Source organism: Actinomycetota bacterium (genome assembly GCA_019347575.1).
In the GTDB taxonomy this organism is placed as follows: Bacteria; Actinomycetota; Nitriliruptoria; order Nitriliruptorales; family Nitriliruptoraceae; genus JAHWKY01.
Window position 1 is genome coordinate 57,672 of record JAHWKY010000011.1, and the last position, 85,138, is coordinate 142,809.

Genomic DNA, 85,138 nt, shown 5'->3' on the forward strand with positions numbered 1-85,138 from the left:
TACTCGACCGGATGGTCGAGGTAGGGCACCGCGCCCTGGTCGAGCCGTTCGGAGAAGAAGAGGGGAGGGATGTCCGAGTAGCACCAGCCCAGGTACTCGCCCTCGAGGCTGGAGGGGACGCCGCACCGTGCCTTGACCGTGAAGGCCAGCGCCAGGCTCAACGCGGTCACGGCGAGGGTCAGGGCGAGGGCCCGGCGGGTCATGCGCGCGAGCATAGGACCGTCCCCCCACCGCTCCTGTGCGGGGGGCCGCTCCGACACCCCGGCCCTGCCAGTGCTCAAGTAGCGAAGCGATAGCACGACGGCTCCGTGGAGACCTGTGCTCACATCTGAGGCCAGGTCTCCACGGAGCGATCAGCGAGGGATGAAGACACCCACGCCGGCGGAGCCGAGGCCGAGGACCATGAGCAGTGGCGCGGTCTCGCCGCCGACGTACCAGCCGATCAGGGCGGCCGTCAGGCCGGAGGCGACCATCGCCGGACCGAGGACCCGGCGGGCCTCCTCCTCCGCGGCGTCAGCATCGGGACGTTCGACCTGCAACCGCCCTTGCCGGTCCACCCACGCCCCGGTGGGTGCGTCGCGCCAGCCCGGCAGCACGCCTCCCTCGGCCAGTACCTCGAACACCGTCTCCTGTGGCAGCGACCCGATCAGCTCCTGCCAGTTCACGACGAGCTCGGCTCGCAGATCATCGCGCCAGCCGGAGGGCACCAGGACCTCGGCCTCCTCGCCGGCCGGGATGACCTCGTGATCGATGCCCTTGTCGCGCACGATCGCGACCACGCGCTCGGCGACCTCGGGACGGAAGCGTCCGAGCAGCGCGTCGACGCGTGGAGGCGGGGGCGGGGCGCCGGGGTGGGCGAGCTCCACGTGACAGTCGGGGCACTCCCGTACGTCGTCGTGGAACTCGTCGCCGCAGCTGGGACACAGGAGCATGTGACCGAAGGTACGCGATGGGAGCGGCCGGAGCTCTGCTCAACTCGACCCCAGGACGACTTCAGGAGCAGGCGAACGTGGACACGATCTCGGACTGGTTCGGGGCGCCGTGGGCGGACCTTGGGATGGTGGCGCTCGGGGCGCTGCTGGTTTACCTGTCGGTGCTGATCTACACGCGCGCCGCCGGGCTGCGTTCGTTCGCGAAGATGTCGGGCACCGACTTCGCGGGCACGGTCGCGATCGGTTCGGCCATGGCGACCGTGGTCCTGTCGAAGTCGGTCCCGCTCGCGCACGGGCTGGTGGGCATCGGCATGTTCTTCCTCGTCCCCGTCGGGCTCGCGTTCCTCCGTCGCCGCGGCACCGGCATCGACCAGGTGCTCGAGAACCAGCCGCTGCTGCTCATGCGCGACGGTGAGATCCTCGAGCACAACCTCGGCCGCGGCAGCGTGAGCGTCCAGGACCTGCGGGCCAAGCTGCGGGAGGCCAACGTGATCCAGCTGTCGGAGGTGAAAGCGGTCGTGCTCGAGACCACCGGGGACGTGTCGGTGCTGCACGGCTCCGACGACACCGACGTCGAACCGTGGCTGCTCGAACAGGTCGAGGGCGCCTGAATCGGTACCGTCACCGGCGCACGGGGTCACCGCCCCGTGCCCCGTCGGCCCGGGAGGTCACCGTGACCGAGCGCATCTACGCGACCGACCAGTACGCCCGAGAGGTCGATGCGACCGTCGTCGACGTGGACGCCGACGACGTCCGCGTGCTACTCGACCGCACCGTCTTCTACCCCGGCGGTGGCGGCCAGCCGCCCGACACGGGCGCGCTGTGGATCGGCGACGACCGGCTCGTGGTCGCGAAGGTCGCCCAGGACGCCAGAGGCGTGTGGCACTGGGTCGAGGGCGAGGGCCTCGGCGGGCTGCCGTCGACCGGGACCGAGGTGCGGGGTGTGGTCGACTGGGACCGCCGCTACGAGCTGATGCGGACCCACACCGCCATGCACGCGCTGTGCGGAGTGATCTGGGAGCGGTTCCACAGCCCCGTGACCGGTGGGAACATGGAGCCGGGCGAGGGCCGGCTCGACTTCGACATCCCCGACTGGGACTCCGACCGCGACCGCGAGCCGGTCGAGGAGGAGCTGAACCGCCAGCTCGCCTCCGCGCGGCCCGTCGAGATCGACTTCCTCCCACGCGAGGAGGCGGACCAGGACCCCTCGCTGATCCGCACGAAGGTGAGCCTGCTCCCTGACTCGCTGCGCACGGTCCGCGTGGTCGACATCGTCGGCCTCGACCGGCAGGCCGACGGTGGCACCCACGTCAGTAACACCACCGAGGTCGGCCACGCCCGCGTCGTCAAGGTCGACAACAAGGGCAAGGGCTTCCGCCGCATCCGCATCGCCCTCGAGCCTCAGTCGGACTGATCCTCGGATCCCTCGTCGTCAGCGCGCTGCTGCTCGAGCATCTGGAAGCGCGCCAGCTGCGGGTCGAACGTGGGGTTCAGCTCGCCCTTGGGCACCGGCGCGCCACCGTCATCGGGGCACTCGTCCTGCCACGGCAGCAGCTCGCGGCGGCAGATCGAGCACGCCTTCAGGTCCAGGTCGAGGTTGAGATCGTCCTCGTCGTCCTTCTCGTACAGGTACCCCACGGGGTCCTCCTCGACTCACGTCCGGCCCGTGACCGCGGTCAGCGACGACGCAACCGCGGCACGTTGGGGTGCCAGTACGGCTCGTAGGTCCAGCTGACCGAGGTGTCCGGGCAGTGCAGGTTGACGCTCGCCGACTCGCGGCTCGCCGTGAGCTGCTCGAGGTGGTCCTCGGCGTACTCGCGCGCGGCCTCGCCGGTGAGCACGTTCATGATCTCGCAGCGGCACTTCACGCGTCTGCCTCCGGGAGCAACCGTAGGGTGGCGGTCGTGGCCCGCGCCACCGCTTCCTCGGACCAGGGGATGGCGATGGCCCGCCCACTCAACCACTCCTCGAGCTGGTCGTCGTAGTGTGGCGACAGGGGGTTGCCGGACTGGCCGCCCGCGAGCACCCAGCGGCTCTCTTCCCAGTCGCCGACGTCGACGACCATCCGGAGGGACGGGATGGCCAACGTCGGACCGGTCGGATCCAGCGGCGAGCTGCCGTTCTGTGGGATCGTGTGCGCATCCCCGCCGACCGTGTACGGCCCCCGGTCGAAGATAGGCCGCAGCGGACCTGCCTCCTCACTGACGAGGTGGCGAAGGTGCAGCGGCCGGACGTGTCCCCAACGCCAGTCGTCGGGGTGCTCGGTCCGCAGCCGGTGGACGACGTGGCGCAGCGCGTCGGCGATGAGGTCGGACCACGGTGCGTCGAACCAACCGTCGGGCTGGGTCCGCAGCAGACGGCTCAGGTGCGACACGCGACGCAGAGCGAGGATGGAGTGGTCGGTGATGGCCGTGAACGGTTCCCCCAACATCGCGTCGGCGCTCCGGGGCGCCTTGACCCGCACGATGCGGACGGCCAGCTCCGCCACCAGCAACTCGAACACCGTCGCCGCGGACGAGTCGGCCGTCACCCTACCGTCCCACCGCTCGAGCAGTCCCAGCACGTAGGCGACGTCGGGATCGTCCCTGGGCGCCGCGAGGACCGACTCTCGGATCTCGCGCCAGGGCAGCGACCGCACATCGGTCTGCGCGGCCAGAGTCGATGCGACGTCCCAGTCGTCGCGTGCCTGCAGCAACTCCCCGATGGCGGCGACGCGGTAGCCGTCGAGGAAGTCGGCACCGAGGAAGGCGGTGTGCGCCGCCCCGACCGGTTCGTTGTTGGCGGTCGCGACCCAACCATCGTCGGGATCGCGCACGTGCGGAAGCTGCTCGGGGTCGAGCAGGTCGTCCTCCCACCCGACGTTCGCCTCCCACGCCGGCAGGGGCACGGTGTGGTAGCCCCTACGCCGCACGGGCAGGTCGCCGACCAGTTGCCACCCGATGGTCCCGGACGTGTCGGCCCACGCCAGGTTGAGCTGGAACGCGGGCCACGACCGCACCGCAGCACGGAAGTCGTCGAACGTGCGGGCCCGCGGCAGCGCGAGCACACCCGGAGCGGCCCGGGGCGCGCGCCACGTCGCGGCCATCGACAGGGCGACGTCGATGCCTTCGAGAGCGGGGCTGACGATCGGGCCGCGGGGGGTCTCCAGCACGGACTCGATCACCGGCTCGCCACCTCGCACCTCGATCACCTCCTCCCGGACGGTGCACGGCGTCCAGCCGTCGGGCCCGCGGACGGAGCGGCCGTCGGGACCGACCTCCTCGATGAACAGGTCGGTGTTGTCGGTGTGCGCGGCGGTCGCCCCCCACGCCCCGTGGCCGTTGTGCGCCGCACCGAACCCCACCGTCCCGACGAGCGACGCACCCGCGACGGTCCACTCCGATGACCGCAGGTGCAGCAGGTACCACAGGTTCGGCAGCAGCGGGGGCAGGTGGGGGTCGTTGGCCAGCAGCGGCCGGCCGCTCGAGGTCCTCGACCCGGCGACCGCCCAGTTGTTGGACGCTGCCCCGGCGAGCGCCCCGACCACGTGCTCGACGTCGTGGCTGAGGTGGTCGATGACCTCGCCCAGAGCCGTACCCGGTGGCGAGGTCACCGGCAGCTGGGGATCGCGCCCCGGGTCGACCACCGCGAGGGCGTCGGGTCCGTCGGCGAGCAGGACCCGGAGCCGCGCCAGCTCCGACTCCCAGTTCCCGGCGAGAAGGAAGCTGAGGAACTTGATGGTGGCCAGGACGTCCACGGGTCGGTGGGGGGTCGGGGCGCGGCGCAGCAGCGTGAACTCGTGCGCCGGCTTGGGCACGCCCCGCGTCGCCCCGGCGGTCACGCCGGCGGCGTAGGCGGTCACGACCGTGCGCTCCTCGTCGCCGAGGTGGTCGAGCTGTTCGCGGGCGACGTGGTGGAAGCCGATGCGCCGTGCGAGCCGATCCCAGCCGATCCCGCCGGCGCCGACCAGCTCGCTGAGCTCACCGGCAGCCAGGCGCTTGTACAGCTCGAGCTGGAAGGAGCGGTCCTGTCCCATCGCGAAGCCCGCCCCGAACCACACATCCTCAGCGGACGCCGCGGTCACGTGCGGCACGCCCCAGCCGTCGCGGCGGATCGTCACCGGGGCGCGCGCCCCGTTCACCGTGAGCACCCCGTCCGTGATCGGCAGCCGCGCCCCGAGCGTGGCCCGGAACGCCGTCCGCAGCAGGCGCTGCGTGGGGCGGGCCAACGATGAGCCTCCGGGTCCGGCGAATGCGAGCCGAGGGCACGCTACTAGCGTGTCCTCCGTCTCCCCAGAAACCACCGGATGCGGTGGTTGTCGGGTGGCTGGGCCCGGTCGGGGCGGGGTCGGGCGCGGCTTCGGGCGGGGGAACGCGTAGGAACCCCCGGATACGGTGGTTTCCGTGAGGTGCCGCGGTGGCCGGTAGCGTCCGCGGCGTGAACGCTGAGGACGCCCCGAACCCCCTCGCCCTCCTGCACGAGCGGGGCTACGTCCAGGACGTCACCGACGAGGCCGGGCTGCGCGAGGCTCTCGCGACCCGACGGGTCACCTTCTACGTCGGCTTCGACCCCTCGGCCCCGAGCCTGCACGCCGGCAACCTCGTCGGGATCATGGCCATGGCGTGGCTGCAGCGCCTCGGACACCGACCGATCGCGATCTCGGGCGGGGCGACGGGGCGCATCGGCGATCCCAGCGGGAAGGACGAGGAGCGCGAGCTGCTCGACGACGCCACGATCGAAGCCAACCTCTCGCGCCACAAGGCCCAGCTCGGGCGCTTCCTCGACCTCTCGCAGCCCGACCGCGGGCTGCTCCTCGACAACCACGACTGGCTCGGGGAGTTCAGCTTCCTCGGCTTCCTCCGTGACGTCGGCAAGCACTTCTCGGTCAACGCGATGATCGCGCGCGAGTCGGTCAAGCGTCGGCTCGAGGAGCGCGAGCAGGGCATCAGCTACACCGAGTTCAGCTACCAGCTGCTGCAGGCGTACGACTTCGCCCACCTCTACGAGGCCGAGGGATGCATCCTCCAGGGTGGCGGCTCCGACCAGTGGGGCAACATCGTCGCTGGCGTCGACCTGATCCGCCGCATGCACGGGGGTGAGGCCTTCGGCCTGACCTGGCCGCTGTTGACCACCGCGTCGGGCCAGAAGTTCGGCAAGTCCGCTGGCAACGCCGTCTGGCTCGACCCCGACATGACCTCGCCCTACGCCTGGTACCAGTACTGGCTCAACACCGAGGACGGCGACGTCGAACGCTTCCTCAAGCTGTTCACGTTCCTCGATCTCGACGAGGTCGGAGCGATCGTCACCGAGCACGCTGAGGCACCGCACCGCCGGCACGGCCAGCGGCGCCTGGCCGAGGAGCTCACCCGCATCGTCCACGGCGCCGACGGTCTCGCCGAGGCGGAGCGCGCGACGGCGGTCCTGTTCGGCGACGAACCGTTCACCGGCCTCGACGACGCCATCCTGGCCGAGGCGTTCGACGCCGCCCCGTCCGCCGAGCTGCCACGCGAACGGCTCGAGTCGGACGACCTCGGCCTGCTCGAGCTCATGACCACGGTCGGTGCCGCGGCGACCAACAGCGAGGCGCGACGCCTCGTTGATCAGGGAGCCGTCCGGGTCAACAACGCACGGATCGACGACAGCGAGCGCACGATCGGCGTCGAGGATCTCGCCTCCGAGACGACCTTGGTGGTGAGGGTCGGCAAGAAGCGCTACTACCTGGCGAGGTTCGTGTGACCGCCGGCGATCACCCCCTGCCCGGTGGCGGCACGGGAGGCGGCGCCCCGCGCGACAGCGCCGCGCGTGACGGCGGCGCGCGTGACGGCGGGGCCCGGACGATCGCCCGCGATGACGTTGTCGTCGAGGGAGCGAGGCTGTCGCACCTCGTATCCGGACCTGACGAGGGCGAGCTCGTGTTGCTCCTCCACGGCATGCCGGCCTCAGCCGAGCTGTGGCGTGATGTCATCCCCCGCTTCGCCGTCGAGGGCTACCGCGTCCTCGCCCCGGACCTCCCCGGGTACGGGGCGACCCGGCTGCCCGAGCGAGGCGACCGCTCGCTCGCGGGCGCGGCCACGCTGCTGGCGACGTGGCTGACGGCGCGAGAGCAGCAGGCTTGGGTCATCGGCCACGACCTCGGCGGGGCGGTGGCCCAGATCCTCGTCACCGCGCACCCGGAGGTGGTCTCGCGGTTGACCCTCTGCGACAGCGTCTTCGCCGACGTCTGGCCGGTGACGCCGATCCGACTGCTCCGCGCGGTCGCCCGCATCCGGGCGTACGAACTGATGGTGAGGCTCAGGCTCGGCCGCAACCCCTACACGTCGTGGCAGCTCCGCCGCGGCTTCGCCGATGCCGACCGGGTCGACGCGGCGACCGTCGAGCGCGTGTTCTGGGACGGCAAGCTCGACGATCCGGCGGGGCGCCGCGAGTTCGCCCGCCACCTCGAACTGCTCGACAACCAGCAGACGGTGACGATCGTGGATGCGCTCCGCGACGTCGACGTGCCGGTCCACCTGATCTGGGGCACCGCGGACGCGTTCCTCCCGTGGTCCCCGGTCGGCGAGCGCCTCCGCGATGCGTTCGGGATCTCCCCGCGTGTCACCCTCGTCGAGGACGCGGGCCACTTCCTCCCCCTCGAGCGCCCCGACGCCTTCGCCGACGCCGCCCTCGCCACCTGAGCGTGTGCATCTGGACCCGCGTTCCGGGTCGCTCTGCACCCACTGGGTTCTCCACAGCTCGCACCCGGCTCGTGCTTCCCCCCTGCGTGGTGACGGGTCACGCTGCGGTCATGGGGTGGACCGAGTTCTTCGAGATCGTCGAACGCCAGGGTGGGCTCGGGGCGCGACGTCAGGCTCTCGAGTGCGACATCAGCGCCAGTGCCTTCGACCGACGGGTCAAGGCACAGTCCTGGGATCGCCCGTACGCCGGCGTGGTACGGGTCCCCGGGGCGCCGTACGGGCCGAGGGAACGCCACCGGGCGGCGCTGCTCGCGATCGGAGGTGACGCTGCTCTCGCCGGTGAGTCCGCGCTCTGGTGGCGGGGCGTGACCGATAAGCCGCCACCCGTCATCACCATCCTGGTGGACTGGCGTCGCCGCGCCCCGAAGCTACCTGGCGTCCGCGTGATACGGAGCCGTGTCATCCGTGAGGACGACCTCGAGGAGGTCGACGGAGCACTGGTGACGACGGTCCGGCGAGCCTTCCTCGACCTGGCGGGGCGCCTTCGGCGGCGACGGCTCCGAGCGTTGCTCATCGATGCGCGGCAGCGACGGAAGGTGGAGTTGGCCGACGTCGCGGAGCGGGCCCTGATGGTGCTGCGTGTCCCGGGGCGCAACCGTCTGCTCCGGCTCGTGGCCGAGCTCGCACCTGACCGCGCGGACTCCATCCTGACCGAACTCGTCTTCCAGGGTCTCGTGGCGGCTGACCTGGTCCCCGACGCGGTCCCGGCGACGGTCCCCGTGTCGGGGCGCGAGCTGCATCCCGACATCACGTTCGCGGCGCGACAGGTCGCGATCGAGTGCGATGGCTACGGGTCGCACTCGGAGCGGTCGCACCTCGAACTCGACAACCGTAAGAACAACGCGTACCTGCTGGCGGGATGGAAGGTCCTGCGCATCGACTGGGGACGGTTCGAGAACGACTGGGACGGCTTCATCGCCGAGGTCCGTGCCGCCCTCGCTGCTGCCGCCTGACCAGTGGGTGCAGATCCGCCCGGTAGCCGGGTCCGGTTGCACACGCTCAACCCTCGACCACGCCAGTGGGTGCAGATCGGCCCGGTAGCCGGGTCTGGTTGCACACGCTCGGCCCTCGGCGCCCCGACGCCTTCGCCGACGCCGCCCTCGCCACCTGACGCCCACCTGACCGCGGTCAGAGTGTGGAGGTGATCCAGCCCTCGATGACGACCGCCGCGGTGAGGACAGCTGCACCGGTCCGCGTCACGTCCCAGCCACCCGTGGCGACGGCGGCGAGCCCGACCGCCGCGAGGACGGCCACGAGCGTGAACACCGACCGTGCCGGCGCCCCGTCCCCGCCCGGTTCCCGGACGATCCTCCACCCGCGCGCTGCCGCGAGCAGCCCGAGCCCACCGGCTGGCAGAGCCAGGCCCAGGAACAGCACCGCGAGTCCCGAACGGGCGCGGTCATCGGCGAGCGCGGTCACGTCGGTGACGTAGAGGACCACGGCGGCCGCGAAGGCCGCGAGCAACGCGAGCCCCACGAGGACCAGCAAGACCCCGGAGACGATGGCCGGTTCGCGCTGCATCCGGCGCCAGGCTCGGGCCATCCCGCTCACCCGCCTCCTCACGACGCGAGGACGCACGCTACCCGTCCTAGTCTGGGCGCTCCCCCCTCAGCGAACCTCACCGAGAGGCGGCCGTGTCACCCGAGCAGCTGCTCGACGACCTGCGACGGCTCGTCGAGGTCGAGTCGCCGTCAGGCGATCTGGATGCGTTGCACGCCTGCGCGGCGGAGGTCGCCGAGCTCATCGTGCGTCGTCTCGGCGGCGATCCCCACATCGACCGTGATGCGCGGGTGGACTGGTGCACCGATCCCCGCGCTGACGCACCCGTGCTCATCCTCGGTCATCTCGACACCGTCTGGCCGCTCGGCACCCTCAACCGGCTCCCCTTCGGCATCACCGACGACCGCGTGACCGGTCCCGGCGTGTTCGACATGAAGGCCGGGTTGGTGGTGGCGGTGTACGCCATCGCCGTCCTCCAGGAGAACGGCACCGCCCCGCCCGTCCGCATCCTGGTCACGTCGGACGAGGAGACCGGCAGCCAGACGTCGCGCGAGCTCATCGAGGAGGCGGCACGCGCGAGCGGCCGCGTCCTCGTGCTGGAACCGTGTGGACCGGAGGGCGCGATCAAGACCGCACGCAAGGGCGTCGCCATCGGCCGGCTGACCGTCCACGGCCGGGCGTCGCACGCGGGGCTCGCTCCGGAGCGGGGCATAAACGCGGCGGTCGCGCTCGGGCGGCTCCTGCCGGCCATCGAGGCCATGGGCGAGGGCGAGACGACCGTGACGCCGAGCCTGCTCCGCGGCGGCACGACGATGAACACGGTGCCCGCGCGAGCCGACGTGCAGTTCGACATCCGCTTCCTCGACCCCTCGGAGCCGGACCGACTCCGGGCCGCGCTCGGGGCGCTCGACGCCGGCCCCGCCGAGCTCACCTGGGAGGTGCACGTCAACCGACCTCCGATGCGCCCCGCCGCCTCCGAGCCGCTGTTGCCTGCCCTCCGCGCCGCGGCGGCGGCGGCCGGGGTCGAGGTGGACACGGTGGCCGTGGGGGGCGCGTCGGACGGCAACCTCGCCGCCGCGGCCGGGGCGTTCGTGCTCGACGGTCTGGGACCCGAAGGCGATGGGGCGCACGCCGAGGACGAGCACGTGACCGTCAGCGGGCTCGCACGACGCGTCGCGCTGCTGGCGGAGCTGCTCCCGCGGGTGGCCGCTGTCCCTCCGCCGGGCTGACCGCGGTCGCTGCCCGTCCGGTGGGTGCCGACGGCCGCACCGGAGACGTGCGTCTTGCACGGTGTGCTAGAGGAGGCCTGTGCGCAGCTGTGGCGCACAACCCTCCTCGGCCGCGTCCGCGAAGAGGAGGATCACCCGTGATCGGCTACGCGCTCATCTGCGAGGAGCATCCCGGAAGCGACCTGATCCGGCACGCCCCGGCGGCGCAGGACCACGGCTTCGACTACCTGTCCATCTCCGACCACTTCCACCCCTGGACGGACACCCAGGGCCACAGCCCGTTCGCGTGGTCGATCCTCGGGGCGCTCGCGGTGACGACCGACCTCCCGCTGCTCACGGCGGTCACCTGCCCCATCAAGCGCTACCACCCGGCGCTCGTCGCCCAGATGGCCGCGACCGTCGCGGAGCTCGCACCCGATCGTCTCACCCTCGGGCTCGGATCGGGGGAGTTGCTCAACGAGCACGTGGTCGGTGGCGCGTGGCCGGATCCGGTCACGCGCCTGGAGATGGTCCAAGAGGCCATCGCGATCGTCCGGGCCCTGTTCGAGGGCGACGAGGTCAGCCACCGTGGCCGGCACTTCACGGTCGATCGCGCCCGGCTCTACACGCTGCCGTCGTCCCCTCCGCCCATCGCACTGGCGGCGGGTGGCGAGTCGGCAGCACGGGTCGCTGCCGACGTGGGTGCAGCCCTCGTCACGACGTCGCCGGACGCGGACCTCATCGGTGCCTACCGGGATGCGGGTGGCGAGGGACCGGTCTACGGGCAGATCACGTGCTGCTGGGCCGACTCGGAGGAGGCGGGGCGCGACACGATGCGGGAGCGCTGGCCGCAGACCGTGGTGGGCTGGGACGTGTCCGCCGAGCTGCCGACACCGTCGGGGTTCGAGGACGCCAGCGCCCACGCCTCGACCGAGGAGGCCGTCGGGAGCTCGCCGGTCGGCCCCGACCCCGAGCCGTACGCCGACAGCGTCAGCACCTACCTCGATGCCGGCTGCGACCACGTCGCCTTCCACCAGGTCGGTCCCGACCAGACCGGGTTCCTGGCCTTCGCGAAGGGTGAGCTGCTCCCGCGCCTGCGCAGCTGAAGCTGCGGGGGGGCCCGGTCGCGTGTCGCGGCCGTGCCCAGGTACCGTCCGGCGTATGTCGTCCGCGCGTACTCTGGGTGCCGTTCTGCTGTTGGCATCGGCGATCGCTGCCCTGTCGGTGGTGCCGTTCGCGCTGTCGGCGGAGGCACCAGCCGCCACGGTCCAGGTCGAGGACAACGCCTACACTCCGGAGGTCGTCGAGGTCGCTACGGGCCAGACGGTGGAGTGGATCTGGACCGGAACCGGCGACCACAGCGTCACCTTCGAGGACGGGGAGGACAGTCACCCCGGCTGCGGGATCACGAACCGCGAGGCGTGCGGGGGCACTGGCGACACCTACGAGCGGGCGTTCTCCAAGTCCGGGGACTTCCGCTACTGGTGCCGCGTCCACGTCAGCACTTACGACATGCGGGGGACCGTCCGGGTGACGGGGGCACAGCCCTCGCCCAGCCCGACCTCGCCCGATCTCCCGACGGAGTCCGAGACCACCGAGACGCCTTCGCCCACGCCCACGCCGAGCCGGACGCCGGCGCCGACGCCATCGACGGAGCCGACCGAGGAGCCGACCACCGAACCGACCGAGGAGCCGACCGAGGACCCCTCGACGGAGCCGCCGTCGGAGCCGCCGTTCGTCCACGAGCCGCCACCCCCACCACCTCCTCCGCCTCCGCCGCGGCAGCTGCCGCTCGGCCCCGAACCGGACCCGAGCCCCACCGATGGGGTGTCGCCCAGCGAGATCGAGTTCGAGCCCTTCCCCGAGCCCGGCGAGGGCAGCGACGACCCGGCGGGTGACGAGGTCGCGGTGGCCTTCCCCGGCGGCGGGGATCCCGACCGCCCCGTGCTCCTGGTGGTCGCCACGCTCGCCGTGGTCGGCTCGGCGACGACGTTCGGGGCGCTGGTGCTGTTCGGGCCGCCCTGGATGGGCGGCTGACCCGCCTCCCCCGGAAATCCACAGGCGCTGAGCGCGCGCCGTATCGCGTGTCGCACCCCCGACCTACGGTTGCGGTTGTGTGGAGCGCGGACGGTCCGGTACCGTCGCGCGGTCCCGCTCCGGGATCACCGGTCCGCCCCGGCGGACCCCCGATCCCGTCCCGGCCGCCCACCGGCCGGCCTTCCCCGAGAGGGATGGTGAGCGGGCCGCACCCCTGCCCCTACCGGCGGTGGCGCGCGCGTCCACGGGCGCCGCGCGGTCGCGACCGAGGGGGGCCCATGGACCAGAGGAGGTGCCATGCGTCGCTACGAGATGATGGTGATCATCCGCGACGAACTGGACGAGGAAGGCGCCCAGGGCGTCGTCCAGCGCATCCGTGACCTCGTGGAGCAACTCGAGGGTCGGATCGTGGACGAGGCTGACTGGGGGAAGCGCAAGTTCGCCTACGAGATCGACCACCAGAACTACGGGTGGTACGTGATCTTCGATGTCGAGCTGTCGGTCGAAGCCAAGGTCGAGATCGAACGCCAGCTGCGCATCAGCGACAACGTCCTGCGCTTCCTGACCGTGCGCCCCGAGGCCCACGTTCACCGCAGCAAGAGCGCCTGAGCCTGCTCCGCACCCCGTGGCCCGCCGGGCCGCGGGAGCAGACGAACCCGGCCGAGCCGGAGAGCAGCGAGCGAGAGGAGCCCGCGGTGGCCTACGAGAACAACTTCGTGACAATGATCGGCAACCTGGTCGACGAGCCCCAACTGCGCTTCACGGGCAGTGGCGTCCCGGTCGTCGGACTGCGCATCGCGTCCAGCCGGCGCTGGACGGGACAGGACGGCCAGCAGCGCGAGGAGACGATCTTCATCGACGTCAACGCGTGGCGCGAGCTCGCCGAGAACACGGCCGAGACGCTGCACAAGGGCGATCGGGCGATCGTGATCGGTCGGCTGAAGACGCGATCGTACGAGAACAAGGACAACCAGACGGTCTGGGTCACCGAGATCGAGGCCGACGAGATCGCGCCGAGCCTGCGCTGGGCCCGCGCGACCGTGGAGAAGACCAACCGTCCCAGCAGCAACGTCGGTGCCGGTGCCAGTGCCGGTGCCAACTACGGCAACGGCGACGGTGGCAGCGTGCCTCCACCGTCCGACGACGTCCCCTTCTGATCACGAAAGCGAGACACATCTATGGCTCGACGGAAGCGCCGTCGGCAGCAGCGGCAGCGTGCTTGCCGCTTCTGCCAGGACAGCATCGAGTACATCGACTACAAGGATCTGGCGACGCTCAAGCACTACCTGAACGAGCGCGCCAAGATCAAGGCGCGGCGCACGACGGGTGCCTGCGCGCAGCATCAGCGGCAGCTCGCGGCGGCGATCAAGAACGCCCGCGAGATGGCGCTGCTGCCCTACATCGCGCGCTGAGCGAGGTGATCGCATGAAGATCGTCCTGAAGGCGGAGGTCGACAACCTCGGGCTGCCCGGGGACGTCGTCGACGTCGCCGACGGCTACGGCCGCAACTACCTCATCCCGCGGGGGCTCGCCATCAAGGCGACCCCCGGCGCGATGAAGGAGGCCGCGGCGCTGACGCGCTCACGCAAGGCGCGCGAGGCCAAGACCCTCGGGTCGGCCGAGGCGGCCAAGAACGCCCTCGAGGCGCGCACGTTGCGCATCCCGGTACGCGTCGACGAGGCCGGGCACCTGTACGGCTCCGTCCGCGCCGAGGACGTCCGCACCGTGCTCAAGGCGCGTGGCCACGACATCGAGCGGCGCCGCATCGACCTCAAGACGCCGATCAAGCAGATCGGGACCTACGAGGTCGAGATCCACGTCCACCCCCAGGTCAGCGCCACCGTGGAGGTCGAGGTCGTGGACCAGGAGGGCGAGGTCACCGTCGAATCGCTCGCCGGCGCCAAGGCGGCCGAGGAGCGCTCGATCGAGGAGGCTGCGCTCGAGGCGGCCGCGCAGCTCGAGGGCGACGAGGCGGCCGAGGGCGAGCCCGGAACCGACGCGACCGAGAGCGAAGCCACCACCGACGAGGCGGCCCGCGACGAGGCGCCGCGGACCGACGCGGCCGCCCCGGCGGCGGCCAGTGACGAGCCCATCGAACAGCCGGAGGACGCCCCGGCGTAACGCGGGAAGGAGCCCCCGTGGGCACGGAACCCCGTGACCCCGCACGACCCGGCGACCTTCCCCCGCCAACCCCTCCACCCACCGGCAACGGCCAGTCCGGACCCGGTGGGCGCTACGACCGCGTGCCCCCGGCGTCGCTGGAGGCCGAGGTCTCGGTGCTCGGTGCCGCGGTGCTGTCGCGCGCCGCGGCGGCCGAGGTCATGGAGCTGGTCCGTGCCAAGGACTTCTACCGCTCGGCCCACCGCACCGTCTTCGAGGGCATCTACGACCTGTTCGCGCGCGGTGAGCCGATCGACGCGATCACGCTGCTCGACTGGCTGACCAAGCGCGGCAAGCTCGAGGAGGTCGGCGGGGCGTCGGCCATCCACGACCTCGTCGCCGCCGTGCCGACCGCGGCGAACGCGGCGCACTACGCCCGCATAGTGCGCGAGAAGGCGATCCTGCGTGCGCTCATCGACGCCGGCACCAAGGTCGTGCAGATGGGCTACGACGCTGGCGACGACGTCAACCTCACGGTCGACCGCGCCGAGGCGCTGATCTACGAAATCGGCCAGACCGGCCACACCTCCGAGTACGCCCAGCTCAAGGATCTGCTCAACGAGTCGTTCGAGCGCATCGAGCAGCTCGCCGAGAACCGCTCCGAGGTCACCGGGCTCGCGACCGGCTTCAACGACCTCGACCGCCTCACCGCCGGCCTGCAGCCGCAGAACCTTGTGATCATCGCCGCGAGACCCTCGATGGGGAAGTGCATCGCAGAAAGTAGCGGGCTTATCACTGATAGCAAGACGGGGGCGCGGAGGTCCGTACGAGAGGTTGTGGAGGGTCTCGACGGGTTCCACGTGGAGGCCCACGGTCCCGATCGTCGCCTCCACCACGTTCCGGTCGCGGCAGGCGTCTACAACGGTGTGCAGGCCGTGTTCGACGTGCGTACCCGGCTAGGTCGCCGTATCCGCGTGACCGCCAACCACCCGTTCCTGACCTACCAGGGCTGGCGCGAACTGGGCGACCTCAACACAGGCGATCTCATCGCGGTGCCTCGTGTCGTCCACGCCCGCGGTCAGGAGGCAGGGCCTGATGCCGAGGCGAAGCTGCTCGGATACCTCCTCGGGGACGGGGCACTCACCGATCGCGTCCCGATCGTGACGACCACCAGCGCTGCCATCGAGGCCGATATCCGCTCGTGCGTCGCCAACTTCGGCGTCCGGGTGAAGGCCGCGTCGCGCGCTGACAACGGTGTCCGCACCCTCGCACTGAGACCGGCGCACGGCCGTGAGTCGCCCCGCAACTTCCTGCGTGAGCGGCTCGAGGAGCTGGGGCTGTGGGGGAAGGGCTCACACGACAAGTTCGTCCCCGATGCGGTGTTCCGCTACCCGACCGAACAGATCGCGACCTTCCTGTCGCGGTTGTACGCCTGTGGCGGATCCGCCTGGGTCGCCAAGGACCACGGGTACTTCGGCATCAGCTACGCGACCGTGTCGGAGCGACTGGCGCACGACCTCCAGCACCTGTTGTTGCGGTTCGGGATCATCGCTCGCATCCGCGAACGGCAGGTCAGGTGCGGCGACGAGCGCCGACGCGCGTTCGAGGTCGAGATCCGCGATGCCGCGAACTGTCGCCGCTTCATCGAGGAGATCGGGATCTTCTCGAAGGCGGAACAGTGCGCCGCGGTCATGGCCGTGATCGAGCAGCGAAGAGGGCTGCGTGAGACCAACGTCGACCTGCTGCCGATCGAGGTGTGGGCGCTGATCCTCGCCGAGAAGGGTGACCGGCCCTGGGCCGATGTCAGCGAGACCACCGGACGCCCGCGCGACCACAACTGGCACGTCGGGAAGCGTCGTCCCTCGCGACGGCTGGTCGGTGAGCTGGCGGAAGCTCTCGACAGCCAGCCGTTGCGCGACCTCGCCGGTTCCGACGTGTACTGGGACGAGATCGTGAGGATCGAGCCCGCTGGTGAGGAGCGGGTCTACGACCTCGAGGTGCCCGGTCTGCACAACTTCGTCGCCAACGACATCATCGTCCACAACTCCTCGCTCTCACTCAACGTCACGCACTACGTGGCCTCTGAGCTGGGCAAGCCCGCGGTCATCTTCAGCCTCGAGATGAGCAAGCAGGAGATCGTGCAGCGCCTGCTCGCTGCTGAAGCGAGCATCGATTCGTCGCGGCTGCGGACGGGGCGGCTGCAGGACCACGATTGGCGCAAGCTCGGCGACGCGCTCGGCAAGCTGTCGACCGCCCCGCTGTTCATCGACGACACGCCGTCGATCACCCTGATGGAGATCCGTTCCAAGGCGCGTCGCCTCAAGCAGCGTCACGGCCTCGAGCTGATCGTCGTCGACTACCTCCAGCTGATGCAGTCTCACCGCCGGGTCGAGAACCGCGTCCAGGAGGTCTCCGAGATCTCCCGCGGTCTCAAGATGCTCGCCAAGGAGCTCGATGTCCCGGTCATGGCGTTGAGCCAGCTCTCGCGTCAGCCCGAGAACCGCACCGACAAGCGTCCCCAACTCGCCGACCTCCGCGAGTCCGGCTGCCTGGTGTCCGAGTCGGTCGTGCTGCTCGCGGACGGGAGCACCGCCGCCATCGGCGACCTCGCGCAGCGGCAGGTGCGTGACATCGACGTCGTCGCCGTCGATGCGGACGGCGAGATGGTGACCGCGACGATGACGCACGCCTTCTCCAGCGGGATCAAGCGGGTCTACCGGCTGACGCTCGCGTCGGGCCGCGCGATCGAGGCGAGCGCGAACCACCCGTTCCTCACCCCGAAGGGCTGGCGCCGTCTCGACCAGCTCGTGATCGGGTCACACCTCGTCGTCACGGAGCCCCAGGGGTCGGTGGACCGGACCCCCTCCGAGTCCGGCGCGCTGCTGGCCCCCCCACGCGTCGGGATGACGTGGGACCTCATCGGGCGGATCGATGCCCTCGGCACGAGGGAGGTCTTCGACGCCACCGTGCCGGGCGTGCACAACTTCGTCGCCAACGGCATCGTCGTGCACAACTCGATCGAGCAGGATGCGGACATCGTGGGGTTCATCTACCGCGACGAGGTCTACGACGAGAACTCCCCCGACCGCGGCGTCGCGGAGCTGATCATCTCCAAGCACCGCAACGGTCCCACCGGCACGGTCCGACTGGCTTTCCTCAACCACCTCACGAAGTTCGCCAACCTCGCACGCCAGCCCGCTGGCTACGCCGGGCCGGGCGGGAACGGCGGAGGTGCGCCGGCGCCGCCTCCGCCGCCGACGCCGGTGTAGCCGGGTGGAGTCCTTGCAGTTCCTCATCGTCGGGGGGCTCGGGGCGATCGGCGCCGCCCTGACGGTTGGGACGCTCGCGGCCCTCGTGAGGTACCGGCGCACGGGGCGGTGGCCCGGCGAGGAGGAACTCGACGACCCGCCGCCGGTGACCACCGGGCACTGGATCGGGCTGTGGCTGCGCGTGATCATCGGGGGGGCCCTGACGGTGTGGGCGGTCGTGTCGCTGGTCGCCGCTGACCTCCTGTGAGACCTGCGGCACCCGCCCCGTGGACGCTCGCTGGCGTGCCCTGGCCGGGGTGGGTCGCGATCGTCGGAGCGACCGTCGCCGCCTACCTCGCGGTCGGCCCCTTCCTCCCCGACGACGCGTTCATCCACCTCCGCTACGCCGAGAACCTCGCGGCGGGACACGGGTGGGTCTACAACGTCGGCGCGGTCTCGGCGGACGGCATGACCTCGCCGCTGTTCGTCGGGCTCGTCGCGCTGGTGGCGCTCGCGGTCCGTTCGGTTGAGACCGCGAGTGACCTCGTGATGGTCGGCTCGATGCTCGTCGCCGGCTGGGCCACCTACCGCATCGTCGGACGGGACCGACCGGTGGTAGCGGGTCTGGCGGCACTGCTGCTGCTCACGTCCCCGTGGTTGGGGTCGACGCGCGGGATGGAGTCGTGGTTGTTCGTCGCGCTCACGTCGGTGGCCGTGCTCGCGGCGCGTGAACGGCACCACGTCGTGGCCGGTTCGGTGGCCGGGGCGCTGGGGCTGGTGCGGGGCGAGGGCGTCCTGCTCGTCCTCGTGCTCGCTGCCCAGTTGTGGCTGCGTGATCGCCGCGCCCCGGTCCGGTTCGCCGCCGCGGCCGTCGTCCCCCTCGCGGCGTGGGCGGCGTACGCGGCGGCGCTGTTCGGCACTCCGCTGCCGGGCACCTTGACCGCCAAGATCGCTCAGGCTCGGTCGGGGTTCTGGGGCGAGGGTCTGATGTACCTACGCGGTTTCGTGGACATCGCCAACAAGTTCCGGTTCGGCCTCTGGGCGCTCGCCATCCTGGCGCTCCTCGGCGTCGCTGCGGCGGTTGGCGCCACGACCCTGGTTCACCGCCACGGGCGCGATCTGGCGGCACCGGTACGCCGCCTCCTCGTCACGCCCGGCGTGATCACGATCGCGGCACTGGCGGCGGGAGTCGTCGTCGCGTACGGGCTGGTGTTCCAGGTGCCCGCCTACCACTGGTACTACGCCACACCGGTGCACGCCGCCGTTCTCGTCGCCGCGCTCGGCGTCGCGGACCTGATCCGGCGAGGCGGGGCCGCCCTGGTCCTCACCGGGGTGGTCGTCGGGGCGCTGGCGGTGACCGGCATCCGGGCCACCCCTGACGACAAGCCGGTCCCGGGTTACGTCGCGGCCGCCGCGTGGTTCCGCGAGCAGGTCCCGGCAGGCGCGTCGATCGCAGCGACCGAGATCGGCGGGCTCGGCTACCACGTCCCCAACCCCATCGTCGACTACCTCGGGTTGCTGTCAGACCGGGCCGCCGAACACCTCGGCCGGGGCGATCTGGCCTGGTGGCTAGAGGCGTTCGAGCCCGATTACTGGCTCGTGCACGACCCGGCGTGGCCGTTCGAAGCGCCCGCGATGCAGACCGACCACTTCCAGCGCAACTACCTCCAGTTCGGCGAGGTCGACGCCTTCGTCGTGTACCGCCGGCGTGGGGCGCCGGTGCGCTGAGCGCGGTGCTCCCAGCCGGGTCCCTCACGTCGGTCCACGCCGCTAGTCGCCGCCGGCGAGCCCAACCCGGTCATCGACCTCGTCGTCGACCCACGGGACCGGGTGTGGTGGAGCGACCCGGGGGCGCACCCGGCCTACAAGGTCCCGAGCCGGGACGTCGTGCTCGTCACCGACGAGGTCTACGGCGACGCGCTCGACCCCGTCACCGGCCAGGACCACGGCTGCCCATGGGGCTGGGTGCGGATGATCGACATCTCCGACCCGGCAGACCCGCAGCGGGTCGGCAAGTTCAAGCCCGAGCCGCTGCCGGTGGTCGTCACCGAGGACCCGGCGCTGAGCCTGGGCATCGACAAGGTCGTCATGTGGAGCTTCCCCGTCATCGAGGACGGGCTGATCTACGCCCTCGACCTCCGCAACGGCCTCTACATCCTGCGCTACACGGGACCCGGCTCGGACGACATCGATGCCATCGAGTTCCTCGAGGGCAACTCCAACCTCGGCGACGCGCTGCGCTACGAGCCGGTCCCCGATCCCGAGGAGGAGTCGAGCTGACCGGCACGGAGTAGGGTGGCGGGCGGAGGGATGCCCGTGGCCTTCGTGCCCGTCACCGACGCCGTCTTCCTGCTCGCCGAGGCGCGCGAACGCCCCATGCACGTCGGCGGGCTGCAGCTGTTCAAGCCCCCACCCGATGCCGGGCCCGACCACGTCGGCGAGGTCCACCGCGCCGCGATCCAGCACGGCGAGGTGCACCGCAAGCTGCGCCGGCGCCCCGTCCGGGTCGGCGGTTTGGGGTGGTGGGCGTGGGAGGACGACCCCAAACTCGACCTCGAGTACCACGTGCGGCACTCCGCCCTACCCAACCCCGGACGGGTGCGCGAGCTGCTCGCGCTGACCTCGCGGCTGCACGGCACCCTGCTCGACCGCCACCGACCGCTGTGGGAGGCCCACCTCATCGAGGGCCTCGCCGACGGTCGCTACGCGATGTACACCAAGATCCACCACGCGCTCGTCGACGGCGTCTCCGCCATGCGCCTGCTGGAACGGTCGCTGTCCACCGACGCCGACGAGCGCGACATGCCACCGCCGTTCGCGCCGCCTCGCAACCACCCGCCCCGTGACGCCGGAGGACCGCCGCGCGCGGGGCCGCTGGCGTCGCTGCTCGGAGCCGCGTCCGCGGTCACCGAGGGGGTACGGGGCGTAGCCGGTGCCACCGAGGCAGCCGTGCGTTCGATCGTCGAGGGGTTCCGCGACGAGGCGGCCGCCCTGCCCTACCGCGCCCCGCGGTCCCCGCTGAACGTGCCCATCACCGGGGCGCGACGCTTCGCGGCGGACGGATGGTCGCTCGAGCGCATCCGGGGGGTCGCCAAGGCCCTCGACGCGACCATCAACGATGTCGTCATGGGCATGTCGGCCGGGGCGCTGCGCCGTTACCTCATCGAACTCGACGGCCTGCCCGACGGACCGCTCGTGGCCATGGTCCCGGTCTCGCTGCACGGCGACGACGACACCGAGGACGCCGGCAACCTTGTCGGGCTCGTCCTGTGCAACCTCGCGACCCACCTCGACGACCCGGAGGAGCGCTTCACCCTGGTCCGGCGATCGATGCGGGCCGGCAAGCTGCGGCTGGAGGGTCTCAATCCGACGGCCGTGCTGCTCCTGAGCAGCGCGAGCTTCGCCGGGCTCGGACTCGGACCGCTCTACCGCTTCCCGCCGCTACGCAGGCCGCCCTTCAACCTCATCATCTCCAACGTCCCGGGCCCGCGCGAGCGGCTGTACTGGAACGGCGCCGAACTCGACGGCATGTACCCCGTCTCGATCCCGATCGACGGGCAGGCGCTCAACATCACCGTCTCGAGCTACGTCGACCAGATGGGCTTCGGCCTGACCGGCTGCCGCCGCTCCGTCCCCCACCTGCAGCACCTGCTCGAGCACCTCGAGACCGCCCTCACCGAGCTCGAGCACGTCGCCGGCACGGCTTAGCTTCGTGTTCAAGTTCGTCGGGGCGCTCGCGGTGGCGGCGGCAGTCGGAGCGCTGACGGCGGCGCCGACGGCGGCACAGGATCCGCCGGCGGCACAGGACCCGCCGGTCCCGACCTGGAACGACTGCTTCCAGCAGGTCGCACGCCCCGGTCCCTCCGGCGAGATCTTCGGCCCCACGCGCATCAACGCCCAGTCCGCCAACCAGCGGATGGCGGTGGGGGTCGCGCGCGACGGGACGATGACCGTGTTGCGCTGGCCGCGGCCGTCGTTCTACGACCAGATCAAGCACCGCACCTCCAGCCGCTACGAACCGAGGTTCGGGGCGCTGCCCAACGAGGGCGCGTTCCTCGGAGTCGTGACGACGAGCTCGGCGGGCACCCAGACCGACTGGCTCGCCGACCTCGAGTCGCCGCAACAGGTCCACGCCGACGACCTCAACGACGTCATCACGACCACTTACCGCGACGACGGGCGAGGCCTCACCGTCACCGTCGAGGACGTCGTCGCCCACGACGTCGACGCGTTCCTCCGCCGCGTCACCGTCGACCGTGACGCGGACTCGCCGATCACGGCGGCCAGCCTCGTCGCCTTCGAGAACCTCAACCTCGTCGTGACGAAGATCCCTTACATCCCCGCGCTCGACTGGTGCGGTGAGGAGCTCAACACCGACACCGCCGTCTATGACGCCGATCTCGACGCGATCGTGCACACCAAGGAAGGAGTCGACACGTCGGTCGGCGAGGCGCGCACCGTCGCGGTCGGCATGGCACTGATCGGGGCGTCGGATCAGCACCAGGTCGGCGGCGACGCCTACGAGGGCAACGCCTCCCCCGACGCACGCCTGCCCGGCCCGACCCAGGACGCCTACGACGACGCCGCGGACGGGGTCCTCCAAGGCAACGACACCTACGACGGGCAGACGACCGGAGCGCTGATGGCGCCGCTCGACCTCACCGACGGCAGCAGCACCGAGACCGTTGTGTTCGCTGGCGGCGCCGACGCGGCCGAGGTCGCCGCGGTGATCGAGGCGGTCCGGACCCGCGATCTCGATGACGTCGCCGCCGCCAAGCGCGCCTGGTTCGACGTGCTCCTCGCCGACGCCCCGTGGCCCGACACCGATGATGCCGACGTTCTCGCGCTCGCTCGCCGGGCACTGGTGACGCTGGTGTCGACCTACGACCCGCGGTCCGGGGCAGTGGTCGCCTCGATCGCGACCCAGAGCCCCTACGGCGAGGACTGGATCCGCGACGGGGCGTTCTTCAACCACGTCCTCGACCTCATTGGCCACCACGACTGGGTCGACCAGCGCAACCGCTGGTACGCCAACCTGCAGAGCAAGGGCGAAGGGTTCGGCGAGGACAACCCGTTCGTCGAGTCGACCCAGCAGGGCATCGTCCCGCCCGGCAACTGGGCGATGAACTACTACGCCGACGGCGTGGTCGGCGGCCCCATCCCGTGGGAGATCGACGAGACCGGCTACGGGCTGTGGGCCTTCTGGGACCACCACGACGCGACCGGTGACGTCGACGAGCTGCGCGCGGTCTACCCCGCGATCCAGCGCGCCGCCGACTTCCTCACCGCCTGCGTCGACCCGACGAACGGCCTGCACTGCATCGCCATCGAGGACGACAACCCCGAGCCGCGCCAGACCATCCATGGCGCCGGCCCGGTGTTCCTCGGGCTCGACTCCGCGGTCAGGGCTGCCGAGGCGCTGGGAGAGGACGCCGACCGCGACCGCTGGGCCGCGCGCCGCGACGAGCTCCGTGCGGGCATCGAGACACACCTCTACGGCGACGGCTCGTACGCCAACGGCAACGGCGAGATCGTGTGGCCGGTGTGCTTCCACCCTCTCGACCACCCACGCTTCGCCGACAGCCACTACGAGGCGATGTGGTCCGCCATCGCGCCGACCTTCGCCGAACCCGAGGCGGGCGGGCACAGGCTGCGTGGGCTGTACGAGGCCAAGCGGCTCATCCCGCTCGCCAAGGCCAAACGCGACGACCCCGTGTGGCGCGAGCGCGTCACCACCGGACTGCGCTGGATCGCCACCGAGCACGCCCAGCCGGGCACCCACGTGATGGGCGAGGAGTGGCTGTACGAGGACGGCGACATCGTGTCCACCGTCAGCCAGCCGCACGTGTGGGAGCAGGTGCTGTTCTACCTCGGGGCGCTCGAAGCGTTCCCACCCGAGGGCGTCGAACCCGAGCCCGGCTGCGGCGGTGTCGTCGCCGCGCTGCGCGACCGCCCCGCTGGTGGCGTCGGAGACGACGGAGCCACCGACGGCACCCGCGCCAGCGCACCGGCACCGTTGCCTGCGACCGGCGGGAACGCGAGCGTGTTGGCCGCGCTCCTCGTCGTCGCCGTGGGGTTCGGGGCGCGGCGCCGAGGCTGACCTTCTCCTCCCCCCAACGCGTAGCCTGGCCGGGATGAGCGATCACTCCGGACCGTCCACCCGTTCCGTGCACCTCACCGAGGAGGTGGACGCGGCGACGCGGTCGATCGTCCCGCCCATCGCCGCGAACTCCGCCTTCGCGTACCCCGACGTGGACACCTGGCGCGACGTCGCGCTCGGCCGTGAGCCCGGGCACATCTACGCCCGCAACTCCAACCCGACCACCGACCGGCTCGAGGCCAAGGTCGCGGCCCTCGAGGGCGCCCCGGCGGGCACGAGCTTCACCACCGGCATGGCCGCCATCTCGTCGACGCTGCTGGCGCTGCTGTCGCCCGGCGACCGAGCGGTCAGCGTCAAGGACGCCTACGGTGGCAGCTACCTGCTGTTCACCGACATCCTCCCGCGCTTCGGCATCGACTGTGTCGTCTGCGACACGGAGGACGACGCGGTCGAGGCCGCCGTCGCCGAGCGCTGTGACCTGCTGTACCTCGAGTCGCCGACGAACCCCACGGTGAAGGTGCTCGACCTCGCGCGCCTCTCGAACGCCGCGCGCCAGGTCGGTGCGACGGTCGTGGTCGACAACACGTTCGCGACGCCGATCAACCAGAACCCACTCGCGCTCGGTGCCGATCTCGTGGTGCACAGCGCGACGAAGTTCCTCGGTGGTCACGGCGACGTGCTCGGTGGGGTCGTGGTAGGCAGCGACGAACTGGTCGAGCGCGTCTACCGCTTCCGCGAGATCGTCGGCACCGGCCTCGACGCCCACGCCGCCGCGCTGCTGCTGCGCAGCCTCAAGACCCTCGGCCTGCGCATCGAGCGCCAGAACGCGAGCGCCCTGGCCATCGCGACCTGGCTGGAGTCCCACGAGGCGGTCAGCGCCGTCCACTACCCGGGTCTCGCCAGCCACCCACGCCACGACGTCGCTGCCTCCCAGATGCGCGGGTTCGGTGGGGTCCTCGCCTTCGAGCTCGGAACCGGGTTCGAGGGCGTACGCGCGGTGCTGCCGCGCCTGCGCTACGCGTACCTCGCCGCCAACCTCGGCCAGGTGGAGACCATCGCCGGCCCTCCCGCGACCACCAGTCACGTCGAGCTGACCGACCAGGAGCGGGTGGAAGCGGGCATCCCCGAGGGGCTGATCCGCTACTCGGTCGGCATCGAGGACGTCGACGACCTCATCGCCGACCTCGAGGCCGCACTGGGCGGGGCGTGAGGTGACGGCGGGGCGCGGGGCGCCAGGCGACCCACGACTGACTGAGGTCGAGCGTGCCGTCGTGGATGCCGTCGATGCCGACGCGCTCGTCGGGGTCGCGACCGATCTCATCGCGCTGGCGACCCTCTCCGGCGAGGAGGTGCCCGGCCAACGGGTCGTCGCCGAGCGGCTCGCCGACCTCGGCCTCGACGTCGAGACCTGGGACATCGACCTCGCCGCGCTGTCGCAGCACCCGGCCTACTCGGCCGAGATCGACCGCGACACTTCACTCGGCGTCGTGGGCCGGCTCGGGTCGCCAGGTGGCCCCACCCTGCTGGTCGACGGCCACATCGACGTCGTCCCGACCGGCGAGCTCGCGCTGTGGAGCAGCCCGCCGTTCGAGGGGCAGGTGCGCGACGAGAGGCTGTACGGACGCGGGGCGTGCGACATGAAGGGCGGCCTCGCAGCAGCCATCCACGCGGCGGACGCCATCCGTCGCGCCGGCATCGACCTCGCCGGCACGCTCGCCATCGCTTCCGTCGTCGGCGAGGAGGACGGGGGCTGCGGCACGCTGGCTCTGCTCGAGCACGGCGTCACCGCCGACGCCTGCCTCATCCCCGAACCGACGCAGCTCACCATCGCTCCCGCGTCGGCCGGGGCGCTGTCGTGGCGCATCCGCATCCGCGGCCGGTCGGCGCACGGGGCGCTGCGCGAGGAGGGCGTCAGCGCCATCGAGAAGCTGATCCCGGTGCACGAGGCTGTGCTCGCGCTCGAGGAGCGCCGCAACCGCAGGACCGCAACGGGGCTGTTCGGTTGGCTCGACCGGCCTTTCGCCATCTGCGGCGGCCGTGTCGCGGGTGGCGACTGGCCCTCGTCGGAAGCGGACTGGCTCACCTGGGAGGGGCGCTACGGCGTCGCCCCTGGCGAGGACCTCGACGCCGCCCGCGCCGAGTTCGAGGCCGCGGTCGCGGCCGTCGGCGAGGGCGACGCGTGGCTGTCTCAGCACCCACCCAGGGTCGAGTGGTGGGGCGGCACGTTCCTCCCGGGAGAGACGCCGCGCGACGACGCGATCGTCGCGACGGTCACCGGGGCGGTCGGGGCGCTGGGGTCCGAGCCAGTCGTGCGCGGCATGCCCTACGGCTGCGACCTCGGCCTCACCGTGGGCGTCGGCGGGATCCCGACCGTCGTCTACGGGCCTGGCGATGTCCGTGACGCCCACCGCCCCGACGAGTCGGTGGCCGTCGAAGAACTGGTCGCGGCAGCCCGGACCATCGCGCTCACGGCGCTGCGCTTCTGCGGGACCGGTTGACGGCTCCGCGGGGCGAGCCGCGCGCCGCGGTGTTCGGACCTCGTTAGCGGCCGGACCGGTCACCCCGATCCGTGCGATGCCTCTCGCGATGCCGGTGACCATGGTCTCGGCCGTGGTCCGATCCAGACGATGGCGTGCCAGCCACGTCTCGAGCAGGACGTGGTCGGTCGTGACCCGCTCGTCGAGTGAGCGCAGGCCGGCCTTCGCGCGTGCGTTGGAGGAGTCCGAGCGGTCGACAGCCGCGTGCCACACCGACGTATCGACGAACGTGGTCACCGTCGTGGTCAGCTGACCGCCTCGCCAACCATCGCGTCCTGTGTGCGCGGCGATGTCCGAGCTCGGCGGCCTTGCGGCGCGACGGTGGGGGTCGGTGCGGGCCCAGGAGCCCGTGCGGGTCGCCTGCCGCCGCTCGGCGCTACCTCAGCCGCAGATGGGCAGGTTGGCGAGGCACCGCGTCGGGCGGACGGGCAGCGGCTCCTCGAGCAGCAGCGCCCCGTCGCTCTGGCCGATGAAGATGGGGTTCGCGACCGGTTTCGGCCCGCCGGTGAGGCTGCGCAGCATCGTGTCCCCGGACGCGATGATCAGCCGACCGGAGCGGTCGTGGTTGATCTGGAAGTAGTCACCGAGGCGCCGGTCGCCGGCCTCGAAGTCGGTGTTGGCGTTGCAGCCCGTGCCGCCCAGGCACACCGCGCCCACGTGGATCGGCCGGAGCGACGCGTTGCTGATGGTCCACTGCGGGGGCACGAACTCCTCCACCCCGTTACCGTCGCAGTCGTACATCGTGCCCTTGGCGTTGAGGGTCTGCGCCACGTAGATGTAGAAGGACTCGGGCTCGTCGGGGAAGATGTGGTACCAGGCAATGGCGACCCGGCCGTCCTCGCCGGCCACGAGCCAGGACCACAGGACGTCGCCCGCCGGGATGGGCAGCCGCTGCGGCTGCTCGAGGCCCCACGACTCGGTGTCGCGGTCCCACCAGTTGAACTCGACGTAGCCATCAGGGTCGGTGTCGTTGGCGCCGCGGTAGCCGTTGCCCTGTGCCATGTAGACCGTGCCATCAGCCGCGTCGACGTCGATCGGAGCGAAGATCTGCTTGCCGGCGGGGCTGAACGACGACCCGGGCACGGTGACCCACGTCTCGCCGTCGTCCGGTGACATCGAGAACCCGCTGCCGGCGGAGGGGCCGGACGGCCCGATCAGCCCGTCGGGGTTGAGCGGATCGCGGTAGATCTGGCCGTAGACCGGGAGGCTGGTGCGTACCGGCTCCCACACGATGCCACCGGTCGTCGTGCGCCACAGCTGTGCCGGCAGACGCACGAACAGGAACGCCTCGCCGTCCTCGTTGCCTCCCGTGAGCCACGGCCGGTCCCCGGCCGACACCATCGGGTTGGCGACGTTCCAGGACTGTCCATCGTCGTTGGAGGCGTAGACCGCGACGTTGGCGAGGTCGATCTCGACGTTGTAGAGGTTGCCGGCGTCGTCCATCGCGAACCCAGGGTCGCTGAACCCGGTCGACGTGACGCTGTGGGGACCCTCGTGCAGCCCAGCCGTGCCGGTGTACGACCACGTGTGCCCGCCGTCGACGGAGCGCCACACCAGCGTCTGGTTGTAGTACCCGACGGCGAAGTCGCCGACCCCGCCGAGCGCTTCGGGGTTCTTGTAGGCGTGGGTCGTCCCCGCGTGCGCGGACATGCTGAGCGAGCCGTCCTCGGCCGCGATGATGACCGGCTCACCACCCGCACGGTTGGGGTCGACGTACACCGGTCGGTCGAACTCGAGCTGGGGCGGGGCGAGCTCCGGGCACGCCTGGGAGGCGGTGGTGGAGACGCTGTGTGCCGGCGCAGCGGTCGCGATGACGGCCAGTGCCAGCACGATGTGAGACGGACGCATGCGAACCCCTCCGGTGGCGCAACCCCCAGGACTTCGACGGCCGACCCCCGCTCCCCTCCCTCACCCCGCTGACCTGGGGTCCACGCTTCGAGCCGCAGAACGGGGCGGGACGCAGGTGCCCGAGGTTGTACGGTCGTTCTCGCCAGGGAGGACGAGGACTAGGTCACGGTGCGGGGAGGGCGCCGGAGCGTCGGTCCGGCGCCGCCTCGAGCGGGAGTTCGGCGTGGACACGCCAGCCGCCGCCGGCCGGGTCGGGTCCCGCGCTGGCCGCCCCACCGAAAACCGCAACCCGTTCCTGGATCCCGACGAGGCCGTGCCCGGCGGCCACCCCGGTCCCGGTCGCCACCCCGTCGTCGGCGACGTCCACCACGACGGAGGTGGGGGCGTACCGGATGCGCACCTCCACCCGCGACCCGCCGCTGTGCTTGAGGGAGTTGGTGAGGGCCTCCTGGACGATGCGGTACGCGGTGAGGTCGAGCCCCGCCGGCAGCACGACGGGTCGGCCTTCGACCTCGAGCGAGACCTCGAGGCCCGCGCCTCGGGTTCGCCTGACCAGCGCGTCTAGCTGGGACAACCCGGGCACCGGCGGTTGCGGCTCGCCCTTGGCGCCATCGGACACGGCGCCGTCGTCCCGGAGCACACCGAGCAGCCGACGGAGGTCCGCGATCGCCTGTCTCCCAACGTCTTCCGCGGCGAGCAACGGCGCCTGGGACGCGTGCGCATCCGGTGGCAGCTGCATCCGCGCAGCGCCGACCTGGATGATCATCATCGAGACGCTGTGCGCCACGATGTCGTGGAGCTCGCGCGCGATCCGCGTCCGTTCCGAGGCCGCGACCTCCCGGAGGGCCGCCTCCTTCGCGACACGTTCGCCGGCGAGCGCGGCGTGCAGGGCCCCGGCCCGGTCCTCGCGGGCGCGGAGCCCGCGCGCGGCGAACCAGGGCACGAGCAGGACGGACGAGTTGAACAGGAGCCCGTCGACGGATCGGAGCCACGGGGAGACGAGCGTCACCGTGACGAGCGCAGACCAGGCCAGGACACCGGCCAACAGTGCCCGGCGCGGGGGACAGTGGTAGCCGGCGGAGGCTGTCAGCACGATCAGTGGCACGAAAACGGCAAGGAGCGGCATGTCGTGCTGGACGACCGCGTGGGGCAGGAAGTAGACGCTGACCGCCGCAGCCAGCGCCGCCAGGGGTGCACGCCGGCGCCATGCGAGCGTCACCATCAGCAGCAGGTTCAGGACGGCGTTGGCGGGCCGGGGTCCAGCGAACGCGGCGGACTCGTCGAAGCGCCCCCAGGTCACCAGCTGCCCGAGCGCGACGAAACCGGCCGCGAGCGCGACGTCGACGGGTGGCGGCCGGTACGCGCGCCAGGAGGTGGGGATCACGCCTCGAAGGGTACGACGGCACGGTCGCCGGGGCGTCCTCTCCGGGGACAACGGGGGGTCGTACCCAGGTCGTACGGCCGCGAGCGGCAGGTACGCCCCCGATGGGACCGGACCGGACCTCCGGGGGACGCGCCGACGGGGGTGGCCGAGGACAGTTGTGGCGCGCCGGCGGACGAGCCGCGGGCCCAGCCACGGAGGCAGACATGTCCGCGACCACCGCACCGAACGCCGCCGGGGTGGCGTCACCCGGGACGGCCACGACACCCACCGCCGCCGGTCGGCTCCGTCGCGGGACGGCACCCGTCGCCCTCGCCGTCGGCTCCGTGGCGGCCATCGCTGGGATGGCGCTCCACGCCGAGGGCCTGCCGGATGAAGCGTTCGTCCGCACCATCGAGTCGCAGCCCGGCCAGTGGCTCGCCTCGCACCTCGCGCTCGGCCTCGGGATGGCGCTCGTCGCCCTGGGGATCACGAGCGTGCTGCGCCTGGTCGAGGGCCGGCAGGCCAAGGCCGTCGTCGTCGGCACGATGGTGGCCGCGGTCGGCGCCGCCCTCATGTCGCTGGGGGACCTGGCCCACGGCGTCGTCGCCTTCGCGCTGGCCGGGCACGTCGACGCAGCCGCGTCGCTCGCCGCGCAGGAGGCCTACTTCGCGCAACCGGCCATCATGATCCTGTCGATGGCCGGCATGCTGCTGCCCCTCGGCCTCGTCATCCTCGGCGTCGGCCTGTTCCGCGCACAGGTGGTTCCGCGCTGGCTGGCAGCGGTGGTCCTGGTCAGCCCGATCGCGGTCCAGGCGGGGATGGCCTCCGGCCCTCGCATGCTCGCCTTCGGCCTGCCGTTCGTGGTGGCGATGGGCGCGCTGGCCCGAGAGACCGCACGCGCCTGACCCGGAACGGACGCCCGTGGGCGAGTCCGGAGGTACGGTCCAGCCGTGATCGGGAATCTCAGGCGTGCCCACCGACTGCCCGCTGCCGACGGGGGCATCGCGGCGGCACCAAGCGTCGACGGAGCCGACGCATCCCCGGTCGAAGCCCAGAACGCCGGCCGGCACGGAGGACGGCGGCTCAGCGCCGGGCTCCCCGATCCGCCCCGGACGTGCGGCGCCGACGCGCGACAGTACCCCTGACCCGATGAACGACACCTCGCACCCGATGATCCGCGTTCTCATCGCCGACGACCAGGCGCTCGTGCGCGGCGGTCTGCACATGATCCTGTCGTCCCAGCCCGACATCGACGTGGTGGCGCTTGCCGAGAACGGCCACGAGGCCGTGACCCTCACCAAGGAGACGGCTCCGGACGTCGTGCTCATGGACGTCCGTATGCCCATGATGGACGGCCTCGAGGCGACCCGGCGCATCCTGGCGAACCCGGGCACCGGCACGAGGGTCGTGATGCTCACCACCTTCGACCTCGACGAGAACGTGTACGACGCGCTGTCCGCCGGCGCGTCCGGTTTCCTCCTGAAGGAGACCCGCCCCGAGGTGCTCGCCGACGCGGTCCGCACGGTCGCGGGTGGTGAGGCGCTCCTCGCCCCCTCGGTCCTGCGCCGGCTCATCGAGCGCCACCAGGGCGACGCGGGAGGCGTGGACCCCACGCGTCTCGATGCGCTGACCGACCGGGAGATCGAGCTCTTGCGCCTGATCGGGCGCGGTGAGAGCAACCAGGAGATCGCAGCAGCGCTGTGGATCACCGAGAGCACCGTGAAGACCCACGTCAGCCGTATCTTCCGCAAGCTCGGTCTCCGCGATCGCGCGCAGGCGGTAGTCGCCGCCTACGAGACCGGACTGGTCGCGCCCGGCGGAGAGCCCTGACCTCGGATCGGTCGGTGCGGGTGGCGGGCAGCGTCGCAAGCCCGAGATGTCCGTCCTCGCGCTACTGCTTGGGCTTTCGCGGCAGAGCGGGTGAAGGGAATCGAACCCTCGTTCCGAGCTTGGGAAGCTCGTGTTCTACCATTGAACTACACCCGCGAAGGCGCGCAGGGTACGACCCGTGCCGGAGCTCGCGCAACGCGGTCGCGGCACGCCTCGAGGATCCCCACATGTCCGTCTCCGAGCGCGATCGAGAGGCGTTCCGCCGTCAGGCGGCAGCGCTTCGCTGAGGTGGAGACCGACGAGGAAGCGACCGGCGACCGTCTCGAGGCCGAGATCGCGGAGGCCAACCGGTGGCGCCGTGCCCACGGCATCCCACCGCTCGGCGATGACACCGACCGCGCGGACCCGCGCCTCACGACCGACGTCGACTTCCTGATCCCCCCGGCCCCCGACCTCGCCGAGTCGCTGCGGCTGAGGGGCTACGAGGTGCGTGAGCACGCGGAGCCCGGCGAACCGCCGCACCTGCTCTACGTGCGCGGCAAGGGACATCGCATCGATCTGCTGACCATCGAGACCGAGTACCAGCAGGTTGCCTACGACCGGGGTACATCGTGCAGTGGGCCCACCAGTGGGAAGTGCTCGACCGATGGGAGCTCGCGCTGCGCCGCAGAGGAGAACGCTGAGCCTGAGCCGGCGTCTATCGTGCTGCTCTCGCGACCGCGGTGGTGCTAGGTGATCCTCTCGGACGTGTCGATCAAGAGGGCCCTCGCCGAGGGGACGATCGGCATCGATCCGCTGGGTCCGAACGCGGTCCAGCCGTCCTCGGTCGACATCCGGGTGTCGGACGCCTTCCGGGTCTTCGCCAACCACCGCTACCCCTTCATCGACACGAGGGCCGAACAGCCGGGGCTGACCGAGGAGGTGACGGCCACCGAAGCGGAGCCGTTCATGCTCCACCCGGGCGAGTTCGCGCTCGCGTCGACGCTGGAGCGGCTGACGCTGCCCGATGACGTCGTCGCGGAGCTCACCGGCAAGTCCTCGCTGGGCCGGCTCGGGCTCGTCGTGCACGCGACGGCCGGCTTGATCGATCCGGGTTGGCAGGGACACATCACCCTCGAGCTGTCCAACGTCGCCACCCTCCCCATCGCCATCTACCCGGGCATGCCCATCGGGCAGTTCGTCTTCCTGCGCCTGGATCAGCCCGCCGAGAACCCCTACGGCTCCAGCGTGCTCGGCTCGAAGTACCAGGGGCAGGAGGGACCGACGCCGTCGCGGTACTTCGAGAACTTCTCGGACTGAACGCGCGCTACCCGCACGGTATCGCAACGTTGTGTAGTCAGACAGATGCTTTCAGCGATCCTCATTACAGCGCGTCACCGTGGGTCTGGTCGGGTGGGAGCGCGATCGACTGCTTACCGATGCTACGACAGCGGAGAGTCACACTACTTGACGGGTAGTGAGCGGTCTGCCACCTTCTGACTAGTCAACACGTACGGCCCCCCACCCGGGGAGCCGCACGGGGCGCGATGAAGCCCGGCCCGCAAGTTGGTCGCCTCGGCCGGGTGGAGCGAGAGGCGAACCCACCCCCGTGGTGGGACGCAGTGATCCTCGAGGTGGTCAGTTCGGTCGCCTGGAGGTGGGACACCCACCTCCGCCCCTCGAGGGGAGCGAGTGGCGAGACCGGCCCTTCCGACGCACACGACGCGTCGGCCGAGGCCGGCCGGCGCCACGACCGGAAGCGATCGACCGATGAACCCCTCCAGCTCCACCTCCTCGAACCGACTCATCCGGCGAGCCATCGTCGCCTCGGCCGGCGCCGCGCTGCTGTTGTCCGCCGCCGCCCCGGCGCTGGCCAGTCCCGCTGTGACCATCGACGTCGACTGGAGCTGCACCAGCGTCCACGTCAGCGCCGACAAGGATCTGTCCAACGTCGTCCTCGCGCTCGAGGACGGTGACGAGGTCAAGTTCGACGGCCTCGGCCAGGGCACCGAGGGCACGTTCTCGGGGACCGGCGACGATGCCGACGCGATCATCACCACGATCTGGGTGAAGGCAGGGAACAACCACAGCGGCGACGGCCCGGGCTACGGCGAGCGCTTCGACAACCCGCTCGACTGCACCGCGACGCAGGCCGAGGTGGACGACGACACGTCCGACCGGAGCAACGACGAGCCCCAGGACGAGCCGACGCCCGACGAGGAGACCGACGAGCCCGGCGATGAGTCCCGCGACGACCGCGACGACGAGGACGAGAGCGAGGACGACAGCGACCGCGAGGGCGAGGACGACCGCGCCGACACGGGCGACGAGGGCGAAGTCGACCTGCCCATCCCCGCCGCCCCGGATGCCCCGGCCGATGCACCGACGCCCACGGTCCCCGATGCAGACGTGAGTGCGGACGCGGCCGATGAGCAGACCGCCCCCACGCCAGCAGCGGACGACACGGACGTGCTCGGGATCGCCTTCGACCGCCCCGCCCCGCGGGTCGTCGCCGCGAGCACCGATGTCCGCCCCGTGTCCTCCGACGCTCTCCCCCGCACGGGCCTGCCGCTCGCCGTGCTCGCACTGGGCGGCCTCTCGTCGCTGCTGGTGGGCGGTGCCGCGCTGCGGCACGGCCGTCGCCGCGACCCGGACACAACGGATGTTCCCGACATGCAAGAGACGGTGCAGGGACCGACCCCGCCGACGTCGAAGCTCTCTCCGGTCAGCCAGAGTGTCACCGAGCGCCACAGTGCCGTGGCGGGGGCGCACACGGCGCCGCGGACGGGGGTCCCCTCGATCCTGATCGCTGCGACGGTTGCCGCCGCGCTGGTCGCAGGTACCCACGTGGTGCGTGCCGCCCGCCGATGATCCAGGGTCCGACGAAGCGCAGGAGCGGGCATGACCACGAACGACGAGTACCAGCAGGCGCTGGGGGATCGGCTGCGTGCGATCCGCCAGCAGCAGGGCTTGACGCTGCAGCAGGTCGAGGAGCGCAGCGGGGGCCAGTGGAAGGCGGTCGTCGTCGGCTCCTATGAGCGCGGCGACCGGGCGGTCTCGGTCAGCAAACTGGCACAGCTCGCCGAGTTCTACGGTGTCCCCGTCGGCGAGCTGCTGCCCGAGCGCAGCGAGCGCGGCGCGGCGGACTCCGGATCGATCGACCGCGTCGTGCTCGACCTGACGCGCCTGTCGGGGGCCAAGCTGCCGCAGTCGGTCTACGAGCCGCTCATCCGCTACGCCACGACGATCCAGGTGCAGCGCGGCGACTACAACGGGCGCATGCTCAGCCTGCGACGGGATGACGTGCAGGCGCTGGCGATCGTGATCGGCCGTGAGCCCGAGGCCCTCCTCGACGAGCTCAGCGACCAGGGTCTGGTTCGTCTCGGCTGACGAGCCACACGACGGAGCACGGCGGCCCCGGGAGCTCTCCCCGGGGCCGTCGCCTCGTCGGGGCTCGCTCCGCCGGGAAGCTCGAACCGGTGAACCGGGCCGACGGGTTCAGCGGTTCAAGCTTCCGTGGGTGGCTCCGGCTCGTCTGCCGGCGCGTCCGCGGCGCCGACCCCGACCGCAACCGGCTGGGTGACCACCGGCAGCAGCCCGCGCTGGAGCACCTCGGCGACGTCGAGCACCTCGACCTGGCCGTCGGCGATCGCGCCTTCCTGGACCCGCTGGGCGATGCCGTCCGACAGCATGGTGGTGCAGAACGGGCACGCGGTCGTGATGAGGTCGGGGTTGGTGCCGAGCGCCTCGTCGATGCGGTCGAGGTTGACGCGCTTGCCGATGCGCTCCTCGACCCACATGCGCGCCCCGCCGGCCCCGCAGCAGAAGCCGTTGCTGCGGCAGCGGTCCATCTCGGTCGGCTCGAGGCCCGGGACCGCGTCGACCACCTTGCGGGGCGCCGAGTAGACCTCGTTGTGGCGGCCGAGGTAGCACGGGTCGTGGTAGGTGACGCGCTTGTCGATGCGGTTGGTCGCGACGAGCTTGCCGGCGTCGACGAGGTGGCTCAGCAGCTCGCTGTGGTGGATGACGTCCCAGTCGCCGCCGAGGTCGGGGTACTCGTTGCGCAGCGTGTTGAAGCAGTGCGGGCACCAGGTCACGATCGTCGGCGGGTCGAGCGAGTTGATGGCCTCGACGTTCATCTGCGCCTGCATCTGGAACAGGTACTCCATCCCCAGGCGCCGGGCGGGGTCGCCGTTGCAGGTCTCGTTCTTGCCCAGGATCGCGAAGCGCACGCCGGCCTCGTGCAGCAGCTCCGCGACCGACCGCGTGATCTTCCGTGACCGGTCGTCGACCGCTCCGGCGCAGCCGACCCAGAACAGGTACTCGATGTCGCTGGGCAGTGGCTGGCCGGGCTCGGCCCGGGGGATGTCGAAGTCGAGGCCCTCGGTCCAGTCCTCGCGCTTGGACTGTCCCACGCCCCAGGGGTCGCCGGAGTTCTCGATGTTGCGCAGCATCGTCCCCGCCTCCTGCGGGAACGACGACTCCATCATCGCCTTGTAGCGGCGCATGCCGACGATCATGTCGACGTGCTCGATGTCGACGGGACACTCCTCGACGCACGCCCCGCATGTCGTGCACGACCACAGGACGTCGAAGTCGATGACCGCGCCGTCCTCGCCAGGGGTATCACCGACGAGCTTGAGCGCCAGCACGTCGGCGGCCTCCTCCTCGGTCTGCTTGCCCAGCATGTAGGGGCCCTTGGCGTAGAGGTGGTCGCGCAGGTCCATCACCAGCATCTTGGGGTTGAGGGGCTTGCCCGTGTTCCACGCCGGGCACTGGCTCTGGCAGCGGCCGCACTCGGTGCACGTGTACATGTCCAGGTAGGACTTCCAGCCGAAGTCCTCGATCTTGCCCACGCCGAGGACCGTCTCCTCGTCCATCGTCTCGAGGTCGATCTGGATCGTGGGCAGCTTCCCGAGCGCCTTGGGCTGGCGCGACAGCACCTCCTGGAACGCGATGGTGAGCACGTGCAGGTGCTTGCTGTGCAGGGTGAAGACGAGGAACCCGCCGACGATCGCGATGTGCGTGAGCAGCGCCCCGGTCGCGATCGATTCGAGCGCCAGCTCGGTCAGGCCGCTGTCGAACGCCTTGCCGAACTGGCGCGACAGGAACGCGGCCTCGGTCGGGGCGGCACCGAGGGCGAAGCGGACGCCGTGGGCGACCAGCAGCGAGTACACGACCAGGAACTCGCCAGCCAGGACCCACCAGCCCTGGTTGAGGTTGGAGCCGGCGAAGCGCGACGAGCGGCCGTGCTTGCGCGGGTCCTGCGCGAGGCGCATGGCCGCGAAGATCGTCACCGCGACGATGGCGAGCGCGAAGAAGATGTCCTGGGTGAACCCGAGCACGTCGTAGAGGTCGACCTCGGTCCCGGGGATGGCTATGTCGGCGAGCCATGGGATGTGGAACTCGGGATCGACCAGCTCGCCGGCGGCCTCGATCAGCGTGGTCTGCACGACCAGGAAGCTCCAGAACACCCACGCGTGCGCGACCCCCGGCAGCGACCAGCGCAGCAGCTTCTCCTGGCCGAGCACCTTCGAGAACAGGTAGCGGATGTTGCCGCGGATGGCCTGGCCGGTCGTGCGCTCCGGCTCGGGCTGGCCCTTCTTGAGCAGCTGGGCGAGGAAGAGGATGCGACGCACCGCCCAGCCACCGAAGAACGCGATGAGGGCGGCGCCGCCGATGATGCGCACCAGGTTCAGGACGTCGTGGGCATCCACGCGGGGGACCTCCGGAGGTCGACGGCGCGACGCGTGGCGTCACGTCGGGGCGGAGTCTAGGGGTGCGGTTGCGCGCCGAACGAACGCATCTGCGCCGTCGTCAGAGGTAGCGCTTGCGTCGGAACACGTCGGTCTTGAGCGAGCTCACCCGGTCGAGGATGAGGTAGCCGTCGAGGTGGTCGAGCTCGTGCTGCAGCGCCCGGGCCTCGAAGCCCTCGGCCTCGATCACACGCGGCGTCCCGTCGGGGGTGAGCCCGCGCACCACGACCTCGGTGGCGCGTCGGATGTCGCAGGTGTAGTCGGGCACCGATGCGCACCCCTCGCGCCGGACCTCGCCCCCTTCGGCGACGAGCAGCTCGGGGTCGAAGAGCACGATCAGCCCGTGGTTGGGGTGGGGCCGCTTCATGCGGGAGATGTCGAGCGCGAAGGCCCGCCGATCGCTGCCGACCTGCGGGGCGGCCAGCCCGACGCAGCCCGGGGCGTCGAGCATCGTGTCGACGAGATCGGCCGCGAGCTCCCGCGCGGCCTCGTCGACCGTCCCCACCGGGACGGTGCCGTCCTTGAGCACGCGAGCGGGGTAGCGCACGATGGCACGGACCGGCAACTAGTACGTCTCCGTGTCGAGCGTCCGCAGCGAGTGGTCGACGCCGAGCTCCGTGCAGGTCGCGGCGACGGCGTCGCGCACCCCCTCCACGCCGTCCTCGCCGATGGAGCACTCGACCACCAGCGCGTAGACCGGCGCATCGCCCGGCGACAGCAGACGCGACTCGACGTCGGTGATGTTGACGTCCTGCTCCGCCAGGCAGCGGGTCACCCCCGCCAGGATCCCGGGCTTGTCGGCGCCGTACACCGACAGCACGTGGGTCGGTGCCGCGCTCGCGTGCCCTTCGCCGGTCGGGTTGACGGTGATGGTGAGGTCGAGGTCGACCGTCGCCTGGGTCAGCGCTCGGGCCAGCGCGGCGGGCTCGTCCTCGGTCGCGACCAGTAGCATCACCGCGAAGTGGCCCCCCAGCACGGTCATGGCCGAGTCCTCGACGTTGCCACCCCGCCGGTGCAGCACCTCGGCGATGGCGGCGACGATGCCGGGACGGTCGCCTCCGATGGCGGTCACGGCGAGTTCGTGCACGGGGGGTGCCTTCCTCCGGTGCCGGGCCGGGGTAGCAGGAGTGGGAGAAGTTGTCCACATCGAGGCAGGAACTCGGGTTCCCGGTGTCGAAGTGGAGCACGTGGAAGACGACCCCTCCCCGGTTGGGCCGCCCTCGGGCGGCCGTCCGATGACGCAACGAGGTGATGTGATGACTACGGCGAACCGACGTGGAACCGCCGCCCTGATCCTGGCCCTGGTCCTGGGGCTGGCCTTGTACGCGCTTCCGGCGTACGCCGCTGTCCCACGCGGCACGGCGTCGATCACGACGGCGCGGACGCTTCTCGCCGGCGATACCGGCCAGGACTTCACCCTACAGGTCTGCAATCCCGACCCCGGCGCCGAGAGCCAGACCGTGCACTACGTCAGCGTCTTCCCTCCGCCGGACATGCTCACGAACCTGTCAGCCAGCGGGCCGTTCGGCTGGAACTCGCAGATCCTGGCCGGCGGTGCCCGGGTGCTGTTCTACGGCGGGACCTTGCTGCCAGGCCAGTGCGGCAACTTCACCCTGACGGCCGACATCACGCGGCCCGCCACCGACCAAACCCGTGAGTGGGGTGTGTCCGCCAGCAACGACGGCATCAGCTTCACCTTCTACGGGCCGGCCACAGAGGGCGCGACCACGACGGTGTTCAAGGTGCTGAAGGTCGTCTCCATCGCCGTGACCGCGCCCGTCCGTGCCGCCGACGGCACCGTGACGGCAGGGCAGACGGTCACCACGCAGCTCCAGGTCCTCAACCGCTCGTCCAACAACGCCCTCGAGGTGACCCCGACGATCAGGGACACGGGCCCGGACGCCACCACCTCCTCGTGCCCGGTCACGACCTTGAACAACGGCCCCGACGCCCAGACGATCACCTGCTCGACGACGTTCGCCACCGCAGCCGCGGGCGACACCGTCCAGCTCGTCGGCGACGCGACCGCCACTGGTGTGGACGCGTTCGACGCGCAGACGGGCAACATCAGGATCCAGGCACCGGTGCTGCTGCAGTACGTGACGGGTTCGCTCAACCCCCGCGTGATCGTGCCCAACGGGACGACCGACTGGCAGTTCCGGGCCACGTTCAAGAACCTCGGGGTCGCGGCCGCGGAGCAGTTGGTCACGAGCGGCAGCCACCTGCGCGTGGGCGGCGCCAGCCTCACCAACCTGCAGTCACCCGAGACCATCCCGCCCACGCCGAGCTCGGGCGGGGGGTCGGGCGGCACGCAGCTCACGTTCGTGCCGGTGAAGGTCTCCCTGGCGGACGGCACGTACCAGACCGTGTTCCGTGCCCTCGGTATCGACAGCAACGACCTCCCGATCAGCGTCGACCTGACGCTCGACGAGTTGGTCCTCGACAGTGACGTACCCGCCATCAACAACCTGGCGCTCAACCCGCCTGCGTCGCTGGTCAAGGGCGAGGATGCGGCGGCCGGCTCCGGGCGGCCGGTGACCTTCTCGGGCGCCGTCGTGACGAATAGCGGGCCGTGTGCCGACTGCACCATCACCCAGGCGTTCGTGAACGAGTACGCCCCCGACGGCACGCTGTTCGAGCAGCACGCCCTGCAGACCAGCGGCTCCGGCCGTCAGATCAGCGTCGACAACTCCGGCAACATCAGCGGCTCCGCGACGCTGACCTACACCGCCCCCAACGACCTGCTCAAGCTGCAGGTGAGGGTGGTGCGGCTGTCGGTGCTATCAGCCGAGGTGGAGTCGCCGGGGACGCTGCTGGACACCATCGCCCCGCGCTCGGACACCGCCACGACCGTCGGCTTCGCCGGGGACGGCGAGACCGACAACACCATCATCCTGCACCTCAGCGAACGCGTCGCGTTCCCGCAGGGGATGTCGCCGGCGGACTGGAACGTGCAGGACAACCTCGTCGCGGACGCCGTCCTGCAGGACAGCAAGGACATCAACACCAACGATGACGGCACCATCATCGGTGACATCGTCGAGTTGACGCTGCAGAAGGGCCTGGAGGAGGACGAGCGGCCCGCTCTGCAGTACCAGCCGCCGACGGTGCGACCGCGCGCGTTCGACCGTGTCGACCTGAAGCTCCAGAGCAACCAGATCGTGGCCGCCGACGGCATCATCCCGCGGGTGCCGGTGATCGCCACGGTGGCCGGGAAGGCGCTGCAGAACGACACCGAGGACGGCAGCCAGAAGGCGTTCTTCACCAACGACGCGACACCGGAGATCCGCATCACGAGCGTGGCCGTCGGCCACGAGGTGACGCTGTACGAAGGCAACGTCGGTGGCGACGTCCTCGCCAGCGGCGAGGTCCAGCAACCTCCGCCCGGCCAATCACCGAGCATCACGTTCACGCCCACGTTCACCGAGACGGACCAGCGGCTCACGATCGTGGCGCAAGCCGTCGACCCGGGCCTGAACCCGGGAGGTGCGATCAACGAGATCCTCGATCTCGACTTCACCGCTCCGACGATCGTGGGCGCCGCGAAGGGCGACGGGACTGACATCACGGTGTCGCTGAACGAGCCGGTGACCGTGGGCAGGAACAGCGCGCTCGACTGGACCGTCACCGCCAACGGCGGTCAGGACGCGCTCAACGTCGGCTCCGTCACCGGCAGCTGGGCCAGCCGGGTCCTGACGATCGACGACTTCCGCTACGACCCGGCCACGACCACCCTCTCGAAGGTCTTCTACGAGTTCTTCGAGGCCGGCGGACCCAGCGGTGGACGGTACTTCGACCGGGCCGGCAACGCCTTCCCCAACACCGTGTTCAACGCCTGATCCGGACCGCACGACGCGGACGGTGCCGGGGCGCGCGCCCCGGCACCGCCGCTTCTCGGCGCTGGTCCTGGGTAGCCTCGCCGGCGTGATCCAGATCCGCGTCGGTGGGCTGCTGCTGGCTTCGCTGCTGCTGGCATCGTGCGTGGGCAGCGACCTCGCACCACCGGCGCCGATGTCGCCCTCTCCGACGGGCGCGTCCGCGGCCGCCAGCCTTCTCACCGTCCCGCCGCTGCACCCCAGCGTCGACGGGTACCCCGAGACAATCGTGCTCCTGCGTAGCCCCGACGGCGACGAGGAGGTCACGTTGCCGGTCAAGGTGGCCGCGACCGCCGAGACCCGGCGCCACGGGCTCATGGAGGTGCGTGAGCTACCGGCGGGGACGGGCATGCTGTTCGCGTTCCCCGGGGAGCGCGCGGGGGGCTTCTGGATGTTCAACACGCACGTCGCGCTGGACATCGCCTTCGTCGATGCCGCTGGCCGGATCGGCACGATCCTGGCGATGCAGCCCTGTCCGCAACCGTCCGCCGGGCGCAGCTGCCCCACCTACGCCCCCGACCACGGCTACACCGCCGCGCTCGAGGTGGCGCAGGGTTGGTTCGCCTCCGTCGGCGTCACCGCCGGGTGGCTCATGGAGGCGGACATGAGCGCCGTGTCGGTCGGGTAGGTTGCGCCGGTGCACCGACACGTCGTCGCGGTTCTGGCCACCTCCGTCGCGTTGTTCTCCGCAGCGTGCTCGTCCGAGGGGCCCGCGCCGGCGCCATCGGCGCAGCCCCTGGGAGACCGTCCCACCGTGGCTGCCGCGACGTCGCTGCCGCCACTCTCGCCCGAGCTCGACGCCCTGCCACGGTCGGAGGTGACCGTGGTGTCGCTGGAGGGGCCCGAGGCGAGGGTTCCGGTCCGCGTCGCAGCTGGCAGGTCGGCAGCGACCCTGGGTCTTCCGGGGGTGTCGCAGCTGCCCGACGGCGTTGGTGTCCTCGTCCGCTTCGAGGACCGAGCCGCGCCGTACGCGCCGGAGACCCTCGGGGCGCCGGTGGACGCCGTGTTCGTGGGTGGGAGCCTCGTCGTCCTCGACGTGCTCGCGGCGGAGCCGTGCGACGGCGACTGCCCGGCACTCGACCCAGGCACGCCGTACGTGGCGGTGCTCCTGCTCTCGCGGGGGTGGCTCGCCGACAACGGGTTCGTCGAGCCGCTGCGCGTGGTGCTGCCCGACGCGACCTGAGCCACCCCGACCGCCAGGTACGCCGTACGGCCGGCCGCGTGCGCTGAGCGCTCGCCAGGGCGCCTTGACGTCACCCGACCGGACTAGTCCCCGTTGATGAGGATGAGACGGTCGGTCCCGACCACGCCACCGAAGCAGGAACGGACGGACCGTCCGTCGAAGTACTCACGGTGTAACGCCGGACACGCTCCGGCGCACGTGGGGCCCCTCCGGCGCCAGCGACCCCCCACGATGAGGTGGACGACATATGACCGCACGACGCATCCGCAGCACCATCGGCCTCGTGGCGCTCCTCGTGGCTGCCGCGATGGTGGCGACCACACTCCCGGCCCTCGCGGCGCCACCTTCCGGGACCGCCCAGATCACCACCGCGCGGACCGTGCTGGCGGGCGAGCTCGGGCACCGCTTCAACGTGCAGGCCTGCAACCCGACCGCGGGCACCGACTCGCAGCCGGTGTCGTACGTCAGCGTCTTCCCGCCACCGGACATGTTCGTAGCGGGCAGCCTCACGACCCAGCCGCCCACGGGCTGGAACGCCTCCATCCTGGCTGGCGGCGCGCGCGTGCTGTACTACGGCGGGACGCTGCTCCCAGGGACGTGCGCCACCTTCGGGCTCACCGCCACCGTCGCCCGTCCCGCGACCGACCAGACGCGCACCTGGGGTGTGTCGGCGTCGGCTGACGGCGTCACCTCCTCCAGCTACGGTCCGTCCTCCGAGGGCGCCTTGACCGTGACCTTCCCCGTGCTGAAGGTCACCCAGGTCGCCATCGCCGCGCCTGCACGCGCGACCGACAACACCGTCACGGCCGGCCAAACGGCGCGGGTCAGCCTGAAGGTCATCAACCGCGCGAGCACCGACGTGGTCGGCTCCGCCGCGATCACGGGAGCCAACACCTCGAGCGTCTGCCCCGATCCGCGGAGCCTGGCCCCCACGCCCGATGTCTCGGCTGGCGACACGCTCCACGAGATCGTGTGCGACACGACCTTCGCGAGCGGCGCCGGCGGAACGACCACGACCCTCACCGCCGACGTGACGGCCACCGGCGTGAACGCCATCGACGCGGTGACGCCTTCGATCGCCATCCAGCGTGCCGTGGACCTGCAGTTCGTCGCGAACACGCTCACGCCGCGTGCCGTCAACCCGGACGGAACGACGCCCTACGAGTTCAAGACGACGTTCAAGAACGTCGGTGCCGTCTCGGCGGAGAACCTCGTCGCTGCCGGCACCGAGATCGTCTTCACGAACGGCGCGACCGTCTTCAGGGCGCGACTGAAGTCGCCTGACGTGGTCCCGCCCACGCCCTCCTCGGGAAGCGGTAGCGGCGGCACCCAGCTCGTCTTCGAACCCATCACCATCGACGGTGGGGTCGTGCCGGACGGTGCCTACGACGTCGCCGTCGACTTCGGTGGCATCGACACCAACGATGTCGTCCTCGACGTGACCAAAGCACTTACCAACACGCTCCTGGTCGATCGCCTCGCGCCGATCGTCAACGACCTCCGTCTGCTCCTCCCCGCATCCCTGGTCAAGGGCGAGCTGGACGCGGCTGGCTCGGGTCGCTCACTCGGCTTCGACGGTCAGGTCCTCAAGGCTGGCCTGCCCTGCGGCGACTGCACCATCACCGCGGCGTCCGTCAAGCAGTACCGGGCGGGGCAGCCGAACGGGGAGATCACGCTCGACTCGAAGCAGATCAAGATCGATGACAGCGGCAAGATCACGGGATCCATCACGCCCACGTTGGCGGCCGGGACCGACCAGGTCGAGCTCAACGTGACCGTCAAGCACCTGGCGCCGCAGACCACGCTGGCGGTGTCGCCGCGAGCCCTCGCCGACACGGCCTCTCCCCGGTCCGACTCCGCGGCCACGCTCGGGATCGCAGGTGAGACCAACCGGACCATCGTGGTGTCGCTGTCCGAGCGCGTCGCCTGGCCAGGCGGACCGAACGCCGCCCAGTGGTCGGTGCAGGACAACGTGGTCTCGGACGTGAAGCTCGGCGACAGCAAGGGCATCGGGGCCAACGACGACGGCACGCCCGTCGGCGACACGATCACCTTGACCGTCCAGCGGCCACTGCGCGAGGACGAGACGCCTGGCGTGCAGCACCGTGCGCCTCCGGTGAGCGAACGTCCCTTCGACCGCGTCGACCTCAAGCTGGCCGAGAACCTGGTGACCGCGGTCGACGGCATCCTGCCAGCGGTTCCGCTCATCGACACGGTGAACGGGCGCGCATCCCAGCAGGATCACCCGACCGACACGACCAAGAAGGCGTTCTTCACCAACCAGGAGCAGGTCCGCGTCCGCATCACGCAGGTCGCGGTCGGTCACCGGGTCGAGCTGTACCGCGACCGCGTGGGCGGCGACCTGCTCGCCCGCGGAGACGTCCAGCAGCCGATGGTGCCAGGCTCCCAGCCGTCCATCACGCTCACGGTGACCCTCCCGCGAACTGACGACCGGTTCGCCGTGGTGGCGCGGGCGCTCGACACGACCCTCAACCCCAGCGGGGCCCGGACCGAGATCCTCGTCCTGGACTTCACGGCTCCCGATCTGGCGGCGGTGACGAAGGGCACGGGCAGCGACGTCGTGGTGACCTTGAGCGAGCCGATCCTCGAGGGCCGTGACTCGGCCCTGGACTGGACGGTCACCGGTGGTCCCGATGGTTCCGAGCAGAACGCGTTCAACGTCGGGCAGGTGACCGGCGCCTGGAACACCCGCACCCTGACGCTGGACGACTTCCGCTACACGCGGGACGGCACCGTCCTGAACAGCGTCTACTACGACTTCTTCGAGGCCGGCGGACCGGCTGGAGGTCGCTACGTGGACCGGGCGGGCAACGTGTTCGGCGACACGGTGCTCGCGGCGGCTTGATCTCCCGAGCCCGCAGCAGGGGTCGCCCGGCGAGGGCGACCCTTCCTGCGTACCCTCGGAGCCGTGAGGGGGGAGCCCACAGGAGTGCCACGATCATGTCCCACGTGCAGAGCCGAGCCGCCTGGACTCTCGTCCTGGCCGTGGCGCTGCTGCTCGCGTTCCTCCCGACGACGAGCGCAGCGCTCCCGGTGCTCGGCGCACCGCCCCAGCCCCACATCGAGCCTCCGCCGCGGCACACGGCCGTCCGTCCCGGTGCGGACCACGGCCGTATCGAGATCAGCGGGACCGCCGACCCCAACGCCACGATCGAGACGGCGTACATCGTCATCGTCGATGAGAACGGCGTCCTCGCTCGCCGCGACGCCACCGATCGCGTCCTCAACGTCGGTGGTGTCCTCAGCGGCAACTACACGCTCGGCCCGCTCGACGAGGACCAGCAGAGCGCCACTTCGCTGTACCTCGAGGTCACCACGCGCGCGGGCTCGGCGGCGCCCGAGACGGGCAGGTCCAACTCGATCCCTATCGACATCACCAAGCCGTTCATCACGACCTGGCGCTTGGTCTCCACCGACCGCATCGAGATCACGTTCAGCGAGCCCGTCGAGGGCCCCAACCAGCCCTCCGACTGGGCCATCGGACCCAGCGGCGAGCGCGTCTGCCCGTTCGAATCGTCTCGGCCAGCCGCGGTCACCGGTACGGACGCGCGCCGGACCCTGACGCTGGCCGTCCCGGTTGGTGAGGACGCGACCCCGCACGTCTGTTACAACTCCGACGTCGAGGCCTACCACGACGGGGCGTTCAACCTCGTCAGCGGGGATTCCGACTTCGCCGACGACGCCATCCCGCCACGCGCCCCGCGCTTCACCCACATCGATGGCAAGCCTCTCGACAGCAACGGACGCGTGCGGTCGAACGAGCCGACCCCGGACGTGACGCTCGACACGGTGACGCAGGGCCACACCGTCCACATCTACCTCAACGACGGCAGTCCCGGCTACGAGCCGGAGCATGACCCCGAGGTCGGCGAGGCGGTGGTGACGGGTTCCGGCGGACAGGTGCTCGTGGAGAACGTGGGCGGGAAACTGCCTGACCGCCGGCTTCCCGAGGGTCACAACCGGTTCTTCGCGCGTGCCGAGGACCCGTCCGGCAACCTGACCGAACTGGCGGACATCCGCACTGCCGTGTACGAGCTCGACTCGATCGCGCCGACGGCGCTGGCTGCGGCGGCCACCGCCGAGCGGGTCTTCGTCTCGTTCAGCGAACCGCTGTTCGGCCCCAACGACGTTTCGCGCTGGTGCGTGTCCACCGGTGCACCGATCACGGACGTGCGTGGAAGCGACGGCAGCGCTCTCCGCGAGGTCGTCGTCGCGGGACTGACCGAGGGCGACACCATCTCGTACGATCGCTGCGGTGGATCCCCCGATCCGTCCACGCGCTACACGGACGCCGTCGGCAACCGTCTGGTGCCGTTCACGATCCCTGTGACCGGTGGTCCCGTCGTGCTCATCGACGACGTCAGCGTGAGCGAGGGTGACCAGGGAGACTTCCCGGTCGCCGAGTTCCGCCTGTCGATCAGCGAGCCACCCGCCGACCATGCTTCGGTCACCTACGCGACGTTCCCGGGTTCGGCGGAAGCCGACGAGGACTACTACTCGCTGGCAGGGAGTGTCGAGTTCCCGCAGGGCGAGACCGAGGATCGCACCGTCAGCGTGCCGATCAAAGGTGATGTGCTCGACGAGTTCGACGAGACCTTCGGGGTCGTCATCGAGTCCAAGGATGAGCACGCGAACGTTCTCCCGGGCGCGGATCGCGGCACCGGCACCATCCTCGACGACGATCCCCTGGCAGCGGTGTCCGTGGGAGACGTGGACGTGGCCGAGGGCGGCTCCGCCCCGATCGAGGTGCGCCTGGACCGCCCGAGCGGCAAGGACGTGACCGTCGGCTGGCGTTCCCGCTCTGCATCTGCGACGGACGGCCTCGACTTCACGGCTGCAACTGGGGCCGTCACGATCCCGGCCGGCGCGACGAGTGCGGAGGTGTTGGTAGAGGCGCTCGAGGACACGATGCACGAGGACGACGAAGCCTTCCACCTCGTCCTCGGCAACCCGGTCAACGCCACCATCGGGGACGCCACCGGACGCGTGACGATCCTGGACGACGACGCGCCTCCGCTGCTGCGGCTCTCGGACGCCGATGCCGTCGAGCGCGACACCACGCTGACGCAAGCCCGCCCCGTAGCGACGCTCTCTGCCATCAGCGGACGCGATGTCGCCTTCGACTGGCTCGACGTGCAAGAGACGGCGACGCGAGGTACCGACTACCGAGCAGCGCCCAGACGGGTCGTCATCCCCGCTGGCTCGACCAGTGCCGCGGTGAGCATCGACGTGCTCCCCGACACCCTCGTCGAACAGGACGAGACGCTGCGCGTCGAGCTGTCCTCGGTGTCCGGTGCCGAGGTGGTCGATGGCGTCGCCACCGTGACGATCCTCGACAACGACGGGCCCACCGACAGCGACCGCAACGGGGGCCGCGACCGCACCGAGACCTCCGTCGAGGTCTCCCGCGACACCTTCCCAGGGACCACCGACAACGTCGTCATCGCACGCGCCGACGCGTACCCCGACGCGCTCGCCGGTGGCCCGCTCGCCGTGGAGCTGTTGGCGCCGATCCTGCTGACGCCGGGCGACGCGTTGCACCAGGCCGTCCGTCAGGAGATCCAGCGGCTCGATGCGCGCACCGCGTACCTGCTCGGCGGCGACGAGGCCGTCTCCCCCGCCATCGCGGCGGAGCTGCAGCGCATGGGCCTCGACGTGGTCCGCATCGGCGGCGAGAACCGCTTCGAGACCGCCGCCCTCATCGCGGCCGAGCTGGGCGGCGCCGACGCGTTCGTGACCGAGGGCATCAACGTCGATCCCAACCGTGGCTGGCCCGACGCGGTGGCGGTTAGCGCCCTCGCGGCGCACCTGCGCGTCCCGATCCTCCTCACCCGTGCCGGTGACCTCCCCGTCGAGACCGCGACCGCCATCGATGCGCTCGGTGTCGGCGAGGTCACGGTCGTGGGTGGACCCGTGGCGGTGTCCGAGGCGGTGGAGGCGCAGCTGCGACAGCTGGGCACCAGCACCGAGCGACTCGCCGGCGACACCCGCTACGGCACGTCGCGGGCGGTCGCGGACCGCTCGGTCGAGGTCGGCATGGAGCCCCGTGCCGTGTGGTTCGCGACCGGCCGCAACTGGCCCGACTCGCTCGCCGCGGGGCCGGCCGTGGTCCAGCAGAGGCACGGCGTGCTGGTCCTCATCGACGGGCTGAACGGGTTCGGGACCGCTCCCGAGATCGGCGAGTTCCTCGACGTGCACGCCGAGAACATCCTGCGCATCGTGCTCGTGGGCGGCGAGGCGGCAATCAGCGACGAGGTCGCCGAATCGATCCTGCTGCGCATCGACCGCTGATCGCGCCGCTCGGCTGCACGGAAGGTCGAGATAGGTTGGTGGCAGCGAGTGCGAGCCACTCGAGCCACTGGAGGTAGAGGTGGACAGCTGGCAGGTCGTCATCCTGGTCTTCTTCGTGCTGCTCCCGCTCGTGCTGATGATCGACTTCTGGGGTGACGAGCGCCTGAGCTTCCGCGGTCGGCCGATCGCGCGGCCCTGGATCCGCCAGATCGAGCACGCCGACCCCTCCGACGAGCACCATTAGATCGGAAGGTCGAGCCGGTACCTCGGCTCAACCCTCCAACCTCGGGTGCAACAGCCGCGCCACTCGGCGCGTCACTGGGGTGCGACCCGACGGAGGGGAAGCCCCAACGTGATGTCCTCGCTCTCGACGACCGCCGGCTCGGCCCGGGCTGCGGACGCCTGGCCTCCCGGTTTCGTGGCGCTGTACCACGACCGTTACGGCGACATGGTCCGGCTCGCCCGTCTCATCGTGAGCCGCAACGACGTCGCTGAGGAGCTCGTACAGGACTGCTACCTGAAGATCGCCGGGCGTTGGGACGACATCGAGGTGCACGGGGCGTACCTGCGACGTGCCGTCGCCAACGCGGGGCGGTCCTACCTCCGGCGTCACGGGCGGCTCCGCCCACTGACCGCGGCGGCCGAGCCCGTGACCGGACCGCCCGAGTACCACGATGTCTGGCGCGAGCTGGATCGGCTCAGCCCACGGCGTCGCGTCGCCGTGGTGCTGCGCTACTACGAGGACCTCGACGACGCCGAGATCGGCCGGATCCTCGGCTGCAAGCCCGCCACGGTCCGCTCGCTCGTCCACCGTGCCCTGAAGCAACTCGAGGAGGTGCTGGCATGACCCGCGTCGAGGATCGACTCCGTGCCACGCTCGAGGAACACGCCGCAGCGACCAGGATGTCCGAGGACGCGCTCGAGGTGATGGAGCGCCGTCACGCCCGCCGTCGCCTCGCGCGGTGGCCGCTCGCGCTCGGCCTCGCCGCCGTCAGCGTCGCCGCGGTCGCCGGGGCCGCCATCCTCACCGCCCCGACCGAGCAGGCCGGCCCGGACCCTGCTGCCAACCCGCCGCGTGACCCACGGCCCGTCGACGCCCCGGTCGCCGCGGAACCCACCGCCCTCCCCGCGGTCCAGCCGAACTGGGACGAGCTGACGCTGCACGAGGCGGTGGACCACCTCATCGCCCTGAACGAGGCCCGCCCCGCCCCCGCCCCGCTGGTCCCGGGCCAGGAGCGGGTCGTCCTCACCGTCGGCGCAGCGCTGCACACCACCGTGGGGCCCGCTGGTACCCATACCGTCCGCTACCTGGCACAGGAGCAGATCCGGGTCGCGGCCGACGGCAGCATGCGCTACGCCGAGCGCGTCCTCGCCGAGGACGTCCCGGTCACGGCCACGCTCGACGAACTCCGGGCGATCGTCGCGGATGCCGACGACACCCCGCCCTTCCCCGAGCCCACCCCTCTGGAGCCGATCGACGACCCCGCCCTGGACGAGGCGGAGGCGCTATCGCACGGCAGCGCAGCGCCAGCACCAGGACGCACCGAGCGCCCCGACCAGTCCTACGCGTTCATGCGGATGCTCGACGCGTTCCGCTACACGCTGGTCCCGTCGCCGGAGCACACCATCCGGGCGTTGCGGATCATCCGCGGGCTGGACGACGCGATCGTGGACTACCGCGGGACGTTCGAGGACCTGATCGGCCGCGAGGTGGTGGCCTTCGCCGGCTTCGACCACGCCAACGACGCCTGGATGGTGGCGCTCTTCGACCCCGAGACGGGTGCGTTCGTCGGCGAGTTCGATGAGTTCACCCAGCCGCTCGAGGGCATGGAGGGAGTCGAACCGCCGGTCGTCGGGAGCATCGGGGCGCTCGTCAGCGAGACCATCGAACCCCCCGCCTCCTCCGAGGAGCACGACTGAGCCCACCGAGGGTGTGTGGTTTGACGCGGTACCCCGCACCAAACACACATCGTCGGGTCAGGTGGGGATGTGGCCGACGGCGAGGAGGTAGGCCTGGGTCGCGGCGTAGCTGCCATCGTCCGCCTCGTTGGCCGCGGCGAGCTCCTCGACCATGTCGTCGAAGGCGTCGTTCCACGCCCCGCTCGGCTCGAGCACCTCGCGGGCCGCGATGAGGGGACCGGAGTTCTCGAGCAGGAACGCGGCGTAGACGTCCAGTGACGGGAAGTTGAACCGGATGCGTCCGGGGTGGAAGCCCCAGCTCATGGCGGCGTCGGCGAAGCGCTCCTCGACGTAGGCCTCCTCGCCCCACCGTTCGGCCCGGGTCCAGCCTCCAGGTGGTTCGGGTAGGCGTGCGCGCACGACGTCGAAGGCCCTGCCGACGGGGGCGTCTGGGCGCCAGGCGGTGAAGGCGATGGCTCCCCCCGGTCGGCACACGCGCACCACCTCGTGCGCGACCGCGTCGTGGTCGGGGGCGAAGATCATGGCGAAGCTCGACACGACCCGGTCGAAGCGGTCGTCCTCGTAGGGCAGCTCGGCGGCGTCAGCCAGCTCCCAGGCCACGGTCACCCCGCCCTCCGCGGCGCGGCGGCGACCCTCGTCGAACCAGGCATCGGTGATGTCCACGGCGGTGACGTCGGCGCCCCGCCGCGCGCAGGCCACCGCGACGTTGCCCGAGCCCGTCCCCACGTCGAGCACGGCCATCTCGGGACCCACACGAGCGAGGTCGGCGAGGTGGTGGGCGGCGTCGGCGAGGCGCTTGCCGATCTCGACGTAGTTGCCCAGCGACCAGGTACGCCGCGCTGCTTCGCGTCGGTCCACCGCTCCGCCTCCCGAGGTCGCGCCTGCCGCCCCCAGCCTAGGCCTCATCCACTGGCAGTGCCGGGGGTGCTGCGGAAGGACCACATCGAGACATTCTGAGCGTATTAAGCTCAGATCTACTGAGCATAAGAGGCGCAGTGGACTTGCGCGGCGCGCTGGGACGCGTATCCTGCGTGGCGACCAAGGAACCGGTACACCGACCCCCCAGACCGAACCGCGAGGAGCAGCAACCATGGCCAAGGCCGTCGGCATCGACCTCGGTACGACCAACTCGGTCGTCTCGACCCTCGAAGGTGGCGAGTCCACCGTCATCCCCAACGCGGAGGGCAGCCGCACGACCCCGTCGGTGGTGGCGTTCGGCAAGGGCGGTGAGGTCCTGGTCGGCGAGGTCGCCAAGCGCCAGGCTGTCACCAACGCCGAGCGGACCATCCGGTCGGTGAAGCGCCACATGGGCACCGACTGGAAGACCGACATCGAGGGCAAGCACTACACCGCGCAGGAGATCTCCGCGCGCATCTTGATGAAGCTCAAGCGCGACGCCGAGAGCTACCTCGGTGACGAGGTCGTCCAGGCGGTCATCACCGTCCCGGCGTACTTCGATGACGCCCAGCGTCAGGCCACCAAGGAGGCGGGCGAGATCGCCGGCCTCGAGGTGCTGCGTCTGGTCGCCGAGCCGACCGCGGCGGCGCTGGCGTACGGGCTCGACAAGGAGGATGACCAGACCATCCTCGTGTTCGACCTCGGCGGCGGGACCTTCGACGTCTCGGTGCTCGAGATCAGCGAGGGCGTGTTCGAGGTCAAGTCCACCTCCGGGGACAGCCACCTCGGCGGTGACGACTGGGACCAGGCGGTCATCGACTGGCTCGTCAAGACCTTCAAGGACAACCACGGGCCCGACCTGTCGAAGGACAACATGGCCCTGCAGCGACTCAAGGAAGCGGCGGAGAAGGCCAAGATCGAGCTGAGCCAGGCACAGGAGACCTCGATCAACCTGCCCTTCATCACCGCGACCGACCAGGGTCCACTGCACCTCGAGCAGACCCTGTCGCGCGCCAAGTTCATCGAGCTGACCGCGCACCTGCTCGACAAGCTCCGCGGCCCGTTCAACCAGGCCATCAAGGACGCCGGCGGTAACGTCGGCCAGATCGACCACGTCATCCTCGTCGGCGGCTCCACCCGGATGCCCGCCGTCAAGGACCTCGTCAAGGAGCTGACCGGCGGCAAGGAGCCCCACCAGGGCGTCAACCCCGACGAGGTGGTGGCGGTCGGGGCGGCGCTGCAGGCCGGGGTGCTCAAGGGCGAGGTCAAGGACGTCCTGCTGCTCGACGTGACGCCACTGTCCCTCGGCATCGAGACCAAGGGCGGCATCGCTCACAAGCTGATCGAGCGCAACACCACCATCCCCACCAAGCGGTCCGAGACCTTCACGACCGCCGACGACAACCAGCCGTCGGTCGAGATCCACGTCACCCAGGGCGAGCGCGAGATGGTCAGCGACAACAAGTCGCTCGGCAAGTTCATGCTGACCGACATCCCGCCCGCGCCTCGCGGCATCCCGCAGATCGAGGTCACGTTCGACATCGATGCCAACGGCATCGTGCACGTCAACGCCAAGGACCTCGGCACGGCCAAGGAGCAGTCGATGACCATCACCGGCGGCTCGGCACTGCCCAAGGAGAACATCGAGCAGATGATCAAGGACGCCGAGGCGCACGCGGAGGAGGACCGCAAGCGGCGCGAGGCCGCCGAGGTCAGGAACCAAGCCGACGCCCTGGCGTACCAGACCGGCAAGAGCCTCAAGGACCACGGTGACAAGCTCGAGGCGGCCCAGAAGGCCGAGGTCGAGCAGGCGCTCACCGAGCTCCGCGAGGCGCTGAAGGGCGACGACACCGACGCCATCAAGGCCAAGATGGAGTCGCTCGCGACCAAGTCCCAGGCGCTGGCCCAGGCGATCTACGCCGCGACCGGCGACCAGGGTGGAGCCGCCGCTGATGCTGCCGCCGGCGGCGAGACGGCTGGCTCCTCCGACGAGGTCATCGACGCCGAGGTCGTCGACGAAGGCGACGACCAGGAAGCGGCGTCGTGACGACCGTGAGAGTCACAACCCGAGCCGATACGCACCGAGGAGGTGTTCGCACGATGGCAACCGATATGTCACGTTGGACCGGCCGGGAGCTGGCGGGCCTCCAGGACGAGGTCGGCCGCATGTTCAGCCAGGTGTTCGGCTCGTCCGACGCGCCGGTGACGTCCGCCGGCGCGTGGAGCCCGGCCCTCGACGTCGAGGAGACCGACGCGGAGTTCATCCTCCACGTCGAGCTCCCGGGCATGTCGCCCGATGACGTCGAGATCTCGATCGAGGAGAGCGTGCTCACCATCACCGGTGAGCGGCGCTTCTACGACGACCGCAGCGAGGAGGGCTTCCGCCGGGTCGAGCGGCGCTACGGCCGCTTCCACCGCGCCGTGCGGCTGCCCGACCGTGTCAAGGCCGACGAGATCGACGCGAGCTACCGCGACGGCCTCGTCACGATCACGGTGCCCAAGGCCCCTGAGGCCCGACCGCGACGGATCAAGGTGACCCACGCCTGACAACCGCACAGGGGGCCGGCACCGCGCCGGCCCCCTTCTCGCCGGACCGGAGAGGACCATGGAGGAGCACACCCACCACGACGCCCCGGCGGACCCCGAGGTCCCCGCGGGCACCGAGGTCCCGGAGGCGGCCGACGAGACCACCCGCGAGGCGATCGACGACACCGCGGCTCGCGCGTCAGCGGCGGAGACCATCGCCGCTGACTCGACCGACAGCTCCGACGACAGCGGCGGCTCCGTGGACCAGGCGCAGAACGTGGCCGACCCGCTCGCCGCCATCACGGCCGAGCGCGACGAGTACCTGGCCGATCTGCAACGCGTCCAGGCCGAGTTCGACAACTTCCGCAAACGCGTCATGCGCGAGGGCACCGCACAGCGCACCGCAGGCGTCGCCGAGGTCGTGACCAAGCTGCTGGACGTGCTCGACGACTTCGACATGGCGGTGCTGTCGGTCGACAAGACCGACGACGTCGCGTCGCTGCACAAGGGACTCGAGCTGGTCTACAGCAAGCTCATCGCCACGATCCGCTCGCTCGGCGTCGTGCGCGTCGACGACACCGGCGTGCCCTTCGACCCCGAGCGTCACGAGGCGGTGGCTTCGGTCGAGGCCGCTGGCGAGCCCCACGACGAGCCGCTCGTGGTCGACGTGCTCCGCCCCGGCTACCTGCTCGGTGAGCGGGTGCTGCGCGCCGCCATGGTCAAGGTCGAGAAGTAGTGCTCAAGCAGCGGAAGCGGTAGCACGACTCGGTAGTGCTCAAGCAGCGGAAGCGGTAGCACGACTCAGTAAGGAGGACGCGTGGCATCCCAGGACTGGCTCGACAAGGACTTCTACGCCGTGCTCGGCGTGAGCCAGGACGCCTCGGCTGCCGAGATCAAGAAGGCCTACCGCAAGCTCGCCCAGCAGCTGCACCCCGACGCCAACAAGGACCCCGACGCCGAGGAGCGGTTCAAGGCGGTCAACGAGGCCTACGCCGTGCTCGGCGACGACGACAAGCGCAAGGAGTACGACGAGCTGCGTCGACTCGGAGCCATGCACGGAGGCTTCGGGGCGGGCTACGGCGGTGCAGCGGGTTTCGACGGTGACCTCGGCGATCTGCTCCGAGGGTTCTTCGGCACCGGCGGCGGTAGCGGCGGCGGCGGGTTCGGTCCGGGCATGGGCGCCCGCCGCCGCACCGCCCGCAAGGGCGCCGACCTCCGGGCGGACGTGCACCTCACGTTCGAGGAGGCCCTCAAGGGCGTCCGCACGACGCTGCGGGTGACCGGCGACGGCATCTGCGAGCGCTGCAACGGCACCGGGGCCAAGCCCGGCAGCCAGCCCCGTCGCTGTCCGGAGTGCGGGGGCTCGGGTGGCATCGCGGTCAACCAGGGCCCGTTCTCGATCGCGCAGCCCTGCCCCACCTGCAACGGCGGCGGCACCGTCGTCGACGAGCCCTGCGAGGTCTGCGGCGGGTCGGGTCGGGACGTCAAGCCCCGCGAGCTGTCGGTCCGCATCCCGGCCGGCGTCAAGGACGGCGCCGTGATCCGGCTGCAGGGCCGGGGCGCGCCCGGCGCGTTCGGGGCGCCCGCCGGGGACGTGCTGGTCCGCGTCCACGTCGCGTCGCATCCCGTGTTCGGCCGCAAGGGCGACGACGTCACCGTCGAGGTGCCGATCACCTACTCGGAGGCGGCCCTCGGCACCAAGCTGCGGGTTCCCGACCCCGAGGGCGGGGCCACCACCATCAAGATCCCAGCGGGGACCGCCACGGGACGCACGTTCCGCCTCCGTGGCAAGGGCGCCCCGACCCGCGCCGGAGGACGGGGAGACCTGCTCGCCACCGTCCGGGTCGAGGTCCCGTCCAAGCTGTCGAAGGCCCAGCGCGATCTGATCCAGCAGCTCGGCGAGCACGACGACACCTCCGCGCGCGACGAGCGGATGGGGGTGTGAGGTGAACCGTGGACGAGCGTGACGAACCGGTCTACGTGATCTCCGTCGCGGCGGAGCTCGCCGACATGCACCCGCAGACCCTGCGCGGGTACGAGCGCAAGGGCCTGATCGACCCGGCACGGACCGAGGGCAACACGCGCCGCTACAGCCGCCGCGACGTCGATCGGCTGCGGTTGATCCAGCACCTGACCCAGGAGGAGGGCCTCAACCTCGCCGGGGTGCGGATGGTGCTGCAGATGGCGGAGGAGCTCGAGTCGGGCCGGCGCCGCATCGCTGAACTCGAGCGCATGATCCAGGAGCTGTACCGCCGTCTCCAGGACGATGTCGAGGCGGCCCACCGTAGCCACCGCTACGAACTCGTCCCCGTCGCCGGAACCGACGTCCAACCCCACCGCGTCCCGCGTCGCCAGGGGCGCCGACCGACCTAAGACCGACCTGAGGAGGATCCACCGTGGACTTCGACCGGTTCACGCTGAAGAGCCAGGAGGCCATCCAGAGCGCCGCCGAGCTCGCCGGCGCGCGCCACCATACGGAGGCGGGCCCCGGCCACCTGCTCGAGGCCCTGCTCGGCCAGCCCGACGGCGTCGTCCTGCCGCTGGTGCAGCGGCTGGGTGTGACCCCCACCCAGCTCCGCAGCAAGCTCAGCGCCGTCCTCGAGGGGCTTCCAGCGGCCTACGGCGCCTCGCCCGAGGTGACGATCGGCTCCAACCTGATCGCGGTGCTGAAGCAGGCCCAGAAGGAGGCCGAGCAGCTCAACGACGATTACGGCTCCACCGAGCACCTGCTCATCGGGCTCGCCGAATCGGGTGGCCCGGTCGGCAAGCTCCTGCAGGACGCGGGGGTCTCGCGCTCGTCCGTGCTCGGCGTGCTCAAGGACGTTCGCGGCACCCAGCGGGTGACCAGCCAGTCCCCCGAGTCGACCTACGAGGCGCTCGAGAAGTACGCCCGGGACCTGACCGAACAGGCACGCGAGGGCAAGCTCGATCCCGTCATCGGACGCGACGACGAGATCCGCCGCATCATCCAGGTGCTCGTCCGCCGCACCAAGAACAACCCCGTCCTCATCGGCGAGCCCGGCGTCGGCAAGACCGCGATCGTCGAGGGGCTCGCGCGCCGCATCGTCGAGGGCGACGTGCCCAACCTGCTCAAGGACAAGCGCGTCGTGAACCTCGACCTCGGGGCGCTGATCGCGGGGTCGAAGTACCGCGGCGAGTTCGAGGAGCGCCTCAAGGCGGTCCTCAGCGAGATCGAGGCCAGCGAGGGCCAGATCATCACGTTCATCGACGAGCTGCACACGGTCGTGGGCGCGGGCAAGGCCGAGGGCGCGATGGACGCCGGCAACATGCTCAAGCCGATGCTCGCGCGGGGCGTGCTGCGCATGATCGGCGCGACCACGCTCGACGAGTACCGCCAGATCGAGAAGGACGCGGCCCTCGAGCGCCGCTTCCAGCCGGTCCACGTGGCCGAGCCGTCGGCGGCGGACACCATCGGGATCCTCCGTGGTCTCAAGGAGCGCTACGAGGTCCACCACGGTGTCCGCATCACCGACGACGCGATCATCGCCGCGGCGACGCTGTCGGACCGCTACATCACCGCGCGGTTCCTGCCCGACAAGGCGATCGATCTGCTCGACGAGGCGGCTGCGCGGCTGCGCATCGCGATCGACTCGATGCCGCCCGAGATCGACGAGGTCGACCGGCGCGTCCGCCAGCTCGAGATCGAGCGTGCGGCGCTGGCCAAGGAGGAGAGCGACGCGGGGCGGTCCCGCCTCGCCGACCTCGACCGCGAGCTGGCCGAGTTGCGGGAGCAACTCGATGCCATGAAGACCTCGTGGCAGCAGGAGAAGGACGCCATCACGACGCTGCAGAACGTCAAGGAGGAGCTCGAGCGCACGCGTGAGCAGGCCGCCATCGCCGAGCGTGACGGCGACCTCGAGAAGGCCGCCGAGCTGCGCTACAGCAAGGTCGTCGAGCTCGAGAAGCAGCTCGAGGTGGCGCAGACGCGCATCGAGGTGCAGCACGCCGAGGGCGGCTCGCTACTGCAGGAGGAGGTCACCGAGGAGGAGATCGCCGAGGTGGTCAGCAAGTGGACCGGTGTGCCGGTCAGCAAGCTGATGCAGTCCGAGGCGATGAAGCTGGTCGACCTCGAGGAGCAGCTCCACCGTCGCGTCGTCGGACAGCACGAGGCGGTCGAGGCGGTCGCCAACGCGGTGCGCCGCTCCCGCGCCGGCATCAGTGACGAGAACCGCCCGCAGGGCTCGTTCCTGTTCCTAGGTCCCACCGGGGTTGGCAAGACCGAACTCGCCCGCGCGCTGGCGGAGTTCCTGTTCGACGACGAGCGGGCGATGATCCGCATCGACATGGGCGAGTACCAGGAGAAGCACACGGTGGCTCGCCTCATCGGGGCACCACCCGGCTACGTCGGTTACGAGGAGGGCGGCCAGCTCACCGAGCCCGTCCGGCGACGGCCGTACACGGTCGTGCTCCTCGACGAGGTCGAGAAGGCGCACCCGGACGTGTTCAACGTCCTGCTGCAGGTGCTCGACGACGGCCGCCTCACCGACGGCCAGGGTCACACGGTCGATTTCCGCAACGCCGTGCTGATCATGACCAGCAACCTCGGCAGCCAGCACATCCTCGATCCGTCCCTGAGCGACGAGGCCCTGCGCGAGCGCGTCATGGCCGAGGTGCGCGGTCACTTCCGCCCCGAGTTCCTCAACCGCATCGACGAGGTCGAGATCTTCCACCGCCTCACTCGCGAGGACCTGACCCGCATCGTCGACATCCAGCTCGACCGGCTGCGCCGCCGCCTCGCCGGTCGCGACCTCACGCTCGAGGTGACCGACGCGGCCAAGGTGTGGCTCGGTGACCGCGGGTTCGATCCGGTCTACGGGGCGCGGCCGCTGAAGCGGGTGATCCGCCAGGTGCTCGAGGACGAGCTCGCACGGTTGCTCCTCGCGGGCAAGATCAGCGATGGTCAGCTCGCGCGGGTCGAGGTCGATCCCGACGGGGAAGGGCTGGTCCTGCTCGGCGAGAGCCGCGACGGGGACCGTACGGACGGAGCGGACTGACGGCGGGGCGCGGTGGCGTCGCGACCCTGCCGGGGCGCGACACGTCCCAGGAGGGCCCCGTGCCCAGCCCCCGCACGTACACCGCCGTCGCCGCGCTCGTCGCCGCAGGAGCGGTCGCCATCACGACCACGACCGTGCTCGACCGCGACGATGCCGCGATCGTCGTGCGGGTCGCGGTCGACGCTGACCCGGACAACCCGCTCATCGGGGAGGTGACGCTCGCGCTCGACGAGCCCGCGGCCGCTGCCCTGCTCGTCCACGCACCGGACGGGATCGGCTGGCGGGTCACGAGCGAGCGCCCCGCCGACGACGTGAGCTTCCCGCTCCTCGGCCTGCGTCCGGACACGACCTACCAGCTCATCGCCGTCATCGGGGAAGAAAGGACTGACCTCGGCGAGTTCGCGACCGGGTCGCTGCCCGAGCACCTGCCGCCGATGCAGGCCGCGGTCAGCGAGCCTGGCGGCATGGAGCCGGGGCTGACGCTGTTCAACCTGATGTACGAGCCGCCCGAGGGCGAGGACGGGATCGACGACCGTGGTTTCCTCGTCGCCGTCGACGAGGCCGGCGAGATCGTCTGGTACTTCCAGCAGGAGCAGGCGATCGAGGACGTCCGTCGCACCGAGGACGGGTCGCTGCTGTTCATCCACGACGAGACCGGTGTCCGCGACATCGCCCCGACCGGCGAGCTGATCGGCGAGTGGAGCGGCGCCACGGCCCTCGACGTGGCGACCGAGGACGAATCGGGGCGCCCCGTCACGACCGAGGACGTCATCCGGGTCGAGACCGACCAGATGCACCACGAGGTCGTCGAGCTCGACAGCGGCAACCTGCTCACGCTGTCCCGCGAGCTGCGCGAGATCGAGTTCCCCGAGCCGATCTGCGACGAGGCCGAGGTGCCCTTCGACGGCACCTACGACGTCGTCGGTGACACCGTCGTGGAGTTCGAGCCCGATACGGGCGCGATCGTGAGCGAGGTGTCGATGTTCGACCTCATCGACCCGCTCGAGATCCTCGACCGCGTCGTCGTGCCGGAGTGGTGCGGCCCCTACCTGGAGCGGCGCTACCCCGACCAGTGGCCGGTCCACGACTGGACCCACGCCAACGCGGTCGTGCTCGACGAGGAGCGCAACGCCCTCCTCGTGTCGAACCGTCACACCGACACGGTCGATGCCATCCGCTACGAGGACGACGAGGACGGCCCCGCCGGCGAGCTGCTGTGGCGCCTCGGCGAGGCCGGCGACTTCACCCTCCAGGAGGGCGGCGAGTGGTTCTACCACCAGCACGCCCCGCAGGTCCTGCCCGACGGCTCGATCCTGATCTACGACAACGGCAACCGTCGCGTCGGCACCGACCTCGAGGATCCCGAGCGGCTGCCGTACTCGCGCGCGGTGATCTACGAGCTCGACGAGGAGGCGATGACCGCGCGTCAGGTGTGGGAGCACAAGCTGCCGCCGACCGAGGACGGCGAGCCCATCTACGCCCCGTTCGTGGGCGACGCCGACGCGCAGCCGGGGGGCACGGTCCTGATCACGCACGGCGGTCTCGTCCACCCGCCGTCGCACGCCCCGCTCATCTCGTGGGCGCGGATCGTCGAGGTCGAGCGCGACTCGGGCGAGCTGGTGTTCGACCTCACCATCCGCGAGGTCCCCGACGGGCCCGGCTGGGCGGTCTACCGCGCCGAGCGCATCCCGACCCTGTACCCCGACGGCTACACCGTCGAGCCCCTCGACGCCCGCGCCTAGCACCCCCCTAGCCTCCGTGGAGACCTGTGCTCGTATGTGAGCACGATCCTCCACGGAGGCAAGGGCCCGCGTGGAGGCCAAAGGCCCGCGTGGAGGCACGGTGAGCGTGGAGGCGACGTGAGCGAACGCTACGACGCGGTCGTCGTGGGCTCGGGGCCCAACGGGCTCACCGCCGCGGTCGCGCTGGCGCGCGCGGACCGTCACGTCCTGGTGCTCGAGGGGGCCGACACCGTGGGGGGCGGCACACGCTCCGCGGAACTCACGCTGCCGGGCTTCACCCACGACGTCTGTTCCGCCGCCCACCCGATGGGGATCTCGTCGCCGTACCTGCGCACGCTGCCGCTGGAGGAGCACGGGCTGCGGTGGCTGCACGCCGAGGTCCCCCTCGCGCACCCGCTCGACCACGGAGTTGCCGCCGTGATGCGCCGGGAGCTCGACGTCACGGCCGAGGGGCTCGGTGGTGACGGGGCGCCCTGGCGGCGCACGCTCGAGCCGTTCGTGCGTCGCTTCGACGCGCTGCTCGAGGACATCACCCGACCGATGGTGCAGATCCCGCGGCATCCCTTCCTGCTGGCCCGCTTCGGGCTGCTGGGACTGCGCTCGGCGGCGGGGATCGCCCGGCGCTTCCGCACCGACGGGGCACGTGCGCTGATGGCCGGCATCGCGGCGCACGCGGTCCTGCCGCTGGAGCACCTGCTGAGCGCGTCCGCCTTCCTCATGCTGGGCGCGGCAGGGCACGCGTACGGCTGGCCGGTCGCGGCAGGTGGCTCGCAGGCCATCGCGGATGCGCTGACCGCGCTGCTGCGCGACCTCGGCGGCCAGGTCCGCACCGGGGCGCCCGTGCGTACGATGGCCGACATCCCCCCTGCGGACGCCGTCGTGTTCGACACCAACCCGGCCCAGCTGCTGGCCATCGTGGGGGACGACGTGCCGAGCACCTACGCCAGACGGCTCCGGCGCTACCGCCGTGGGCCCGGCGCGTTCAAGGTCGACTACGCCCTTGACGGTCCGGTCCCGTGGCTCGCCGACGAGTGCGCCGGTGCCGGCACCGTCCACCTCGGCGGCACCTTCGAGGAGCTGACTCGCGCCGAGCGGGCGGTCGCACGCGGCGAGGTGGTCGACCGCCCGTTCGTGCTCGCGGTGCAGGCCAGCGCGGCGGACCCTTCGCGCGCCCCGGACGGCAAGCACACCCTGTGGACCTACTGCCACGTCCCCAACGGGTGGGACGGCGACGCGACCGACCGCATCGAGCGCCAGATCGAGCGTTACGCCCCTGGGTTCCGCGACCTCGTCCTCGCCCGACACGTGTTCCGCCCCGCCGACCTCGAGGCCTACAACCCCAACTACGTCGGAGGCGACTTCGCGGGCGGGGCGTCGGACGGTCTCCAGCTGTTCGCGCGTCCCGTGCTGTCACCGGACCCGTACGCCACGCCGATCGACGGCGTCTACCTGTGCTCGGCCGCGACGCCGCCTGGAGGTGGCGTGCACGGCATGGGCGGCTTCCACGCTGCGCGGTCCCTGCTCAAGCGTCAGGGGGGCAAGCGGTGGAGGTGATCACGCTCGCCGACGACCGCGCGCGGGAGTGGAGCCGTGCCTTCTACCACGCGTTCAGTGAGGTCGGGACGAAGGACGAGACCCTGGACGCGCTGACCTACTACGTCGATCCCGATCGGCGCTGGGGCGTGCTCGACGAGCGGGACCGCATCACGGGCACGTGTGGCGTGTTCGCCACCGACCTGGCCGTTCCCGGCGGACGCGTGCTCCCCTGCGCCGCCGTGACCGCCGTCGGTGTCCTGCCGACCCACCGCCGGCGCCGCATCGCGACCGCGCTCATGACCCACCACCTCCGCGACTCGAGGGATCGCGGCGAACCGGTGTCCCTGCTGGAGGCATCCGAGGCGACCATCTACCGCCGCTTCGGCTACGGCGCGGCGACGCTGCGGATGCGCGGCTCTGTGACTCGCGGCGGCTCCACCTTCGCCTCTCAGCGTGACGCGGTCGGAGACTTCGAGCTGTTGGCGGCGGTCGAGGCGAGCGAGGTGCTGCCGGCCCTCTACGACCACGCCCGCCGCGACCGGCCGGGCGAGATCGGCCGGACGGCGGGACTGTGGGCGGCGTTGTTCACCGACCCCGAGGAGGAGTACGGCGACGAGGGTCCCCGCCAGGACGTGGTGCACCGCGGCGCCGACGGCGAGCCCGACGGTTTCGTGACCTACCGCGTTAAGAGCAAGTGGGGTGACGCCATGTCGCAGGCGGTGCTGACCGTGGAGGAGATCCAGGCCGCCGACCCCAAGGTCGCTGCCGCGCTCTGGAGGTACGTGTTCGACATCGACCTGATGGCGACGGTCCAGAGCTGGTACCTCACGCCCGACGACCCGCTGCGGTGGCTGCTCGCCGATCCGCGCCAGCTGCGCTGCACCGCCCTCGCCGACGGCGAATGGATCCGGATCCTCGACCTCGAGGCGGCGCTGACCGGTCGCGGCTACCTCGCCGACGGCACGCTCGTCCTCGACATCCACGACCCCCTGTTCGATGACCTCGGGGGCACGTGGCGTCTCCACATCGAGGACGGCGTCGGCGCGGTCGAGCGCACCGCTACCCCAGCGCAGCTGCGGGTGGGGATCGACACGGTCGGGGCGCTCTACCTCGGTGGGATGAGCGCCCGCACCCTCGCCGACGCGGGTCGGATCGAGGTGCTCGATCCCGCCGCCGTCGTCAGCGCCGACCGGCTCTTCGCCGGCGAGCGGTACCCGCGCAACTCCACCGCCTTCTGACCGGCCCCTCACAGCTTGCGGAAGTCCCACGTGTTGACGCCGCCGCGGGGCGTGAGGCGCAGCCAGGTGTGATCGTCGTGACGCGGCATCGCCTGGCCTCCGAGGTACTTGTCCCCGATGCCCTGGCGCACCACGTCCCGCACGTCGTCCTCGTCGAGGAACGCGTGATCGACCCGCCCCGTCACGCCCCGCAGCTCGCCGTACTCGACGCCGTCGTCCACCACGAACGCCACCCTGGTCCCGGCCTCGAGTCGGGCCGTGCGTTTGGCGCGATCGAGGTTGTAGACCCAGATGACCTCGCCGTCCCACCAGAACCACACCGGCACCACCGCCGGCCAGCCGTCCTCGTCGACCGTCGCGATGCGCATCACCCGCTGCTCGCGCAGGAAGGTGTCGAGCTCGTCGCCGGTCATGCTGATGCGCGTCCGTGCCACCTGCCCACCTCCCATCGGCCCGAGCCTAGGAGCACGGCCCACTAGGCTGGGGCTCGAGCTGATGTCGCGACCCACCAGGAGACGACGACCATGACGCTGGGCTACGACGGCCGCCTGTTCATCCTCGCGTTCGACCACCGCGGCAGCTTCAAGAAGATGTTCGGCGTGACGGGTGACCCCACCGATGACGAGTACGCCAAGCTCCGCGACGCCAAGCGGATCGTCTTCGAGGGCTTCCAGGCCGCCCTCGACCAGGGCGTTCCGAGGGACGCCGCCGGCATCCTCGTCGACGAGGAGATGGGTGCCGACATCGCCCGCTCCGCCAAGGACCAGGGCATCCAGTTCGCGATGCCGGTCGAGAAGTCGGGCCAGCCGGTCTTCGACTTCGAGTACGGCGAGGACTTCGGCAAGCACATCGAGGACTTCGACCCAACCTTCTCGAAGGTGCTGGTGCGCTGGAACCCCGGCGATCCCCAGGAGGAGAAGGACGAGCAAGGCCCGCGGTTGAAGCGCCTCGGCGAGTGGCTGCACGACAACGACCGCAAGTACCTGTTCGAGCTGCTCGTCCCCGCGACCGATGCCGACCTGGAACGCGTGGGCGGCGACAAGGACCGCTACGACCGTGAGGTGCGGCCCGAGATCACCATCCAGACGATCGAGCAGATCCAGGCTGCCGGCGTCGAGCCCGACATCTGGAAGATCGAGGGTCTCGACCGCCAGGAGGACTGCGAGAAGCTCGCCGAGACGATCCGTCGCGACGGGCGTGATGGCGTCATCGCGGTCGTGCTCGGGCGGGGCGCCGACACCGAGCGGGTGGACCACTGGCTGCGGATGGGAGCCCCGGTCGACGGCTACAACGGCTTCGCCATCGGTCGCTCCATCTGGTCCGACGAGGTCAAGGCGCACCTCGCGGGTGACAAGACGCGTGAGGAAGCCACGGCGGCCATCGGTGCCAACTTCAAGCGCTTCATCGACGTCTACAACGGCACCGAGGGGTCCTGACGGGAGGGCAACATGGCGGTCATCAAGACCATCGACCTCGTGGGGGTGTCGAACGAGTCGTGGCGGGACGCTGCGGCTCAGGCGCTCGACGAGGCGGCGAAGACGATCCGGGGGATCGAGGGCTTCCACGTCCTCGACACGTCAGCGGTCGTCAAGGACGGCGACATCGCCGAGTACCACACCCACATCCGCATCAGGTTCCGACTGGAGCGGTGACGGTCACACCCCGTCGTCGACGTTCGCGAGCGGGGCGGTCTGCAGGAACAGATCCACGAGCCCGAGCTTCGACTGGGCGCGGTCGGCCTGCGGCCCCAGGCGGGTGATCGAGATGATTCCCGCGTCCACGGCATCCGTCCGGACGCTCGTGAATACGCCACCGCCGACCAGTACGCCCACGGCTTTGCCGTCCTGGGTGATCACGGGGCTGCCGGAATCGCCGTAGATCGCTGGCCCCGTTGCGAACACGTGGTCGCTGCTGGCCATCGACCCGGCCCAGTGGGTGCGGCCCGGGATGGTCGAGCCGTAGATGTCGCCCTGGCCGCTCTGGCGGAGCGTGACGGGCTGCTTGACGATGTCGCGACTGAGGCTGACCGGCCCGCCCCAGTGGCACATCTGGGCACTGGCTTCGACGCCGCTGTCCAGGCGGATGAGCGCGAAGTCCTTGGGGTCCTTGAGGATGGCGTACACCACGCTGCCGATGCGGTTGCCGGCCGCGTCGCGGGCCACCGGGCCGGAGCTGGCTGACCACGTCTGCTCGACGTTGTCCGCGCCCTCGTCGAACACGCAGTGCCCGGCGGTGCCGATGTAGCGCCCGGCGAAGACCCTCTTATCCTTGACGATGCGCCACCCCTCGAACAGGAAGTTCATGGTGCAGCCGCCGCCGCCGATGACCACGCGGGCGCCGGGTCGGACCCCCGGGCAGGGCCCGGTCTCGACCGGCATCGTCTCCATCACCTCGGCGGGGACCGGGGCGATGAGCGAGCAGTCGCGGCCATCCAGCGTCCACGCCCACGGATCGGCTGCGGGCGGGACGGCAGCCAGGCTGGCGGCCGCAGCGAGCGCCGCAGCGACGGTCGCGACCGTGCGACGCAGCGTCATCCGGGCTCTCCCCTCCTGCCGAGGAGGGTTTCGACGTCGGGATGGCCGGTCCCTGCCCGTTCGCAGGCGGATGTGCGGCTCCGTTACGCTCCACTCGAGTCGCTCCGTCGCCCCGCCCGTCAGCCACCAGGTCAGAAGGTCCGTTCGTGCCCGCGACCATCATCGTCGGAGCCCAGTGGGGCGACGAGGGCAAGGGAAAGGCCACCGACCTGCTGGCCGACCAGACCGATCTCGTCGTGCGCTACCAGGGCGGCAACAACGCCGGCCACACCGTCATCGTGGGTGACGAGGTCTTCAAGCTGCACCTCATCCCCTCGGGAGTGCTCTACCCCCACGTCACGCCGATCATCGGCGACGGCGTGGTCGTCGACCCCGCGGTCCTGCTGCACGAGCTCGAGGAGCTCGACGCGAAGGGGATCGACGCGAGCCGACGCCTGCGCGTCAGCGGCAACGCGCACCTGATCATGCCCTACCATCGCGAGCTCGATCTGCTCATCGAACGGCGGCTCGGCAGTGCCAAGCTCGGCACGACCAAGCGCGGCATCGGCCCCGCCTACGCCGACAAGGCCGCACGGGTGGGGCTGCGCTTCCAGGACCTGTTCGACGAGAACATCTTCCGCCAGAAGCTCGAGGCCGCCCTCGAGCTCAAGAACCAGATGCTGTCACGGCTGTACAACCGGCTGCCGATGGACGCGACCGAGATCGCCGACGAGTACCTCGGCTACGCCGACAGCCTCCGGGACCAGCTGGCCGACACGACCGCGCTGATCCACGAGGCGCTCGAAGCCGGACGCGGCGTCATCCTCGAGGGAGCCCAGGGCACGCTGCTCGACCTCGACCACGGCACCTACCCCTTCGTGACGTCATCCAACCCGGTTGCGGGCGGGGCGCTGACGGGCGCGGGCATCGGGCCTCGCCACGTCGACCGCGTGATCGGGATCACCAAGGCCTACATCACGCGCGTGGGGTCGGGGCCCTTCCCCACCGAACTCGACGGCGACATCGCCGAGCGGATGGTACGCACCGGCGGTGAGTACGGCACGACGACCGGCCGGCGTCGCCGGGTCGGATGGTTCGACGGGGTCCTCGCTCGCTACGCGACGCGGGTCAACGGTCTCACGGACATCTTCCTCACCAAGCTCGACGTCCTGAGCGAGTTCGACACCATCCGGGTCGCCGTCGCCTACCGGTACGAGGGCGAGCAGTACGAGCACTTCCCGCCTCACCAGACCATCTTCCACCACGCCGAGCCGGTGTACGTCGACCTGCCCGGTTGGCGCACCGACATCACCGAGGTGCAGACCTACGAGCAGCTGCCGCCGGAAGCTCGGTCTCTCGTCGAGTTCATCGAGGACCAGGGGAGGGTCCCGGTCTCGTGGGTGTCGGTCGGCCCCAAGCGGTCGCAGACGCTCGAACGGGTCGCTGCGCCGGTCGGCCTGTCGAGCTGAGGAGTCCCAGGTGCGTGTCCTGGTCGTGGGCGGTGGGGGGCGCGAACACGCCCTCGCCTGGCGGCTGGCCACCAGCGCATCGGTCACCAGCGTCGAGACGGCACCGGGGAACGCCGGGACGGACCAGCTCGGCCCGACCCACCCCATCGACACCACGTCCCCACACGAGGTCGCCGGACTCGCCGAACGCCGGGGCGCTGACCTCGTCGTCATCGGACCGGAGGCACCGCTCGTGGCGGGCGTCGCCGACGAGTTGCGACGTCGCGCGATCCCCGTGTTCGGTCCTTCCGCGGACGCGGCCCGCATCGAGGGCTCCAAGGCGTACGCCAAGGACGTGATGGCGGCGGCGGGCGTCCCGACGGGGTCGTACGGCGCCTTCACCGATGCCGCGGCGGCGAAGGAGACGCTCGAGGGGTACGCGCCACCCTACGTCGTGAAGGCCGACGGGCTCGCGGCGGGCAAGGGGGTGCGCATCTGCCCCACGCTGGACGAGGCCCACCGGGCCGTGGACGACGCGATCGTGCACCAGCAGTTCGGCGAGGCGGGTTCGCGGGTCGTCATAGAGGAGTACCTCGACGGCCCGGAGGCCTCCGTCTTCGGCATCGCCGCCGGCCGCGAGGTCGTGCTCCTGTCCCCGTCCCGCGACTTCAAGCGCGCTCTCGATGGCGACGGGGGGCCCAACACCGGCGGCATGGGTGCCTACACACCCCTCCAGGATCTCCCGGAGCCAGCCGCTCTGGTCGACCTCGTCTTCCGCCCCGTGCTCGCGGAGCTCGCGGAGCGCGGGACGCCGTACCACGGCCTGCTCTACGCCGGTCTGGTCCTGACCGCGACCGGCCCACAGGTCCTGGAGTTCAACTGCCGGTTCGGCGATCCCGAGACGCAGGTCGTGGTCCCGCGTATCGCCGGTGACTTCGGCGAGGTGCTGCGCACCGCGGCCGACGGCGACGTCTCGGGCCTTCACATCGACACGCACGAGGACGCGTTCGTCACGGTCGTGCTCGCCTCCGGCGGGTACCCCGAGGCGTACGAGACCGGGCGCCGCATCGACGGTCTCGACGACGCCGGAGGGGTCGCCGGCGCGACGGTCTTCCACGCTGGGACGCGCCGTGAGGATGGCGACATCGTCACCGCCGGTGGTCGTGTCCTCGCCGTCACGGGCCGGGGGCTCGACGTCGCATCGGCTCGTGCGACCGCCTACGAGGCGGCTGACCACATCCGCTGGCCCGGCCAGCATCGACGCAACGACATCGCACAGGAGGTAGCAGGATGACCCAGGCTCAGGTCGGCATCGTCATGGGTTCGAAGACCGATATGCCGGTGATGGAGAAGGCGGCGAAGCTGCTCGAGGAGTTCGGCGTCGAGCACACCATCGACGTCATGTCGGCACACCGTCAGCCGCGCACGGTGTCGGAGTGGGCGTCCAGCGCGGCCGAGAACGGCTACCGCGTGCTGATCGCGGGGGCGGGGCGCGCCGCCCACCTCCCCGGAGTCGTGGCGGCTCACACGACCCTGCCCGTCATCGGCGTCCCGTGCCTGTCCGATCACCTCGGTGGCGCCGACGCCCTCTACTCGATCGTGCAGATGCCCTCCGGCGTGCCGGTCGCGACGGTGGGGATCGACAACGCCAAGAACGCGGCGCTGCTCGCCATCCAGATCCTCGCACTGTCCGACGACGAGCTCGCCAGCAAGCTCGCCGATCACAAGGCCGAGCAGGCCGGCGAGGGCCCTGCCTCCGATCGCAAGCTCGGCTTCCAGGTCGACTAGCGCCCCGCCTGTTGCCCGTAACCCCCGTATCCGGTGGTTCTGGGGGGCTGGGACGGGTCGCGCGTCCCGCCTGTTGCCCGTAACCCCCGTATCCGGTGGTTCCCGGCGTGGGGCGCGCGGCCGGGGTGGCCACGGTGACACCGTAACCGAACCCGACCTCGAGCGTTGGTGATGGTGACCGAGCAGAGGGCCGCCACCGTGGGGAAGCTGAGCATCCTACGCAAGCGCCGTCGCGAGGCGCAGCGCCGCGAGCGCGAGCGTCGCGAACGGGAGCTGGCAGCGCGCTACGGGGCGCTGAAGGTCATCAGCCTCGAACCGGGCCAGCGCTCGTAGGTAAGCTCGCGCCACCCGCTGCGATGGAGTTCCTCTTGGCGCTCGAAGGCCTCAGCCACGTCCGTTCCGGCAAGGTCCGCGATCTCTACGACGCCGGGGCCGACCGGCTCCTCCTGGTCGCCTCCGACCGCGTCTCGACCTACGACGTGGTCCACCCCACGCCCATCCCGGACAAGGGCAGGGTCCTGACCGGGGTCGCCGCGTTCTGGTTCGATCGGACCGGGGACATCGTGCCCAACCACCTCCTGTCGACCCGTCTGGCAGACCTGCCGGCAGAGGCGCAGCCCCACGCCGACTTCCTCCGCGGTCGCACGATGCTCACCCGCCGGGTCGACATCGTGCCGTTCGAGTGCGTCGTTCGCGGCTACCTCGTCGGCTCCGGCTGGAAGGAGTACCAGCGCGACGGGTCGGTCTGCGGCATCACGCTGCCGGAGGGACTACAGGAGGCGAGTCGCCTCGACGAGCCGATCTTCACGCCCGCGACCAAGGCCGAGGAAGGCCACGACGAGAACGTGTCGTTCGAGCGCATGGTCGACGACCTGGGAGATGCTCTCGCGAAGCAGCTCCGTGACCTGTCGCTGCAGCTGTACGAGGCTGGCAACGATCTCGCTCGCGACCGCGGCATCATCCTGGCCGACACCAAGTTCGAGTTCGGCCTGCTCGACGGCGACATCGTGTTGGCGGACGAGGTCATGACGCCGGACTCGTCGCGCTACTGGCCCGCTGACGCGTGGCAGCCCGGTAGCAACCCTCCCAGCTTCGACAAGCAGTTCGTTCGCGACTACGCCGCCTCGACCGGCTGGGACAAGACGCCGCCCGCTCCCGAGCTCCCCGACGACATCGTCACGCGGACGCGCGAGAAGTACCTCGAGGTATTCGAGCGCCTGACCGGCGAGCCGCTCGACGACTGGCTCGCGCGGCGGTGATCGTCAGGTCAGAGTGATCGACCGCGCACCCGCGATGATCGCCTCGACGATGCGTGCGGCGCCCACGATCACCGCCCCCTCGCGCAGGTCGCCCTCGTCGATGTCGCGGGGCGTGGTGCATGCGGAGCAGAGCCACAGCTCGCCTCCGCTCGCGAGGAACGCGTCCACCAGATCGGACAGAGGTGGCATCTGCGGGGCCGTCACGCCCTCAGCGCCGTCGGGGGTTCCGAACCAGACCGCGTCCAGGGTGCACACGACGGTGGCGCGCTGGCCGCTCGCCGCGGCGACGCTCGCGGCGATGAGCGGCACCGTGGCCCGTTCGGGCTCGTCGGCGCCTGCGGTGCAGTGGAACAGCAGTAGCTCGCTCACAGCATCCCTCCCGGGAGGCGGCGAGCGTAACCCGAGTAGCCAGCCTCCTACCGTTGTCGTAGGATGCGTCTCGCACGGACGGAGGGAACCCCTCCCACCCGGGAACTATCCACCATGACAGGGGAGAACCCATGCAGCGCAACAGATGGCTCCGCGTGCTCGCGGCCGTCGGTGCCGCGGCGCTCCTCGCCACCGCTTGCGGTGGCGATGACGATGCCGTCACCGATCCGACGGCCACCGGCACCGAGACCCCGACCGACGACATGACGGCCGAGCCCACCGCGACCGAGACCGCGCTCGAGACGGGTGCCAACGTCGACGGCACGCTCAAGATCGGCACGGTCCTGCCGCAGACCGGTGACCTCGCGGTCCTCGGCCCGGCGATGATCGAAGCCGTCAAGCTCGCCGTCTCGCAGATCAACGAGGCCGGCGGCGTGCTGGACACCAACGTCGAGCTCGCCGAAGGTGACTCGGGCACCAACGAGGACGTCGCCAACGACACCGTCGATCGTCTCGTGCAGTCCGAGAACGTCGATGCGCTGATCGGTGCCGCGTCGTCCCGGGTCACGCTGTCGATCATCGACAAGGTGACCGGTGCCGGCATCGTCGAGTGCTCGCCGTCCAACACGGGTTCGTCACTGACGACCCACGAGACGGACGTGCCGGGCTTCTACTTCCGCACGGCGCCCCCGGACAACCTCCAGGGCCCAGCGCTCGCTGACGTCATCCTCGGTGATGGACACGCCAACGTCGCGATCGTCGCGCTGAACGACGAGTACGGTCAGGGCTTCGCCGGCTTCCTCGAGGAATCGCTCACCGCTGGCGGTGCAACCATCGTCGCCAACGTCGCCTACGACCCCGCGGGTGCCGACTTCTCCGCGGACGTGCAGACGGTCGTGGATGCCTCCCCCGACGCCGTGGCGCTCATCAGCTTCCCGGAGACCGGGACGCCGATCATCCAGGGCCTGCTCGAGGGCGGTATCGCTGCCGATCAGATGTACACCGCTGACGGCATGCAGGACAACTCCGTCATCGAGAGCGTCGCCCCGGGCGACCCGGCAGCGCTGAACGGCATGAAGGGCACCGCTCCCTCCTCGCAGGGCTCGGAGGCCTTCCAGACGGCGTTCACCGAGTTCGCCCCGCCGGACACGCCGCAGATCTTCTCGGCGCACGCCTACGACTGCGCGATCATCATCTCGCTGGCGGCGCAGGAGGCAGGCAGCGATGACCCGACCGTGTTCCACAACAACATGGTTGGCATCACGAGGGACGGTGAGGCCTGCATCGACTTCGCCTCCTGCAAGGAGGTCATCGACGCCGGCGGCGACCCCGACTACGACGGTGCCTCCGGGCCCGGCGAGTGGGTCGACGAGGGCGAGCCCGCCGCGGGCACCTACGAGGTGTGGGAGTTCCGCGACGGCGAGGTGGCCACGCTCGACACGGTCGACGTCGGCTGAGTCACGCATCACACGGAAGGGCCCGGCGCGAGCGCCGGGCCCTTCTGCTGTGCCCTTCGCAACCGGGTCACCATACGGCGACCACGAGCGGCGAGGTCTACCTGCCCCGCCCCGATGCCTTCCTGGCCACCGGCTTGCGTGGAGCCGACTTCTGCGGGGCGGCTTCCTTCGGCCCGGGCTTGGCGGAAGCGCCCTTGACGTCGGACGCCTTGGCGGCGCGTCCTGCCCCGGATGCCTCCTTCTTGGTCGGCGTGGCGGCCTTCTTGCTGGCCGCCTTCTTCGGACCGACCTTCTCGACGGCTGGCTTCGCCGCCTTCTTCGGAGCCGCCTTCTTGGAACCCGCCTTCTTGCTGGCGGCCTTCTTCGAAGCGGCCTTCTTGGGCGCGGCCTTCTTCGCCGCCTTCTTCTGCGCCACGGCGTCCCTCCCGGCCGGTGTGGATGTGGCGAGCGCGGAACTCTACGCCGGGTTAGCAGCGCAGGAACCGGACTTCCGGGCGGTGTGCGACCTGCGCGCACGGGGCCGAGGCCCTGGTCCCCATGCGCCCCGAGGGCGCGAGACCGCGCTCTCGCGCGCGGGTGGATCTCGACACGCTGGATCGACGGCGCGGATGCGCCGTCGCCAAGATCAGTCGACCTGCGCGAGCGTGCCAAGGTAGAGATCGATGACCTTGGCGTCGTGGAGCAGTTCCTCTCCGGTGCCGGTGTAGGCGTTCTGGCCCTGGTCGAGCACGTACCCACGATCGCAGATCTGCAGGCACCGGCGGGCGTTCTGCTCCACCATGATGATGCTCACGCCGGTCGCGTTGATGTCGCGGACGCGCGTGAAGACCTCGTCCATGTTCCCCGGCGACAATCCCGCGGACGGCTCATCGAGCAGCAGGACGGTGGGATCGGTCATCAGCGCCCGACCCATCGCGACCATCTGGCGCTCGCCCCCCGACAACGAGCCAGCTCGTTGCTTACGACGGTCGGCCAGCAGCGGGAACAGGTCGGCGACGTACGTGAAACGATCCTCAAACAGCTCGGGGCGCAGGTACGCACCCATCTCGAGGTTCTCCTCGATGGTCAGGCTCGGGAACACGTTCGCCGACTGCGGGACGTACCCGACACCGTGGGCGACCAGCTCGTGCGCCTCGAGGCTGGTGATGTCCTGGCCATCGAGCGAGACGGACCCCTCGCGGATGCTGACGAGGCCGAACAGCGCCTTGACGAGCGTCGATTTGCCGGCACCGTTGGGCCCGATGATCCCCACCAGCTCGCCCCGACCGAGTTCGAGCTCGCAGCCTCGGAGGATGTCGACCCCGGGGATGTAGCCGGCGACGATGCCCTTGGCCTCGAGCAGCAGCTCGTGGTCGCTCATGCCCCGTCCTCCTCCTCCATCGCCGTGGCCGCAACGCCCGGGTCGGCGGTGGCTTTCTCACCGTGCTCGCCGCCGAGGTAGGCGTCGATGACCGCGGGGTTGCCGGCGATGGATCCCGGCGGGCCCTCCGCGATGATCCGGCCCTCGGCCATGCACACGACCCAGTCGCTGATCTCCTGCACGACGTCCATGTCGTGCTCGACGAAGACAATGCTCATCCCCTCGTCGCGCAGGGACTGCACATGTCCCAGCAGCGACTGCGTCAGCACGGGGTTCACGCCGGCCATCGGTTCGTCGAGCATCACCAGCTCGGGGCCGACCATCAGCGCACGGGCCATCTCGAGCAGCTTGCGCTGCCCGCCCGACAGGGTCCCCGCGTACTCGCCCCGCATGTGATCGAGCTGGAAGCGTTGGAGCAGCTCGTCGGCTCTCACCTCGGTGTCGTCCTCGTAACGGCGCCACAGCGGCGGGAAGAGCGAGCCGAGGAAGCGCTCGCCGGGGTTCTTCGGCGCCCCCAGCTTCATGTTGTCGAGCACGTTCATCCTCGACAGCGACTTCGTGAGCTGGAACGTCCGCACCATCCCCGCGTGCGCGACCCTGTGTGCGGGCATCCGTGACATCGCGCGGCCGTTGAACTCCCACGTGCCGCGGTCGGGCGTGTCGAACGCGGTCATCAGGTTGAAGAACGTCGTCTTGCCCGCCCCGTTGGGGCCGATCAGCGCCGTGATGATGCCGCGCTGGATCTCGAGGTGGTCCACGTCGACCGCGACCAGACCACCGAACGAGCGGCGCACCTTGTCGACGACCAGGATCGGATCCGGCTTGGGGACGCCCGGCTCAGGAGCGACGCCAGCGAGCGGAGCGGCGGTGTCAGGCATCGAGCAGCATCTCCTCGCGGCTCCCGAAGATGCCTTGCGGTCGGAAGGCCATCAGCAGCATCAGGCCCAGACCCACCAACGCGAAGCGCACCGCGGGGATCTGTTCCGGTGGCACGAGCCAGGCCGGTATCCAGCCGTGGCCGACCCCCTCTCGGAGCACCCCCTCGATGCCCTGGATGAGGAACCAGAAGATGATGGCCCCCACGATCGGGCCCAGGATCGTGCCCGGGCCGCCCAGGATCAGCACGGCGTAGACGAAGAACGTGAAGATCGGCAGGAACGAGTCCGGGTTGATGCTCTGTTGCGACAGGGCGCGCATGGATCCCGCGAGCCCACCGATGACGCCGCCCACGATCAGGCTCTGCATCTTGTAGCTGAACACGTTCTTGCCCAGGCTGCGCGCCGCGTCCTCGTCCTCGCGGATCGAGCGGATGACCCGGCCCCACGGGCTGCGCGTGAGCTGCCACATGAACAGGCTCGTGACGAGCACGAGCAGCCACGTGACCAGCACGACCCAGATGGCGTTGGGGCTGAACAGCGACCTGCCGAGCACCGAGAAACCGCTGTCGAAGGGGTTGTTGAGGTAGAAGCCGTCGGAGTACTTCTGCACCCCGAACACCCCGCGCGTAACCGGTTGGGCTACCCCCGAGCGGAACAGCAACCTCAGGATCTCGGAGATCGCGATGGTGACGATCGCGAGGTAGTCCGCACGCAGGCGCAGCGTCGGAAGGCCCAGCATCAGGGCGAGCAGGACGGCGAGGCCCATGCCGACGACCACGCCGACGAACAGCGATCCCGATCCGACCGTGACCAGTCCGAAGACCTCGAAGGAAGAGTTGTCGGTGGCGACGAGCGCGGTCCCGTACGCGCCGACCATCAGGAACGCGACGTGACCGAAGTTGAGCAGGCCCGTGTACCCGAAGTGGAGGTTGAGACCGACGGCTGCGAGCGCGAACACCGCCCCGTTGACCCCGATGGCGGATCGGAGTGCGTCGACGATCACCTGCACGACGTCCATCAGCCGATCCTCTCCTTGCGACCCAGCAGCCCCTGCGGCCGGACCAGCAGGACGATCACCAGCACGAGGAAGGCGAACACGAGCTTCAACTCGACCGAGAACCAGAACGTGCTCACCTCGGAAGCCAGCCCGACGATCAATCCGCCGACCATCGCCCCGTACGCGGTTCCGATCCCCCCGACGATCACACCGGCGAACATCAGCAGCAGCAGCGCGAAGCCCATGTCGAACGACACCGCCGCGGTGGTGAGGCCCTGGAAGACGCCTCCCAGGGCGGCGAGCGCGCCGCCGGCGACCCAGGTAGCGAGGATGACCTTCTTCACGTCGATACCCGACGACTCGGCGAGGTCACGGTTGTCCGCGACCGCCCGCATCGCGGTGCCCAGCTTTGTGCCCTGCAGCAACAGACCGACCGCCCCCAGGACCAGCAGCGACAGGGCGATCACCGCCCAGTCGCGGGGCGCGAGGCTGAACGGCCCGATCGTCAACGGGGTCGTCTGGATGGCGTACTCGCGGTACCGCTGGGGGTTCACCCCGAAGTACATCTGGATGACGTGTCGGATGAAGAAGCTGAGGCCGATCGTGATCACCAGGAGCGCGATCAGCCCGGTCTTGCGCCGCCGGAGGGGTCGGAACAGCCCGTACTCCAGCGCGGCGCCCGTGGCGCCACCGATCACGAGAGCGATGACCGTCGCGAGGATCAGGGGTAAGCGGAGCCAGCCCACGTTGAACAGCCACGCGGTGATCGCCCCGATGCTCACCAGCTCGCCGTGTGCGAAGTTCACCAGCCCGGTGATACCGAAGATGAGCGACAGGCCGATCGAAACCATGGCGATGATCGAGCCGAGCTTGATCCCGTTCAGTGCCAGGTTCAGGAACCTCTGGATGGTCCCGATCCCGCCGCCGGCCTCCCCACCCTCGAGCGGGAACAGCACCCCGCGCGATTGGCCGGCCGCGACCTCGGCTTCCTTGGAGAACTCGTCGTCGCGGACGGTGAACCCCTCGGGGAGGGTCTCGGGGTCGACCGAGACCACGTACGTCCCCGGCTCCGGCACCGGGACGCTCCAGTTCCCGCTCTCGTCGGTCGTCGTCTCGCCGACGGGCTCGCCGTCGGTCGTCTCGACGGTGATGAAGGCGCCCTCGACGGGATCGGGACCTGCCCGCAGCGTGCCGCGTATCGTCTCGCCGCCATCCTGGCCGAACGCCGGGAGCACGAGGAGCAGCAAGTAGCCGAGGACCACCACCGCGAGCACGGCGACGCGTGACGCTCGCACGGTTGCTGCCTCGGTCAGGGGGTCAGGTTCCGCGGGAGTCTAGGCCACGAGCACGCGCGCGGGAGGTCGCTTCGGCGGCGATCTCACGAGCGGGACGCCCGGTCGCATCTGCGGCCGCGCGCACGTCGTCAGCCTCCGGCGCCACGTTGACCACCACGTCGCCGTCGCGAGCGACCTTCACGCGGACCGCGTGGCCGTCGATCTCGACCTCGATCCACTCGCGGTCGAGCGCACGCTTGCTCACCGGGTACCAGCGCGCCCCGATGGTCGTCGACTCGCGGAAGAGCACGGACTGGAGCCGGCCGAGGTCGGCCTGATCTCCCAGCGCCGACAGGGTGTAGCCCGGCCGCCCCTTCTTCATGAGGACGGGCGTCGCCCAAGCGTCGTGCGCCCCCGCCTCGCGCAACCGATCGAGGACGATGGGGACGAGTTCGGGGCTGAGGTCGTCGACGGTGGCCTCGAGGATCACCGTCGTGTGCTGCTCGGTACCGACGAGCAGGCGCAGAACGTTGGGGTGCTCGAGGTCCCGGCCGCCCGCTCCCACCCCGACGGCCTCGAGTCGCAGCGTCGGCATCGCGGCCACGGGCCTGGTCAGCTCCGCGAGGAGCGCCGCGCCCGTCGGCGTCGTGAGCTCGTGGCCGGCCGGGCCGCCGGTGACGACGCGGTCGCGCAGCAGTTGCGTCACGGCCGGGGGCGGCACCGGCAGCGTGCCGTGCATCGTCTCGACCGTGCCGCTTCCGACGGCGATGGGTCCGCAGGTGAGGCGTTCGAGGCCGAGATCGACGACACCGGCGCACGTCCCCAGGATGTCCGCGATGGCATCGAGCGAGCCGACCTCGTGGAACTCGATCGCGTCGACGTCGACGTCGTGCACCGCTGCCTCGGCACGCGCGAGGCGTTCGAACGCGTCGCGCGCCCGGGTCCGGACCTGCTCCGGCAGGTCTGCGTCGGCGAGCATCGTGCGGATGTCGTGCCACGTACGTGCGGGCGGGGCGTCCTCGGGGGCGTGGACCCGGACCGCGGTCGCGGCCACCCCCGCTCGCCTCACCCGTGCCACGGACAGGCGCACGGCGCCGGCCCCGAGGGCATCGACCGCCGCCTGGATGGCCTCGATGGACGCCCCGGCACCGACCAGGGCCCCCAGCCACATGTCGCCGGAGGCTCCGGAGGCCGCGTCGACGTACGCGACCCTCATGCTCGCGTCCGCAGGATGCGCCGGGCCACCATCGCCGCCCCGAACCCGTTGTCGATGTTCACCACGGCGATCCCCGGGGCGCACGACGTCAGCATCCCCAGGAGTGCGGCCAGGCCCTCGAACGCCGCGCCGTACCCCACGCTCGTGGGGACCGCGATGATGGGACGGTCCACGAGTCCGCCGACCACTGACGGCAGGGCGCCCTCCATCCCCGCCACCACGACGACCACGTCGGCATCGGCCAGCCGGTCCCGCGCGGACAGGACCCGGTGGACGCCGGCCACGCCGACGTCGGTGATGACGTCGGCCTTGATCGCGAACGCCTCGAGGACGGTCGCGCACTCCCGGGCCACCGGCAGGTCGGAGGTCCCGGCACTCACCACCGCCACCGTCGCGGTGGGCGGCCCTGGTTCCGCACGGGCAACGACTACACGCCCGACCTCGTCGACGCGCGCATCGGGGATCGCGGACCGCAACGCCACGACGTGCTCGGCAGAGACCCGTGTCGCGAGGACGGGCGTCTCGGTGCTGGCGAGTAGCGAGGTGACCGCGCGGACGCACTGGTCGGGGGTCTTACCCTGGGCGAACACGACCTCTGGCTCGCCCGTGCGTGCCGGCCGGGTCGGGTCGAGGTACAGGTCGTCGTGGTCCATGCGGGCGATCGTAGGACGCCGGTAGGCTCGCGGCGCCACGGCTCCGTGGCGCGAGATGTCGAGTCTTCGAGACGAGGTGGCGGGTGACGCTGTCCGACGGCACGCTCAGCATCCTGGTCGTCGTCGCCCTGATCCTGATCCTGCTGTTGATCGCGATCGTGGTGCTGCTGTCCGCACGACTGCAGCGACTGCACCGGGCACACGACGCCGCCCTGCGCCCCGGCGAGAGCGTCCTGGAAGCGGTCGCGCGACAGCAACGGGACCTCGGGGCGCTGCGTCAGGACGTCGTCGTCGTGCACGACAACACCGAGCACCTGCGTGAGCTGCTCCGCGGCACCCTCTCGAGGGTCGGTGTGGTGAGGTACGACGCGTTCGCCGACATGGGCGGGGCGCTGTCGTTCTCGGCCGCCCTCCTCGATGAGCACCTCGACGGGGTCGTGATCAGCGCCATCAACGGTCGCACCGAGACCCGGACCTACGCCAAGCCGATCCGCGCCGGCGATTCCGAGTACAACCTCTCGCCGGAGGAGCTCGCGGCGCTCGAGGCGGCCGCGACCGGCAAGCCGCCCGGCGCCCCCAGCAAGCCCGGGAAGCGGCGCCGGTGACGGTCGCGTACCTCGGTCCGGCGGGCACGTTCACCGAAACCGCCGCCCGCCTCCTCACCGGAGGCGAGGACGAGCTCGATCCGCGCGACGACATCACCGATGTGCTGGCGGCGGTCGAGTCGGGCGAGGTCGAGCGCGGGCTCGTCCCGATCGAGAACACGCTCGAGGGTTCGGTCACGGCGACGCTGGACGCCTTGGCCTTCGACCACGACCTGCTGATCGAGGCCGAACTCGAGCTACCGGTGACGCTCGTCTGTGCCGGGCGGGCGGGCACGACCCTGGCGACCGCGACCGTCGTGCGCTCGCATCCGGTCGCGCTGTCAGCGTGTCGACGCTGGCTCACGCACAACGCCCCGTCCGCGGAGCGCATCGCCTCCGCTTCGACCGCACGGGCAGCCGAACAACTGGCTGACGGCGAGCTCGCCATCGTCAACCCGCTCGCGGCGGAGCGCTACGACCTCGAGGTCCTCGCCAGCAACATCGCCGATCATCCCGGGAACTCCACCCGGTTCGTCGTGGTCGGCAAGCGCGTCCCGCCCTCGACGGGGTGGGACAAGACCTCGACGGTCGTGTTCATCGAGGAGAACCGGCCCGGGGCGCTGCTGCAGTTGCTCGAGATCTTCGCCGAGCGTGACCTCAACCTCACCAAGATCGAGTCGCGGCCGACGAAGGCCGAGCTGGGCAACTACTGCTTCTTCCTCGACGTCGAGGGCCACCTCGCCGACGAGCGGGTGGGCGACGCGCTGGCGGCGGCGAAGCGCACCCATCGAGACGTCAAGATCCTCGGGTCGTACCGCCGCTCCGGCGCTCGACGGACGGATGAGGCTGCGCGCATCGCGGCTGACGACGAGGCCTACCGGTCGGCGGCGACGTGGCTCGCCGCGTGGCGCGACCGCATCGGCTAGGTCGGGCGGACCTCCTCCAGGCGGACCCGTGCCAGGGCGTCCTGGTCGATCGACGCCAGGTAGAGCCAGCCATCGTGCTCGCGCACACCGGTGATCTTGGCGTAGCCGCCGTCGGGATCCTGCAGGCTGCGTAGCAGCCGACCGTCGCGGTCGAACGCGAGGACGTGGCCGTAGAAGGTCTCGTCGGGTCGGAGGGACTCGGGCAGGTTCCACACCAGCTTGCGTACCAGCGGGAACGACGCGAGCCGGTCCAGCCGGGTGTCGCGTGGGTTGGCGAGCGCGCACCAGACCGTGCCGTCATCGCTGGTGGTGAGATTGTCGGGGAAGCCGGGGAGGTTCTCGGCGAACGTGTCGCGCTGCCCGGCTCGATCGCCGGCGAGCCACAGCCGGGTGATGCGGTACTCGGACGTCTCGGCCACGAGCACGAAGGTCTCGTCGGGGTCCATGGTCACGCCGTTGGCGAACGCGAGGTCGCGGAGCAGCAGGCGCGTCTCGCCGTCCCTCGTCGCGAACAACCGACCGGTCCTTCGGTGCTCGAGGAAGTCGCCCAGGTAGTCCTGGAAGTCCCACCGCGTGGTCGAGTCGCTCCAGTAGATGGTGCTGTCGGACGCGCAGTGCGGGTTGTTCGCGAACCGGATCCGCTCGCCCTCGAAGGTGGCGCACAGCACCTCGACGGCACCGCCGTGATCCACCCGGAGCAGCCCGCGCGTCGTGTCGCACACGATGAGGTTGCCGTCGCGATCGAAGTCGAGCCCGTGGGGCTTGCCGCCGGTGTCGGTGAACACCTCCGGACCCTCGCCGTCGGACGACCAGCGCACGATGCGCCCGTCCTCGAGCCCGGTGTAGATGCGGCCGTCGGGGTCGACCGCGATGTCCTCGGGGCCGTGCCCTCCCGTGGGCCAGAGTTGGGGGTCGGCGAGAGCGTCGTTGCGGGCGAGCAACCCCTTGGGCGGAGGGGCCTTCGGGGCGCGCCACTTGACCGGGTCCACCTCCGCTGCCCTCCCGTCGACGAGGACGAGCCTAACCACTGGGTAGCCTGCCCAGCCGATGATCGACGTGCGCCTGCTCCGTGACGATCCCGACCGCGTGGCCGCTGCGCTGGCGCGTCGGGGGATCGGTCGCGTCGAGGTGGACGAGCTCGTCGAGCTCGACGAGCGGCGACGCTCGCTCATCGCCGCGGTCGAGGGTGCGCGCGCGGAGCAGAACGCGGCGTCGAAGTCGATCGGCAAGGCGTCGCCCGACGAGCGCGCGGGCATGATCCAGGCGGCTGCCGAGCTGAAGGACCGCGGCGCCCAGCTCGAGACCGAGCTGGCCGGCGTCGAGACGGACTTCGAGACGCGGCTCGCCGGCATCCCCAACCTCCCCGACGCCGCTGCACCCGAGGGCGGCGAGGGCGAGGGCGTGGTCATCAAGACCGTCGGCGACCGGCCCGCGTTCGACTTCGACCCACGCGACCACGTCGACCTCATGGAGCCGCGGGGCGCCGTCGACCTCGAACGGGGCGCGAAGGTCAGCGGTGCCCGGTTCGCCTACCTCAAGGGCGACGGTGCGCTGCTCGAGTTCGCCCTGGTCCGCTACGCCATCGACGTGGCGGTCGAGCACGGTCACGTCCCAGTCGTCCCGCCCGTGCTCGTGCGTGAGGAGGCGATGTACGGCACCGGGTTCTTGCCGACGGACGAGCAGCAGCTGTTCCGCACCGACGAGCGCGATGACCTCTACCTCACCGGCACCGCCGAGGTGGCGCTCGCCGCGCTGCACCTCGAAGAGATCCTCGATCCGGCGGCCCTCCCCATCCGGTACGTCGGGTTCTCGACCTGCTTCCGTCGGGAGGCGGGTACCTACGGCAAGGACACGCGCGGCATCTTCCGGGTCCACCAGTTCGACAAGGTCGAACTCTTCTCGTTCGTCGAGCCCGAGCGCTCGACGGAGGAGCACGAGCGTCTGCTCGCGATCGAAGAAGCGTTGATGACCGGGCTCGGCCTGCACTACCAGGTGGTGGACATCCCGGTGGGTGACCTCGGGGCGTCGGCGGCGCGCAAGTTCGACCTCGAGGCGTGGCTGCCGGGCCAGCAGGCCTACCGCGAGCTGACCTCGTGCTCCAACACGACCGACTACCAGGCGCGCCGGCTGCGGTGCCGGGTGCGGCGGGGCGAGGGCGAGACCGAGTTGGTCCACACCCTCAACGGCACCGCGCTCGCGGTCGGTCGCACGATCATCGCGTTGGTCGAGACGCACCAGCTCGCCGACGGGGCGGTCGCGGTGCCCGAGCCGCTGCAGCCCTACCTCGGCCGCGACCGGATCCTCGAGCCCTGACGCCGGCCCCCGTCCGCATGGAGGTGGTTGCCGCCACCCTGCGCCACGTCGCGGTGACACCTTGTCCCGGCCGTCCCGGGTTGGGGGTCTGACACCGTGTCGCTCGTGCGCCTGCTCGCCGCCGTGATCGCCATCGCGGGGCTGCTGGGAACGGCGACCGTGCCCGGGCTGCTCACCGTCGACCAGACGCTGGCAGCAGCGTCCGAGACGCTCGACGAGATGGGCACCCTGCCAGAGGAGTTCTCGCCGCTCGCGGTGCGCTCGCGGGTCCTGGCCGCGGACGGCTCCGAGATCGCGATCCTCGCCGGCCCCGAGAACCGCATCACGGTGCCGTTGGACGCCATCCCGGACGTCACCCGCGACGCGGTCCTGGCTGCCGAGGACTCCGACTTCTACGAGCACAGCGGCGTCGACCACGACGCCATCATCCGCGCCCTGGTCGCCAACGTCGCCGAAGGCCGGGTTGAGCAGGGTGGCTCGACCATCACCCAGCAGTACGTGAAGAACACCCTGCTGACCCCCGATCGGACCCTCGAGCGCAAGCTGCGCGAAGCCGTCACCTCCACCCGACTCGAGGCGGAGCTGACCAAGGACGAGATCCTCGAGCGCTACCTGAATCTCGCGTACTTCGGCAACGGGGTCTACGGCATCGCGACGGCCGCGGAGTTCTACTTCTCGAAGAACGTGAGTGACCTCGACGCCCCGGAGTCGGCGCTCCTGGCCGGTCTGATCCGCGCCCCCGAGGGGCTCGACCCCACCGTGGTCCCGGAGCGTGCCCGCGAGGTGCGCGACGCCGTGCTCCGCATGATGGGGGCACTGGGCCACCTCGAAGCCGACGAGGTCGACGCCGCGATCGCCACCGATCTGGGGCTGCAGCTGAAGCCTCTGCCACCGCCACAGCACCCGTTCTTCCTCGAGTACATCAAGAAGCTGCTCCTGGAGCACCCCGCGCTGGGCGAGACCCGTGAGGAACGGGCGAACGTGCTCTTCGGCGGCGGGTTGACCATCCAGACCACGCTCGATCCGGTGCTCCAGGGCCACGCGCACGCCGCCATCACCGAGAACCTCGACGACCCCGTCGCCGACCCACTCGCAGGGATCGTCAGCATGCAGCCGGGCACGGGTCGGATCCTCGCGATGGCGGGCGGCCCGAAGACCTTCGGCGACTGCGCGCCGGACGAGGACCCGTGCACGAGGACGAAGGTCAACGCGCTCGTACCCGGGCTGGGCTCGTCGGGGCGGCAGGTCGGATCGTCGTTCAAGCCGGTCGTGCTCGCCGCGGCGCTGGATGCGGGGATCCCGACGTCGTGGCACACCAGCACGCACTCGGGGCAGACCATCGAGGACTGCGGGGCGCCGGGCGAGCCGTGGAAGCCGGTCAACTACGGCGGTGGTGGTGGTGGGACGCTCGACATGGTCAACGCCATCCGCAAGTCCAGCAACGTCTACCACGCCAAGCTGACCGCCGAGATCGGTCCCCAGACGGTCGTGGACATGGCGAGCCAGCTCGGTATCCGGACGCCACTGCAGCCGTTCTGCTCGCTGGGGCTCGGGGCGCAGGACCTGTTCCCGCTCGACATGGCCACCGCCTTCGCCACCTTCGCAGCCGAGGGTGTGCGCTGCCTGCCTCTGGCCATCACCGAGGTCCGTGACCGCACGGGTGAGGTGGTCATCCGCGACGAGCCGCAGTGCGAGGAGGTGCTCGATCCCGAGATCGCCCGGCAGATCTCCACGATGCTGCAGAAGGTCGTGGAGAGCGGTACCGGTACGGGTGCAAGGATCGGCCGCCCCGTCGCGGGCAAGACGGGTACGACCAACGACTGGCGGGACGCGTGGTTCGTGGGCTACACGCCCCAGCTCGCGACCGCGGTGTGGATGGGCTACGAGCAACCCTCCCCGATGCGCGGGATCCTCGGCTACCGCACCATCACCGGCGGCACCGTCCCCGCGTCGATGTGGGCGACGTTCATGTCGGCCGCGCTCGAGGGTGTCGAGGTACTGCCGCTGCCCGACGAGCGCCTCAGGCGCTGGGTCCCGCCGCCTCCACCCCCACCCCCACCCGGGCCGCTGCCTCCTCCGCCGCCCCCGCCCGGCGGGGAGCCGCCGCCTCCGCCCCCTCCGCCGCCGCCGGTGCCGCCGGTCGGTCCCGGTCCGTGTGGCGACGCGGGGGCGGCGGGGTATCTGCATCCGGCCAAGATCCGGGTCTCGCGTGCCCAGGTGTTGCGTAGCGATCGTCGCCTGGATGTGTTTGCGCCGATCACCTCGCGGGCGCGGGGCGCCGAGGTCAAGGTCACCTATCAGGGCGACAACCGCCGAGATACCTTCGAGGCTGAGGTGACCCCGGGTGGCGGTGCGTTGGATCACATCCGTTTCAAGGAGCCGATCACGCGGGGTCAGGCGCGCCTGGGCACGGGGATCGTGAATTTGAACTATCTGGGTGACGCGGATACGCGTCCGGAGCTCGTGCGCCTGCGCGCGGCCTCCCAACGCGCGGAGCTCGACGTCGACGAGATCAGCCTGGTCGGCGATCGCCTGTCCGGCCAGGGCAGCGTGACCGACCGCGCAAAGGGCATAGTGCGCTTCCGTTACTCCTACGTGGCCCCTGACGGGTCACCCAAGGTCCATGAGGCGCGGGCAAAGATCAAGGACAACGGTGACTGGGAGCTGGAGAACGACGAGGTTCCGGCGCAGCTGGCGCAGTGTGGGGG

78 protein-coding genes and 1 tRNA gene (1 of these 79 running past the window's edge) are annotated in these 85,138 nt (G+C 70.7%); 55 read left to right on the forward strand and 24 right to left on the reverse strand.

The genetic code is table 11. From position 1 onward, the window contains the following. On the reverse strand, positions 1-215 hold the beginning of the coding sequence (locus KY469_09125; GenBank protein ID MBW3663246.1) for a DUF2029 domain-containing protein. It extends 982 nt beyond the left edge of the window; 215 of the gene's 1,197 nt are visible here — the first part of the coding sequence; its start codon is at positions 213-215; its stop codon lies beyond the left edge, outside the window. Between the two features lie 138 nt (positions 216-353). Continuing rightward, on the reverse strand, positions 354-932 hold the full coding sequence (locus KY469_09130) for a hypothetical protein (GenBank protein ID MBW3663247.1): 579 nt from the start codon (positions 930-932) through the stop codon (positions 354-356). A gap of 125 nt (positions 933-1,057) precedes the next feature. On the opposite strand from KY469_09130, the gene KY469_09135 reads away from it, so the two are divergent. Further along, entirely contained in the window at positions 1,058-1,543 is a 486-nt protein-coding gene (locus KY469_09135; protein MBW3663248.1) for a DUF421 domain-containing protein, read from the forward strand. A gap of 62 nt (positions 1,544-1,605) precedes the next feature. Continuing rightward, the gene (locus KY469_09140) at positions 1,606-2,346 is read left to right on the forward strand and encodes an alanyl-tRNA editing protein (GenBank protein ID MBW3663249.1); all 741 of its coding nucleotides are present in this window, start codon (positions 1,606-1,608) and stop codon (positions 2,344-2,346) included. Here KY469_09140 and KY469_09145 read toward each other — a convergent pair. The 3 genes from KY469_09145 to KY469_09155 are packed head-to-tail and all read right to left on the reverse strand — an operon-like array spanning position 2,334 to position 5,139. Continuing rightward, entirely contained in the window at positions 2,334-2,570 is a 237-nt protein-coding gene (locus KY469_09145; GenBank protein MBW3663250.1) for a hypothetical protein, read from the reverse strand. The two genes, KY469_09140 and KY469_09145, sit on opposite strands and share 13 nt — an antisense overlap. A gap of 38 nt (positions 2,571-2,608) precedes the next feature. After that, positions 2,609-2,800 (reverse strand): hypothetical protein, encoded by a 192-nt coding sequence (locus KY469_09150; protein ID MBW3663251.1) that lies wholly within the window; start codon positions 2,798-2,800, stop codon positions 2,609-2,611. Then, complete coding sequence (locus tag KY469_09155; GenBank protein MBW3663252.1) at positions 2,797-5,139, reverse strand: penicillin acylase family protein; 2,343 nt, start codon at positions 5,137-5,139, stop codon at positions 2,797-2,799. Before KY469_09155 ends, KY469_09150 begins: the two co-directional genes overlap by 4 nt. A 209-nt stretch (positions 5,140-5,348) precedes the next feature. Between KY469_09155 and tyrS the strand changes: the two genes are divergently transcribed. From tyrS to KY469_09170, 3 genes are all read left to right on the forward strand, one after another. Further along, positions 5,349-6,647 (forward strand): tyrosine--tRNA ligase, encoded by a 1,299-nt coding sequence (tyrS, locus tag KY469_09160; GenBank protein ID MBW3663253.1) that lies wholly within the window; start codon positions 5,349-5,351, stop codon positions 6,645-6,647. Then, positions 6,644-7,585 carry an alpha/beta hydrolase gene (locus KY469_09165; protein MBW3663254.1) on the forward strand — a complete coding sequence of 314 codons (942 nt, stop codon included), beginning with the start codon at positions 6,644-6,646 and terminating at the stop codon, positions 7,583-7,585. Before tyrS ends, KY469_09165 begins: the two co-directional genes overlap by 4 nt. A 110-nt stretch (positions 7,586-7,695) precedes the next feature. After that, a complete protein-coding gene (locus tag KY469_09170) occupies positions 7,696-8,598 on the forward strand; it encodes an endonuclease domain-containing protein (GenBank protein ID MBW3663255.1) in 903 nt (300 codons plus the stop codon). Between the two features lie 175 nt (positions 8,599-8,773). Here KY469_09170 and KY469_09175 read toward each other — a convergent pair whose 3' ends face one another. Next, positions 8,774-9,196, reverse strand: a complete 423-nt coding sequence (locus KY469_09175; protein ID MBW3663256.1) for a hypothetical protein — start codon at positions 9,194-9,196, stop codon at positions 8,774-8,776. An 83-nt stretch (positions 9,197-9,279) separates the two neighbouring features. Between KY469_09175 and KY469_09180 the strand changes: the two genes are divergently transcribed. The 15 genes from KY469_09180 (at position 9,280) to KY469_09250 (ending at position 26,336) form a co-directional block, all read left to right on the forward strand. Next, on the forward strand, positions 9,280-10,374 hold the full coding sequence (locus tag KY469_09180) for a M20/M25/M40 family metallo-hydrolase (protein ID MBW3663257.1): 1,095 nt from the start codon (positions 9,280-9,282) through the stop codon (positions 10,372-10,374). Positions 10,375-10,511: 137 nt separating this feature from the next. Further along, complete coding sequence (locus KY469_09185; GenBank protein MBW3663258.1) at positions 10,512-11,459, forward strand: TIGR03557 family F420-dependent LLM class oxidoreductase; 948 nt, start codon at positions 10,512-10,514, stop codon at positions 11,457-11,459. 91 nt (positions 11,460-11,550) lie between these two features. Beyond that, positions 11,551-12,390 carry a hypothetical protein gene (locus KY469_09190; protein ID MBW3663259.1) on the forward strand — a complete coding sequence of 280 codons (840 nt, stop codon included), beginning with the start codon at positions 11,551-11,553 and terminating at the stop codon, positions 12,388-12,390. 297 nt (positions 12,391-12,687) lie between these two features. Continuing rightward, positions 12,688-12,999, forward strand: coding sequence for a 30S ribosomal protein S6 (gene rpsF, locus KY469_09195; protein ID MBW3663260.1), 312 nt, complete (start codon positions 12,688-12,690; stop codon positions 12,997-12,999). 86 nt (positions 13,000-13,085) lie between these two features. After that, positions 13,086-13,547: a single-stranded DNA-binding protein gene (gene ssb, locus KY469_09200; protein ID MBW3663261.1), complete on the forward strand. Its 462-nt coding sequence runs from the start codon at positions 13,086-13,088 to the stop codon at positions 13,545-13,547. 21 nt (positions 13,548-13,568) lie between these two features. Then, positions 13,569-13,802, forward strand: coding sequence for a 30S ribosomal protein S18 (gene rpsR / locus KY469_09205; protein ID MBW3663262.1), 234 nt, complete (start codon positions 13,569-13,571; stop codon positions 13,800-13,802). 13 nt (positions 13,803-13,815) lie between these two features. Then, positions 13,816-14,511 (forward strand): 50S ribosomal protein L9, encoded by a 696-nt coding sequence (gene rplI, locus KY469_09210; protein MBW3663263.1) that lies wholly within the window; start codon positions 13,816-13,818, stop codon positions 14,509-14,511. 17 nt (positions 14,512-14,528) lie between these two features. Then, a complete protein-coding gene (gene dnaB / locus KY469_09215; GenBank protein MBW3663264.1) occupies positions 14,529-17,759 on the forward strand; it encodes a replicative DNA helicase in 3,231 nt (1,076 codons plus the stop codon). 4 nt (positions 17,760-17,763) lie between these two features. Then, on the forward strand, positions 17,764-18,006 hold the full coding sequence (locus tag KY469_09220) for a hypothetical protein (GenBank protein ID MBW3663265.1): 243 nt from the start codon (positions 17,764-17,766) through the stop codon (positions 18,004-18,006). A gap of 35 nt (positions 18,007-18,041) precedes the next feature. Next, positions 18,042-19,466, forward strand: a complete 1,425-nt coding sequence (locus KY469_09225; GenBank protein MBW3663266.1) for a hypothetical protein — start codon at positions 18,042-18,044, stop codon at positions 19,464-19,466. A gap of 102 nt (positions 19,467-19,568) precedes the next feature. Beyond that, the gene (locus KY469_09230; protein ID MBW3663267.1) at positions 19,569-20,018 is read left to right on the forward strand and encodes a hypothetical protein; all 450 of its coding nucleotides are present in this window, start codon (positions 19,569-19,571) and stop codon (positions 20,016-20,018) included. Between the two features lie 30 nt (positions 20,019-20,048). Beyond that, complete coding sequence (locus tag KY469_09235; GenBank protein ID MBW3663268.1) at positions 20,049-21,446, forward strand: wax ester/triacylglycerol synthase family O-acyltransferase; 1,398 nt, start codon at positions 20,049-20,051, stop codon at positions 21,444-21,446. Between the two features lie 4 nt (positions 21,447-21,450). Next, positions 21,451-23,838, forward strand: a complete 2,388-nt coding sequence (locus KY469_09240; protein ID MBW3663269.1) for a hypothetical protein — start codon at positions 21,451-21,453, stop codon at positions 23,836-23,838. Between the two features lie 34 nt (positions 23,839-23,872). Next, positions 23,873-25,048, forward strand: coding sequence for an aminotransferase class I/II-fold pyridoxal phosphate-dependent enzyme (locus KY469_09245; protein MBW3663270.1), 1,176 nt, complete (start codon positions 23,873-23,875; stop codon positions 25,046-25,048). A 37-nt stretch (positions 25,049-25,085) separates the two neighbouring features. Next, on the forward strand, positions 25,086-26,336 hold the full coding sequence (locus KY469_09250; protein ID MBW3663271.1) for an ArgE/DapE family deacylase: 1,251 nt from the start codon (positions 25,086-25,088) through the stop codon (positions 26,334-26,336). A 420-nt stretch (positions 26,337-26,756) separates the two neighbouring features. Here KY469_09250 and KY469_09255 read toward each other — a convergent pair whose 3' ends face one another. Both KY469_09255 and KY469_09260 read right to left on the reverse strand, forming a co-directional pair. After that, on the reverse strand, positions 26,757-28,223 hold the full coding sequence (locus KY469_09255; GenBank protein ID MBW3663272.1) for a hypothetical protein: 1,467 nt from the start codon (positions 28,221-28,223) through the stop codon (positions 26,757-26,759). Between the two features lie 163 nt (positions 28,224-28,386). Continuing rightward, a complete protein-coding gene (locus tag KY469_09260) occupies positions 28,387-29,607 on the reverse strand; it encodes a sensor histidine kinase (GenBank protein MBW3663273.1) in 1,221 nt (406 codons plus the stop codon). Positions 29,608-29,810: 203 nt separating this feature from the next. Between KY469_09260 and KY469_09265 the strand changes: the two genes are divergently transcribed. Both KY469_09265 and KY469_09270 read left to right on the forward strand, forming a co-directional pair. Then, positions 29,811-30,491, forward strand: a complete 681-nt coding sequence (locus KY469_09265; protein MBW3663274.1) for a hypothetical protein — start codon at positions 29,811-29,813, stop codon at positions 30,489-30,491. Between the two features lie 265 nt (positions 30,492-30,756). After that, the gene (locus KY469_09270; protein ID MBW3663275.1) at positions 30,757-31,416 is read left to right on the forward strand and encodes a response regulator transcription factor; all 660 of its coding nucleotides are present in this window, start codon (positions 30,757-30,759) and stop codon (positions 31,414-31,416) included. A gap of 85 nt (positions 31,417-31,501) precedes the next feature. Here the strand turns inward: KY469_09270 and KY469_09275 are convergent. After that, a tRNA-Gly gene (locus KY469_09275) sits at positions 31,502-31,572 on the reverse strand. A 132-nt stretch (positions 31,573-31,704) separates the two neighbouring features. On the opposite strand from KY469_09275, the gene KY469_09280 reads away from it, so the two are divergent. The 4 genes from KY469_09280 to KY469_09295 all read left to right on the forward strand — a co-directional run bounded on the left by KY469_09280 (position 31,705) and on the right by KY469_09295 (position 34,785). Further along, positions 31,705-32,148, forward strand: coding sequence for a hypothetical protein (locus KY469_09280; protein ID MBW3663276.1), 444 nt, complete (start codon positions 31,705-31,707; stop codon positions 32,146-32,148). After that, entirely contained in the window at positions 32,149-32,715 is a 567-nt protein-coding gene (gene dcd / locus KY469_09285; GenBank protein ID MBW3663277.1) for a dCTP deaminase, read from the forward strand. Between the two features lie 450 nt (positions 32,716-33,165). Continuing rightward, positions 33,166-34,266 carry a hypothetical protein gene (locus KY469_09290; GenBank protein ID MBW3663278.1) on the forward strand — a complete coding sequence of 367 codons (1,101 nt, stop codon included), beginning with the start codon at positions 33,166-33,168 and terminating at the stop codon, positions 34,264-34,266. A 30-nt stretch (positions 34,267-34,296) separates the two neighbouring features. Continuing rightward, positions 34,297-34,785, forward strand: a complete 489-nt coding sequence (locus tag KY469_09295; GenBank protein ID MBW3663279.1) for a transcriptional regulator — start codon at positions 34,297-34,299, stop codon at positions 34,783-34,785. 116 nt (positions 34,786-34,901) lie between these two features. Here KY469_09295 and KY469_09300 read toward each other — a convergent pair whose 3' ends face one another. From KY469_09300 to KY469_09310, 3 genes are all read right to left on the reverse strand, one after another. After that, positions 34,902-37,079, reverse strand: coding sequence for a (Fe-S)-binding protein (locus KY469_09300; protein MBW3663280.1), 2,178 nt, complete (start codon positions 37,077-37,079; stop codon positions 34,902-34,904). Between the two features lie 133 nt (positions 37,080-37,212). Then, positions 37,213-37,716, reverse strand: a complete 504-nt coding sequence (gene def / locus KY469_09305) for a peptide deformylase (GenBank protein MBW3663281.1) — start codon at positions 37,714-37,716, stop codon at positions 37,213-37,215. Then, positions 37,717-38,238: an ACT domain-containing protein gene (locus tag KY469_09310; protein MBW3663282.1), complete on the reverse strand. Its 522-nt coding sequence runs from the start codon at positions 38,236-38,238 to the stop codon at positions 37,717-37,719. 169 nt (positions 38,239-38,407) lie between these two features. On the opposite strand from KY469_09310, the gene KY469_09315 reads away from it, so the two are divergent. The 8 genes from KY469_09315 to KY469_09350 all read left to right on the forward strand — a co-directional run bounded on the left by KY469_09315 (position 38,408) and on the right by KY469_09350 (position 50,441). Beyond that, positions 38,408-40,990, forward strand: coding sequence for a hypothetical protein (locus KY469_09315; protein ID MBW3663283.1), 2,583 nt, complete (start codon positions 38,408-38,410; stop codon positions 40,988-40,990). Positions 40,991-41,012: 22 nt separating this feature from the next. Then, complete coding sequence (locus KY469_09320) at positions 41,013-41,654, forward strand: DUF192 domain-containing protein (protein ID MBW3663284.1); 642 nt, start codon at positions 41,013-41,015, stop codon at positions 41,652-41,654. Between the two features lie 9 nt (positions 41,655-41,663). Beyond that, complete coding sequence (locus tag KY469_09325; GenBank protein MBW3663285.1) at positions 41,664-42,209, forward strand: DUF192 domain-containing protein; 546 nt, start codon at positions 41,664-41,666, stop codon at positions 42,207-42,209. A 247-nt stretch (positions 42,210-42,456) separates the two neighbouring features. Next, a complete protein-coding gene (locus tag KY469_09330) occupies positions 42,457-45,075 on the forward strand; it encodes a hypothetical protein (GenBank protein ID MBW3663286.1) in 2,619 nt (872 codons plus the stop codon). Positions 45,076-45,170: 95 nt separating this feature from the next. Beyond that, positions 45,171-48,521 carry a cell wall-binding repeat-containing protein gene (locus tag KY469_09335; GenBank protein ID MBW3663287.1) on the forward strand — a complete coding sequence of 1,117 codons (3,351 nt, stop codon included), beginning with the start codon at positions 45,171-45,173 and terminating at the stop codon, positions 48,519-48,521. Positions 48,522-48,600: 79 nt separating this feature from the next. Then, complete coding sequence (locus KY469_09340) at positions 48,601-48,765, forward strand: hypothetical protein (GenBank protein ID MBW3663288.1); 165 nt, start codon at positions 48,601-48,603, stop codon at positions 48,763-48,765. A gap of 108 nt (positions 48,766-48,873) precedes the next feature. After that, positions 48,874-49,368 (forward strand): SigE family RNA polymerase sigma factor, encoded by a 495-nt coding sequence (locus tag KY469_09345; protein ID MBW3663289.1) that lies wholly within the window; start codon positions 48,874-48,876, stop codon positions 49,366-49,368. After that, positions 49,365-50,441, forward strand: coding sequence for a hypothetical protein (locus KY469_09350; GenBank protein ID MBW3663290.1), 1,077 nt, complete (start codon positions 49,365-49,367; stop codon positions 50,439-50,441). The genes KY469_09345 and KY469_09350 overlap by 4 nt, the downstream gene beginning before the upstream one ends. 57 nt (positions 50,442-50,498) lie before the next feature. Here KY469_09350 and KY469_09355 read toward each other — a convergent pair whose 3' ends face one another. Continuing rightward, positions 50,499-51,299, reverse strand: coding sequence for a class I SAM-dependent methyltransferase (locus tag KY469_09355; GenBank protein ID MBW3663291.1), 801 nt, complete (start codon positions 51,297-51,299; stop codon positions 50,499-50,501). Positions 51,300-51,531: 232 nt separating this feature from the next. Here KY469_09355 and dnaK point away from each other — a divergent pair, with 232 nt between their 5' ends. The 9 genes from dnaK to KY469_09400 all read left to right on the forward strand — a co-directional run bounded on the left by dnaK (position 51,532) and on the right by KY469_09400 (position 63,395). Continuing rightward, a complete protein-coding gene (gene dnaK / locus KY469_09360; GenBank protein ID MBW3663292.1) occupies positions 51,532-53,385 on the forward strand; it encodes a molecular chaperone DnaK in 1,854 nt (617 codons plus the stop codon). Between the two features lie 53 nt (positions 53,386-53,438). Then, positions 53,439-53,885 carry an Hsp20/alpha crystallin family protein gene (locus KY469_09365; GenBank protein MBW3663293.1) on the forward strand — a complete coding sequence of 149 codons (447 nt, stop codon included), beginning with the start codon at positions 53,439-53,441 and terminating at the stop codon, positions 53,883-53,885. 58 nt (positions 53,886-53,943) lie between these two features. Beyond that, on the forward strand, positions 53,944-54,600 hold the full coding sequence (locus KY469_09370) for a nucleotide exchange factor GrpE (GenBank protein MBW3663294.1): 657 nt from the start codon (positions 53,944-53,946) through the stop codon (positions 54,598-54,600). Positions 54,601-54,681: 81 nt separating this feature from the next. Continuing rightward, positions 54,682-55,809, forward strand: coding sequence for a molecular chaperone DnaJ (gene dnaJ / locus KY469_09375; protein MBW3663295.1), 1,128 nt, complete (start codon positions 54,682-54,684; stop codon positions 55,807-55,809). A gap of 65 nt (positions 55,810-55,874) precedes the next feature. Next, entirely contained in the window at positions 55,875-56,237 is a 363-nt protein-coding gene (locus KY469_09380) for a MerR family transcriptional regulator (GenBank protein ID MBW3663296.1), read from the forward strand. A gap of 23 nt (positions 56,238-56,260) precedes the next feature. After that, positions 56,261-58,879 (forward strand): ATP-dependent chaperone ClpB, encoded by a 2,619-nt coding sequence (clpB, locus tag KY469_09385; protein MBW3663297.1) that lies wholly within the window; start codon positions 56,261-56,263, stop codon positions 58,877-58,879. Positions 58,880-58,938: 59 nt separating this feature from the next. Continuing rightward, a complete protein-coding gene (locus tag KY469_09390; protein ID MBW3663298.1) occupies positions 58,939-60,621 on the forward strand; it encodes an aryl-sulfate sulfotransferase in 1,683 nt (560 codons plus the stop codon). A 117-nt stretch (positions 60,622-60,738) separates the two neighbouring features. Further along, positions 60,739-62,175, forward strand: a complete 1,437-nt coding sequence (locus KY469_09395) for an NAD(P)/FAD-dependent oxidoreductase (GenBank protein ID MBW3663299.1) — start codon at positions 60,739-60,741, stop codon at positions 62,173-62,175. Next, the gene (locus KY469_09400) at positions 62,166-63,395 is read left to right on the forward strand and encodes a GNAT family N-acetyltransferase (protein MBW3663300.1); all 1,230 of its coding nucleotides are present in this window, start codon (positions 62,166-62,168) and stop codon (positions 63,393-63,395) included. The genes KY469_09395 and KY469_09400 overlap by 10 nt, the downstream gene beginning before the upstream one ends. Before the next feature lie 8 nt (positions 63,396-63,403). Here KY469_09400 and KY469_09405 read toward each other — a convergent pair whose 3' ends face one another. Then, entirely contained in the window at positions 63,404-63,844 is a 441-nt protein-coding gene (locus KY469_09405; protein MBW3663301.1) for a pyridoxamine 5'-phosphate oxidase family protein, read from the reverse strand. A 75-nt stretch (positions 63,845-63,919) separates the two neighbouring features. On the opposite strand from KY469_09405, the gene KY469_09410 reads away from it, so the two are divergent. After that, positions 63,920-64,831 (forward strand): DUF2090 domain-containing protein, encoded by a 912-nt coding sequence (locus tag KY469_09410; GenBank protein ID MBW3663302.1) that lies wholly within the window; start codon positions 63,920-63,922, stop codon positions 64,829-64,831. A 12-nt stretch (positions 64,832-64,843) separates the two neighbouring features. Next, on the forward strand, positions 64,844-65,047 hold the full coding sequence (locus tag KY469_09415; GenBank protein MBW3663303.1) for a dodecin family protein: 204 nt from the start codon (positions 64,844-64,846) through the stop codon (positions 65,045-65,047). A gap of 3 nt (positions 65,048-65,050) precedes the next feature. Here the strand turns inward: KY469_09415 and KY469_09420 are convergent, their stop codons facing one another. Continuing rightward, the gene (locus tag KY469_09420) at positions 65,051-65,929 is read right to left on the reverse strand and encodes a serine protease (GenBank protein ID MBW3663304.1); all 879 of its coding nucleotides are present in this window, start codon (positions 65,927-65,929) and stop codon (positions 65,051-65,053) included. A 146-nt stretch (positions 65,930-66,075) separates the two neighbouring features. On the opposite strand from KY469_09420, the gene KY469_09425 reads away from it, so the two are divergent. The 5 genes from KY469_09425 (at position 66,076) to KY469_09445 (ending at position 70,403) form a co-directional block, all read left to right on the forward strand. Beyond that, positions 66,076-67,377 (forward strand): adenylosuccinate synthase, encoded by a 1,302-nt coding sequence (locus KY469_09425; protein MBW3663305.1) that lies wholly within the window; start codon positions 66,076-66,078, stop codon positions 67,375-67,377. A gap of 10 nt (positions 67,378-67,387) precedes the next feature. Next, entirely contained in the window at positions 67,388-68,650 is a 1,263-nt protein-coding gene (gene purD / locus KY469_09430) for a phosphoribosylamine--glycine ligase (protein ID MBW3663306.1), read from the forward strand. Further along, on the forward strand, positions 68,647-69,144 hold the full coding sequence (gene purE / locus KY469_09435) for a 5-(carboxyamino)imidazole ribonucleotide mutase (GenBank protein MBW3663307.1): 498 nt from the start codon (positions 68,647-68,649) through the stop codon (positions 69,142-69,144). Before purD ends, purE begins: the two co-directional genes overlap by 4 nt. A 174-nt stretch (positions 69,145-69,318) precedes the next feature. Next, the gene (locus tag KY469_09440; GenBank protein ID MBW3663308.1) at positions 69,319-69,477 is read left to right on the forward strand and encodes a hypothetical protein; all 159 of its coding nucleotides are present in this window, start codon (positions 69,319-69,321) and stop codon (positions 69,475-69,477) included. 23 nt (positions 69,478-69,500) lie between these two features. Continuing rightward, a complete protein-coding gene (locus KY469_09445) occupies positions 69,501-70,403 on the forward strand; it encodes a phosphoribosylaminoimidazolesuccinocarboxamide synthase (GenBank protein MBW3663309.1) in 903 nt (300 codons plus the stop codon). Between the two features lie 3 nt (positions 70,404-70,406). Here KY469_09445 and KY469_09450 read toward each other — a convergent pair whose 3' ends face one another. Beyond that, the gene (locus KY469_09450; GenBank protein MBW3663310.1) at positions 70,407-70,772 is read right to left on the reverse strand and encodes a DsrE family protein; all 366 of its coding nucleotides are present in this window, start codon (positions 70,770-70,772) and stop codon (positions 70,407-70,409) included. Positions 70,773-70,903: 131 nt separating this feature from the next. Between KY469_09450 and KY469_09455 the strand changes: the two genes are divergently transcribed. Further along, positions 70,904-72,229, forward strand: a complete 1,326-nt coding sequence (locus KY469_09455) for an ABC transporter substrate-binding protein (GenBank protein ID MBW3663311.1) — start codon at positions 70,904-70,906, stop codon at positions 72,227-72,229. 97 nt (positions 72,230-72,326) lie between these two features. Here the strand turns inward: KY469_09455 and KY469_09460 are convergent, their stop codons facing one another. The 7 genes from KY469_09460 to larB form a co-directional block, all read right to left on the reverse strand. Beyond that, positions 72,327-72,644, reverse strand: a complete 318-nt coding sequence (locus tag KY469_09460; protein ID MBW3663312.1) for a hypothetical protein — start codon at positions 72,642-72,644, stop codon at positions 72,327-72,329. Positions 72,645-72,854: 210 nt separating this feature from the next. Then, positions 72,855-73,589: an ABC transporter ATP-binding protein gene (locus tag KY469_09465; protein MBW3663313.1), complete on the reverse strand. Its 735-nt coding sequence runs from the start codon at positions 73,587-73,589 to the stop codon at positions 72,855-72,857. Then, positions 73,586-74,467: an ABC transporter ATP-binding protein gene (locus KY469_09470; GenBank protein MBW3663314.1), complete on the reverse strand. Its 882-nt coding sequence runs from the start codon at positions 74,465-74,467 to the stop codon at positions 73,586-73,588. The genes KY469_09465 and KY469_09470 overlap by 4 nt, the downstream gene beginning before the upstream one ends. Further along, entirely contained in the window at positions 74,460-75,485 is a 1,026-nt protein-coding gene (locus KY469_09475) for a branched-chain amino acid ABC transporter permease (protein MBW3663315.1), read from the reverse strand. The genes KY469_09470 and KY469_09475 overlap by 8 nt, the downstream gene beginning before the upstream one ends. After that, on the reverse strand, positions 75,485-76,759 hold the full coding sequence (locus tag KY469_09480; protein MBW3663316.1) for a branched-chain amino acid ABC transporter permease: 1,275 nt from the start codon (positions 76,757-76,759) through the stop codon (positions 75,485-75,487). The genes KY469_09475 and KY469_09480 overlap by 1 nt, the downstream gene beginning before the upstream one ends. Before the next feature lie 22 nt (positions 76,760-76,781). Continuing rightward, the gene (gene larC, locus KY469_09485) at positions 76,782-77,954 is read right to left on the reverse strand and encodes a nickel pincer cofactor biosynthesis protein LarC (protein ID MBW3663317.1); all 1,173 of its coding nucleotides are present in this window, start codon (positions 77,952-77,954) and stop codon (positions 76,782-76,784) included. Further along, positions 77,951-78,607, reverse strand: coding sequence for a nickel pincer cofactor biosynthesis protein LarB (larB, locus tag KY469_09490; protein ID MBW3663318.1), 657 nt, complete (start codon positions 78,605-78,607; stop codon positions 77,951-77,953). Before larB ends, larC begins: the two co-directional genes overlap by 4 nt. 83 nt (positions 78,608-78,690) lie before the next feature. Here larB and KY469_09495 point away from each other — a divergent pair, with 83 nt between their 5' ends. Both KY469_09495 and pheA read left to right on the forward strand, forming a co-directional pair. Next, positions 78,691-79,212 carry a DUF4446 family protein gene (locus KY469_09495; GenBank protein MBW3663319.1) on the forward strand — a complete coding sequence of 174 codons (522 nt, stop codon included), beginning with the start codon at positions 78,691-78,693 and terminating at the stop codon, positions 79,210-79,212. Next, the gene (pheA, locus tag KY469_09500; protein MBW3663320.1) at positions 79,209-80,117 is read left to right on the forward strand and encodes a prephenate dehydratase; all 909 of its coding nucleotides are present in this window, start codon (positions 79,209-79,211) and stop codon (positions 80,115-80,117) included. The genes KY469_09495 and pheA overlap by 4 nt, the downstream gene beginning before the upstream one ends. On the opposite strand, the gene KY469_09505 is transcribed toward pheA, so the two are convergent. Further along, positions 80,114-81,106, reverse strand: coding sequence for an SMP-30/gluconolactonase/LRE family protein (locus tag KY469_09505; protein MBW3663321.1), 993 nt, complete (start codon positions 81,104-81,106; stop codon positions 80,114-80,116). The genes pheA and KY469_09505 overlap by 4 nt on opposite strands. 58 nt (positions 81,107-81,164) lie before the next feature. Between KY469_09505 and serS the strand changes: the two genes are divergently transcribed. Then, a complete protein-coding gene (gene serS / locus KY469_09510) occupies positions 81,165-82,430 on the forward strand; it encodes a serine--tRNA ligase (protein MBW3663322.1) in 1,266 nt (421 codons plus the stop codon). Between the two features lie 96 nt (positions 82,431-82,526). Further along, the coding region (locus KY469_09515; GenBank protein MBW3663323.1) for a transglycosylase domain-containing protein at positions 82,527-85,138 on the forward strand (2,612 nt) is incomplete at its 3' end.

Bases quoted from the DNA above. Each gene is read 5' to 3' on its own strand.
- KY469_09130 (MBW3663247.1), bottom strand. From the start codon at position 932: ATGCTCCTGTGTCCCAGCTGCGGCGACGAGTTCCACGACGACGTACGG.
- KY469_09135 (MBW3663248.1), top strand. From the start codon at position 1,058: ATGGTGGCGCTCGGGGCGCTGCTGGTTTACCTGTCGGTGCTGATCTAC.
- KY469_09170 (MBW3663255.1), top strand. From the start codon at position 7,696: ATGGGGTGGACCGAGTTCTTCGAGATCGTCGAACGCCAGGGTGGGCTC.
- rpsF (MBW3663260.1), top strand. From the start codon at position 12,688: ATGCGTCGCTACGAGATGATGGTGATCATCCGCGACGAACTGGACGAG.
- rpsR (MBW3663262.1), top strand. From the start codon at position 13,569: ATGGCTCGACGGAAGCGCCGTCGGCAGCAGCGGCAGCGTGCTTGCCGC.
- rplI (MBW3663263.1), top strand. From the start codon at position 13,816: ATGAAGATCGTCCTGAAGGCGGAGGTCGACAACCTCGGGCTGCCCGGG.
- KY469_09235 (MBW3663268.1), top strand. From the start codon at position 20,049: ATGCCCGTGGCCTTCGTGCCCGTCACCGACGCCGTCTTCCTGCTCGCC.
- KY469_09245 (MBW3663270.1), top strand. From the start codon at position 23,873: ATGAGCGATCACTCCGGACCGTCCACCCGTTCCGTGCACCTCACCGAG.
- KY469_09255 (MBW3663272.1), bottom strand. From the start codon at position 28,223: ATGCGTCCGTCTCACATCGTGCTGGCACTGGCCGTCATCGCGACCGCT.
- KY469_09265 (MBW3663274.1), top strand. From the start codon at position 29,811: ATGTCCGCGACCACCGCACCGAACGCCGCCGGGGTGGCGTCACCCGGG.
- KY469_09270 (MBW3663275.1), top strand. From the start codon at position 30,757: ATGATCCGCGTTCTCATCGCCGACGACCAGGCGCTCGTGCGCGGCGGT.
- KY469_09290 (MBW3663278.1), top strand. From the start codon at position 33,166: ATGAACCCCTCCAGCTCCACCTCCTCGAACCGACTCATCCGGCGAGCC.
- KY469_09295 (MBW3663279.1), top strand. From the start codon at position 34,297: ATGACCACGAACGACGAGTACCAGCAGGCGCTGGGGGATCGGCTGCGT.
- KY469_09315 (MBW3663283.1), top strand. From the start codon at position 38,408: ATGACTACGGCGAACCGACGTGGAACCGCCGCCCTGATCCTGGCCCTG.
- KY469_09330 (MBW3663286.1), top strand. From the start codon at position 42,457: ATGACCGCACGACGCATCCGCAGCACCATCGGCCTCGTGGCGCTCCTC.
- KY469_09335 (MBW3663287.1), top strand. From the start codon at position 45,171: ATGTCCCACGTGCAGAGCCGAGCCGCCTGGACTCTCGTCCTGGCCGTG.
- KY469_09350 (MBW3663290.1), top strand. From the start codon at position 49,365: ATGACCCGCGTCGAGGATCGACTCCGTGCCACGCTCGAGGAACACGCC.
- dnaK (MBW3663292.1), top strand. From the start codon at position 51,532: ATGGCCAAGGCCGTCGGCATCGACCTCGGTACGACCAACTCGGTCGTC.
- KY469_09365 (MBW3663293.1), top strand. From the start codon at position 53,439: ATGGCAACCGATATGTCACGTTGGACCGGCCGGGAGCTGGCGGGCCTC.
- KY469_09370 (MBW3663294.1), top strand. From the start codon at position 53,944: ATGGAGGAGCACACCCACCACGACGCCCCGGCGGACCCCGAGGTCCCC.
- KY469_09380 (MBW3663296.1), top strand. From the start codon at position 55,875: ATGCACCCGCAGACCCTGCGCGGGTACGAGCGCAAGGGCCTGATCGAC.
- KY469_09405 (MBW3663301.1), bottom strand. From the start codon at position 63,844: ATGGGAGGTGGGCAGGTGGCACGGACGCGCATCAGCATGACCGGCGAC.
- KY469_09410 (MBW3663302.1), top strand. From the start codon at position 63,920: ATGACGCTGGGCTACGACGGCCGCCTGTTCATCCTCGCGTTCGACCAC.
- KY469_09415 (MBW3663303.1), top strand. From the start codon at position 64,844: ATGGCGGTCATCAAGACCATCGACCTCGTGGGGGTGTCGAACGAGTCG.
- KY469_09420 (MBW3663304.1), bottom strand. From the start codon at position 65,929: ATGACGCTGCGTCGCACGGTCGCGACCGTCGCTGCGGCGCTCGCTGCG.
- purE (MBW3663307.1), top strand. From the start codon at position 68,647: ATGACCCAGGCTCAGGTCGGCATCGTCATGGGTTCGAAGACCGATATG.
- KY469_09445 (MBW3663309.1), top strand. From the start codon at position 69,501: ATGGAGTTCCTCTTGGCGCTCGAAGGCCTCAGCCACGTCCGTTCCGGC.
- KY469_09455 (MBW3663311.1), top strand. From the start codon at position 70,904: ATGCAGCGCAACAGATGGCTCCGCGTGCTCGCGGCCGTCGGTGCCGCG.
- KY469_09465 (MBW3663313.1), bottom strand. From the start codon at position 73,589: ATGAGCGACCACGAGCTGCTGCTCGAGGCCAAGGGCATCGTCGCCGGC.
- KY469_09470 (MBW3663314.1), bottom strand. From the start codon at position 74,467: ATGCCTGACACCGCCGCTCCGCTCGCTGGCGTCGCTCCTGAGCCGGGC.
- KY469_09475 (MBW3663315.1), bottom strand. From the start codon at position 75,485: ATGGACGTCGTGCAGGTGATCGTCGACGCACTCCGATCCGCCATCGGG.
- larC (MBW3663317.1), bottom strand. From the start codon at position 77,954: ATGAGGGTCGCGTACGTCGACGCGGCCTCCGGAGCCTCCGGCGACATG.
- larB (MBW3663318.1), bottom strand. From the start codon at position 78,607: ATGGACCACGACGACCTGTACCTCGACCCGACCCGGCCGGCACGCACG.
- serS (MBW3663322.1), top strand. From the start codon at position 81,165: ATGATCGACGTGCGCCTGCTCCGTGACGATCCCGACCGCGTGGCCGCT.